Source organism: Streptomyces sp. NPDC020731, assembly GCF_044334705.1.
Lineage (GTDB): Bacteria > Actinomycetota > Actinomycetes > Streptomycetales > Streptomycetaceae > Streptomyces.
On record NZ_JBIRTN010000022.1, the window covers coordinates 1 to 112,693 of the forward strand.

At 71.9% G+C, this 112,693-nt stretch carries 98 protein-coding genes and 4 pseudogenes (1 of these 102 cut by a window edge); 32 read left to right on the forward strand and 70 right to left on the reverse strand.

What is annotated here, in order from left to right:
* Positions 1-180 precede the first annotated feature (180 nt).
* The 19 genes from ACH4VX_RS29265 to ACH4VX_RS29355 all read right to left on the reverse strand — a co-directional run bounded on the left by ACH4VX_RS29265 (position 181) and on the right by ACH4VX_RS29355 (position 24,130).
* The gene (locus ACH4VX_RS29265) at positions 181-1,374 is read right to left on the reverse strand and encodes a sugar phosphate isomerase/epimerase family protein (protein WP_398371523.1); all 1,194 of its coding nucleotides are present in this window, start codon (positions 1,372-1,374) and stop codon (positions 181-183) included.
* A gap of 115 nt (positions 1,375-1,489) precedes the next feature.
* Entirely contained in the window at positions 1,490-2,869 is a 1,380-nt protein-coding gene (locus ACH4VX_RS29270; protein WP_398371524.1) for a nucleotide pyrophosphatase/phosphodiesterase family protein, read from the reverse strand.
* Positions 2,866-4,035 carry a metabolite traffic protein EboE gene (eboE, locus tag ACH4VX_RS29275; protein ID WP_398371525.1) on the reverse strand — a complete coding sequence of 390 codons (1,170 nt, stop codon included), beginning with the start codon at positions 4,033-4,035 and terminating at the stop codon, positions 2,866-2,868. Before eboE ends, ACH4VX_RS29270 begins: the two co-directional genes overlap by 4 nt.
* Before the next feature lie 3 nt (positions 4,036-4,038).
* Positions 4,039-4,887, reverse strand: a complete 849-nt coding sequence (locus ACH4VX_RS29280; RefSeq protein WP_398371527.1) for a TatD family hydrolase — start codon at positions 4,885-4,887, stop codon at positions 4,039-4,041.
* Positions 4,887-5,624: an EboA domain-containing protein gene (locus ACH4VX_RS29285; protein ID WP_398371528.1), complete on the reverse strand. Its 738-nt coding sequence runs from the start codon at positions 5,622-5,624 to the stop codon at positions 4,887-4,889. The genes ACH4VX_RS29280 and ACH4VX_RS29285 overlap by 1 nt, the downstream gene beginning before the upstream one ends.
* Positions 5,625-5,638: 14 nt before the next feature.
* The gene (locus ACH4VX_RS29290) at positions 5,639-6,775 is read right to left on the reverse strand and encodes a sugar phosphate isomerase/epimerase family protein (protein WP_398371530.1); all 1,137 of its coding nucleotides are present in this window, start codon (positions 6,773-6,775) and stop codon (positions 5,639-5,641) included.
* Positions 6,772-7,932 (reverse strand): SCO3242 family prenyltransferase, encoded by a 1,161-nt coding sequence (locus ACH4VX_RS29295; protein ID WP_398371532.1) that lies wholly within the window; start codon positions 7,930-7,932, stop codon positions 6,772-6,774. The genes ACH4VX_RS29290 and ACH4VX_RS29295 overlap by 4 nt, the downstream gene beginning before the upstream one ends.
* Positions 7,929-9,110, reverse strand: a complete 1,182-nt coding sequence (locus ACH4VX_RS29300; protein WP_398371534.1) for an inositol-3-phosphate synthase — start codon at positions 9,108-9,110, stop codon at positions 7,929-7,931. The genes ACH4VX_RS29295 and ACH4VX_RS29300 overlap by 4 nt, the downstream gene beginning before the upstream one ends.
* A gap of 129 nt (positions 9,111-9,239) precedes the next feature.
* Positions 9,240-12,962, reverse strand: a complete 3,723-nt coding sequence (locus ACH4VX_RS29305; protein WP_398371536.1) for a ThuA domain-containing protein — start codon at positions 12,960-12,962, stop codon at positions 9,240-9,242.
* A 270-nt stretch (positions 12,963-13,232) separates the two neighbouring features.
* Complete coding sequence (locus ACH4VX_RS29310) at positions 13,233-14,231, reverse strand: sugar phosphate isomerase/epimerase family protein (protein WP_398371537.1); 999 nt, start codon at positions 14,229-14,231, stop codon at positions 13,233-13,235.
* Positions 14,232-14,246: 15 nt separating this feature from the next.
* Complete coding sequence (locus ACH4VX_RS29315) at positions 14,247-15,455, reverse strand: Gfo/Idh/MocA family protein (protein WP_398371539.1); 1,209 nt, start codon at positions 15,453-15,455, stop codon at positions 14,247-14,249.
* A gap of 80 nt (positions 15,456-15,535) precedes the next feature.
* Entirely contained in the window at positions 15,536-16,576 is a 1,041-nt protein-coding gene (locus ACH4VX_RS29320) for a substrate-binding domain-containing protein (protein ID WP_398371540.1), read from the reverse strand.
* Between the two features lie 17 nt (positions 16,577-16,593).
* Positions 16,594-17,613, reverse strand: coding sequence for an ABC transporter permease (locus tag ACH4VX_RS29325; protein WP_398371541.1), 1,020 nt, complete (start codon positions 17,611-17,613; stop codon positions 16,594-16,596).
* Positions 17,610-19,127, reverse strand: a complete 1,518-nt coding sequence (locus tag ACH4VX_RS29330) for a sugar ABC transporter ATP-binding protein (RefSeq protein ID WP_398371542.1) — start codon at positions 19,125-19,127, stop codon at positions 17,610-17,612. The genes ACH4VX_RS29325 and ACH4VX_RS29330 overlap by 4 nt, the downstream gene beginning before the upstream one ends.
* A gap of 228 nt (positions 19,128-19,355) precedes the next feature.
* Positions 19,356-20,537, reverse strand: a complete 1,182-nt coding sequence (locus ACH4VX_RS29335; protein ID WP_398371544.1) for an ROK family protein — start codon at positions 20,535-20,537, stop codon at positions 19,356-19,358.
* 219 nt (positions 20,538-20,756) lie between these two features.
* Positions 20,757-21,434 carry a GntR family transcriptional regulator gene (locus ACH4VX_RS29340; protein ID WP_398371545.1) on the reverse strand — a complete coding sequence of 226 codons (678 nt, stop codon included), beginning with the start codon at positions 21,432-21,434 and terminating at the stop codon, positions 20,757-20,759.
* 145 nt (positions 21,435-21,579) lie between these two features.
* On the reverse strand, positions 21,580-22,527 hold the full coding sequence (locus ACH4VX_RS29345) for a beta-ketoacyl-ACP synthase III (protein WP_398371547.1): 948 nt from the start codon (positions 22,525-22,527) through the stop codon (positions 21,580-21,582).
* Between the two features lie 153 nt (positions 22,528-22,680).
* Positions 22,681-22,821 (reverse strand): hypothetical protein, encoded by a 141-nt coding sequence (locus tag ACH4VX_RS29350; protein ID WP_398371549.1) that lies wholly within the window; start codon positions 22,819-22,821, stop codon positions 22,681-22,683.
* Positions 22,790-24,130, reverse strand: a complete 1,341-nt coding sequence (locus tag ACH4VX_RS29355; protein WP_398371551.1) for an OFA family MFS transporter — start codon at positions 24,128-24,130, stop codon at positions 22,790-22,792. The genes ACH4VX_RS29350 and ACH4VX_RS29355 overlap by 32 nt, the downstream gene beginning before the upstream one ends.
* Before the next feature lie 178 nt (positions 24,131-24,308).
* Here ACH4VX_RS29355 and ACH4VX_RS29360 point away from each other — a divergent pair, with 178 nt between their 5' ends.
* Genes ACH4VX_RS29360 through fdhD form a run of 5 tightly spaced genes read left to right on the forward strand, consistent with a single transcriptional unit; the run spans position 24,309 to position 30,902 of the window.
* Positions 24,309-25,280 (forward strand): 2-dehydropantoate 2-reductase, encoded by a 972-nt coding sequence (locus tag ACH4VX_RS29360; protein ID WP_398371552.1) that lies wholly within the window; start codon positions 24,309-24,311, stop codon positions 25,278-25,280.
* A complete protein-coding gene (locus ACH4VX_RS29365) occupies positions 25,277-27,202 on the forward strand; it encodes a molybdopterin oxidoreductase family protein (protein ID WP_398371553.1) in 1,926 nt (641 codons plus the stop codon). Before ACH4VX_RS29360 ends, ACH4VX_RS29365 begins: the two co-directional genes overlap by 4 nt.
* 6 nt (positions 27,203-27,208) lie before the next feature.
* Complete coding sequence (locus ACH4VX_RS29370; protein ID WP_398371555.1) at positions 27,209-29,143, forward strand: NADH-ubiquinone oxidoreductase-F iron-sulfur binding region domain-containing protein; 1,935 nt, start codon at positions 27,209-27,211, stop codon at positions 29,141-29,143.
* On the forward strand, positions 29,140-30,000 hold the full coding sequence (locus ACH4VX_RS29375; RefSeq protein ID WP_398371556.1) for a 2Fe-2S iron-sulfur cluster-binding protein: 861 nt from the start codon (positions 29,140-29,142) through the stop codon (positions 29,998-30,000). The genes ACH4VX_RS29370 and ACH4VX_RS29375 overlap by 4 nt, the downstream gene beginning before the upstream one ends.
* A gap of 17 nt (positions 30,001-30,017) precedes the next feature.
* Complete coding sequence (fdhD, locus tag ACH4VX_RS29380) at positions 30,018-30,902, forward strand: formate dehydrogenase accessory sulfurtransferase FdhD (RefSeq protein WP_398371558.1); 885 nt, start codon at positions 30,018-30,020, stop codon at positions 30,900-30,902.
* 302 nt (positions 30,903-31,204) lie between these two features.
* Here the strand turns inward: fdhD and ACH4VX_RS29385 are convergent, their stop codons facing one another.
* Complete coding sequence (locus ACH4VX_RS29385; protein WP_398371560.1) at positions 31,205-32,269, reverse strand: bile acid:sodium symporter family protein; 1,065 nt, start codon at positions 32,267-32,269, stop codon at positions 31,205-31,207.
* 151 nt (positions 32,270-32,420) lie between these two features.
* On the reverse strand, positions 32,421-33,722 hold the full coding sequence (locus ACH4VX_RS29390; protein ID WP_398371561.1) for an MFS transporter: 1,302 nt from the start codon (positions 33,720-33,722) through the stop codon (positions 32,421-32,423).
* A gap of 87 nt (positions 33,723-33,809) precedes the next feature.
* Here ACH4VX_RS29390 and ACH4VX_RS29395 point away from each other — a divergent pair, with 87 nt between their 5' ends.
* The 4 genes from ACH4VX_RS29395 to ACH4VX_RS29410 all read left to right on the forward strand — a co-directional run bounded on the left by ACH4VX_RS29395 (position 33,810) and on the right by ACH4VX_RS29410 (position 38,422).
* On the forward strand, positions 33,810-34,283 hold the full coding sequence (locus ACH4VX_RS29395; protein ID WP_398371562.1) for a winged helix-turn-helix transcriptional regulator: 474 nt from the start codon (positions 33,810-33,812) through the stop codon (positions 34,281-34,283).
* 220 nt (positions 34,284-34,503) lie between these two features.
* Positions 34,504-35,376, forward strand: coding sequence for a LysR substrate-binding domain-containing protein (locus ACH4VX_RS29400; RefSeq protein WP_398371564.1), 873 nt, complete (start codon positions 34,504-34,506; stop codon positions 35,374-35,376).
* Positions 35,377-35,672: 296 nt separating this feature from the next.
* A complete protein-coding gene (locus ACH4VX_RS29405) occupies positions 35,673-37,499 on the forward strand; it encodes an AMP-dependent synthetase/ligase (RefSeq protein WP_398371566.1) in 1,827 nt (608 codons plus the stop codon).
* A gap of 134 nt (positions 37,500-37,633) precedes the next feature.
* Positions 37,634-38,422 (forward strand): aldo/keto reductase, encoded by a 789-nt coding sequence (locus ACH4VX_RS29410; protein ID WP_398371745.1) that lies wholly within the window; start codon positions 37,634-37,636, stop codon positions 38,420-38,422.
* Positions 38,423-38,578: 156 nt separating this feature from the next.
* On the opposite strand, the pseudogene ACH4VX_RS29415 reads toward ACH4VX_RS29410, so the two are convergent.
* The 3 genes and pseudogenes from ACH4VX_RS29415 to ACH4VX_RS29425 all read right to left on the reverse strand — a co-directional run.
* A pseudogene (locus ACH4VX_RS29415) lies at positions 38,579-38,696 on the reverse strand (SDR family NAD(P)-dependent oxidoreductase); the annotation flags it as partial.
* Positions 38,697-38,763: 67 nt separating this feature from the next.
* The gene (locus tag ACH4VX_RS29420; protein ID WP_398371567.1) at positions 38,764-39,651 is read right to left on the reverse strand and encodes a class I SAM-dependent methyltransferase; all 888 of its coding nucleotides are present in this window, start codon (positions 39,649-39,651) and stop codon (positions 38,764-38,766) included.
* A gap of 163 nt (positions 39,652-39,814) precedes the next feature.
* Positions 39,815-41,539, reverse strand: a complete 1,725-nt coding sequence (locus ACH4VX_RS29425; RefSeq protein WP_398371568.1) for a glycoside hydrolase family 6 protein — start codon at positions 41,537-41,539, stop codon at positions 39,815-39,817.
* Between the two features lie 494 nt (positions 41,540-42,033).
* Here ACH4VX_RS29425 and ACH4VX_RS29430 point away from each other — a divergent pair, with 494 nt between their 5' ends.
* Together ACH4VX_RS29430 and ACH4VX_RS29435 are read left to right on the forward strand one after the other, a co-directional pair.
* A complete protein-coding gene (locus ACH4VX_RS29430) occupies positions 42,034-44,949 on the forward strand; it encodes a glycoside hydrolase family 48 protein (protein WP_398371570.1) in 2,916 nt (971 codons plus the stop codon).
* 280 nt (positions 44,950-45,229) lie between these two features.
* A complete protein-coding gene (locus ACH4VX_RS29435; RefSeq protein WP_398371571.1) occupies positions 45,230-47,899 on the forward strand; it encodes a cellulose binding domain-containing protein in 2,670 nt (889 codons plus the stop codon).
* 65 nt (positions 47,900-47,964) lie between these two features.
* On the opposite strand, the gene ACH4VX_RS29440 is transcribed toward ACH4VX_RS29435, so the two are convergent.
* Genes ACH4VX_RS29440 through ACH4VX_RS29450 form a run of 3 tightly spaced genes read right to left on the reverse strand, consistent with a single transcriptional unit; the run spans position 47,965 to position 50,959 of the window.
* Entirely contained in the window at positions 47,965-49,836 is a 1,872-nt protein-coding gene (locus tag ACH4VX_RS29440) for a rhamnogalacturonan lyase (protein WP_398371573.1), read from the reverse strand.
* Positions 49,833-50,648, reverse strand: coding sequence for a class I SAM-dependent methyltransferase (locus ACH4VX_RS29445; RefSeq protein WP_398371575.1), 816 nt, complete (start codon positions 50,646-50,648; stop codon positions 49,833-49,835). The genes ACH4VX_RS29440 and ACH4VX_RS29445 overlap by 4 nt, the downstream gene beginning before the upstream one ends.
* Positions 50,649-50,653: 5 nt before the next feature.
* Positions 50,654-50,959 carry a 4a-hydroxytetrahydrobiopterin dehydratase gene (locus tag ACH4VX_RS29450; protein WP_398371577.1) on the reverse strand — a complete coding sequence of 102 codons (306 nt, stop codon included), beginning with the start codon at positions 50,957-50,959 and terminating at the stop codon, positions 50,654-50,656.
* 126 nt (positions 50,960-51,085) lie between these two features.
* Between ACH4VX_RS29450 and ACH4VX_RS29455 the strand changes: the two genes are divergently transcribed.
* Entirely contained in the window at positions 51,086-51,904 is an 819-nt protein-coding gene (locus tag ACH4VX_RS29455; protein WP_398371579.1) for a helix-turn-helix domain-containing protein, read from the forward strand.
* On the opposite strand, the gene ACH4VX_RS29460 is transcribed toward ACH4VX_RS29455, so the two are convergent.
* Positions 51,886-52,311, reverse strand: coding sequence for a hypothetical protein (locus ACH4VX_RS29460; RefSeq protein WP_398371581.1), 426 nt, complete (start codon positions 52,309-52,311; stop codon positions 51,886-51,888). The two genes, ACH4VX_RS29455 and ACH4VX_RS29460, sit on opposite strands and share 19 nt — an antisense overlap.
* Positions 52,312-52,533: 222 nt before the next feature.
* On the opposite strand from ACH4VX_RS29460, the gene ACH4VX_RS29465 reads away from it, so the two are divergent.
* Both ACH4VX_RS29465 and ACH4VX_RS29470 read left to right on the forward strand, forming a co-directional pair.
* Entirely contained in the window at positions 52,534-53,397 is an 864-nt protein-coding gene (locus ACH4VX_RS29465; RefSeq protein ID WP_398371583.1) for a helix-turn-helix domain-containing protein, read from the forward strand.
* A 55-nt stretch (positions 53,398-53,452) separates the two neighbouring features.
* A complete protein-coding gene (locus ACH4VX_RS29470) occupies positions 53,453-54,268 on the forward strand; it encodes an SAM-dependent methyltransferase (protein WP_398371584.1) in 816 nt (271 codons plus the stop codon).
* A gap of 13 nt (positions 54,269-54,281) precedes the next feature.
* On the opposite strand, the gene dnaK is transcribed toward ACH4VX_RS29470, so the two are convergent.
* The 8 genes from dnaK to ACH4VX_RS29510 form a co-directional block, all read right to left on the reverse strand.
* Positions 54,282-56,153 carry a molecular chaperone DnaK gene (gene dnaK, locus ACH4VX_RS29475; RefSeq protein WP_398371586.1) on the reverse strand — a complete coding sequence of 624 codons (1,872 nt, stop codon included), beginning with the start codon at positions 56,151-56,153 and terminating at the stop codon, positions 54,282-54,284.
* A gap of 86 nt (positions 56,154-56,239) precedes the next feature.
* Positions 56,240-56,971 carry a glycerophosphodiester phosphodiesterase family protein gene (locus ACH4VX_RS29480; protein WP_398371588.1) on the reverse strand — a complete coding sequence of 244 codons (732 nt, stop codon included), beginning with the start codon at positions 56,969-56,971 and terminating at the stop codon, positions 56,240-56,242.
* Positions 56,972-57,051: 80 nt separating this feature from the next.
* The gene (locus tag ACH4VX_RS29485) at positions 57,052-57,480 is read right to left on the reverse strand and encodes an OsmC family protein (RefSeq protein ID WP_398371590.1); all 429 of its coding nucleotides are present in this window, start codon (positions 57,478-57,480) and stop codon (positions 57,052-57,054) included.
* Between the two features lie 98 nt (positions 57,481-57,578).
* Positions 57,579-59,378, reverse strand: a complete 1,800-nt coding sequence (locus ACH4VX_RS29490) for a hypothetical protein (protein ID WP_398371592.1) — start codon at positions 59,376-59,378, stop codon at positions 57,579-57,581.
* Positions 59,375-60,436 (reverse strand): ATP-binding protein, encoded by a 1,062-nt coding sequence (locus ACH4VX_RS29495; RefSeq protein WP_398371594.1) that lies wholly within the window; start codon positions 60,434-60,436, stop codon positions 59,375-59,377. Before ACH4VX_RS29495 ends, ACH4VX_RS29490 begins: the two co-directional genes overlap by 4 nt.
* Positions 60,437-60,569: 133 nt before the next feature.
* On the reverse strand, positions 60,570-61,076 hold the full coding sequence (locus ACH4VX_RS29500) for a hypothetical protein (protein ID WP_398371596.1): 507 nt from the start codon (positions 61,074-61,076) through the stop codon (positions 60,570-60,572).
* Positions 61,077-61,118: 42 nt separating this feature from the next.
* Positions 61,119-63,203 carry a phage holin family protein gene (locus tag ACH4VX_RS29505; protein WP_398371597.1) on the reverse strand — a complete coding sequence of 695 codons (2,085 nt, stop codon included), beginning with the start codon at positions 63,201-63,203 and terminating at the stop codon, positions 61,119-61,121.
* A 91-nt stretch (positions 63,204-63,294) separates the two neighbouring features.
* On the reverse strand, positions 63,295-63,696 hold the full coding sequence (locus ACH4VX_RS29510) for a hypothetical protein (RefSeq protein ID WP_398371599.1): 402 nt from the start codon (positions 63,694-63,696) through the stop codon (positions 63,295-63,297).
* A gap of 83 nt (positions 63,697-63,779) precedes the next feature.
* Here ACH4VX_RS29510 and ACH4VX_RS29515 point away from each other — a divergent pair, with 83 nt between their 5' ends.
* Positions 63,780-64,553, forward strand: a complete 774-nt coding sequence (locus ACH4VX_RS29515; protein WP_398371601.1) for an MBL fold metallo-hydrolase — start codon at positions 63,780-63,782, stop codon at positions 64,551-64,553.
* 38 nt (positions 64,554-64,591) lie between these two features.
* On the forward strand, positions 64,592-65,209 hold the full coding sequence (locus ACH4VX_RS29520; protein ID WP_398371747.1) for a DedA family protein: 618 nt from the start codon (positions 64,592-64,594) through the stop codon (positions 65,207-65,209).
* Positions 65,210-65,447: 238 nt separating this feature from the next.
* Here ACH4VX_RS29520 and ACH4VX_RS29525 read toward each other — a convergent pair whose 3' ends face one another.
* From ACH4VX_RS29525 to ACH4VX_RS29540, 4 genes are all read right to left on the reverse strand, one after another.
* Positions 65,448-66,695: an aminotransferase class I/II-fold pyridoxal phosphate-dependent enzyme gene (locus tag ACH4VX_RS29525; RefSeq protein WP_398371603.1), complete on the reverse strand. Its 1,248-nt coding sequence runs from the start codon at positions 66,693-66,695 to the stop codon at positions 65,448-65,450.
* Positions 66,696-66,864: 169 nt separating this feature from the next.
* Positions 66,865-67,440 carry a hypothetical protein gene (locus ACH4VX_RS29530; RefSeq protein ID WP_398371604.1) on the reverse strand — a complete coding sequence of 192 codons (576 nt, stop codon included), beginning with the start codon at positions 67,438-67,440 and terminating at the stop codon, positions 66,865-66,867.
* A 191-nt stretch (positions 67,441-67,631) separates the two neighbouring features.
* A complete protein-coding gene (locus ACH4VX_RS29535; protein ID WP_398371606.1) occupies positions 67,632-68,429 on the reverse strand; it encodes an RNA polymerase sigma factor SigF in 798 nt (265 codons plus the stop codon).
* A gap of 153 nt (positions 68,430-68,582) precedes the next feature.
* The gene (locus ACH4VX_RS29540; RefSeq protein WP_398371608.1) at positions 68,583-68,723 is read right to left on the reverse strand and encodes a hypothetical protein; all 141 of its coding nucleotides are present in this window, start codon (positions 68,721-68,723) and stop codon (positions 68,583-68,585) included.
* A gap of 160 nt (positions 68,724-68,883) precedes the next feature.
* On the opposite strand from ACH4VX_RS29540, the gene ACH4VX_RS29545 reads away from it, so the two are divergent.
* From ACH4VX_RS29545 to ACH4VX_RS29555, 3 genes are all read left to right on the forward strand, one after another.
* A complete protein-coding gene (locus tag ACH4VX_RS29545) occupies positions 68,884-69,276 on the forward strand; it encodes a DUF2795 domain-containing protein (protein WP_398371610.1) in 393 nt (130 codons plus the stop codon).
* Positions 69,277-69,349: 73 nt separating this feature from the next.
* Positions 69,350-69,775 (forward strand): CBS domain-containing protein, encoded by a 426-nt coding sequence (locus ACH4VX_RS29550; protein ID WP_398371611.1) that lies wholly within the window; start codon positions 69,350-69,352, stop codon positions 69,773-69,775.
* 21 nt (positions 69,776-69,796) lie between these two features.
* Positions 69,797-70,342 (forward strand): type 1 glutamine amidotransferase domain-containing protein, encoded by a 546-nt coding sequence (locus tag ACH4VX_RS29555; protein ID WP_398371613.1) that lies wholly within the window; start codon positions 69,797-69,799, stop codon positions 70,340-70,342.
* An 18-nt stretch (positions 70,343-70,360) separates the two neighbouring features.
* Here ACH4VX_RS29555 and ACH4VX_RS29560 read toward each other — a convergent pair whose 3' ends face one another.
* Positions 70,361-70,648 (reverse strand): DUF6158 family protein, encoded by a 288-nt coding sequence (locus ACH4VX_RS29560; RefSeq protein WP_398371614.1) that lies wholly within the window; start codon positions 70,646-70,648, stop codon positions 70,361-70,363.
* 61 nt (positions 70,649-70,709) lie between these two features.
* On the opposite strand from ACH4VX_RS29560, the gene ACH4VX_RS29565 reads away from it, so the two are divergent.
* On the forward strand, positions 70,710-71,822 hold the full coding sequence (locus tag ACH4VX_RS29565; protein ID WP_398371616.1) for a Vms1/Ankzf1 family peptidyl-tRNA hydrolase: 1,113 nt from the start codon (positions 70,710-70,712) through the stop codon (positions 71,820-71,822).
* Between the two features lie 11 nt (positions 71,823-71,833).
* Here ACH4VX_RS29565 and ACH4VX_RS29570 read toward each other — a convergent pair whose 3' ends face one another.
* Positions 71,834-73,453 (reverse strand): ABC-F family ATP-binding cassette domain-containing protein, encoded by a 1,620-nt coding sequence (locus ACH4VX_RS29570; protein ID WP_398371618.1) that lies wholly within the window; start codon positions 73,451-73,453, stop codon positions 71,834-71,836.
* 144 nt (positions 73,454-73,597) lie between these two features.
* Between ACH4VX_RS29570 and ACH4VX_RS29575 the strand changes: the two genes are divergently transcribed.
* Positions 73,598-74,419, forward strand: a complete 822-nt coding sequence (locus ACH4VX_RS29575; protein WP_398371620.1) for a methyltransferase domain-containing protein — start codon at positions 73,598-73,600, stop codon at positions 74,417-74,419.
* Between the two features lie 43 nt (positions 74,420-74,462).
* Positions 74,463-74,634 (forward strand): annotated as a pseudogene (locus tag ACH4VX_RS29580) (hydrophobic protein).
* Positions 74,635-74,688: 54 nt separating this feature from the next.
* Here ACH4VX_RS29580 and ACH4VX_RS29585 read toward each other — a convergent pair.
* The 13 genes from ACH4VX_RS29585 to ACH4VX_RS29645 form a co-directional block, all read right to left on the reverse strand.
* On the reverse strand, positions 74,689-75,012 hold the full coding sequence (locus ACH4VX_RS29585) for a gas vesicle protein K (protein ID WP_398371621.1): 324 nt from the start codon (positions 75,010-75,012) through the stop codon (positions 74,689-74,691).
* Positions 75,009-75,197: a gas vesicle protein gene (locus ACH4VX_RS29590; RefSeq protein WP_371237096.1), complete on the reverse strand. Its 189-nt coding sequence runs from the start codon at positions 75,195-75,197 to the stop codon at positions 75,009-75,011. The genes ACH4VX_RS29585 and ACH4VX_RS29590 overlap by 4 nt, the downstream gene beginning before the upstream one ends.
* On the reverse strand, positions 75,194-75,973 hold the full coding sequence (locus tag ACH4VX_RS29595; protein WP_398371623.1) for a GvpL/GvpF family gas vesicle protein: 780 nt from the start codon (positions 75,971-75,973) through the stop codon (positions 75,194-75,196). The genes ACH4VX_RS29590 and ACH4VX_RS29595 overlap by 4 nt, the downstream gene beginning before the upstream one ends.
* Positions 75,970-76,311, reverse strand: a complete 342-nt coding sequence (locus ACH4VX_RS29600) for a gas vesicle protein (protein WP_385044790.1) — start codon at positions 76,309-76,311, stop codon at positions 75,970-75,972. The genes ACH4VX_RS29595 and ACH4VX_RS29600 overlap by 4 nt, the downstream gene beginning before the upstream one ends.
* Positions 76,308-77,483: an SRPBCC family protein gene (locus ACH4VX_RS29605; RefSeq protein WP_398371625.1), complete on the reverse strand. Its 1,176-nt coding sequence runs from the start codon at positions 77,481-77,483 to the stop codon at positions 76,308-76,310. The genes ACH4VX_RS29600 and ACH4VX_RS29605 overlap by 4 nt, the downstream gene beginning before the upstream one ends.
* Positions 77,483-78,073, reverse strand: a complete 591-nt coding sequence (locus ACH4VX_RS29610; RefSeq protein WP_398371627.1) for a DNA primase — start codon at positions 78,071-78,073, stop codon at positions 77,483-77,485. The genes ACH4VX_RS29605 and ACH4VX_RS29610 overlap by 1 nt, the downstream gene beginning before the upstream one ends.
* Complete coding sequence (locus ACH4VX_RS29615) at positions 78,070-78,336, reverse strand: gas vesicle protein GvpG (protein WP_398371629.1); 267 nt, start codon at positions 78,334-78,336, stop codon at positions 78,070-78,072. Before ACH4VX_RS29615 ends, ACH4VX_RS29610 begins: the two co-directional genes overlap by 4 nt.
* Positions 78,337-78,340: 4 nt before the next feature.
* Positions 78,341-79,114: a GvpL/GvpF family gas vesicle protein gene (locus ACH4VX_RS29620; protein ID WP_398371630.1), complete on the reverse strand. Its 774-nt coding sequence runs from the start codon at positions 79,112-79,114 to the stop codon at positions 78,341-78,343.
* Entirely contained in the window at positions 79,111-79,545 is a 435-nt protein-coding gene (locus ACH4VX_RS29625) for a gas vesicle structural protein GvpA (protein WP_398371632.1), read from the reverse strand. Before ACH4VX_RS29625 ends, ACH4VX_RS29620 begins: the two co-directional genes overlap by 4 nt.
* 62 nt (positions 79,546-79,607) lie before the next feature.
* On the reverse strand, positions 79,608-79,979 hold the full coding sequence (locus ACH4VX_RS29630) for a gas vesicle protein (RefSeq protein WP_398371634.1): 372 nt from the start codon (positions 79,977-79,979) through the stop codon (positions 79,608-79,610).
* Between the two features lie 108 nt (positions 79,980-80,087).
* Positions 80,088-81,014: a non-homologous end-joining DNA ligase gene (gene ligD / locus ACH4VX_RS29635; protein WP_398371636.1), complete on the reverse strand. Its 927-nt coding sequence runs from the start codon at positions 81,012-81,014 to the stop codon at positions 80,088-80,090.
* Entirely contained in the window at positions 81,011-82,858 is a 1,848-nt protein-coding gene (locus ACH4VX_RS29640) for a transketolase (protein ID WP_398371637.1), read from the reverse strand. The genes ligD and ACH4VX_RS29640 overlap by 4 nt, the downstream gene beginning before the upstream one ends.
* Complete coding sequence (locus ACH4VX_RS29645; protein ID WP_398371639.1) at positions 82,855-84,474, reverse strand: FAD-dependent oxidoreductase; 1,620 nt, start codon at positions 84,472-84,474, stop codon at positions 82,855-82,857. Before ACH4VX_RS29645 ends, ACH4VX_RS29640 begins: the two co-directional genes overlap by 4 nt.
* A gap of 142 nt (positions 84,475-84,616) precedes the next feature.
* Between ACH4VX_RS29645 and ACH4VX_RS29650 the strand changes: the two genes are divergently transcribed.
* A complete protein-coding gene (locus ACH4VX_RS29650; RefSeq protein WP_398371641.1) occupies positions 84,617-85,579 on the forward strand; it encodes an LLM class F420-dependent oxidoreductase in 963 nt (320 codons plus the stop codon).
* A gap of 305 nt (positions 85,580-85,884) precedes the next feature.
* On the opposite strand, the gene ACH4VX_RS29655 is transcribed toward ACH4VX_RS29650, so the two are convergent.
* Positions 85,885-86,319, reverse strand: coding sequence for a phage holin family protein (locus ACH4VX_RS29655; protein WP_398371643.1), 435 nt, complete (start codon positions 86,317-86,319; stop codon positions 85,885-85,887).
* 108 nt (positions 86,320-86,427) lie between these two features.
* Between ACH4VX_RS29655 and ACH4VX_RS29660 the strand changes: the two genes are divergently transcribed.
* On the forward strand, positions 86,428-86,775 hold the full coding sequence (locus ACH4VX_RS29660; protein ID WP_398371644.1) for a VOC family protein: 348 nt from the start codon (positions 86,428-86,430) through the stop codon (positions 86,773-86,775).
* Positions 86,776-86,849: 74 nt separating this feature from the next.
* Here ACH4VX_RS29660 and ACH4VX_RS29665 read toward each other — a convergent pair whose 3' ends face one another.
* The 5 genes from ACH4VX_RS29665 to ACH4VX_RS29685 are packed head-to-tail and all read right to left on the reverse strand — an operon-like array spanning position 86,850 to position 92,474.
* Entirely contained in the window at positions 86,850-87,404 is a 555-nt protein-coding gene (locus ACH4VX_RS29665) for a GNAT family N-acetyltransferase (protein ID WP_398371646.1), read from the reverse strand.
* Between the two features lie 41 nt (positions 87,405-87,445).
* Complete coding sequence (locus ACH4VX_RS29670; RefSeq protein ID WP_398371648.1) at positions 87,446-88,378, reverse strand: LD-carboxypeptidase; 933 nt, start codon at positions 88,376-88,378, stop codon at positions 87,446-87,448.
* Complete coding sequence (locus ACH4VX_RS29675; RefSeq protein WP_398371649.1) at positions 88,375-90,339, reverse strand: prolyl oligopeptidase family serine peptidase; 1,965 nt, start codon at positions 90,337-90,339, stop codon at positions 88,375-88,377. Before ACH4VX_RS29675 ends, ACH4VX_RS29670 begins: the two co-directional genes overlap by 4 nt.
* Before the next feature lie 4 nt (positions 90,340-90,343).
* Positions 90,344-91,648 (reverse strand): M20/M25/M40 family metallo-hydrolase, encoded by a 1,305-nt coding sequence (locus ACH4VX_RS29680; protein ID WP_398371651.1) that lies wholly within the window; start codon positions 91,646-91,648, stop codon positions 90,344-90,346.
* Positions 91,641-92,474, reverse strand: a complete 834-nt coding sequence (locus tag ACH4VX_RS29685; protein WP_398371653.1) for a M55 family metallopeptidase — start codon at positions 92,472-92,474, stop codon at positions 91,641-91,643. Before ACH4VX_RS29685 ends, ACH4VX_RS29680 begins: the two co-directional genes overlap by 8 nt.
* A 234-nt stretch (positions 92,475-92,708) precedes the next feature.
* Here ACH4VX_RS29685 and ACH4VX_RS29690 point away from each other — a divergent pair, with 234 nt between their 5' ends.
* Entirely contained in the window at positions 92,709-95,564 is a 2,856-nt protein-coding gene (locus ACH4VX_RS29690; RefSeq protein ID WP_398371655.1) for a Tn3 family transposase, read from the forward strand.
* Between the two features lie 163 nt (positions 95,565-95,727).
* On the opposite strand, the gene ACH4VX_RS29695 is transcribed toward ACH4VX_RS29690, so the two are convergent.
* Genes ACH4VX_RS29695 through ACH4VX_RS29705 form a run of 3 tightly spaced genes read right to left on the reverse strand, consistent with a single transcriptional unit; the run spans position 95,728 to position 98,026 of the window.
* Positions 95,728-96,732 (reverse strand): transporter, encoded by a 1,005-nt coding sequence (locus tag ACH4VX_RS29695; protein WP_398371657.1) that lies wholly within the window; start codon positions 96,730-96,732, stop codon positions 95,728-95,730.
* Positions 96,729-97,625, reverse strand: a complete 897-nt coding sequence (locus ACH4VX_RS29700) for an ABC transporter ATP-binding protein (protein ID WP_398371658.1) — start codon at positions 97,623-97,625, stop codon at positions 96,729-96,731. The genes ACH4VX_RS29695 and ACH4VX_RS29700 overlap by 4 nt, the downstream gene beginning before the upstream one ends.
* Positions 97,622-98,026 (reverse strand): GntR family transcriptional regulator, encoded by a 405-nt coding sequence (locus tag ACH4VX_RS29705; protein WP_398371660.1) that lies wholly within the window; start codon positions 98,024-98,026, stop codon positions 97,622-97,624. Before ACH4VX_RS29705 ends, ACH4VX_RS29700 begins: the two co-directional genes overlap by 4 nt.
* 240 nt (positions 98,027-98,266) lie before the next feature.
* Between ACH4VX_RS29705 and ACH4VX_RS29710 the strand changes: the two genes are divergently transcribed.
* A complete protein-coding gene (locus ACH4VX_RS29710; RefSeq protein ID WP_398371662.1) occupies positions 98,267-98,869 on the forward strand; it encodes a recombinase family protein in 603 nt (200 codons plus the stop codon).
* 58 nt (positions 98,870-98,927) lie between these two features.
* On the opposite strand, the gene ACH4VX_RS29715 is transcribed toward ACH4VX_RS29710, so the two are convergent.
* The 4 genes from ACH4VX_RS29715 to ACH4VX_RS29730 form a co-directional block, all read right to left on the reverse strand.
* Complete coding sequence (locus tag ACH4VX_RS29715; RefSeq protein WP_398371664.1) at positions 98,928-99,653, reverse strand: class I SAM-dependent methyltransferase; 726 nt, start codon at positions 99,651-99,653, stop codon at positions 98,928-98,930.
* Between the two features lie 141 nt (positions 99,654-99,794).
* The gene (locus tag ACH4VX_RS29720; protein WP_398371665.1) at positions 99,795-102,260 is read right to left on the reverse strand and encodes a SpoIIE family protein phosphatase; all 2,466 of its coding nucleotides are present in this window, start codon (positions 102,258-102,260) and stop codon (positions 99,795-99,797) included.
* A 144-nt stretch (positions 102,261-102,404) separates the two neighbouring features.
* Entirely contained in the window at positions 102,405-104,831 is a 2,427-nt protein-coding gene (locus ACH4VX_RS29725) for an MFS transporter (protein ID WP_398371667.1), read from the reverse strand.
* 155 nt (positions 104,832-104,986) lie between these two features.
* Positions 104,987-105,430 carry an SRPBCC family protein gene (locus ACH4VX_RS29730; protein WP_398371669.1) on the reverse strand — a complete coding sequence of 148 codons (444 nt, stop codon included), beginning with the start codon at positions 105,428-105,430 and terminating at the stop codon, positions 104,987-104,989.
* 454 nt (positions 105,431-105,884) lie between these two features.
* Between ACH4VX_RS29730 and ACH4VX_RS29735 the strand changes: the two genes are divergently transcribed.
* Positions 105,885-106,124, forward strand: a complete 240-nt coding sequence (locus tag ACH4VX_RS29735; protein WP_398371670.1) for a hypothetical protein — start codon at positions 105,885-105,887, stop codon at positions 106,122-106,124.
* Between the two features lie 494 nt (positions 106,125-106,618).
* Here the strand turns inward: ACH4VX_RS29735 and ACH4VX_RS29740 are convergent.
* Positions 106,619-106,792, reverse strand: a pseudogene (locus tag ACH4VX_RS29740) (ATP-grasp ribosomal peptide maturase); the annotation flags it as partial.
* A 39-nt stretch (positions 106,793-106,831) separates the two neighbouring features.
* Between ACH4VX_RS29740 and ACH4VX_RS29745 the strand changes: the two are divergent.
* The 3 genes and pseudogenes from ACH4VX_RS29745 to ACH4VX_RS29755 form a co-directional block, all read left to right on the forward strand.
* Positions 106,832-107,037: pseudogene (locus tag ACH4VX_RS29745) on the forward strand (radical SAM protein); the annotation flags it as partial.
* Positions 107,038-107,175: 138 nt separating this feature from the next.
* Entirely contained in the window at positions 107,176-108,756 is a 1,581-nt protein-coding gene (locus ACH4VX_RS29750; RefSeq protein WP_398371672.1) for an alpha/beta hydrolase, read from the forward strand.
* Positions 108,757-108,811: 55 nt separating this feature from the next.
* Entirely contained in the window at positions 108,812-109,339 is a 528-nt protein-coding gene (locus ACH4VX_RS29755; RefSeq protein WP_398371674.1) for a GNAT family N-acetyltransferase, read from the forward strand.
* Between the two features lie 5 nt (positions 109,340-109,344).
* Here the strand turns inward: ACH4VX_RS29755 and ACH4VX_RS29760 are convergent, their stop codons facing one another.
* On the reverse strand, positions 109,345-109,920 hold the full coding sequence (locus tag ACH4VX_RS29760) for an adenylosuccinate lyase (RefSeq protein WP_398371675.1): 576 nt from the start codon (positions 109,918-109,920) through the stop codon (positions 109,345-109,347).
* A 352-nt stretch (positions 109,921-110,272) separates the two neighbouring features.
* Here ACH4VX_RS29760 and ACH4VX_RS29765 point away from each other — a divergent pair, with 352 nt between their 5' ends.
* The gene (locus tag ACH4VX_RS29765; protein ID WP_398371676.1) at positions 110,273-112,078 is read left to right on the forward strand and encodes a 3-hydroxyacyl-CoA dehydrogenase family protein; all 1,806 of its coding nucleotides are present in this window, start codon (positions 110,273-110,275) and stop codon (positions 112,076-112,078) included.
* Between the two features lie 163 nt (positions 112,079-112,241).
* A protein-coding gene (locus ACH4VX_RS29770; RefSeq protein ID WP_398371677.1) for a TetR family transcriptional regulator crosses the window boundary here: on the forward strand, positions 112,242-112,693 show its 5' portion. 361 nt of this gene lie beyond the right edge of the window; only the first 452 of its 813 coding nucleotides appear in the window; its start codon is at positions 112,242-112,244; the stop codon falls past the right edge of the window.

Here is a 112,693-nt window from a genome sequence, read left to right on the forward strand (position 1 = left end):
CCCCTTTTTTTTTTTTTTCTTCTTATCACCATATTTTTTGTGGGGGGGGGGGGGGGTTGTTGGGCCCCCCCCCCCCCCCCGGGGGGGGGGGGGGGGTGGCCCGCCCCGCCCCCCCCCCCCCCGGGCGGGGGGCCCCCCCCCCCCCCCCCGGGGGGGGGCCCCCCCGGTCCGGGTTCCGGGTCAGCGGCGCCGCTTGCGCAGGGCCGCCATGTTGTCGTAGCTGATCTTGGCCTCACGCAGCGACTGCGCGGGGTCGGTGGCGCTCGGGGAGTTGTCGTCCTCGACCATCGGGTTGTGGTAGTTCCGCTCTCCGACCCGCGAGAAGAACGTCGTGTAGTCGATGACGCCGGTCCCGAAGGGCACCATGTCGTAGCCCATGCCGTTGGTCGTGCTGACGACACCGTCCTTGGCGTGGAACAGCGGGTAGCGCTTGTTGTTGCGGGCGACCAGTCCGGCCGGGTCGAAGACGTTCTTCCGGGTGGAGCCGTCGTGGGCGGTGTAGGTGTGGAACTTGTACTGGGCGACGTGCGCCCAGAAGATGTCCATCTCCAGCCAGACCGCCCTCGGGTCGGTGATCCTCAGGAAGTACTCCAGCTTCCGGATGCCGGAGCTGCGGGTCGGCCGGCCCTGGTCGTCCAGCGGGCCGCCGTCGAGCAGGAAGCCGTAGGCGCTGTCGTGGTTGTGGGTGTAGAGCTTGATGCCCTCACGGCGGGCGATCGCGCCGAGGGCGTTCCACTTGTCGGCGGCCACGTCCCAGTCGGCGCGGTAGGAGCTGCCGGTGGGGTCGCCACCGGTACCCATGTGGTCCATGCCGAGGATGTTGGCGATCTCGAGGTGCTTCTTGAAGGTGTCCAGGTCCGACGTGGTCAGCGGCCAGGAGGACGGGATGAAGCCGTGGTTGCCCTGGGCGCGCAGACCGTAGTCGTCGAGCCAGCGGCGCAGCAGCCTGGCGCCCTCGACGGATTCCAGGTTGTCGCCGCCGGGCGCGTTCGCGTGCTGGCGGTAGCCCGCGAACTCCACCTGGCGGTAGCCGTGGCGGGCCAGCTGCCTGAACACCTCGCGGAAGCCGGAGGGCAGGTCCGTGGCGAGCGGGTCGCGGGCGGTGGCGTCACGGACGGTGTAGAGGATGATGCCGCGCTTGTGCGCCGGGACGAGCACCTGCCCGTGCCCGTGCCCGTGGTCGTGGTCTCTGTCCCGGTCGTGGGCCAGGGCGGGGGCTGCGCCGAAGACGGGGGCGGCGACGGCTCCGGCCGCCACGGCGGTGCAGGTGCTGAGGAAACGGCGCCGGTCCACACCGAGGGTGCGGCGCAGTCCCTCGTCCGGGGCGTCGGCGGCGGTGGCCTCGGTGCGGGAGGGGTCGGAGTACAGGGTCACGAGTGGCCTGCCTTCTCGGTCGTGGCCGGCTCCGGTCCCGCCGGGGCCGGCCGTTGTCAGTGCCGTGTGTTTCACTCTCGGTAGTCGGATCTCGGAGGACGTACCGGGTGGTGCGTCAGGCGAGTCCGGCCAGCCGGAGCAGGAGTTGTTTGACATCGGTGGCCGCGACGCGGTCTCCGACAGCGCGGGGGGTGGAGCAGATGAGGAGCGGACCGTCGTCGTCGCTCGCGGGGAGGCGGCCGTGGCTGCCGCGAATAGGTGAGGGGTCCAGGGGCACGACCGCCATGCGGTAGCGCATGCCGAGTTTCTTGCGCGCCAGTGCGGTGGCCGCCTTGACCTTGACGTAGGGGTCGAGGGGATCCATGAAGAGTTCGACCGGGTCGTAGCCGGGTTTGCGGTGGATCTCGACGAGCTGCGCGAAGTCGGGCGCGCGGTCGTCGTCGAGCCAGTAGTAGTACGTGAACCAGGCGTCGGGTTCGGCGACGGCGACGAGTTCGCCGGCGCGCGGGTGGTCGAGGTGGTGGGTCTTCTTGCCCTCGTCGTCGAGGAGTCGCTCGATACCGGGCAGCCCTTCGAGGGCGGCGCGGGTGGCGTCGAGGTCCTCGGGACGGCGCACGTAGACGTGGGCCAGCTGGTGGTCGGCGACCGCGAAGGCGCGGGAGGCCATCGGGTCGAGGTACTCCATGCCGTCCTGGGTGTGGACCTCGAGAAGGCCGGCGCGGCGCAGGGCGCGGTTGATGTCCACGGGCCGGTTCACGCGGGTGATGCCGTACTCGGACAGGGCGACGACGGTACGGCCCTCGGCGCGGGCGTCGTCGAGCAGCGGGGCCAGGGCGGCGTCGAGGTCGGCGGCCGCCTTCAGGGAACGCGGGTCGTCGGGGCCGAAGCGCTGCAGGTCGTAGTCGAGGTGAGGGAGGTAGCACAGGGTCAGATCGGGGTGGCGGGTGCGCATGATGTGGCGGGTGGCGTCGATGATCCACTGGCTGGAGACCAGGTCGGCGCCGGGGCCCCAGAAGTGGAACAGGGGGAAGGTGCCGAGTTTCCCGGTGAGTTCGTCGTGCAGGGCGGGCGGCCGGGTGTAGCAGTCGGGTTCCTTGCGGCCGTCGGCGTAGTAGACCGGACGGGGGGTGACGGTGATGTCGGTGTCGGCGCCCATGGCGTACCACCAGCAGATGTTGGCGACGGTGTAGCCGGGGTGGGCGCGGCGGGCGGCGTCCCAGAGCTTGTCGCCGGCGACGAGGCCGTTGTGCTGCCGCCACAGCAGCACGTCGCCGAGTTCGCGGAAGTACCAGCCGTTGCCGACGATGCCGTGCTCCGAGGGCATGGTGCCGGTGAGGAAGGTGGACTGGGCGGCGCAGGTGACGGCGGGCAGGACGGTGCCGAGCGGGGCACGGGAGCCGGACTGGCCGAGTGTCTTGAGGTGGGGCATGTGGTCGAGGAGACGGGGGGTGAGGCCCACGACGTCGAGGACGAGCAGGGGGGTGGGGTCGGTCATGGGAGTTCCTTCAGGCCGAGGTCCGTCAGGAGGTCGCGGGCCAGGGTGAGTTCGGCGGCGATGCCGTCGGCGAGCTGGGTGCGGCCGCGGGGGCGCAGCTCGGGCGGGAGGGCCTGCCAGGTGTAGGTCTCGACCTCGAGGTGGCGGGTGAGCGGGTGCGGGCCGCCGACGAGCCGGGTCAGCACGGACTTCAGTACGGGCAGCGTGGAGGTGAGGGGCGCGGTGGGAGCCGCGTGCAGCGGGACGTGGAAGTGGGAGCGCCAGGGAGCCCCGTCGGGCAGGGCGTCGCCGGCCAGGGCTTCGTCGAGGTCGTCGGTGCCGCGCAGGCCGGCGAGGGTGGAGGTGCGGGTCTGGTGCAGGAAGCGGGGTTCGGCGAAGGCGGCCAGGGCCTCGCGGACCTCGGGGAGGTGGGGTTGTTCGGCGTGCAGGGCGGCGGAGAGCTGGGACTTGACCACGGGCACACCGGCCCGGGTGAGGTCGTCCAGAGCGGTGTGCGGGTCTTCGAAGGAGGTGGCGAGGTGGCAGGTGTCGACACAGATGCCGACGCGGTCGTGGGCGATCGCGGTGAGCGGGGCGATGGCGTCACGGGTGGTCTCGACGACGCAGCCGGGTTCCGGTTCCAGGGCGACGCGGATGGAGCGTCCGGTCAGCTCCTCGAGGGCGTCGAGGCGTTCGGCGAGGGTGCGCAGGGCGGCGTGGGCCGTCCGTGCGCGCTGCTCGTCGTAGGCGGTGCGCCAGGCGAGGGGCAGGGTGGAGATGCTGCCGTCGGTGACGTCGTCGGGGAGCAGTCCGGCGAGGACGCGGGCCAGGGAGGTGGTGTGCTCCAGGCGCCCGGGGTCGGCCCAGTCCGGTTTGTAGACGCGGTACTTGACCTCTTCGGCGCCGAAGCCCTCGTAGGGGAAGCCGTTGAGGGTGACGACCTCCAGGCCGCGCCGTTCGAGTTCGCAGCGCAGTCCGCGCAGGGCGGCGGGGTCGGTGACGAGGGCGTGCGCGGCGTCCTTGGCGAGCCACAGACCGATGCCGAGCCTGTCCCGGCCGAGGCGGCGGCGGACCGGCTCGCAGTGGTCGCGGAGCTGGGCGAGGACACCGTCCAGGGTTTCGGCGGGGTGCACGTTGGTGCAGTAGGCGAGGTGGACGGTGGAGCCGTCGGGGTGGCGGAAGCGCATGGCTCACGCCCCGCCGCGCAGGATGGAGTTGCCCTCGTGCGTGGCGTCGGCCGAGGTCACGTCCAGTTCCAGTCGCCCGCTGAGCCCGTAGAAGGCGACAGGGTTGCGCCACAGCACCCGGTCCACGTCGTCCTCCGTGAAGCCCTCGGCGAGCATCAGGTCTCCGACCTTGCGGGTCTTGAGCGGGTCGCTTCTCCCCCAGTCGGCGGCGGAGTTCACCAGGACCTTTTCCGGGCCGTACTCGCGCAGCAGGGCGACCATCCGGGCCTCGTCCATCTTGGTGTCCGGATAGACGGAGAAGCCGAGCCAGGCTCCGCTGTCCCTGGCTTCCTCGACGGTGGTCTCGTTGAGGTGGTCGACCAGCACCCGGTCCGTCGGCAGTGCGGACTCGCGGACCACGTCCAGGGTGCGGCGCAGGCCGGTCAGCTTGTCGCGGTGCGGGGTGTGCACGAGGGCGGGCAGGCCGTGGTCGGCGGCCAGCTGGAGCTGGGTGGCCAGGGCCGTGTCCTCGGCGGGCGTCATCGAGTCGTAGCCGATCTCGCCGACCGCCACCACCCGGTCCTTGACCAGATAGCGGGGCAGTTCGTCGAGGACGGGCAGGCACCTGGGGTCGTTCGCCTCCTTGGGGTTGAGGGCGATGGTGCAGTGGTGGGCGATGCCGTACTGGGCGGCCCGGAAGGGTTCCCAGCCGAGCAGGGCGTCGAAGTAGTCGCGGAAGGAGTCGGGAGAGGTGCGGGGCTGGCCCAGCCAGAAGGAGGGTTCGACGACGGCGCGGACGCCGGCGGCATGCATGGCCTCGTAGTCGTCGGTGGTCCGGGAGGTCATGTGGATGTGGGGGTCGAAGATGCGCATCAGGACTCCTTGCCGTGGGGGTCGGCGGTGCCGGGCGCGGGAGGCTCGGACTCGGTCAGGGCCAGGACGCGGTGCAGGTCTTCGGGGACGGTGCGGCCCGCGGCGGTGCGTTCGGCGGCGTAGTCGGCGAGCATGCGGGAGAGTTCGTCGTCTCCGCGGGCCCGGCGGTCCAGGTCCGCCACACGGTCGACGGGGACGCCGGTGAACAGGCACTTCAGTACGGCGTGCCGCCACTGGTGGGTGTCGAGGTGCCGGGCGGCGTACGGGCCGAGGGCGGCGGCGACAAGCCGGGTGTCGTTGGTGCGCAGGGCGTCCTCGACGAGCGGGAGGGCGTCCGGGCCGGGCACGAGGTGGGGCAGCGCGTGCAGGACGGCGCGGCGTTCGTCGGCGGTGCCCTGGGAGTAGACCCGGCTCAGGGCATCCGTGTCGGCGCGGGCGGCGTGCAGGACGAGGACCCGGGCGGCGTCGGCGTGGGCGGGTCCGCAGCGGCGGCCGGCCTCGGCGAGGCGCAGCTCCCACACCGAGATGGGGCCGTGGGCGCCGGGGTGGGCGGCGGCCTCGTCGAGGGCCTGGTCCAGCCAGGCGCGGGCGGCTCCGCCGAGCTCGGCGGTGAGGGCGGCGCGCAGGTCGGCGGGCGGGACATGGGCGGGGGTGGTGCCCTGGGGGCCGTGCCCGGCGGGGGTGCCATCCGCGTCCTGGGGGGTGGGGGTGACGTGGGTGGCGTGTGGCTGCGTCATGGGTGTGGCTCCCTTCAGTGGGTGGCGGAGGGCTCGCCCGAGCGGTGCGTGAGGGGGGACGCCGCCGCGGCCCGGCGGAGGAACGGGAGGGAGTGGGCGGCGAAGTGGGGGCCCGCGTGGGAGTGGCGGGGCAGTTCGACGACCGTCAGGCCCTGGTAGCCGGTGGCGGCGAGGGCCTCGAGGACGGGCGGGAAGTCGATCTCGCCGTCGCCGAAGGGAAGGTGTTCGTGGACGCCCCGGCGCATGTCCTCGATCTGGACGTGGCGCAGCCAGGGGGCGGCGTCGCGTACGCAGTCGGCGGGAGGGAGGGGTTCGAGGCACTGGCAGTGGCCGATGTCCAGGGTGAGGCCGAGGGGCTCGGGGTCGCCGAGCGTGCGGCGCAGGTGGTGGAAGTCGGCGAGGGTGGCGAGAAGGTGGCCGGGTTCGGGTTCGACGGCGAGGGGGACGCCGGCGGTGGCGGCGGCGTCCAGGACGGGGGTGAGCGTCTCGGTGAGGCGTTTCCAGGCGGTGTCCTCGTCGGTGTCGTCGGGGACGATGCCGCTGAAGCAGTGCACGGCGTGCGCGCCGAGGTCGGCGGCGACACGGACCGCCCGCAGGAGGAGGCCGACGCGGCGGGCGCGGTCGTCCGGGTCGGCGTCCAGCAGCGACGGACCGTGCTTGCGGCGGGGGTCGAGCACATAGCGGGCGCCGGTCTCCACGGTGACGCCGAGCCCGAGCTCGTCCAGCCGGTGCGCGACCCTGCGGGTGCGGGCGGCGAGGTCCGGGGCGAGCGGGTCGAGGTGCATGTGGTCGAGGGTCAGGCCCACGCCGTCGTAGCCGAGGTCGGCGAGGAGGGCGAGGGCGTCGTCGAGGCGGAGGTCGGCGAGGCCGTTGGTGCCGTAGCCGAAGCGGAGAGGCGCGCGGGCGCTCCGGTTCTCGTCCCGGCTCACGTCCTGGGCCGGGTCCGCGCCCGCGTCCCGGCTCGTGTCCCGGGCCGGAATCGGGACCGGGTCCACGCCCGCGTCCCGGGCCGGAACACGGCCCTCCCCGCTCGCCTCCCGGCTCACGTGCCTGGCCGGGCGACCGCCCACGTCCCCGCTCGCCTCCCGGGCCGGGACACCACCGTCCCCGGTGGCGTCCCGGCCCGCGTCCTGGTTCGGGTTATGGCTCATGTGATGCTCACCTTCCTCATTCCGGCCCTTCTCGCGAACATCCGGCCGGCCGGGGCCAGGGCCGCGACCAGGAGGGAGGTGGCGGTCGCGCCGGAACGGGCGGTGAGCGCGGCCTGGAGCGGGATGGTGGCGCGGATGCCGCCGCCGACGGCGCGTTGGGTGAGCGGGGGTGACGGGTTGAGCACGGCGTGGACGTAGGGTCGGGCGGCCGTGGCTGCGTAGGCGACGCCCAGGGCGGTGGCGAGGGCGCCGGGAGTCGGGTGCGTTCCCTCGGCCGGGCCGGAGCCCGGCAGGCCGGGGGCGGCTGCTGCCCGCCGGCCTGCCGGGGGTCGGGTGCGGCGGTGGGTGACCAGCCGGGTCAGCACCCCCGTCGTCGCGAGGGCCGCCAGCGGGGCCAGGGCCGAGCCGCCGGTGGTCTCCCGGCGGGACACGGCCGTGACCGCGAGGGTGTGGCTGCCGAGCAGCGCGGCGGAGGGCAGTGCGGCGCGGGTGCCGCCGCCGGTGGCCGCGGCGCCCAGGAGCAGGTCGAGTCCGCGGGCGGCGGCCATGGCCACGGGACCGGCGGGCGTGTGCTTCAGGGCGAGGTCGTAGGCCCAGACGGTCGCCGCCAGGGGCGCGGCCACCGCGAGGGCGGGCCGTCCCGCACCGGCGGCGAGCGCCAGTCCGGCGCCGGTGAGGGCACCGGCGACGGTGAGGGCGGCGGCCGGACGGATGCGGCCGGAGGGCAGCGGACGGTGCGGGCGCTCCACGGCGTCCTCGGCGCGGTCCGCCCAGTCGTTCAGGGCCATGCCGGCCTCGTACAGGCACAGGGAGGAGCCGATCGCGAGCAGGGTGCGGGTCCCGGGACGCGCACCGGCCGCCGCCGCGCCGGCGAGAGCGTCGCCGGGCACGGTGAACAGCGCGGGCAGCCGCAGCAGTTCCGCCCAGGCACCCGCACGGCCCGAGTCAGGGCGGGCAGCGCGGGCAGTGCGGGACGCTGTGCCCGCGGGGGGCGAGGCACCGTCACCGGGGCACGCGCCGTCTGCCGACGCGACCCCGCCCGGTGCGACCCCTCCCGGTGCGGGCGCGCCCCACGCGGGCGCGCCCCGCCCACGCGTGTCCTGCGCGGGATCGCCCGGTGCCGGCGTGTTCCGGGGGCCGGGCGCCGGGCGGCTCATCGGTGCGTCCCGTGTGCGTCGGCGTCGGCGTCGGCGTCGGCGTCGGGGGTCAGACGCTCGGCGAAGCGCCTCAGCTCCGTGTACTGCTCGGCCAGGGACGACGGGCCGTCCCCGACCGGGTCCTTGAAGTAGAAGCCGAGCTCGCTCAGCGGGCCGGTCAGACCCTTCCGCCGGGCGCGGACGGTCAGCCGGGCCAGGTCCAGGACGAGGGGGGCGGCAAGGGCCGAGTCGCAGCCCTGCCAGGTGGTCTGCAGGACCATGCGGGCGCCGAGGAAGCCGTCGAAGGCGATGTGGTCCCAGGCCGTCTTCCAGTCGCCGAGCGCGGGCACGTCGTCGATGTGGACCTCGCCCTCGGGGGTGGTGCCGAGGGTGTCGGCGAGGACGCGTTCCTTGCCGGCGTTCTTGGCGGCGGCGGCAGCGGGGTCGGCGAGGGCGGCGCCGTCGCCGCCGCCCAGGAGGTTCGTACCGGACCAGGCGCGCACGGCGAGGGCGCGCTGCAGGAACATCGGGCCGAGCACGGAGCGCAGCAGGGTCTGCCCGGTCTTGCCGTCGCGGCCCGCGTACGGCAGGCCCGAGGACGCGGCGAGCGCGGCCAGCTCCGGGTGGTGCAGGCCCGTGGATGGGGTGAAGTTGACGTAGGGGCAGCCGGCGCGCAGGGCGGCCGCCGCGTAGAGGGAGCTGGGCGGCAGGGAGCCGTCGGTGGGGGCCGGCTCGGTGGAGGCGACGTTGATCACGACGGCGCCCGCGAGGTCCTGGCGGCGCACGAAGTCGCGGATGTCGGCCGCGAACACGTCGATCCACTGGTCCTGGGTGCGGTCGGTGTCACCGGGCGGGGGGCCGCCGGGCCGGATCTCCCGGTCGGCGGCGACGAGTTCGGCGTGCACGGCGGACGGCAGGCCGTGCGGCAGGACGCCGCCGTCGGCGAGGTGCTCGGCACGTTTGGGCAGCGGGCAGTCGACGGTGTCGTGACCGCCGAAGACGAGGGACGACAACGGGGGCAGACCGCAGGAGGTGAAGCCGGGGGTCTCGGTGACCATGCCGGTCGGCGGGTGGAGCCCGGCGGCGACGGCGGCGCAGCCCGCGATCGCGGTCGTGGCGACGGATCCGCGCGCCCCGATGAGCCAGACGCCGAAGCGGGGGGCCGGGGAGGGGGTGGGGAGGGACGGTTCGGCGGACATGGGCAGCCTCCTTGTCGTACGCGAACCCGGTGCGAGCGCCGGAAGGGGACGAGCGGGGTGCCGGGCGCGGGCCCGGCGGGACGGCGGGCGGAGGTCCGGCGTCCTCCGCCCGCCGCCGTTCCGGGGCCCTTAGGAGGGCAGTTCCTTCAGCTGGATGTCGCGGAAGGAGACCTGGTCGGCGGCTCCGTGGTTCTGGAGACCGATGTAGCCGTCGGTCAGGCTCCGCTGGGGGTCCTTGTTGGTGAAGTCGTTGATCTTGACTCCGTTGAGGAACACCTGGAGGCGTTCGCCCTGGACCTTGATCTCGTAGGAGTTCCACTGGCCGGGCGGCCGCAGGACCTGGTCACGGGCCTTGATGTTCGCCGACTTGAACGAGTAGACGGAGCCCGTGGTGCGGTCGGCCGCGTCCGTGGCGTCGATCTGGATCTCGTAGCCCTTGTTCACCGCGGACCAGGGGTCGTCGGAGGCCGGGAAGCCCACGAAGATCCCGGAGTTGTCGTCGCCCCGCATCTTCCAGTCGAGCGTGAGGGAGTACGACTCCAGCTCCTTGGCCTGGTACCAGAGCAGCCCCATGCCGCCCTCGGACACCAGGGTGCCGTCCTTGACGTCGAACTTGCCGGGGCCGGCCTGCTTCCAGCCGTCCAGGGTCCGGCCGTTGAAGATCTCCCGGTAGCCCTTGTCCGGCTTGCAGTCCGCCTTCACCTGGCCGGTGGCGTACCGCAGGCCGCCGAGCAGGTGGTTGCGGAACGCCTCGTCGGCGTACGACTCCTTGGTGTGGCCGCCGCCGGTGTAGAAGGACCGGCCGCCGCCGTAGCTCTGGCACCAGGCGATCGGGTGGTCACCCTTCATGGAGCCGCCGTCGTAGGTCGTCTCGTCGAGGGTGGCGAGGACCTTGGCCTGCTCACGCGGGTTGGTGCGGTAGTTGTACCACTCGTCGGTGCGCTCCCACGCGTCGTCCAGGTGCGCGGTGGACGGGTGGTCGTGGTCGTGGACGCGCACGGTGGCCTTCTGGATGGCCGGGTGCGAGTCGAAGTAGGCGCCGACGAGACCGCCGTAGAACTCCCAGTCGTACTCGGTGTCGGCGGCGGCGTGGATGCCCATGTAGCCGCCGCCGTTCTTGACGTAGTTCTCGAACGCCTTCTGCTGGTCGGCGTCGAGGACGTCACCGGTGGTGGAGAGGAAGGCCACCGCGTCGTACTTGGCGAGGTTGGCCGTGGTGAACTGTCCGGCCTCCTCGGTCGCGGTGACCGAGATGCCGGCCGGGGCGCCGAGCTCCTTCAGCGCGGCGACGCCCTCCGGGATGGAGTCGTGCCGGAAGCCCGCCGTCTTGGAGAAGACCAGGACCTTCTTGCCCTTCTTGAACGGCTCGGTGGAGAACTCGAAGTCGTCCACGTCGTACAGCGCGCCGTCGCCGCCCCGGAAGACCAGGTAGATCTCCGTGGTCTTCTTCGGCAGCGACCGCAGCGGCACGTCGACGTCCTGGAACGTCTCCCAGCCGCCGGTCGGCGGGATGTACGCCGAGCCGTGCAGCTTGCCGGTGGGCGAGCCGGTGCGCAGCTCGACGAAGCCGCCTGCGCCGCCGGAGGAGGCCCGTACGGTCATCTTCTTCTGGCCCTTGAACAGGTAGGGGCTGAAGGAGATCCAGTCGCCGTCGTTGATGTCGCCGACGGTCTTGCCGCCGTTGGCGCCGGTCTTGTCGATCACCGACACGCCCTGCTGGGCGCCGAAGTGCTCGGCCTGGCGGTGCAGCGGCTGGAGCACGGTGCGCGCGGTGCCGGTCAGGGCCTCCTGGCCATTGGCGCCGCCGTCGGTGTAGCTGGCGCCGACAACACCGTAGATGTTGGCGTTGGGGTCGTGACCGCCGTCCCCGGCGGGCGGCTTGAGGGTGCCCTCACAGCCCATCTCGCTGGTCAGCTCGTGGGCGTGGGAGTCGTGGCCGAGGCTGTAGGCGACCTTGACCCTGGAGCAGTCGACGGTCTCCTCGGGGTCGGTGACGGTCACCTTGAACGGGACGGGCTCGCCGAAGGCGGCCAGGCTGCCGTTGCCCGGGACGGTGATCTTCACCGTGGGCTCGGTGTTGCCGACCACGATCCGGGTGCTGGCGTTGCCGGTGTTGCCCTCGGGGTCCTTCGCGGTGAAGGTCGCGGTGTAGGTGCCGACCTTCTTGTACTTGTGGGTGGGGGTGAGTCCCTCGCCCTTGGTGCCGTCGCCGAAGTCCCAGCTGTAGGTGAGGTCCGGGGAGTCGGCGTCCTTGGCGGTACCGGTGAACCTGACCTTCAGGCCGGCCGCGCCGGACGTCCGGTCCGCGCCGACCTCGGCGATCGGGGAGAAACCGTCCTCGGCGTTCTCGATCCGGTACAGCGCGGAGTTCTCGTCGCCCTGGAACCAGGAGACGCCGTAGTCCAGGACGTAGAGCGCGCCGTCGGGGCCGAACTCCATGTCCATGATCTGGGTGCCGGTCCACGGGAAGTCGTTGATCTTCGCGACCGTGCCGTCGGGTCCGTCTTCGGTCTGCTCGATCCGCTTGATCCAGCGGCGGCCGAACTCGCCGGCGAAGAAGTCGCCGTCGTACGCCTCGGGGAACTTCACCGAGGACTCGAGCTCGGGGTCGTAGCGGTAGACCGGGCCGGCCATCGGGGACTCGGAGCCGCTGCCGAACTCGGGTACGGAGCCGCCGTCGTAGGGGATCCAGGCGGCCTGCGCGGGCGGCAGGTCGACGAGGCCGGTGTTGTGCGGGGAGGTGTTCTTCGGGGCGGCGCAGTCGAACTTCTCGCCGGAGGCTCCGGTGGCGAAGTCGTAGTCGACGTAGGCGTCGTTGTCGCCGGTGCAGAACGGCCAGCCGAAGTTGGCGGCCTTGGTGACCTTGGCGAACTCGACCTGGCCCGCGGGGCCCCGGTTCGGGTCGGCGGCGCCGGCGTCGGGGCCGTAGTCACCGACGTAGACGGTGCCGGTCTTGTCGTCGACGCTCATCCGGAACGGGTTGCGGAAGCCCATCGCGTAGATCTCGGGGCGGGTCTTCTCGGTGCCCGGGGCGAAGAGGTTGCCGTCCGGGATCGTGTACGAGCCGTCCTCGGCGACCTTGACGCGCAGGATCTTGCCGCGCAGGTCGTTGGTGTTGCCGGAACTGCGGCGGGCGTCGAAGGCCGGGTTGCGGTCGGGCCGCTCGTCGATCGGCGTGAAGCCGTCGGAGGCGAAGGGGTTGGTGTCGTCGCCGGTCGACAGGTAGAGGTTGCCCTCGGCGTCGAAGTCGATGTCACCGCCGACGTGGCAGCAGGTGCCGCGGGAGGCCGCGACGTCCAGGACCTTCTTCTCGCTGGCCATGTCCAGCGTGCCGTTGCCGTTGAGGACGAAGCGGGAGAGGCGGTTGACGCCGTCGAACTTCTTGAAGTCCTCGGCGGTACCGGTCTCGGGGGCGTCGCCCGCGGGGGTGTCGAGCGGCGGGGCGTAGTAGAGGTAGATCGCCCGGTTGTCCTCGAAGTCCGGGTCGATGCCGACGCCCTGCAGACCCTCCTCGTCATGGCTGTAGACGGGGATCTTGCCGGCGACCTTGGTGACGCCGCCCTGGTCGGTGAGGCGCAGGGTGCCGTCGCGCGAGGTGTGCAGGACGCTGCGGTTCGGGAGCACGGCGAGCGACATCGGCTCGCCCATCTCGGGCTCGCCCTTGGCGAGCGGTACCTGCTGGAACTGCCCCTCCGCCGCGGCCGGTTCGTCGTGCTCCGGGTGGCCGGGGTGGGCACCGGCGACGGTCGCCGGGGTGCCCACGGCCAGCAGCAGGCCGGTGAAGAGGGCGAGGCCGGTGCGAAGGCCGGGACGCCGCGTGGTGGGGTGGGGTTTGAGTCTGCTTCTGTGCACGAAGTTCCTCCGGGAACGGAGTGGAGCCGTACGGAACGGGTGCGAAGACGTGCGGTGCGTGTGGGCGCCGGGGTGCGCCGTCACCCCGGAGGCGTGGGTGTCCTGAACACTTCAGGGACGGTAACCGCGTTCATCCGGGGCGAACACCCCTTGGACCAGAACCGGTTGAACTTTTTCCCAACTCAGGACAAAGCGGGATCCGGGCAGGCCGGACCCGGGGACCGGCAGATGCTCCGGTCCCCGTCCCCGACCTGCGGTCGGGCGCTCGGATCAGCTGTTGAACGCGGCGTCGAAGGACGCGCTGGGCGGCTCGAAGTCGAAGGCCTTGAGGCGGGTGAGTGCCTCGGGGGCGCCCTGGAGCCGGTCCATGCCGGCGTCCTCCCATTCGACGGAGACGGGGCCCTGGTAGTCGATGGAGCGCAGCATGCGGAAGACGTCCTCCCAGGGGACGTCGCCGTGGCCGGCGGAGACGAAGTCCCAGCCGCGCCGGGGATCGCCCCACGGCAGGTGGGAACCGAGGCGGCCGTTGCGCCCGTCGAGGCGTCTGCGGGCCTCCTTGCAGTCGACGTGGTAGATCCGGTCACGGAAGTCCAGAAGGAAACCGACCGGGTCGAGGTCCTGCCACACGAAGTGGGAGGGGTCGAAGTTGAGACCGAAGGCCGGCCGGCGGCCGACCGCGTCCAGGGCGCGTACGGTCGTCCAGTAGTCGTAGGCGATCTCGCTGGGGTGGACCTCGTGCGCGAACCGCACGCCCTCGGCGTCGAAGACGTCCAGGATCGGGTTCCACCGCTCGGCGAAGTCCTCGTAGCCGCGCTCGATCATCGACTCGGGGGCGGGCGGGAACATGGCGACCAGGTGCCAGATGGCGGAGCCGGTGAAGCCGATGACGGTGTCGACGCCGAGGAGGGCCGCGGCGCGCGCGGTGTCCTTGATCTCGGCGGCGGCCCGCTGCCGTACGCCCTCGGCCTCGCCGTCGCCCCAGATGCGGGCGGGCAGGATCGCCCGGTGGCGTTCGTCGATGATGGCGTCGCACACCGCCTGTCCCACCAGGTGGTTGGAGATCGCCCAGCACTTCAGGCCGTACTTCTCCAGGAGCTGGTGGCGGCCGGCGACGTAGGCCGGGTCGGCGAGCGCCTTGTCCACCTCGAAGTGATCGCCCCAGCAGGCGAGTTCGAGACCGTCGTAGCCGAAGTCGCGGGCGAGTCGACAGACCTCCTCCAGCGGCAGGTCCGCCCACTGGCCGGTGAACAGCGTGAAGTTGCGCGGCATCCCTATCCGTCCTCCTCAGGCGGCGATCGGTGTGTAGACGGAGTTCTTCTCGGCGCTCTCCTCCACCGCCGCCAGGACGCGCTGCACCTGCAGCCCGTCGGCGAAGGAGGGTTCGGGCGTACGGCCCTCGGCGACCGCGTGTACCAGGTCGCGCGCCTGGTGCACGAAGGTGTGCTCGTAGCCGAGGCCGTGGCCCGGCGGCCACCATGCCTCGAGGTAGGGGTGGTCGGGTTCGGTGACGAGGATGCGGCGGAAGCCGGCGTGTGTTCCCGGCTCGGTGCCGTCGTGGTACGACAGCTCGTTGAGCCGCTCCAGGTCGAAGGCGAGCGAACCGCGCTCGCCGTTGAGTTCGATGCGCAGGGCGTTCTTGCGTCCGGTGGCGTACCGGGTGGCCTCGAAGGAGGCGAGGGCGCCGGAGGCGAACCGCCCGGTGAACAGGGCTGCGTCGTCCACGGTGACCTGACCGGTGCCGGCCGCGGAGACGGCGGCCAGGCCGCTGGTGGAGGCGCCGGGCAGCGGCCGCTCCCGTACGAACGTCTCGGTGAGCGCGGAGACGCCCGCCAGCCGCTCACCGGCCAGGTACTGCGCCAGGTCGACGATGTGCGCGCCGAGGTCGCCGAGCGAACCGGAGCCGGCGTGCTCGCGGCGCAGCCGCCAGGTCAGCGGGAACTGCGGGTCCACCAGCCAGTCCTGCAGATACGCGACCCGCACGTGCCGCAGCTTCCCGATCCGGCCCTCGGCCACCATCCGCCGGGCCAGCGCGGTCGCGGGGACCCGGCGGTAGTTGAAGCCGACCATCGCCAACCGGCCCCGTGCTCCGGCCTCTTCGGCGGCGCGGGTCATCGCCTCGGCCTCTTCGACGGTGTTGGCGAGGGGTTTTTCGCACAGCACGTGCTTGCCGGCGGCGAGCGCGGCGAGCGCGATCTCGGCGTGGCTGTCGCCGGGGGTGCAGATGTCGACGAGGTCGATGTCGTCCCGTTCGACCAGGGCGCGCCAGTCCGTCTCGGTCTCCGCCCAGCCGTGCCGGTCGGCCGCCGCGCGCACGGCGTCGGCGTCCCGGCCGCAGATCACGGCCATGTCGGGACTCAGCGGCAGGTCGAAGACGCGTCCCGCGGTGCGCCAGCCCTGGGAGTGGGCGGCACCCATGAAGGCGTAACCGACCATGCCGATGCGCAGCGGTGGCTTCCCCGTCTCCGCCCCGTCGGACGCTTGCGGCTGTGCCATTCGGATGTCCTCCTCGTCGTCGTGGCGGGCGGGGGTGGGCCCCGCCCGGGGGGCTGGTCAGGCCCGTGGGGCGGGGCTCCTCACTTGAAGCCGGTGGACATGTACTTGTCGATGTTCTCCTTGTCGACGACGGCCGAGTAGCAGGTCACCGTCGAGGGGATCTCGAACTCCGCGAGGCCGCCGACGCCCTTGTCCTGGCCGAGGGCGCGGGCGAGGTCGATCGCGGAGGCGGCCATCGTCGGCGGGTACAGGACGGTGGCCTTCAGGACTCCGTTGTCGGCCTTGATGGCCTCGAAAGCGGAGAGCGCGCCCGCGCCGCCCACCATCAGGAACTCGTCGCGCCCGGCCTGTTCGATGGCGCGCAGCGCTCCCACGCCCTGGTCGTCGTCGTGGTTCCACAGCGCGTCGATCTGCGACTGGGCCTGGAGCAGCTGGGCCATCTTGGCCTGGCCGGACTCGACGGTGAACTCGGCGGCCTGGCGGGCCACCTTCTTGATGTTGGGGTAGTTCTTCAGCGCGTCGTCGAAGCCCTGGGTGCGCTGCTTGGTCAGCTCCAGGTTGTCCAGGCCGGCCAGCTCGACGACCTTGGCGTCCGGCTTGTCCTTGAGCTTCTCGCCGATGTAGTGGCCGGCGTTGAGGCCCATGCCGTAGTTGTCGCCGCCGACCCAGCAGCGGTACGCCTGCGGGGTGTTGAAGATGCGGTCGAGGTTGACGACGGGGATGCCGGCGCGCATCGCCTTCAGCCCGACCTGGGTGAGCGCCTTGCCGTCGGCGGGCAGGATCACCAGGACGTCGACCTTCTTGTTGATGAGGGTCTCGATCTGGCCGATCTGCTGGGCGGTGTCGTTGGAGCCCTCGGTGATCTCCAGGGTGACGTCGGAGTACTTCTCCGCCCGCTTCTTGGCGTTGTCGTTGATGGCGTTGAGCCAGCCGTGGTCGGCCTGCGGTCCGGCGAAGCCGATGGTGACCGGCTTGCCGGGCTTGTCGTCGGCGGCCGGCTGGTCGTTCGCGGCGGGCTCGTCGTCGCTGGACTCGTTGCTGGTGCAGCCGGTGACGAGGACGCCGGCGGAGACGGCGGCCGCTCCGAAGAGAAGACCTCTGCGGCTGGTGAACTCTGGCATGGTGGTGAACCCCTTCTTCAGGTCGTGCTCGCGGTACGGCGCTGGACCAGCACGGCGGCGACGATGATCGCGCCCTTGGCGATCTGCTGGACGTCGCTCTGCAGGTTGTTCAGGGCGAAGATGTTGGTGATCGTGGTGAAGATCAGGACGCCGAGGACGGAGCCGACGATGGTGCCGCGGCCTCCGGTGAGCAGGGTGCCGCCGATGATCGCGGCGGCGATGGCGTCGAGTTCGTAGAGGTTGCCGTTGGTGTTCTGGCCGGAGCCGGCCAGCACGATCAGCAGGAAGGCGGCGATGCCGCAGCACAGCCCGGACAGCAGGTAGAGGTAGAGCCGCTGGCGGCGTACGTCGATGCCGGCGAGCCGGGCGGCCTCCGCGTTGCCGCCGACGGCGACGGTGCGGCGGCCGAAGGTGGTCCGGTTGAGCACCAGCCAGCCGACGACGGTGACGGCGGCGAACACCAGGACCAGTGGCGGTACACCGAGGATGTAGGAGTCGCGCTCACCGAGGTCGAGGACGCCGTCGATGGTGACGATCTGCGTCCGCCCGTCGGTGATCTGCAGGGCGAGACCGCGGGCCGAGGCGAGCATGGCGAGGGTGGCGATGAACGGGACCATCCCGCCGTACGCGATGAGCACGCCGTTGACCAGGCCGCATCCCAGTCCGACGAGGACGGCGGTGAAGAGGATGCCCGCGAAGCCGTACTCCTGGGTGGCGACGGTGGTGGCCCACACCGAGGAGAGGGCGACGATCGCGCCGACCGAAAGGTCGATGCCGCCGGAGATGATGACGAAGGTCATGCCGACGGTGACGACACCGATGACGGAGGCCTGGGTGAGGACGAGCTGGAGGTTGCGGGTGTCCAGGAACTCGTCCGGTTTGGTGATGCCGCCGATGAGGATCAGTACGGCGAGCACGCCGAGCAGCGACAGCGTGCGGACGTCGGCGCGGAACAGCACGGCGCGCCAGGCGGGTGTTTCGCCGGCCGACGGCACCTTGGGGGCGCTGTCCCGCGGCGGGGAGACGGGCTGCGTCATGACGCCGGGCTTCCTTCCATGACCAGGTCGAGTACACGGTGTTCGTCGAGCTCGCGGGCGGGCGCCGTGTGGACGACGCTGCCCTCGCGCAGCACCAGGACGCGGTCGGCGAGACCGAGCACCTCGGGCACCTCGCTGGAGACCAGCAGCACCGCGAGGCCTTCGTCCGCCAGCCGGCGGACGACCGCGTAGAGCTCGGCGCGGGCGCCCACGTCGACGCCGCGGGTGGGTTCGTCGAGCAGCAGCACCCGGCAGCCGCGCAGCAGCCAGCGGGCGAGCACGGCCTTCTGCTGGTTGCCGCCGGACAGGGTGCGCACGGGCACGTCGGGGTTGTCGGGCCGCAGGGACAGCTCGCGGACCGCCGCGCGGGCCGCCCCCAGTTCGGCACCGCGGTCGATCCAGCCGGCCTTCGCGAAGCGGGACATGGAGGAGACCGACACATTGCGGGTGACGGACTCCAGCATCAGCAGGGCCTGCGCCTTGCGTTCCTCGGGGGCGAGCCCGAGTCCGGCGCGCACGGCGGCCCGTACGCTGCCCGGCCTCAGGGGGCGCCCGTCGACGAGGACCCGGCCGGTGTCCGGCTTGCGGGCGCCGTAGACGGTCTCCAGGATCTCGGAGCGCCCGGAGCCGACCAGTCCGGCGAGCCCGACGATCTCCCCGGGGCGCACCTGGAGGTCGAGCGGGGCGAACTCGCCCTGGCGGGACAGCCCTTCGACGGTGAGCACCGGTTCGCCCCGCGGGGCGACGGCGGGCCGCTCCGGGAAGACGTACTCGACGTTGCGTCCGGTCATCAGCGCGACGACCTCGCGGGTCGGCGTCGACTTCGCGGGCAGCCCGCCCGCCACGGCCCGGCCGTCCTTCAGCACGGTCACCCGGTCGCCGATGCGCCGGATCTCCTCCAGACGGTGCGAGATGTAGACGACCGCGACTCCGTCGGCGGTGAGGTCGCCGACGATGCGGAAGAGGTTGTCGACCTCGTCGGGGTCGAGGGCGGCGGACGGCTCGTCCATCACGATGAGCCGTACGTCGTGGGAGAGCGCCCGCGCCATGGACACGATCTGCTGGTGCGCCGCCGAGAGTTCGCCGACCAGCCGGGCCGGGTCGATCTCGGGGTGCCCGAGCCGTTTCAGCAACTGCGCCGTCGACGCCTTCGCCGCTCCCGAGCGGACGACGAAGCCGGCCGTGGTCGGCTCGTGGCCCAGGTGGACGTTCTCGGCCACCGACAGGTGCTCCACCAGGTCGAGTTCCTGGTAGATGGTGGCGATGCCGAGGCGCATGGCGGCGATCGGCGAGCGCAGCGTGACGTCCTCGCCGCGCCAGCGGATGGTGCCGGTGTCGGGCTGGTGGGCGCCGGCCAGCACCTTGATCAGGGTGGACTTCCCGGCGCCGTTCTGGCCGAGCAGGCAGTGCACTTCGCCGGCCTGGACGTCGAGGTCGACGCCGTCCAGGGCCCGGACTCCGGGGAACGACTTGGTGATGCCGGACATGCTGAGCAGCGGTGGTTGTGGTGCCATGCGGATTCCCCTCGGCGGGCGTACGGGCCGGTGTCAGGGCGATCCCCTTGCGGGGCAGGCGTTTTCGGGCAGGGCGGGGTAGGGCGGCGGCGTGCCTGTACGGGTGGACTGTTCCGTGCGGTGGAGGCGGGTGCTGGGAGCAGGTGCGGTGGAGGCGGGTGCCGTGAGCGCGGATGCGGTGGAGCGGTGGTGCCTGGAGCAGGTGCGACGAAGAAGTGGTGAGGTCGCCTACGCGGGTGAGAACAGGTGGTCGCTGATGAGCCGGGCCGCGCCGATGACTCCGGCGGTGGGTCCCAACTCACCCAGCACGATGGGCAGGTTGCCGGTGGCCAGGGGCAGCGAGCCGCGGTAGACCTGGGTGCGGATCGCGGCGAGCAGGGTGTGGCCGAGGCCGGTCACCCCGCCGCCGATCACCACCAGGCCGGGGTTGAAGAAGCTGACCAGGCCGGCGATGACCTGGCCGGTGCGGTTGCCGCCCTCGCGGATCAGATCGAGGGCGGTGGCGTCACCGGCCGCGGCCGCGGCGGCGACGTCGACGGCGCTGAGCGTGCCGTTCGCCTCCAGCCGGCCGGCGAGTTCGGCGGAGTGCCGCTGTTCGGCGGCCTCCATGGCGTCCCGGGCGAGGGCCGCGCCGGAGAAGTGGGCCTCCAGGCAGCCCCGGTTGCCACAGGCGCACGGACGGCCGTCGGGCACGGCCTGGATGTGTCCGATGTCGCCCGCGCTGCCCGTCGTACCGCGGTAGACCTCACCGCCGACGACGATGCCGCAGCCGATGCCGGTACCGATCTTGACGACGAGGAAGTCGTGCACGGTGCGGGCGACGCCCGCGTGCTGCTCCCCCATCGCCATCAGGTTCACGTCGTTGTCGACCATGACCGGGCAGCCGAGGTCCTGGCTGAGCGCCTCCCGCACGGGGAAGCCGTCCCAGCCCGGCATGATCGGCGGAGCCACCGGGACGCCCTCGGGGAAGCGGACCGGGCCCGGGACGCCGATGCCGGCGCCGTCGAACCCCTCCGCGAGCCCCGAGGCCTTCAACTTCGCCGCCATGGCGAGTACTTGCTCGAAGACCGCGACCGGTCCCTCGCGTACGTCCATGGGCTGGTTGATGTGCCCGAGGATCTCCAGCTCGGCGTTGGTGACGGCGACGTCGACCGAGGTCGCGCCGATGTCGACACCGAGGAAACGCAGGTGCGGGTTGAGGCGGATGTTGTGGGAGCGCCGGCCGCCGCGCGAGGCGGCGAGTCCGTCGGCCACGACGAGTTCCGTCTCCAGCAGCCGGTCCACCTCCACGGCCAGTTTCGACCGGGAGAGGTCGACCTGGTCGCCCAGCTGGGCACGGGAGTTGGGTCCACCGTCGCGCAACAGCCTGAGCAGTCGCGCCTGGTGGGCGTTGGCGGGTCGCGCTGTCATACGTCTCACGAGCCCCTCCCCGCCTCGATCGGCCTGTGCGTGCCGGATTCCGGCCACGTGTGTGGCGTGCTTTCGGATGGGAAGTTAGCAGCGGCTGCCGGAGGTGGGAAGAAGTCGCGCAGGAATTGCCCCCTACTTTTTCCACTCACAGGACAAAGGACTGCACGAGGATGCCCGGAAACAGGTGGAAAACGGGGTGAAAGGTGCCCTCGGGTCTGCTCAGGACTGCGCGCGCGCGTGGTACGAGCGCCGGGTGTGCTCGGTGTGTTCGCGCATGAGCCGGGTGGCCAGTTGCCCGTCGTGGGCGGCGACGGCCGCGATCAGCTCGCGGTGCTCGACCCAGGACTGCCCGCCGCGCTGCCGGGCGACGGGTGTGTAGTACCAGCGCACCCGCCGGTCGACCTGGGCGGCGAGTTCGGCGAGCACGGCGTTCCCGGCCAGCTCCATGATCTTGGCGTGGAAGCGGGCGTTGAGGGCGACGGCGGCGTCCACGTCGTCGGCGTCGACGGCCTCGAGGCCCTCGGCCAGGATCTCCTCCAGGGCCTCCACGCCCGCGCCGTCGGCGTTGCCCGCGGCCAGCCGGGCCGCCTCCGCCTCCAGCAGCGTACGGACGGTGAGGAGCTGGTCGGCCTCCTCCTCCGTCGGCTCGTGCACGAACGCGCCCTGCGCGGGCCGCAGATCGACCCAGCCCTCGGTGTTGAGCCGTTGCAGCGCCTCGCGCACCGGCTGGCGGGAGACACCGAGGTGACCGGCGAGTTCGCTCTCGACGAGGTGCTGGCCGGGCTGGAGGGCGCGGGTGGTGATGAGTTCGAGCAGCGCCTCGTAGACCCGGTCGCGCAGCGGTCCGGGCCGTTCGAGCCTGGGCACCGCCCCCTGGGGCAGTCCGGTCGACAACATCGCGGTCCCCCTCCTCGGCCGTGCCGCGCACCTCCGCGAACGCCGGTGCACCGCAACGCCGGTAGTGATTGTCTTTCGTCTACAGTCTACGGCGCATGAAGTGCCAGGGGGCGGCGGAGTCGGCCTCGTCACACCGATCCGGGACTCAGGGGCAGCGCACGACCTGTCCCGCGTACGACAGGTTCCCGCCGAAGCCGAAGAGCAGCACCGGGTCGCCGGTCGTCACCGCGCCCTGTTCGACGAGCTTGGAGAAGGCGAGCGGGATGCTGGCGGCCGAGGTGTTGCCGGACTCGGTGACATCGCGGGCGACGACGGCGTTGACGGCGCCGAGCCGGCGTGCGAGGGGTTCGATGATCCGCAGGTTGGCCTGGTGCAGGACGACCCCGGCGAGGTCCTCGGGCGCCAGCCCCGCCTTCTCGCAGGCCTGGCGGGCGACGACCGGCAGCTGGGTGGCCGCCCAGCGGTAGACGCTCTGCCCCTCCTGCGCGAACCTCGGCGGCGTCCCCTCGATCCGCACCGCGTGTCCCATCCCGGGCACGGAGCCCCACAGCACCGGCCCGATCCCCGCCTCCCCGCCCGGGGCGCAGGCCTCCACCACGGCGGCGCCCGCCCCGTCGCCGACGAGGACGCAGGTGGTGCGGTCGGTCCAGTCGGCCACGTCGGACATCTTGTCGGCGCCGACGACCAGCACCCGGCTCGCGCCACCGGCCCGTACGGCGTGGTCGGCGGTGGCGAGGGCGTGGGTGAAGCCGGCGCACACCACGTTGATGTCCATGACGGCGGGCCCGGGCATGCCGAGGCGGGCCGCGACGCGGGCGGCCATGTTGGGCGAACGGTCGATGGCGGTGGACGTGGCGACCAGCACGAGGTCGATCTCGGCGGGTGTCCGGCCGGCCGCCGCCAGTGCCTTGGCGGCGGCGTGCGCGGCCAGCTCGTCGACCGGTTCGTCGGGGCCGGCGATGTGACGGGTGCGGATGCCCACCCGGCTCGTGATCCACTCGTCGCTGGTGTCGACCATGCCCGCCAGGTCCTCGTTGGTGAGGACCCGGGCGGGCTGGTAGTGGCCGACGGCGACGATGCGCGAGCCGATCATGGGTGGGTCCCCCTCGGTGGTTCGGGTGCGGGATGCACCAGTCTGATCAGTGACTCACCGGTACGGGGGCAGGTGAAGCGACAGGAAACGGGTGTGAGGCTTGTCGGCTTCCGTCAGACCCCGGGCGGCCCGGGGGCCGTCCGGGATCCGCGGTCACCCGGTGAACAGCTGGGTCGCCTTCCGCACGAGCTCGTACAGCCCGTAGGCGAGCGGCACCCCCACCCACAGCCAGGAGAAGGCGATCAGCCCGCGGCGGTCGGAGCTAGGCGGACTCTGGCTGCTGTCGCCGGTCATCGGCGGCCTCCTTCGGCGTCTCGGGGCTGGGGACGTGGTGACGGGGGTGGACGGGCCGGACCAGCTCGTTGGCGACGAAGCCGACGACGAGCAGCCCGATCATGATGATCAGCGACAGCCCGTACAGGGACGGGCCGTGCTTGCCCGCCTCCTCCTGGCGGTCGGCGACCCAGTTCACGATCAGCGGCCCGAGCACACCGGCCGTGGACCAGGCGGTGAGCAGCCGGCCGTGGATCGCCCCGACCTGGTAGGTGCCGAAGAGGTCCTTCAGATACGCCGGGACCGTGGCGAAGCCGCCGCCGTAGAAGGAGAGGATCACCAGGGCGCACAGCACGAACAGCGGTTTGGAGGAGTCGCCCAGCAGCCAGATGAGCGCGTACATCAGCGCGCCGACGCCGAGGTAGACCCGGTAGATGTTCTTGCGGCCGATGAGGTCGGAGGTGGTCGACCAGCCGATGCGGCCCGCCATGTTGGCCGCCGACAGCAGGGCGACGAACCCCGCGGCGGCGGTCGCCGACACCGGTGCGGAGGTGTCCGCGAAGAAGTCGGTGATCATCGGGGCGGCCTTCTCCAGGATGCCGATGCCCGCGGTGACGTTCAGGGTGAGCACGAGCCACAGCAGCCAGAACTGCGGGGTGCGCACCGCCGAGCGGGCCGACACCTGCGGTCCGGTGGGCACGGCGGGCACCCCGGCCACCGGGCGCGCGGTGCGCGGCACCCGCACCAGCAGCACGCCGAGCAGCATGAACACGGCGTACGTCAGCCCGTGCACGAGGAAGGCGAGCGCGATGCCGTCGTTGTCGGCTCCGAAGGACTCGAGCATCTGCGCCGACCAGGGCGAGGCGATCAGCGCGCCGCCGCCGAAGCCCATGATGGCGATGCCGGTGGCCATGCCGGGCCGGTCCGGGAACCACTTGATCAGCGTCGAGACGGGCGAGATGTAGCCGATGCCCAGGCCGATGCCGCCGACGAAGCCGTAGCCGAAGACGATCAGCCAGTACTGCTCGGTGGCCGCGCCGAGCGCGGAGAGCAGGAAGCCGGAGGAGAAGCAGATCAGCGCGACGGTCATCGCCCAGCGCGGGCCCCGGCGTTCGACGAGGGTGCCGCCGAACGCGGCGGACAGGCCGAGCATGACGATGCCGAGCTGGAAGGGCAGCGCGCTCTGGGTTCCGCTGAGGTCGAGCGCGGACTCCAGCGGCGGTTTGAACACGCTCCACGCGTAGGCCTGACCGATGGAGAGGTGGACGGAGAGCGCGGCGGGCGGAACGAGCCAGCGGCTCCAGCCCGGCGGTGCGACGGGGGGACTCATGAGTCCCCCACCGTAGGGACGGCGGGGGCCGTTGAGAAGGCAGTTGAGCAGACAACCACTGGTACTGCACAAAGCCTTGCTGGGGTCACCTCCATACTGTAGACAATATTTCGTCGACAGAGATTCGGCGGTTCCCGTGGTCCTCGGTGTCCCTCGACCGGACGGAGCTACCCTCGCCATGAAAGTCGCAGTCCTCGGCGCCGGGGCGATCGGCGCCTACGTCGGTGCCGCGCTCCACCGTGCGGGCGCCGACGTGCATCTCATCGCCCGTGGACCGCATCTGGCGGCCATGAGGCAGTACGGGGTACGGGTGCGCAGCCCGCGCGGCGATTTCACCGCGCACCCCCGCGCCACCGACGACCCGGCCGAAGTCGGCCCGGTCGACTATGTGTTCCTGGGCCTGAAGGCCAACTCGTACGCGGCGTGCGGGCCGCTGATCGAGCCGCTGCTGCACGGCACCACGGCGGTCGTGGCCGCCCAGAACGGCATCCCCTGGTGGTACTTCCACCGGCACGGCGGACCGTACGAAGGACGCCGTCTGGAGAGTGTGGACCCGGGCGGCGCGGTCGGTGCGGTGCTCACGCCCGAACGGGCCGTCGGCTGCGTCGTCTACGCGGCCACCGAGCTCGAACAACCCGGAGTCGTACGCCATGTGGAAGGCACCCGCTTCTCGATCGGTGAGCCGGACCGCAGTGTCTCCGCGCGCTGTCTGGCCCTGAGCGAGGCGATGCGGGCAGGGGGCCTCAAGTGCCCGGTCGAGCCGGACCTGCGCAACGACATCTGGCTGAAGCTGCTGGGCAACATCTCCTTCAACCCGATCAGCGCCCTCGTCCGCGCCACCATGCGGCAGATGTGCCTGCACGGCGGCACCCGGCAGGTCATCGGGACGATGATGGCCGAGACGCTGGCGGTCGCCGGGGCCCTCGGCTGCGAGGTCGGCGTCTCCATCGAACGCCGGCTCGCGGGCGCCGAGAAGGTCGGCGACCACCGCACCTCCACGCTCCAGGACCTGGAGCGCGGCAAGCCGCTCGAACTCGACGTCCTGCTCGCGGCCGTCGTCGAGCTGGCGGAGATCACCGGTGTCCCGGTGCCCACCCTGCGCACCGTGCACGCCCTGTCGGACCTGCTCGCGCTGAGGAGCGCCGCATGAGGAAACGCGACCGGAACCCGAAGACCTACACCCGCCTCACCCATCCCCTCGTCCGGGACTCGCGCGACGCGCCGTTCCGCCGGGCGAGCTGGGACGAGGCCCTGGACCGTACCGCGCGGGGCCTGGCGGCGGCGCGCGGCGCGTTCGGACTGTTCTCCTGCTCCCGCGCGACCAACGAGACGAACTACGTGGCACAGAAGTTCGCCCGGGTCGTCATGGGAACCAACAACGTCGACTCCTGCAACCGCACCTGCCACGCCCCGTCCGTCGCCGGTCTGTCGGCGGCGTTCGGCTCGGGCGGCGGCACGTCGTCGTACGAGGAGATCGAGCACACCGACGTCATCGTGATGTGGGGCTCCAACGCCCGCTTCGCGCACCCGATCTTCTTCCAGCACGTGCTGAAGGGCGTCCGGGGCGGCGCCCGGATGTACGCGGTCGACCCGCGCCGGACGTCCACCGCCGAGTGGGCGGAGAGCTGGCTCGGGCTGAACGTCGGCACGGACATCGCGATGGCGCACGCGGTCGGCCGCGAGATCATCCACGCGGGCCTGGTCAACGAGGCGTTCGTACGGCGGGCCACCACGGGTTTCGAGGAGTACAAGGCGCTCGTCGAACCGTGGACGCTCTCCTTGGCCGAAAAGGTGACGGGCGTACCGACGCCAGCGATACGGGAGTTGGCGCACGCCTACGCCCGCGCGGAGCGCGCCCAGCTCTGCTGGACCCTCGGCATCACCGAGCACCACAACGGTACCGACAACGTCCGTGCCCTGATCAACCTCGCCCTGCTCACCGGCCACGTCGGCCGCTACGGCTCGGGACTGCAGCCGCTGCGCGGCCAGAACAACGTGCAGGGCGGCGGCGACATGGGCGCGATCCCCAACCGTCTGCCCGGCTTCCAGGACCTCCTCGACACCGGCACACGGCTGAAGTTCGAGTCGGCCTGGAACACCGTCATCCAGCCGCACCACGGACTGACCCTGACCGAGATGTTCGAGGCCATGGAGGACGGTTCCCTGCGTGCCGTCCACTGCATCGGCGAGAACCCGGCCCAGTCGGAGGCGGACGGCGAACAGGCGGTACGCCGGCTGAAGGCGCTGGACTTCCTGGTGGTCCAGGACATCTTCCTGACGAAGACCGCCGAACTGGCCGATGTCGTCCTCCCCGCGACCGCCGGCTGGGCGGAGACCGAGGGCACCACCACGAACAGCGAGCGCCGGGTGCAGCGCGTCCGCCGGGCCGTGGTCCCGCCCGGCGAGGCACGCGAGGACATCGACATCCTCTGCGACCTCGCCTCCCGCCTCGGCCACGACTGGAAGTACGCCGACGCCGAGGCCGTGTGGAACGAGCTGCGCTCGGTCTCCCCGGACCACTACGGGATGACGTACGGGCGGCTGGACGAGCACCAGGGCATCCAGTGGCCGTGCCCGACCACCGAAGCGCTCGAACCTCCCTACCTCCACGGACGGCTGTGGGACCCGGACCCGGCCGGGCGTGGCCGGCCCGCGCCGTTCGGGATCGTGCAGCACGACCCGCCGGTCGACCTCACCGACGAGCGGTACCCGGTCCGGCTTACCACGGGCCGCCGGCTCGACTCCTACAACACGGGTGTGCAGAGCGGCGGTTTCGCGTCCCCCCTGCGGCGCGGCGAGTACGTCGAGCTGTGTCCGGAGGACGCCGAGCGGTACGGGGTGGTGGTCGGCGAGGAGGTGCGGGTGACCTCGCGGCGCGGTTCGGTGCTGGCGCCGGTGTGGGTGGACACGGGACTCCGGCCGGGGCTCGCGTTCATGACGTTCCACTTTCCCGACGAGGTGGACACCAACCGGCTGACGATCGAGGCGAACTGCCCGATCGCGGGGACGGCGGAGTTCAAGGCGTCGGCGATCCGGATCGAGAAGCTCCCGGCTCCGACACACGTGAGGTGAGCAAGCGTGGACCTGCACTTCGGTGACAGCAAGCCGACGGACGAGGAGCGTGCGGCCGTGGACGCCCTGCTCGGCCCGCCCGAGTCCTCCTGGGAGGGCGCCGACCGCTCCGACGCGGACCTCAGGTGGGCCCGCGGCGGCCGTGAGGCCCGCGACCGCCGCGACCTGCTGTTGCCGGGGCTGCACGCCGTCAACGACCGGGTCGGCTGGATCAGCGAGGGCGCCCTGGACTACCTGTGCCGCCGCCTGACGGTGCCCCCCGCGGAGGCGTACGGCGTCGCCACGTTCTACGCGATGTTCTCGGTCCGCCCCCGCCCCGTCACGGTCCTCCACATCTGCACGGACCTGGCCTGCACGGCGGCCGGCGCGACCGGGCTGTGCGCGGACGTCGAAGCCCGCCTGGGCCCGGAATCCGGCGTCCAGGTGGAACGCAGCCCCTGCCTGGGCCTGTGCGAAAGGGCACCGGCGGCCCTGGTGATCCGGGCCGGGGAGAACCCAGCCCGTCCGGCGTCTGAGGACGAGGCCCGTTCAGGGCCGAAAGGGGGGTCCGGGGGCACAGCCCCCGGGGACGGGACGGGAAGGGGCGGCGGGGGCGAAGAAACCCCGAGGGCCACAGCCGTATGCGCCCCCGCCACCCCCGACACGGCGATCCGGGCGGCCACCGCCCCCGAGAACGCGCCCCCCGAACCCCCACCCGCCACAGCCGTCCCCCAGGCCGGGGATCCCGCCCTCACCCTCCTCCACCGCATCGGCACGGCCGACCCCACCGACCTCGACGACTACCGGGCGAACGGCGGCTACACCGCCCTCCGCCGCGCCTTCGCCCTCGGTCCCGCCGCCGTCATCCGCGAGGTCACCGACTCCGGCCTCCTCGGCCGCGGCGGCGCCGCCTTCCCCACCGGCCGCAAGTGGCAGGCCACGGCGGCCCAGCCGGACCACCCCCACTACCTCGTCTGCAACGCCGACGAGTCCGAACCGGGCACCTTCAAGGACCGCGTCCTCATGGAGGGCGACCCGTACGCGCTGGTGGAAGCCATGACCATCGCGGCCTACGCGACCGGCGCGCACAAGGGCTACCTCTACCTGCGCGGCGAGTACCCGCGAGCGACGGCCCGCATGGAACACGCGATGGCCCAGGCCCGCGCCCGCGGCCTCCTCGGCGACGACGTCCTCGGCCAGGGCTACGCCTTCGACATCGAGATCCGGCGCGGCGCGGGCGCGTACATCTGCGGCGAGGAAACCGCCCTCTTCAACTCCATCGAGGGCTACCGCGGCGAGCCCCGCGCCAAGCCCCCCTTCCCGGTGGAGAAGGGCCTGTTCGGCAGACCGACAGCCGAGAACAACGTGGAAACCCTGGTCAACGTCCTGCCCGTCCTCACCATGGGCGCCCAGGCCTACGCGGCGATCGGCACGGAGAAATCCACCGGCCCCAAACTCTTCTGCGTCTCGGGCAGCGTGGCCCGCCCCGGCATCTACGAACTCCCCTTCGGGGCGACCCTCCGCGAACTCCTCCGGCTCGCCGGCGTCCGCGACAACCTCCGGGCGGTCCTCCTGGGCGGGGCCGCCGGCGGCTTCGTACGCCCCGACGAACTGGACATCCCGCTCACCTTCGAAGGCACCCGGGAAGCGGGCACCACCCTCGGCTCCGGGGTCGTCATGGCCTTCGACGACACGGTCCCCCTCCCTCGCCTCCTCCTGCGCATCGCCGAGTTCTTCCGCGACGAGTCGTGCGGCCAGTGCGTCCCCTGCCGGGTCGGCACCGTCCGCCAGGAGGAGGCGCTGCACCGGATCGCCGAACGCACCGGCACCGACGCCGCCGCCGACATCACCCTGCTGCGCGAGGTCGGCCGGGCGATGCGGGACGCCTCGATCTGCGGTCTGGGGCAGACCGCGTGGAACGCCGTGGAATCCGCCATCGACCGTCTGGGGGCGTACGAATGACCGTGACACCGCTGGGGATCCCCCGCCGCCTGCTGGAGTTCACCCTGGACGGCGAGCCGGTCCGGGCACCCGAGGGGTCGACGATCCTGGACGCCTGCCGGGCCGCGGGCAAGGACGTCCCGACGCTCTGCGAGGGCGACACCCTCACCCCGAAGAACGCCTGCCGTGTCTGCGTCGTGGAGGTCGAGGGCTCCCGCACCCTGGTCCCCGCCTGCTCCCGCAGGGCCGAGCCGGGCATGGAGGTGCGCACCGGCACCGAGCGGGCCCGGCACAGCCGCAAGGTCGTCCTGGAACTCCTCGCGTCCTCCGTCGACCTGTCGACGACTCCCCGGGTCGCCGAATGGCTCAAGGAGTACGAGGCGAAACCGGACCGCTTCGGACCGGACGCGGCCCGCGTCGACGAGGAGCCGAAGGTCGACAACGACCTCTACGTCCGCGACTACGACAAGTGCATCCTCTGCTACAAGTGCGTGGACGCCTGCGGCGACCAGTGGCAGAACACCTTCGCGATCTCGGTCGCGGGCCGCGGTTTCGACGCCCGGATCGCCGTCGAGCACGACGCCCCGCTGACCGACTCGGCGTGCGTGTACTGCGGCAACTGCATCGAGGTCTGCCCCACCGGGGCCCTGTCGTTCAAGTCGGAGTTCGACATGCGGGCGGCGGGTACCTGGGACGAGTCGAGGCAGTCGGGGACGACGACCGTGTGCGCGTACTGCGGAGTGGGCTGCAGCCTCACGCTCCATGTGCAGGACAATGAGATCGTGAAGGTCACCTCGCCGCACGACAATCCGGTGACCCACGGCAACCTGTGCATCAAGGGCCGCTTCGGCTATCAGCACGTACAGAACCGGGACTGAACGGAACTGGTGGGAACATGGGACGAGTCACGGAACGACGCAAGGTGCTCCGCATCCGCGACGGGGCGGTCTCCAGCCGCCCCGACACGCTCGTCGCCGAGGAACCCCTGGAAATCAGGCTGAACGGCAAGCCCCTCGCCATCACCATGCGCACACCGGGGGACGACTTCGCGCTGGCGGTCGGCTTCCTGGTGAGCGAGGGAGTGCTCGCGACCGCCTCCGACCTGCGGAACATCGTCTACTGCGCGGGCGCGACGGGTGGGGGCACCTCCCGCTCGAGCGGAGCCGAGAGTGGGGGAGGCTCGAACACCTACAACGTGGTCGACGTGAAGACCGCCCCCGGCGTGGTGATCCCGGACATCACGCTGGAACGCAACGTCTACACCACCTCCTCCTGCGGACTGTGCGGCAAGGCCAGCCTGGACGCGGTGCGCACGACGACCCGCCACCCCATCGCGGACACTCCCGCACTGCGCGTGGAGCCGGAGCTGCTGGCGGTCCTGCCGGACCGGCTGCGCGCGTCGCAGCGGGTCTTCGACCGCACGGGCGGCCTGCACGCGGCGGCCCTGTTCGACGAGGAAGGCGAGCTGCTCGACGTACGGGAGGACGTGGGCCGGCACAACGCGGTCGACAAGCTGGTCGGCCGTGCCCTGCAGAGCGGGAACCTGCCGCTGTCCCGGACGATCCTGCTGGTCTCCGGCCGGGCCTCCTTCGAACTCGCGCAGAAGGCGGTCATGGCCGGCATCCCGATGCTGGCGGCGGTCTCCGCGCCGTCCTCGCTGGCCGTGGACCTGGCGGCGGAGACGGGCCTGACCCTGGTGGGCTTCCTGCGGGGCGGTTCCATGAACGTGTACGCGGGTGAGGACCGCATCGCTCTGCGGGCCGCGGCCGCCCGGGGCTGACCGGTTCCCCTCGCTGCACGGCGGCGGGGCCCCTGCCGGCGGGGAGCGCCCCCTGCGCCGCGAGGCCCCGCCGCGCCCTTCACGGGACGCGCCCGCCCCTCGCTCAACACGGGATCACGCCCCCGGGACAGCGTCCCCGGCCCGCCACACAGCCATACGCAGCTGCGGGCAGTCGTGCCTCCCCCGGTGCCTCAAGGGCCTGGGAGGTACCTCCAGGGCGATGGGGGTCCCCCGCTCGAGCGAAGCCGAGAGTGGGGGGAGGGTGGGCGCAGCGGCACCGCGCTACCGGCGCGCGCCGGAACTCAGCCGGAACGGGTCCCCGTACCCGCCCCGGCCCGTGACCGACCGCCCCGCTCCGGCACCGTGGCCTCCTCCGCCGCGACGGAGTCGTGCGAACGCCGTTTGGCGATCACCGCGCACACCATCAGCTGCATCTGGTGGAACAGCATCAGCGGCAGCACGGCGAGCGAGGCCTCGGCCCCGAACAGCACGCTCGCCATGGGCAGCCCGGCGGCCAGCGACTTCTTGGAACCGGCGAACTGGATCGCGATCCGGTCCTCCCGGCCGAACCGCAGCGCCTTGGCCCCGTACCAGGTCAGCAGCAGCATCACGGCGAGCAGGACGGCCTCGACGGCGAGCAGTCCGCCGAGCCGGGCGGGGCTCACCCGGTCCCAGACGCCCCGCACCATGCCCTCGCTGAACGCGGTGTAGACGACGAGCAGGATCGAGCCCCGGTCGACCAGCCCCAGCACCTTGCGGTGCCGGGAGACGAAGGAGCCGATCCAGCGGCGCAGCATCTGCCCGGCGACGAACGGCGCCAGCAGCTGGAGCACGATCTTCAGCACCGAGTCGGCGGAGAACCCGCCTCCGCTGCCGCCGAGCACCGTCGCCGCGAGCAACGGGGTGACGACGATGCCGACCAGCGAGGAGAAGGAGCCGGCGCAGATCGCGGCGGGCACGTTGCCGCGGGCGATCGAGGTGAACGCGATCGACGACTGGATGGTGGACGGAACCAGGGTGAGGAAGAGCAGGCCCTGGTGGAGCGGGTCGGTCAGGAGCACCGGGACGAGTCCGCGGGCGGCCAGGCCCAGCACCGGGAAGACGACGAAGGTACAGGCCAGCACGGTGACATGGAGCCGCCAGTGCTTCAGCCCGTCCAGGGCCTCGCGGGTGGAGAGCCGGGCGCCGTAGAGGAAGAACAGGAAGGCGATCGCGGCGGTGGAGGCGCCGGAGGCGAGGTCCGCGCCGCTCCCCCGCGCGGGGAGCAGCGCGGCGAGGCCCACGGTCCCGAGCAGCAGCAGGATGTACGGGTCGATCGGCAGCCGGCTCGGCCAACGCAGGCGTTTCACGGTGCTCCACTTGCTCATGTGCCAGGTGCTCGGGTGCGCACGGGCGTCCCCGCCCCATCCTGCTCCCTCCCGCCGTGATCGGGAATCCGGTATACCGCTCTTACTGTCATCACGTTCCGCGATGACCGCATTGGACCCTGTCCGAAGGCCACGGCTCGTGGAGGACCGTCTACGAGCGGCATCGCCTCTGGCCGGCGGACGGCACCCGGGAGACCTCGGAGCGGTCCGCCACCGGGCCGGCCAGCTCCCTTCCGCTCCTCTGCCCCTCCTCGCCACGGTGCGCGTCCGCCGCCTCGGAACCGACCTCCGAAGTCCTGGAGCGCCGGCGTCCGCCGACCGCCCAGACGATCAGCGCGCAGGTCGCGAATCCGGCCCCGAGGAGACTGGAGGCGGCCCAGCCCCGGGAGGTGAAGACGGAGGTGGTGGTGGCCGCGCCGAGGGCGGAGCCGAGGGAGTAGAAGACCATGTAGCCGCCGATGACGCCGCTGGTGCGCTCCGGATGCGCGGTGGTGAGCAGGTGCTGGTTGCTCACGTGCACGACCTGGACCGCGAAGTCGAGCACCACGATGCCGACGACGAGCAGCCACAGGGACCAGGACAACTGCGCGGTCGCGGCCCAGGAGACGACGAGCAGGGCCAGCGCGAGGCCGCTGACCGGGATCGCCCGTCCTGCGTCCGCCCACCGTCCCGCACGTGCCGCGCCCAGTGCGCCGGCGAGTCCGGCGATGCCGAGCAGTCCGATCTGGCTTTCGCTCAGATGCCACGGTGCGTTCGCCAGCGGCAGGGACAGGCCGCTCCACAGGGTGCCGAACGACGCGAACAGGAAGAACGCGATGAGACCGCGCCCCAGGAAGAGACGCTGCCCGAACAGCCCGCCGAACGAGACGAGAGCCTGTCGGTAGCCCGCAGGCCGACGAGAGCCGTCTTCAGGCGGCAGCGCGCGCAGGACGAGGGCGGCGAGGGCGAGTGCGAGCACACCGAGCACGGCGTACACGCTCCGCCAGCCCCACACCTGCGCGAGCACTCCGGTGACGACCCGCGCGCCCAGGATGCCCACCACCACGCCCGACGTCACGACACCGATGTTCCGTCCGCGCTCGGCGGGCGGCGAGACCGACGCGGCGTAGGCCACCGTGGTCTGCACCACGACCGCGAACATCCCGGCCAGCGCGAGCCCGGCGAAGGCCGTCCACGCGGCCGGAGCCGCAGCCGTCAGGAACAGACCCGCCGCGGTGACGGCCAGGTGCACCGCGATGAGCCGACGCCTGTCGGCGACCACATCGCCGAGCGGCACCAGCAGCACCAGACCGGCCAGATAACCGAACTGGCCGGTCGAGACGATCCACCCGGCGTGCCGTGCCGGCACCCCGAGGCCGTCCCCCATGGGCGGCAGCACCGTTTGCGCGGCGTAGACGCTCGCCACCGCGACACCGCACACGGTCGCGAGGAGCAACCGTCGCCACACGTCCATCACACCCCCGACGAGATAAGTAGCAAAATGAAACTCATTCGACCGTAAGGCATGATGGTTTCAATCCGCAACTCATCGGGAGGTGTCGTGCCACGCCCCTCCACGGGCACTCCGAGCCCCGCCTGGACCGATCCCGACTGTCCGGTGGCCCGCACACTCGACCTCGTCGGTGACCGGTGGAGCCTCCTGGTCATCCGGGACGCGATGGACGGGGCACGGTCCTTCACCGACTTCCAGCGACGGACCGGCATCGCCCGCAACATCCTCACCGACCGCCTGCGCAAGCTCACCGCTCACGGAGTCCTGACCCAGCGGACCGCGCCCTCGGGCCGCCGCCTGCAGTACGTGCTCACAGACGCCGGCCGCGACCTCTTCCCCGTCCTCCTCACGCTGCGCCAGTGGGGAGAACGCCACGCCTTCGAACCCGGCGAGCCACACTCCACACTGGTCGACCAGCACGGCGCCCGTGTGCCGGACATCGAGCCGACCGGCGCTGACGGTGCCGTCGTCGACGCCGACACCACTCACGTGCAGAAGACCGGCGGCGAACGACACCGGTGAGGTGACGGCCGACGAGACGGTCAGCGCCCGTGCCCGGGCACGGGCGTACGCGACCACGTGGGCGGTGGCGTCCTGCCCGCTGGACGGTGAACCGTCCCGGACCGCCGACAGCCGACCGCGGCGCCGACCAGCCGTTCGTCCGCGCCCGCACAGGCGCCCCGGTCCCGCGGCCGGAGGCCGTGCGGGCCGGGACCGCCGGCCAGCGCCTAGGCTGCCCGGCATGTACGACCCGACGCATCTGCGGACGTTCCTGTCGGTGGCGCAGACGCTGAGCTTCACGCAGGCGGCGCGGCGGCTCGGGCTGCGCCAGTCGACGGTGAGCCAGCACGTACGGCGGCTGGAGGAGGCCACCGGGCGCCGGCTGTTCACGCGGGACACCCACTCGGTGGAGCTGACCGAGGACGGCGAGGCGATGCTCGGCTTCGCCCGGCGCATCCTGGACGTGCACGAGCAGGCGACGCAGTTCTTCACCGGCACCCGGCTGCGCGGACGGCTGCGGTTCGGCGCGTCGGAGGACTTCGTGCTGACCCGGCTGCCGGAGATCCTCGAGCGGTTCCGGCACGAGCACCCGGAGGTCGATCTGGAGCTGACGGTCGAACTGTCGGGCATCCTGCACGAGCGGCTGGCGGCGGGCCGGCTCGACCTGGTGCTGGCCAAGCGGCTGCCGGAGGATCCACGGGGCGAGCTGGTCTGGCACGACGAGCTGGTGTGGATCGGCGCGCCGGGGCTGCGGCCGGACCCGGACCGTCCGGTGCCGTTGATCGTCTACCCGCCGCCGGGCATCACCCGGGCCCTCGCCCTGCGGGCGCTGGAGCGGGAGGGCCGTCAGTGGCGCATCGTGTGCACCAGCGGCAGCCTCAACGGGCTGCTCGCGGCGGCCCGCGCCGGGCTCGGGGTGATGGTGCACTCGCGCGGGCTGATCCCGCCGGGGCTGGTGCGGATGCCGGAGCGGGCGGGCCTGCCGGAACCGGGCGAGGTGGACTTCGTGGTGGTGCACGGGCGGCGCCGTCCCTCCGCGTGGGGCGCGGCGGACGCGTTGGCGGCGGCGATCCTCGCGGGCGGCGACCGGCTGCACCGGGGCGGGCGCGGGTGACGTTCCGGCCGGCGCGCACGCTGGGATCAGTGGGGCCCGTGGGTCGCCTCAAGGGGCGGTCATGGGGGCGTACAGATTCGGTGGAGATTGCTCCACCGAAACTTACTCCACCGTCAGGTTTCTGTCCGACCCTTCCCCATGTGGGCGCATTTTCCTCCCCTGACCAGTGCGGACGAGGGCCCCGATCGGTTTTCGACCCCCTCCCGCCCTCCGCCCCCGTGGGGTAGCTTTCACGGCGCCGTGCGGGACGAGGGCGTCGCCGCACCATTCCGAGCGCCGAGGAGCGGGGAGCGGGATTGCGCGAGTTCACCACCCCTCCGTCGGCCCTGGAGCCTCCGGTGGGCGGTCTGGCCGACGTGGTCTTCCGGTACGCCGAGGAGGACCCGTCGCGCATCGCGCTCGGCCGCAAGGACGACACCGGCCGGTGGCGGGACGTGACCGGCGCGGAGTTCCGCGACGAGGTGCTCGCCCTCGCGAAGGGCCTCCTCGCGGGCGGCGTCCGGTTCGGCGACCGGGTCGCGATCATGTCCCGTACCCGGTACGAGTGGACGCTCTTCGACTTCGCGCTGTGGACGATCGGCGCGCAGGTCGTGCCCGTCTACCCCACGTCCTCCGCCGAGCAGTGCTTCTGGATGCTGTACGACGCGGAGGTGACGGCCGCGATCGTGGAGCACGAGGACCACGCGATGACGATCGCCACGGTCATCGACCGGCTGCCGCGGATGCGCCGGCTGTGGCAGCTCGACGCGGGCGCGGTGCAGGAGCTGTACGACGCGGGCGCGCACCTCGACGACGATGTGGTGCACCGGCACCGGCAGGCGGTCACCCCCGACTCCGTCGCGACGATCATCTACACCTCGGGCACCACCGGCCGCCCCAAGGGCTGTGTGCTCTCGCACGGCAGCTTCATGTACGAGGCGGACACCGTCATCGAGCGCTGGGAGCCGGTGTTCCACTCCCGCAGGGGCGACGAGGCGGCGACGCTGCTGTTCCTGCCGCTCGCGCACGTCTTCGGGCGGATGGTGGAGGTCGCGGCGATCCGCGGGAAGGTGAGGTTCGGCCACCAGCCGCAGCTGAACGCGGCGGCGCTGATGCCCGATCTCGCCGCGTTCCGGCCGACGTTCTTCCTCGCCGTGCCCTACATCTTCGAGAAGGTGTTCAACGCGGCGCGGCGCAAGGCGGAGCGGGAGGGCCGCTCGGGGCCGTTCGAGAAGGCCGTCGACGTGGCCATCAAGTACGCGGACGCGATGGAGGCGAGGGCCTGGGGCATCGGGCCCGGCCCGTCCGCGGCGCTGCGGATGCAGCACCAGCTCTTCGACAAGCTCGTCTACGCCAAGATCCGCGCCGCGATGGGTGGCAGGATCCGGCACGCCATGTCGGGCGGTTCTGCGATGGACCGCCGGCTCGGGCTGTTCTTCGCGGGCGCGGGCGTGCACGTCTACGAGGGGTACGGCCTCACGGAGTCGACGGCCGCGGCCACCGCCAACCCGCCCGAGCGCACCCGTTACGGGACGGTCGGCCGGCCCATTCCCGGGGTCACCGTGCACATCGCGGACGACGGCGAGATCTGGCTGCACGGCGACAACGTCTTCGACGGCTACCTCAACAACCCCAAGGCCACCGACGAGTCCCTGCACGACGGCTGGCTGGCCACCGGCGACCTCGGCTCCCTCGACGAGGACGGGTACCTCACCATCACCGGCCGCAAGAAGGAGATCCTGGTGACCTCCGGCGGCAAGAGCGTCTCGCCGGGGGTGCTGGAGGAGCGGGTGCGGGACCATCCGCTGGTCAACCAGTGCATCGTCGTCGGCAACGACCGCCCGTACGTCGCCGCGCTGGTCACCCTGGACCAGGAGGCCGTCGAGCACTGGCTGGCGATGCGCGGCAAGCCGCGGATGTCACCGGCCGAGCTGGTGCGGGACGCGGATCTGGAGACGGAGGTGCGGCGGGCCGTGGTCGCGGCGAACACCCTGGTCTCGCAGGCCGAGTCGATCCGCACGTTCCGCATCCTGGCGCAGCCGTTCACCGAGGAGCACGGGCTGCTCACGCCGTCGCTGAAGCTGAAGCGGAGGGCGATCGAGAAGGCGTACGAGACCGAGGTCGAGGCGCTCTACCAGGCATGAATTTCCCGGTCAGGAATGCGCCACGGGCTGTGATCGTTGACGATGGGGGTAACACCTGTAGTACCTGACCACAACCGAAGGATCGAGAGCTCGTGAGCAAGGTCCCCCCGATCATCCTGAACAACGGCGTCGAGATGCCCCAGCTGGGTTTCGGCGTCTGGCAGGTGCCGGACGCCGAGGCCGAGACGGCCGTGACGACGGCGCTGGAGGCCGGCTACCGCAGCATCGACACCGCGGCGATCTACGGCAACGAGGAGGGCACCGGACGGGCCCTCGCGAAGTCGGGCGTCCCGCGCGAGGACCTCTTCGTCACCACCAAGCTCTGGAACAGCGACCAGGGGTACGACTCCACCCTGCGGGCCTTCGACACGTCGCTGTCCAAGCTCGGTCTCGAGTACGTGGACCTCTACCTGATCCACTGGCCGACGCCCGCCCGGGACCGGTACGTCGACACGTACAAGGCGTTCGAGAAGCTGCTCGCCGACGGGCGGGTCCGCGCCATCGGCGTGTCCAACTTCCTGCCGGAGCACCTGGACCGCCTGACCGCCGAGACGTCCGTCGTCCCGGCGGTCAACCAGATCGAACTGCACCCGCATCTGCAGCAGCACGCCGCGCGTGAGTACCACGCGGAGCGGGGCATCGCCACCGAGGCGTGGTCGCCGCTGGGTTCCGGCAAGGGGATCCTGGAGATTCCGGCGATCGTGGCGATCGCGCAGAAGCACGGGCGGACGGCGGCGCAGGTGGTGCTGCGCTGGCACCTCCAGCTGGGCAACGTCGTCATCCCGAAGTCGGTGACGCCGTCGCGGATCGAGGAGAACATCGACGTCTTCGGGTTCAGCCTGGACGCGGAGGACCTCGCCGCGATCAGCGCGCTGAACGAGGACCGGCGGATCGGGGCGGACCCGGCGGAGGTCAACAGCTGACCGCACGCACCCGACGGCCTCCCCCGGCGAGGGGGAGGCCGTCGTGCGTCCGCGGGGCGGTGCTCAGCTGGGCCGTACGACCACGGTGCTGACGTCGACACCGACCGGCTGCGCCATGGGCCACCCGACCGAGTCGGCGATCTGGTCGGTGGTGAGCTCCTCACCCCGCCCGGTTGACGGCCACCCGCTGCCCCGCGTCCAGCAACCGCCGGGCGACGGCGGCACCGATGCCGCTGCCCCCGCCGGTGATGGGCGCGACCGGAGAGTCGGTCATGGAAACCCCCTGTGTGTCGTTGCGTGCCGGGGAGTCCACCACTTGGAGAGCTCTCCAAGTCAAGTCGTCACACGGGACGTACCGCCGCGTGGACCGTGTGGGCCGCCAGGACGAACACGTCGGGGCGGTGGTGCACGCTCGCCTTGTCGTCGGGGTCGAGGAGGCGGTCGAGGGTGGCGAGGTCGTCGGCGTCCAGGTACTCGCCGATGACCTCGCGGGTGCGGGTGAGGGCGGTGACCACGTGGGCGCGGGAGCGGTCCGCGACCGGGGCGGGGAGGTCGAGGAGGAAGGTGCGCGAGCGGGTGTGGTGCAGGCCGGCCGAGGCCAGCAGGGCCGGCCAGTCCTCGACGACGGCCACCGAGCCCGGCAGGTCGGCACGCATCCGGCCGAACCGCTCCTCCTCCACCACGTTGATGCGCGCCTGGAGACCGGGCCGGCCGAACCCGATGTCGCGGGGCAGGAACCGGGGAGGCAGGCCGCCCTCCATCACGGCCAGCGTGCCACCGGGCGCCAGCCGCTCCGTGCAGGCGGCCAGCGCGGCGGCCTGGTCCCCGAGGTGGTGGATGCTGCGGCTGGCCCACAGCAGGTCGGCCGGATAGTCCAGTTCGCCGAGCACACCGGGGAGTTCCCCGGCGAGGGTGCCGAAGCGGTCGGCGGCGCCCTGGCGCCCGGCCCGGTCCCTGGCCCGCTCCAGCAGCGGTCCGGAACCGTCGACGGCCACGACGCGCGCGCCCGGGAAGGTCTCGGCGAACAGACACGAGATGACGCCGGGGCCGCTGCCCGCGTCCACGATCAGTCCCGGTTCCGTCACCTCCTTCGCCAGCCAGTTCAGGGCCCGCTCGTAGAGCGGCGTGAACAGCTCCGCCTCGGATTCGAGCAGGGGGGCCATCTCGGCCCAGTCGATGTCGCCGTGGTCGTGGGCGTGCTTGTGGTCGTGCTTGTGGTCGTGCGCCATGGTGCTCAGCCTCTCCGCTCGGTTGCCGTCAGGGTGCGACGACGCACCGGCGAAGGGCAAACGATGTTGCCACTCCCGCAAAAGGCGCGGTGAAAGAGGCGCGCGGCGCTCCGCCGGGCCCGGACCTGTCAGGTCCGGGCCCGGCGGACCGGTGGTCAGCCCGTCACGACAGCGGCGGGTAAGCGTTCTTCATCAGCTCCTGGAACTGGGCGGAGAACCAGTGCCCGGAGAGCGGGGCGTCGGGAAGGGCGCCCGACACGTTGTTGTCGTTGCGCGGGTTGCCGGTGTACGTCGGGTCGCACATCCGGTCGAAGCCCTTGCCCTCGTCGTTGTCGATGGCCTCGCTGGCCCCGTCGGACTCGCCCGGGGGCTTCATCCACACGTAGGCGTCGATCCCGGCCTCCGGGGAGGCCTGCGGACGCTCACCGAGTCCGGCTCCCGACTGGTTGCACCAGTTGCCCGTGTTGAACCGGCGGTCATAGCGGCCGCCGTCGACGTAGGTGTCCACGCTGGTCGTGGCGCCGGGCCCGGTGGGCCGGTTCGCACCGCCCCAGCCGTTGCGGGAGGTGTCGATCAGCATGCCGATGCCCGAGTCGAAGCCGATCGAGACCAGTTGGTTGCGCAGCGCCTGGGCGTACGACAGCTCGTCGACGTAGCGGTTCCAGCTGACCCACTTCGACTCGCGCACCGACTTGCCGGCCACGTTGTCGCCGATGGAGAAGTGGTCCTCCTTCAGCGCGCTGTAGTTGGCCGTGTTGGCGATGAAACCGTGCACGTCGGCGACGGTCGCGCCCTCGGCGGTCGCGGCCTGCTTGAACATGTCGGCGGAGGCGCCGAAGTTGTCGTCCCAGCCCAGCCAGCCGTGGTGGCCGGCGTCCACGTAGTTGTAGACGTTGGGCACGTCGCCGAGCTTGTTCAGGGCGTAGCCGACGCCCTTGACGTAGTTGCCGTTGGCCTTCATCACGTCGCAGTTGGGCGTGACGGTGGGCCGCGGGGAGACGTTGGTGACCAGGTTCGGCAGGGAGTCGATCTCGACCGTGGTGACGATCCGCAGGCCGGCGTACTTCGAGTCGGCGAGGATGGTCTTGATCGGGTCGATGTACTGCGTCTTGTACTTGTCGATCTCCGTCGGGCCGAGCTCGCCGTTGGAGGCCAGGGCGGCGCAGTCACGGCCGGGCAGGTTGTAGATGACGAGCTGGATGACGAGCTCGCCGGAGCCCTTCTGCGCGAGTGCCTCGTCGAGGTGGTCGCGCAGGCCCATGCCGCCGTTGACGCCGTTGATGGCGGCGGTGCGGTCCAGCCAGACACCGGTGGGCTGGTTCGCGATGCGGCTGCCGCCCGGCTCGGCGGCGGCCTTCTCGGACCACTCGGGGTTCACGTACACCTTGGCGCCGTCATAGGGGTTGTTCACCCGGTCGCCGGGCGGATCGGTCGGGTCCGGCGGCGGGTCGGTGGGGCCGCCGCCGGAGTCGACGTTGCAGGTCACGCCGTCGAGGGTGAAGGTGGCGGGGACGGCGTTGCTGCCGCTGTAGGTGCCCTGGAAGCCGAAGGAGGTCGAACCCCCGGTGGCGAGGGTGCCGTTGTAGGACTCGTTGGCGGCGGTGACGTTCGCGCCGGACTGGCTCACCTTGGCGTTCCAGCCGCTGGCGATCCTCTGGTTGCCGGCGTAGGACCACTTCAGCGACCACGACGACTTGGCGGCGCTGTTGTTGGTGATCGTCACGGACGCGGTGAAGCCGGAGCCCCAGTCGTTCTGCACCTTGTAGTCCACGGTACAGGGGACGGCGGCGGCCGCGCCGGCGGCGCCGGGGACGGCGGCGATCGCCGTCCCGGTGGCGCCGGCGACCAGCGCCATGGCGGCGAGAAGCGCGGTTCTGGTGCGACTCATCGTGCGGGTTTCCTATCCGTAGGGGGCTGTCCTTCTTGGGCGCGCGCAGACGATCGCGCGGCCTGGTGCCTTACGGGGTGGGCGTGCCGTTCGGGCCTGGTCGGGACAGGCCTGTGACGCCGGCCGGGAGTTTCCGGGCAGCACGGACGGCACGTGGATCCCACGGGAACGAGCGACCCCGCGTCAGGTGCTCCACACGTGCACGGGGATGGCTAAAAGTACTGAACGCGGGGGGTGGCGCATGAGCGACTCCTTGCAGCTCGGACGCGTCGTGACGGACGCGTCGACTGATGGAACCGCTCCCACTGGTACACATGAAGCTAGCGCCAAGTGACGGCAAAGAACAGAGGGACCGCTGACTTTCACTCAGCTCGGGCCGTCGAATGTTTTCGATTTGCCACAAGGCTTGACCGTCCCCTACCCCATCCCCACTATGGGAGCGCTCCCACTGGTTCAAGGCTTGACATGTCCGAGTCGCAGGAGGAACCAGCACCATGCATCCCCCACCCAGGAGACGCAGAGGCTTCCGGCGGTTGTTGACGGCCGCCGCGGCAGCCCTGGCGCTTCCGCTGACGATGCTCTCGACCGGCTCGACTCCCGCCCAGGCGGCGGCTGTCCAGTGCAGCGTCGACTACAAGGCGAACGACTGGGGCTCCGGATTCACCGCGGAGCTGACCCTCACCAACCGCGGTGCGGACGCCATCGACGGCTGGACGCTGACGTACGACTACGCGGGCAACCAGAAGCTCGTGAACGGCTGGAACGGCAGCTGGTCGCAGTCCGGCCGGACCGTGACCGTGAAGGACGCCGGGTACAACGCCCGGATCGCCGCCGGCGCCGCCGTCACGACCGGCGGCCAGTTCACCTACAGCGGCAGCAACGCCGCTCCCACGTCCTTCGCGATCAACGGCACCACCTGCGCCGGGGCCCACCAGCCGCCGATCACCGTGCTGACCAGCCCGGAGGCCGGCGCCGTCTACACGCAGGGCGAGACGGTCCCGCTCGCCGCCACCGCGGCAGCGGCCGACCAGGCCACCATCACCAAGGTGGAGTTCTACGACGACACCGAGCTGCTGGGCACGGACACCGGCTCGCCCTTCACGCTCTCCGTCGCTGGTTTGACCGTGGGCAGTCATTCGCTGGTGGCGAAGGCGTACGACAGCATGGGCGCCTCCGCCGACTCGACCCCGGTCGGCATCACGGTCGCCTCGGGTCCCGCCGTGGTGGCCACGCCGTCCCAACTCGGCGTCCAGCAAGGTGAGTCGGGCACGTACGAGGTGAAGCTGTCCAAGCAGCCGAGCGCGAACGTGACCGTCACGACGGCCCGGGCGAGCGGCAACTCGGGGCTGTCGGTCTCCGGCGGCGCGTCGCTCACCTTCACACCGTCGAACTGGAACACCGCGAGGACGGTGACGATCGCCGCCGACGACTCCGGCAGCGGCACGGCCGTCTTCGAGTCCTCCGCGCCGGGCCACGCCAAGGCGGCGGTCACGGTGACGCAGCTGGGCGCGGAGAAGACGTACGACGCGCGTTTCCTGGAGCTGTACGGGAAGATCACCGACCCGGCGAGCGGTTACTTCTCGCCGGAGGGCATCCCGTACCACTCGGTGGAGACGCTGATCGTCGAGGCGCCGGACCACGGCCACGAGACCACCTCGGAGGCGTACAGCTACCTGCTGTGGCTGCAGGCGATGTACGGCAAGGTGACCGGTGACTGGTCGAAGTTCAACGGGGCCTGGGACATCATGGAGAAGTTCATGATCCCGACCCACGCCGACCAGCCGACGAACTCCTTCTACAACGCCTCGAAGCCGGCGACGTACGCGCCCGAGTACGACACCCCGAACGAGTACCCGTCGCAACTCGACTCGGGTGTCTCGGTCGGCCCCGACCCGATCGCGGGCGAACTGAAGTCCGCCTACGGCACGGACGACGTCTACGGCATGCACTGGATCCAGGACGTCGACAACGTGTACGGCTACGGCAACTCGCCCGGCAAGTGCGAGGCGGGTCCGTCGGACACCGGACCGTCGTACATCAACACCTTCCAGCGCGGCCCGCAGGAGTCGGTGTGGGAGACCGTCCCGCAGCCCACCTGCGACGCCTTCAAGTACGGCGGCAAGAACGGCTACCTGGACCTGTTCACCAAGGACGCCTCGTACGCCAAGCAGTGGAAGTTCACCAACGCCCCGGACGCCGACGCGCGTGCCGTGCAGGCCGCGTACTGGGCGGACCTGTGGGCGAAGGACCAGGGCAAGGGAGCCGACGTCTCCGCGACCGTCGCCAAGGCCGCGAAGATGGGTGACTACCTGCGCTACGCCATGTTCGACAAGTACTTCAAGAAGATCGGCAACTGCACCAGCCCGTCCTGCCCGGCCGGCACCGGCAAGGACGCCTCGCACTACCTGCTGTCCTGGTACTACGCCTGGGGAGGCGCCACCGACTCCTCGGCGGGCTGGGCCTGGCGCATCGGCTCCAGCCACACGCACGGCGGCTACCAGAACCCCCTCGCCGCGTACGCGCTGAGCAACTACGCGCCGCTGAAGCCGAAGTCGGCGACGGGCGCGGACGACTGGGCGAAGTCGATGCAGCGGCAGCTGGAGTTCTACCGCTGGCTGCAGTCCGACGAGGGCGGCATCGCGGGCGGCGCGACCAACAGCTGGGCGGGCCGGTACACGACGCCACCGTCCGGTACGCCGACCTTCTACGGCATGCACTACGACGAGAAGCCGGTCTACCACGACCCGCCGTCCAACCAGTGGTTCGGCTTCCAGGCGTGGTCGATGGAGCGGGTCGCCGAGCTGTACCAGCAGACCGGCAACACGCTCGCCAAGTCGGTGCTCGACAAGTGGGTCGACTGGGCGCTGTCGGAGACCACGGTCAACCCGGACGGCTCCTTCCGGATCCCGTCGACGCTGCAGTGGTCGGGCAAGCCCGACACCTGGAACGCGTCGTCGCCCGGCGCCAACGGCGGGCTGCACGTCACCGTCGCCGACTACACCAACGACGTCGGTGTGGCCGCGGCGTACGCCAAGACGCTGACGTACTACGCAGACCGCTCCGGCGACACGGAGGCGGCGGCCACGGCGAAGGCGCTCCTCGACGGCATGTGGGAGAACAACCAGGACGCGCTCGGCATCGCCGTCCCGGAGACCCGCGCCGACTACAACCGGTTCGACGACCCGATCCACGTCCCGAACGGCTGGACCGGCACCATGCCCAACGGCGACACGATCAACTCGTCGTCGACCTTCGAGTCGATCCGTTCCTTCTACCAGGACGACCCGGCGTGGTCGAAGATCGAGTCCTATCTGGCGGGCGGCGCCGCGCCCACCTTCACGTACCACCGGTTCTGGGCCCAGGCCGACATCGCCCTGGCCATGGGCTCTTACGCGGAGCTTCTCGAATAGCCCCCGCCAAGCGCTCCGCGGGTCGGGCGGTTCTTCGACTGCGGGCCGTGCGTGGACGGCCGCGCTCGCGCGGCGGTAGCCGCAAGTCGACACAGCACCGCGCCCCTTCGGGGCGCGGTGGGCACCGCTTCCTTCCCCGTGGCGCTTGACAGCTCCGCGTATCCGGTCCCGTCACAGGACGACGGGCCCATCCGACCGGGCGGCCCTCACCCACGCCAGGGGCCGCCCGGTCCTCGCACGCTCTCCCCACTCCACCTCCCCCCAAGAGGAAGGAACCTCCGTGCGAAGAACCCGTATCCTCACGACCGTGCTCGCCCTGGCGGCCGGTCTGCTCACGGGCGGCCCGCCCGCCCTGGCCGCCGGCGCCCCGGAGCCGGCCACCACGCTCGCCGCCGACACCTACACCTGGAAGAACGCGCGCGTCGACGGCGGCGGCTTCGTGCCCGGCATCGTCTTCAACCGCAGTGAGAAGGACCTGGCCTACGCCCGCACCGACATCGGCGGCGCCTACCGCTGGCAGGAGTCGACGAAGACCTGGACCCCGCTCCTCGACTCGGTCGGCTGGGACGACTGGGGCCACACGGGCGTGGTGAGCCTCGCCTCCGACTCCGCGGACCCCGACCGGGTGTACGCGGCGGTCGGCACGTACACCAACGACTGGGACCCGAAGAACGGCGCGGTGCTGCGCTCCACGGACCGGGGTGCGAGCTGGAAGAAGGCCGGTCTGCCGTTCAAGCTGGGCGGGAACATGCCGGGGCGGGGCATGGGGGAACGGCTGGCGGTCGACCCCCATGACAACGATGTGCTGTACCTGGGCGCGCCCAGCGGCCACGGGCTCTGGCGGTCGACCGACGCGGGTGCCACCTGGTCGGAGGTGACCGCGTTCCCCAACCCGGGGAACTACGCGCAGGATCCGAGTGACACGTCCGGGTACGCGTCCGACAACCAGGGCATCGTCTGGGTCACCTTCGACGAGTCGACGGGCAGTGCGGGGACGGCGACGAAGACGGTCTACGTCGGGGTCGCCGACAAGGAGAACGCGGTCTACCGTTCGACGGACGCGGGCGCGACCTGGCAGCGGATCGCCGGGCAGCCGACCGGTCACCTGGCCCACAAGGGCGTGCTGGACGCCGAGAACGGCTACCTGTACCTCGCGTACAGCGACACGGGCGGCCCGTACGACGGCGGCAAGGGCCGGCTGTACCGGTACGCGACGGCTACCGGCACCTGGACGGACATCAGCCCGGTGGCGGAGGCCGACACCTACTACGGCTTCAGCGGCCTGACCGTGGACCGGCAGAACCCCGGCACGGTGATGGCGACGGCGTACAGCTCCTGGTGGCCGGACACCCAGATCTTCCGCTCGACGGACAGCGGCGGCACGTGGACGCAGGCGTGGAGCTACACCTCGTACCCCGACCGTGAGAACCGCTACACGATGGACGTCTCGTCGTCACCGTGGCTGACCTGGGGCGCGAACCCGTCACCGCCGGAACAGACGCCGAAGCTGGGCTGGATGACGGAGGCGCTGGAGATCGACCCGTTCGACCCGGACCGGATGATGTACGGGACGGGTGCGACGATCTACGGCACGGAGAACCTCACCAACTGGGACGACGACACGTCGTTCACCATCACCCCGATGGTGCGCGGCCTGGAGGAGACGGCCGTCAACGACCTCGTCTCTCCCCCGTCGGGCGCCCCGCTGATCAGCGCGCTCGGTGACATCGGCGGCTTCCGGCACACGGACCTCACCAAGGTGCCGCCGATGATGTTCACCCAGCCGAACTTCACGTCGACGACCAGTCTGGACTTCGCCGAGACCAACCCGAACACGGTGGTCCGGGCCGGCAACCTGGACTCCGGCCCGCACATCGCGTTCTCGACCGACAACGGCGCCAACTGGTTCGCGGGCACGGACCCTTCGGGCGTGAGCGGCGGCGGCACGGTCGCGGCGGCGGCCGACGGCAGCCGGTTCGTGTGGAGCCCGCAGGGCGCGGGCGTGCACCACGCGACCGGGTTCGGCACGTCCTGGTCGGCGTCGAGCGGCATTCCGGCGGGGGCGGTCGTCGAGTCCGACCGGGTGGACCCGAAGACGTTCTACGGCTTCAAGTCCGGGAAGTTCTACGTCAGTACGGACGGCGGCGCGACGTTCACGGCATCGGCGGCTACGGGGCTGCCGAGCGGTGACAGCGTGCGCTTCAAGGCACTCCCGGGTGCGAAGGGCGACGTCTGGCTGGCGGGCGGGGCGAGCGACGGGCCGTACGGCCTGTGGCACTCCACGGACTCGGGCGCGACCTTCACCAAGCTGCCGGACGTCGACGAGGCCGACACCGTCGGCTTCGGCAAGGCGGCGCCGGGCGCCTCGTACCAGACCCTCTTCACCAGCGCGGAGATCGACGGCGTACGCGGCATCTTCCGCTCCACGGACAAGGGCGCGACCTGGACCCGGGTCAACGACGACGCCCACCAGTGGGGTTGGACCGGCGCGGCCATCACCGGTGACCCGCGGGTCTACGGCCGCGTCTACGTGGCGACCAACGGCCGCGGTGTCGTCTACGGCGACACCGCGGACACCGGCGGCACGGACCCGGATCCGGACCCGGAGGAGCCGGACCCCGAACCGTCCGGCGCCTGCGCGGTGACGTACAAGGTCACCAACCAGTGGACCGACGGCTTCCAGGCCGATGTCCAGCTGACCAACACGGGCTCGGCCACCTGGAACGGCTGGTCCCTGACCTGGTCCTTCGCGGACGGCCAGAAGATCTCCCAGCTCTGGAACGCGTCCCACACCCAGTCGGGCCCGGCGGTGACGGTCCGCAACGCCGACTGGAACGGCACGGTGGCGGCGGGCTCGTCGGCGTCCTTCGGCTTCACAGCGAGCAGATCGGCGGCCAACACCGGGCCCACGGCCTTCAAGCTGGGCGAGGAGACCTGCACGGTGAGGTGACCCGGTACGCCCCGGCCCGCCCGCACGGAGTGCGGGCGGGCCGGGGGTTCGCCCAAGAGGTCCGCTCAGGGGGTGAAGACCGTGGGCCTCGTCGGGGTGGGCATGCCGTCGCCGATGAAGAAGCCGGTGTGCGGGGGCTGGTTGTAGGCCGTGTTCTGCCAGGCCAGGGAGGTGCGGTAGAGGGTGTCGTGGAGGAGCGTGGTGATCCTGCGGTCCGTGTCGTGGGGGGTGGAGTAGATGCGCAGGTTCTTGTTGTCGCCGGTGCGCCAGACGACCTCCTCGCGCCAGTCGCCCAGGATGTCACCGGACAGGACCGGGGTGGCCTTGGTCCCGTTGTTCGACGACACCCCCGAGCCGGTCAGCAGGCGGGTGTCGGAGGACGTGCCGTACTTGTCGATGTGGGTGCCGTCGAGGAGTTCGCGGACCGGGTCACCGTCCCACCAGGACAGGAAGTTGGCGGAGGAGGGCTTGCGGCCCTTGGTGCCGCCGCCCTCGTCACGGATGCCGCCGTCGGAGGACGACCACATCTCCGGACCGGAGTTGCCCGACCAGATGTCCCCCGCGACTCCGCGCCCGTTGTCGCAGCAGGCGCCCAGCTTCCAGCGGACCGCGCCGTTCGAGGGGTTGATGTACAGCGCGGCGGGCTGGCCGGTGGACTCGGAGACCTTGTAGTACTCCAGGCCGGACGTCGACGCGTCGAGGTCGCCGAGGTGCTGGGCGTCGCCGTGGCCGGACTTGGTGGTCCACAGACCGTTGCCGTTGTCGTCGACGGCCATCGCGCCGTAGACGATCTCGTCCCGGCCGTCGTTGTCGACGTCCCCGACGGAGAGGGCGTGGGAGCCCTGACCGTCGTAACCCTTGCCGCTGTTGGTGGAGGAATTGGTGTCGAAGGTCCAGCGGCGGGTGAACCGGCCGTCCCGCCAGTCCCAGGCCGCGACGACCGTGCGCGTGTAGTAGCCGCGGGCCATGATCAGGGAGGGGCGTGCGCCGTCCAGGTACGCGGTGCCGGCGAGGAAGCGGTCGACGCGGTTGCCGTAGGAGTCGCCCCAGGAGGAGACCGTGCCGCGGGCCGGGACGTAGTCGACGGTGCCCATCGCCTTGCCGGTCTGCCCGTTGAACATCGTCAGGTACTCGGGGCCGGAGAGGACGTACCCGCTGGAGTTGCGGTGGTCGGCGGAGGAGCTGCCGATGACCGCTCCGGTGCCGTCCTTCGTGCCGTCGGCGGTCTTCATGGCGACCTCGGCCTTGCCGTCGCCGTCGTAGTCGTACACCTGGAACTGCGTGTAGTGGGCGCCGGAACGGATGTTGCGGCCCAGGTCCACGCGCCACAGCCGGGTGCCGTCCAGCTTGACGCCGTCGACGATCGTGTTGCCGGTGTAACCGGACTGGGAGTTGTCCTTGGCGTTGGTGGGCTGCCACTTGAGCACGATGTCGAGGGCGCCGTCACCGTCGAGGTCGCCGATGGAGGCGTCGTTGGCCTCGTAGGTGTAGGAGACGCCGTCGGGGGTGGTGCCGCCGGACGGAGGGCTGATCGGCACGTCCTTGTAACCGGCGCGGAACTGGACGGCGTGGACCGAGTCGCCCTGTTCGGTGCCGTTCACCACCGCGCGGACGGTGTAGTCGGCGTGGGAGGGCGCGCCGGAGTGGAAGTAGGTGGTGGAACCGGTGACGGGGCTGGAGTTCACCTTGGTGCCGGCCCGGTAGACGTTGAAGGCGACGTCGTCCGGGTCGGTGCCGAGCCAGCGCCAGCTGACCAGGTTGCCGCTGCCGGTGTACACGCTGACGACGCCGCGGTCCAGCTTCTCGACCTGCCGTGCGGTGGCGGCCTCGGCGGGCGTGTCCGACAGCGCGGTCAGACCGGCGCCGGCCAGTGCCGCCGCGGCGAGCGCCGCGGGCAGGGCGACACGGCGTCTGCGGTGCCTGTGGGGGTGGGTCACGGGACGGACCTCCTGGGAGGACGGATGGGTTCCGTCCATCGGTCGCCGCCGGAGCGCTCCAGGTTGCCGCCCATCGGCTTCCGGTACGCCCTGAGCCGGAACACGGGGTCGGCGCGGGGCCGGTCCTGGTCGGGGAGTTCGGCCAGGCGGGCGGCGAAGTCCTCCACGACCGGTTCACCCGGGGGCAGGGTGACGAACCAGCCGCGCCGCAGGTCCGCGATGGTGCGGCGGGGGCTGCGGCCCTGACCGTGCCCCCGGAAACGGGCCTCCCCGGCAAGCAGCAGACCGTGCGCGGCGGCGCAGGCGTCGACGGCGTCGGAGGCGTCGGGCACCGGGCTGCGCGGGCGGGCGGCGAGGATCGCGTCGATGTCGCTGCCGACGTTGTGCGAGGCGCCCTTGTGGACGGTGGTGACGTACACCCCGCCGGGCCGCAGCACGCGGGCGCACTCGGCGACGACCGCCCGTACGTCCCCGGGGCCGGACATCAGGTGCAGCAGCCACACGCTGACCACGGCGTCGAACCGGGCGTCGCCGAAGGGCAGCCGGCGGCTGTCGGCGCGGACCACGGCGCCCGGCAGGTGGGCGGCGGCCATCCGGGTCATCGACCGGGAGAGGTCGACGCCCGTCACCCGGGGGCCGGCGCGGGCGGCGGCGAACCGCCGGGTCACGAGGCCGGTGCCGCACGCCACGTCCAGCAGGTCCCGCGCACTGCCCGGTACGAGGCTCAGCACGGCGGCGGCGGCCGCCGCCGCCCGCGGTTCACCGCCGCGCAGGACGTCGTACCACTGCGCTTCCTCGTCGTAGTCCAGCACGCGCCTCAGTGTGCACCGTGTCCGGGCGCCAGGTCCTCCACCCTGCGGGCGAGCTCGAGGTCCTTCCCGGTGACGACACCGCCCGCGCTGTGGGTGTGCACGGACAGGGCCACGGTGTGGTGGCCGAGGGTGAGGTCGGAGTGGTGGTCGAGCTCCTCCTGCACCTGGGCGATGTGGACGACCATCGCCGTCGCCGCGAAGTGCGAGCCGAGCCGGTAGGAGCGGGTGAGCCGGTCACCGTCGAGCGACCAGCCCGGCAGCTCGGCCAGCCGGTCCTCGATCTCCTTCTGCGACAGCGGTTCGACGGGCATGGGGTGCGCTCCTTCGCCGGTTCGGATCTCGTGCGGGGCTCCCAGGCTGCCACAGAAGACCCCCCGGGGCCCTGGTCGGAGGCGGGCGGCTCCCCGGCACGGCCGTTTCTCGATTACCGTCCTGGCATGACCACTGTCACGTCCGGTACCGCTTCCCGCACCGAGGGCGTGGGCCCGCTGCTGCGCGCCTGGCGGGAGCAGCGGCGGGTCAGCCAGCTGGAGCTGGCCCTGCGCGCCGGCTCCTCCGCCCGGCACATCAGCTTCATCGAGACCGGCCGCTCCCGGCCCAGCCAGGAGATGGTGCTGCGGCTGGCCGAGCATCTGGACGTGCCGGTACGGGAGCGCAACGCGCTGCTGCTGGCGGCCGGTTACGCGCCCCACTACCCGGAGACCCCGCTGGACGACCCCGCGCTGGAGGTCGTGCGCGAGGGCATCGAGCGGCTGATCGGCGGCTTCGAGCCGTACCCGGCACTGGTGGTGGACGCGATGTACGACGTCGTGGCGGCCAACCGGGGGATCATGACACTGTTCGACGGTGTCCCGGAGTCGCTGCTGACGCCGCCGCTGAACGCGGTGCGGCTCACCCTGCACCCGCAGGGGCTGGCGCCGCGGATCCGGAATCTGCGGGAGTGGCGCGGGCATCTGCTGGAGCAGATGCGGCGGCACATCGCCCTGCACCGCTCGGAGCGGCTGCGGGCGCTGTACGACGAGGTGGCGGCGTTCCCCGTACCGGACACCGCCGGCCGGCCGGAGGAACCGGCGGAGCCGGTGGCGTACTTCGCGCTGCCGATGCTGATCGAGCACGAGGGGCGGACGCTGTCGTTCGTGTCGTCGATCTCCACGTTCAACACGCCCATGGACGTGACCGTCGCCGAGCTGGCCGTGGAGACACTGCTCCCGGCAGACCCGGCGACGGCCAAGTACCTTCAGTCCTGGTTGAGTTGACGCTCCTTCAGGGACATGTGCTGGAGCAGGGCGAAGCCCGCCACGGCGAGCGCCTGGAGGACCGTCCACACCGCGCCCGCCGCGGTCGGGGTGAGCCACAGCGCGAGGGCGGCGAAACTCACCGCCGTCCAGGTGAGGTTGGCCTCGACGACGATCCGCACGCCGAGCGCCGGCGGGTGCGGCCGGGCGGCCAACAGGCCCACGCCGGCCGCGTACCCGGCGAGGAACGCGCCGAGCCCGAGCAGCAGGCCGGAACCGGTGCCGAGGAACCGCCCGAGCGGTCCGGAGAGGGCCAGGTAGGCGACGGCGTTGGCGCCGGTCACCACGGCGTCGAGGGCCAGGAAGCGGCGCAGCATCCGCTGCGGCTCCACGGTCCGGGCGAGCACGGCAAGCTGGGTCGCGGACATGACGCATCATCCTCCGTCGGGATCGGTTGCCGGGTTCCGGACCGGAGTGCGCCGGCCCGGAACCCGGTGCGTCCACGATCCCGCGCGGGCGGAGCCGGGTCGATTACCTGTGGGGTAATGCGGCGAGGACCAGTGAGACAGGGCGGTCACCTGCGGCTCGTGAGAGTGTCGGAGGAACATGACAGACTGAGCGCATGCCCGGGCGCGTTGGGGAGGCGTGGCGTGAGTGAGCGGCGGGCCGCACCCACTGTGGGCCAGGTGGTCCTGGGAAGGCGGCTGCAGGAACTGAGGGAGGCGGCGGACCTCTCACGGGAGGAGGCCGCCCGCGTTCTGCGGGTGGCGCCCGCGACCGTACGGCGGATGGAGACCGCCGAGGTCGCGCTGAAGATCCCGTACGTCCAGCTGTTGCTGAGCGCCTACGGGGTGCCCGAGGACGAGTCCGTCGCGTTCGTCGAGCTCGCCGAGGAGGCGAACCGGCCGGGCTGGTGGCAGCGGTACGGCGACGTGCTGCCCGAGTGGTTCAGCATGTATGTGAGCCTGGAGGGCGCCGCCCGTATCATCCGCTCCTACGAGCCGCACTTCGTGCCGGGGCTGCTGCAGACCGAGGGGTACGCGCGTGCCGTGCTGGAAGCCGGGACGATCGGGAACATCGGGCCCGAGGTGGTCGAGCGGCATGTGTCGCTGCGCATGGAGCGCCAGCGGCTGCTGGAGCGCGCCGACCCGCCGCACCTGTGGGTGCTGATGGAGGAGACGGTGCTGCGGCGTCCGGTGAGCACCGACGGCCGGGTGATGCGCGACCAGCTCGACAAGCTCCTCGAGTGGTCCGCGCGGGACCGGATCACGCTGCAGATCGCCGAGTTCGCGGACGGGCCGCACCCGGGGACGTACGCGCCGTTCTCACTGTTCCGGTTCGCCGAGCCGGAGCTGCCGGACATGGTGTTCACCGAGTATCTGACCGGCGCCCTGTACCTGGACTCCCGCAAGGAGGTGTCGGCGCATCTGGAGGTCCTGGACCACATGACGGCGCGGGCGGCCTCGACACAACGCACCGAGAAACTGCTGCGGGAGTGGCGCGAGCACTACTGAGCCGCGCGCCCGAGCAAGCCTTCGCACCCACGGACCCACGAGGAGAAGACCGCCCATGACCGGACACGACGCCGCGCCCGCCCGCATCGACACCAGCCGGCCGCATCCGGCCCGGGTGTACGACTGGTGGCTCGGCGGCAAGGACAACTACCCGGTGGACGAGGAACTGGCGCGGAGGATCCTCGCGTCGGACGGCACGGTGTTACGCGGGGCTCGGGCCAACCGCCGGTTCATGCACCGGGCGGTGCGCACCGTCGCCGAGGCGGGGACGCGCCAGTTCCTGGACATCGGTACGGGCATCCCCACGGAGCCCAATCTGCACCAGGTGGCGCAGGGCGTCGCCGCGGAGTCCCGCGTGGTGTACGCGGACAACGACCCGATCGTGCTGCGGCACGCCGAGGCGCTGCTGCACGGCACCGCCGAGGGCAGCACGCGGTACGTGCACGCCGATGTGCGGGACGTGGACACGCTGTTGCGCCGGGCCGCCGAGTCACTGGATTTCGACCGGCCCGTGGCGCTGTCGCTGGTCGCGCTGACCCACTACCTGGACGACGATCCGGACGGTGACGACGTGTACGGCCTGCTGGAGCGGTACACGGCCGCTCTGGCGCCGGGCAGCCATCTGATCCTCTCCCAGGTCACACCCGATCTGAGTCCCGAAGCCATCGGGCAGGCGGCGGAGCACTTCCGGCGCGGCGGTACGCCCTTCCACCCGCGCTCGCTGGCCGCGTTCTCGCGCTTCTTCACCGGGCTTGAGCTGCTGGGCCCGGGGGTGATCCCGGTGCACGGGTGGCGTCCGGAGGCCGAGGACGTGGCGGCGCAGGCGGAGGGCATCGTGCCGGTGTACGCGGGGGTCGCCCGCAAGCCCTGACCGGTGCTTCGGGTCAGGCGGCGCCGTTCTCCCGCCGGCCGGTGTCCTTGTCGTCGTCGACGATCTCCGCGTCGACGACGCCGTCGTCCTGCGGTGGGGTGTGCTGTTCGGTTCCCTCGGCCGGGGTCTGCTGGGTACCCGCGTACATCGCCTGGCCCATCTTCTGGCTGACGGAGGCGAGTTCCTCGACGGCGGCGCGCAGTCCGGCGGTGTCGGAGGACTCCTGCTCCAGCAGCCGCTTCACCTCCGTGACGGCCGACTCGACCTCCGCCCTGGTGTCTCCCGGCACCTTGTCGCTGTTGTCCCGCAGGAACCGCTCGGTCTGGTAGGCGAGTTGTTCGGCCTGGTTGCGGGTCTCGGCGGTCTCTCGGCGTTTGCGGTCCTCCTCGGCGTACTGCTCGGCGTCGCGCATCATGCGGTCGATGTCGTCCCTGGGGAGGGCCGAGCCGCCGGTGACGGTCATCTTCTGTTCGCGGCCGGTGGCGAGGTCCTTGGCGGAGACGTGCATGATGCCGTCGGCGTCGATGTCGAAGGCCACCTCGATCTGCGGGACGCCGCGCGGGGCCGGGGGCAGGCCGGTGAGGTCGAAGACGCCGAGCTTCTTGTTGTAGGCGGCGATCTCGCGTTCGCCCTGGTAGACCTGGATGCCGACCGAGGGCTGGTTGTCGGTGGCGGTGGTGAAGATCTCCGAACGCCGGGTGGGGATCGTGGTGTTGCGCTCGATCAGCCTGGTCATGATGCCGCCCTTGGTCTCGATGCCCAGGGACAGCGGGGTGACGTCGAGGAGCAGGACGTCCTTGACGTCGCCGCGGAGGACACCCGCCTGGAGGGCGGCGCCGAGGGCCACGACCTCGTCGGGGTTGACGCCCTTGTGCGGCTCCTTGCCGGTGAGTTCGCGGACCAGGTCGGTGACGGCGGGCATCCGGGTGGAGCCGCCGACCAGGATGACGTGGTCGATCGCGGAGAGCTGCACGCCGGCGTCCTTGACGGCCTGGTGGAAGGGCTTCTTGCAACGCTCGAGGAGGTCCTCGGTGAGTTCCTGGAACTGGGCGCGGGTGAGCTTCTCGTCGAGGTGCAGGGGCCCTTCGGCGGAGGCCGTGATGTAGGGCAGGTTGATCGAGGTCTCGGTGGACGAGGACAGCTCGATCTTCGCCTTCTCGGCGGCCTCCCGCAGCCGCTGTACGGCCATCTTGTCCTGCGCCAGGTCGACGCCGTACTGCCCCTTGAAGCGTTTGGCGAGGTACTCCACGACGCGCTGGTCCCAGTCGTCGCCGCCCAGGTGGGTGTCGCCGTTGGTGGCCTTCACCTCGATGACGCCCTCGCCCATGTCGAGCAGCGACACGTCGAAGGTGCCGCCGCCCAGGTCGAAGACGAGGACGGTCTGGTCGTTCTCCTTGTCCAGGCCGTACGCCAGTGCCGCCGCCGTCGGCTCGTTGACGATCCTCAGCACCTTGAGGCCGGCGATCTCCCCGGCCTCCTTGGTGGCCTGCCGCTGGGTGTCGTCGAAGTACGCCGGTACGGTGATGACCGCGTCGGTGACGTCCTCGCCGAGGTAGGACTCGGCGTCCCGGCGCAGCTTCTGCAGCACCCGGGCGGACAGTTCCTGCGCCGTGTAGCGGGTGCCGTCGACGGATTCCTGTTCGGGGAACCGCCAGTGCGCGTCGCCCATGTACCGCTTGACCGAGCGGGCGGTGCGCTCGACGTTCGTCACGGCCTGCCGTTTGGCGACCTCGCCGACCAGCACCTCGCCGTTCTTGGCGAAGGCCACCACCGAGGGGGTGGTGCGAGCGCCCTCCGCGTTGGCGATGACGGTGGGCTCACCGCCCTCCAGCACGGCCACCACCGAGTTCGTGGTTCCCAGGTCGATTCCGACCGCACGTCCCATCGCTGTCCCCTTCCGCCAGGGCACCTCTCCGGACTTCCAGCACAAAACTTGAGCGGCCTGTTGTCAATAGTTTGAACGGGTGGTTGTCAATGAGGCGGGTGGTCGCGCAGGGCCACGGCGCGGCGGGGCCGGTCGGTGATCAGCACGTCCACGCGCGGGTCGCCGAGGAAGCCGCGCAGCGCCGCGTCCTCGTTGACCGTCCACACCATGGTGAACAGTCTGTTGCGCGCGGCCTCGCGCAGCACGGTGGCGCGGGCCAGGCGCCAGTGCACGGCGACCCCGTGGGCGCCGCAGGCGTGGACGCGGCGCATGGGCAGCAGCTCGCCGATCCGGGTCCCCACCAGCCGGCCCCGGCGGATGTCCTTGCCGTCCCGGCCGAGGGACAGCGCGGTGCGCACCCGCGGACGGGCGGCGGTGACGGCGGCGACGGAGCGGTCCTCGAGGGTGGTGACGACGAGTCCGTCCTCGCCGAGCAGGGCGACCGCGCGGTCGATCAGCTCCCGCTCGTGGCCGGTCTCCTTGAGGTCCAGATGGGCGACGAGTTTCCCGGCGACCAGTTCCATGACCTCGTCCACGACGGGCACGGGGTATCCGGCGCGCTCGTTCAGCTCGGCGTGGGTGAGGGTGGACAGCGGCGGTCCTGTGTGGCGTACGCGGGGGTCGTGGTGGACGACGAAGACCCCGTCCGCCGTGCGCCGTACGTCGAACTCGACGTACTCCGCGCCGGACGCGAGCGCGTCCTCGTACGCCTCCCAGGTCGCCGGGGCGGCGCGCTCGCAGCCGCCCCGGTGGGCGGAGACGGCGGGGCGTGGCGTCATGGTGGTCGGCTCCGGGAGGGGGCGTGCCGCAGGCCGCCCCGGAAGGGAGCGGCCTGCGGTGGCTCGGCGCGGCGAGCGGGTCAGGCGAGCTTCGCCGTCAGGGTGATGTCCGTGCCCTTCAGCGCCTGGCTGACGGGGCAGTTCACCTTGGCGTCCTCGGCGGCGGCGACGAAACCGGCCTCGTCCAGGCCGGGGACGGTGCCCTCGACGGTGAGGTGGATGCCGGTGATGCCCTCACCGGGCACGAAGGTCACGTCGGCGGAGGTCGTCAGACGGGTCGGCGGGGTGCCGGCCTTGTCGAGACCGTTGGACAGGGCCATCGAGAAGCAGCTGGAGTGCGCGGCGGCGATCAGCTCCTCCGGACTGGTCTTCCCGTTCGCCTCCTCGGCACGCGACGCCCAGGTGACCGGCTGCTCACCGATGCTGCCGGAGGAGTCGAAGGCGACGACCCCGCTGCCCTTGAACAGGTTGCCTTCCCAAACGGTGTGTGCGGAGCGCGTGGCTGCCATGACGCATCCTTTCGAAAATGTCCGGCCGTGTGTCCGGCTGTGCTCGGTCCGGGCGCCCGTGTCACCGGGTGCCCGCCCCCATCCGATCACATCACGGCTCAACTCACCCGGAAGACGGGCCCCCTCGCCGTGAACGGCAGCCGCGCGCCCTGCGGGATCAGGTAGGCGTGCTCGCGCCGGACCCGCAGGACGTCGCACCAGCCGTCGGTGATGACGAGCACCGGCGCGGCGGGCGGGAAGTCGTCGGCGCGCTGGAGGAAGTCGATGCCGGGCTGGAGCACGGTGCCGCCCCGGCCGTGCACCCGCACCCGCCCGGCGATCTCGGTGACCGGCACATAGCCGGCGTCGTGCGGTGCCGCGTCGCAGAACACCACGCGGGCGGCCGGTACGTCACGGGCCCCGGCGTACGAGGCGATGGCGCCCAGTGCCTTGCCGAGCAGGACCCGGTCCATGGAACCGGAGGTGTCCAGGACGACGCCGAAGGTGCAGCGGGCGATCTCCTCGGGCGGGAAGTACCGCCCCGCGCGGGGGATGTCCGGGGTGGACGCCTGGCGGCGGGAGGGACGCGCGTACGACCGGAGCGGCTCGGGGCGCGGCACGAACTCGTCGAACCAGCGGGCGAGCCGGGCGTCCCAGGGCAGCGGCGGATGGCTGAGCGCGCGGATCTCCTGGACCAGGCCGGCGGGCAGGAAGCCGCGCTCCTGCCGGTCGTGCAGGTCCAGGCCCTGGGCGAGGCCACGGCGGTAGAAGCCGTCGAGGTCGACGCAGTCGCGGGGCGGGCCGAGGGGGCCGCCGAGGATGTCGCCGAGTCCCTTGCCTCGTAGCGTGGCCGACCGGCGCATGCGGCGGAGGTCGACGGTGATCCGGTCGTAGACCTCCTCGGCGGACAGCCCGGCGAGCTCCTTGTCGTACAGCAGGCCCTCGGGCATCGTGCCGACCCGCATCTCCTCCAGCCAGCCGTTGACGACGAAGTCGCAGGCCACGTTGAACAAGTACGGGTCGCGGCCGCCGCAGCGGTCGCCGTGGCGCAGGGCGGCGTGCAGCATCTCGTGGGCGAGGACGAACCGCCACTCCTCGTCCTCCAGCCGCCGCAGCGGGTTGACGTAGATCTCGCCGGCCTCGGCGTCCACGGCGGCGACGGAGATGCCGTGGGCGCGGGCGAGTTCGGCGTCGGCGACCAGGGTGATGCCGGCCGCGATGCCGCCGAGCAGCGGGTAGGAGGAGACGAACCAGCCGAGCGCCCGCTCCCAGGGACGTCGTGGGACCGGCTTGCCGTCCAGGCTGTCGAGGCGGCCGCCCGCCATGTCCATCGCGGCGGACACGGTGCGGGTGAGGGCGGTGGCGAACGCGAGCTGGTGGTCCGGCGGCTGTCCGTACCAGCCGAACCACTCCGTGAGGAACAGGTCCGCCTCGCCGCCGGCCGTGCCACAGCGTTCGTACACGGCCGGGACCCCGTCCCGGCGCCAGCGGGCGGCGAGCCGCTCCTCGTCGCCGTCGGGATAGGAAGCGGGCAGGTCGTCGGGGGTCCTGCCGACGGGGAAGCCGAGCAGGAAGCGGTTGACGACCACGCAGCGGGCGGCGAGGTCGCAGTGGTCGGGCTGCTCACGCACGCCTTTGGCGGCCGGGACATGGCCGAAGCCGAGGTGGAGGACGGCGTGCGCGAGGGCCCACGCCCAGGTGTCAGGGTCGGCCACGCGGTCCGGGTGGGCATGCAGGACGGCCTCGGAGTCCACGCGCACCAGCCCGTCGCGGGGCGCGAGCACGCAGTTCTCCTTGCGGCAGACGTCGAAGTCGACGGTGGCCAGCGCCGGGTTGGCCCGCATCAGCCGCAGTCCCGCGTCGAACGCCTCCTGCGCGAGGTCCCGCTTCTTCGGCCCCTTCGCGCGGGCACGGCTCACCGGCGCGCCTCCACCAGCCGGGGCATGTCGCGGGCCGCCTCGACGAGGAACCAGGACGGCAGGACCGGGTTGCCTTCGCTGTCGGAGGCGACGACGGTTCGGGCGACCTCGACGGAGATCTCGGCGAGCTGCACCAGCAGCGACTTCGCGCGGTACGCGGTCTGACGGCCGTTGGCCGACATGTGCTCCTTGCTCGCGGGCAGTTCCTTGACCAGGCGTCCGCGGAACGACTCGGCGAGGTAGTAGAGCAGGTCGCGGTCCTCGATGCGGTGCGGCCAGCGGGCCTCGCCCTTGATGACGGCGTCGATGCCGAACCGGCTGCGCACGATCTTGACGTAACCGCAGAAGGCGACCGCGTGCGCGGGGGTCAGCGTGCCGTGCGCGATGACCTTCAGGGTGTCCTCGTCGAGGTCCCGGCCGAAGGAGTGCAGCGCGTCGGAGAGCATGTGCCAGGACCGGGGTGTGGAGAACGGCTCCTCGGTCTTCGGCGGCTTGGACCACAGGTGGTCGGGGCGGTCGGTGAGGTGGTCGGTGATCCACGGGTGGACGCCGTTGTTCGCCGCCCAGACCAGCCAGTCCTTGGCGGACGCCTCCAGATGGACGTGGGTGAGGCGGTTGACCAGCGCGGAGGCGATGGGACGGGCGAGCGCGTTGTCGGTGGCGCGGTTGCCGGCGCCGATGACGATGGAGCCCTTGGGCAGCTCGTAGTCGCCGATCCGGCGGTCCAGGATCAACGAGTAGAACGCCTTCTGCACGTCAGGGGTGGCCGCGTTGAGCTCGTCCAGGAACAGGCAGTACGGCTCGTCGCGGGCGATCGCCTCCGGCGGGCAGAAGACCGAGCGGCCGTCCCGGATCTGTGGGACGCCGATCAGGTCCTCGGGGGCGAGCTGGGTGCCCAGCAGGCTCACGCACTCCAGCCCCAGTGACTCGGCGAACTCCCTGACCAGGGAGGACTTGCCGATGCCGGGCGCTCCCCAGAGGAACACCGGCCGCACGGTCGCGAGACCGAGCAGCAGCTCCGGGACGCGGGCGGGGGTGACGGTGACGACTGCCTGCACGCAAGGGCTCCTGAGGGTCTCGGGGAGGTCGGAAGGGGGCGCGCGGACCGCCGGCGGTCGTACCGGAACACGCGGGTCGCGAGGGGCGCCGGGTCCAGTGAACTGCGTCCCGCGGAGACGGGGCAACGCGTTTTCAGCGGAGCCGGGCACGGTCGAGGGTCTCGGACACCCAGTCGTGGAACACCAGCCGCGGGAAGAGCCGGCCCTCGATGTCGAAGGTGAACGAGAAACCGGGCGCCATCAGCAGGTCCCGGTGCGCCACGCAGACGTGTGCGCGGGTGTCCGGAGCGAACCGGGCCGACCCGAAGGGGCCGATCCGGTTGATCCTCGCGTGGATACGGTCGCCGTACACCAGGGCGGCGCAGCCGTGCTCCTCCGCCTTCTCCGCCGGGACCCCGCGGACCCAACGGTGGAACTCGTCGAGGAACCCGTGCCGGGCCAGCTCCCGCAGGCCGGTCCGCTCCGTCCGGGCATCCCCGTGGCCGTCGAGGAACACCATGAGCTGGGGCACCCCCTCGCGGCGGCTCCAGTGGACGGGGAGGTCCCGGACGACGCGGTCCAGGACGCGCAGGACGTCCGTGCGCACCGCCGGGTCCAGTTTCCGGAGTTCGTCCAACGTGTACGCGGCGGCCTGGTCCATCGCGCCATCATCCGCGACCGCCGCCGGCTGATCAACGGTCGCTCAGGCCGCGCGCTCCCGGTCCGGCTCCGCGGGCACGTCCGCCTCGTCCGACTCGGTCAGCCAGCGGCGCAGCACCTGGTGGATCTGTTCGGCGCCGGCGAGTTCCGCCCCCTCGTGGACGGGCGCGGACAGCGCGAGCGGGGAGAGCAGGAAGGGGCGGGACTGGGCGCCGCCGAGGCCGCCGTGGGAGCCGATCTGCTCCTCGAAGGCGAGGACCTCTCCGTCGGCGGGGTCGTGGAAGGAGTTGACCATGATGTCGGCGGTGTGCGGGAAGGTGTGGGTGCGGCGCACGACATCGGCGGCACCGGGGCCGAACGCGGCCAGCGGGCCGGGGTTGTCGTCCAGCTCGTCCAGCGGGATCTCCGCGCCGTACGCGCCGAGGACGACCCCGCCGTGGCGTTCGCTGCGGACGAGGAGGAAGCCGATGCCGGGGTGGTTGGCGAGGGTCGCCAGCAGCGCGGGATGGCGGGCGTCGATCTCCTCCTTGGTCATCCGGTGCGGCACGTCCGGGAAGGAGATCAGGCCCAGGTTGCCGGAGGCGAGCACGACGGGTTCGGAGCCGCGGGAGGGACGGTACTGTTCGGCGCCCTCCTCGACGGGGCGGCGCAGCGCCGCGCGGACGGCGGCGCGGGCCTCGGCGCCGCTGCGGGTGTGCCGGGCCCGGCGCGGCACGGGCAGCCCGCAGCCGGCCCGCACCAGGTCGCCGAGGGTGAGGCCGTAGCGGGAGCGGAAGGTCTCGCCGGGGCTCTGCCCGTGGTCGGAGAGGACGACGATCCGGTAGGGGCGGGGGGCGTGCTCGGCGACGCTCTCGATCAGGGCGAGGGCGCGGTCGAGGCGCTGGAGGACCTTCTCGGTGTCCCGGCTCGCCGGCCCGGAGTGGTGGGCGACCTCGTCGTAGGCCACCAGGTCGGCGTAGACGGCGGTGCGGCCGGCGAGCAGGTCCCCCGTCACGGCGGCGACGACGACGTCCCGTTCGACGACGGTCGCGAAGGCCCGTACGAACGGGTAGAGACCACCGCGGGAGACACGCGGGCGCTGTCCCCGGAACCGGGTCCGGGTGGACTGGCCGATCTCCCGGCCCACCTCGGCGATGAAGGAGAGCGCGGTGCGCACGGCGTTGGCGGGGTCGGAGAAGTAGGCGAAGTAGCCCGCGCGGGAGCGGGCCGCCGGGCCGCGGCGGCGGGTGGCGATGGAGAGCACCAGGGCCTGTTCGTCGGCGCCGCCGCTGAACAGGTTGCCGCGGCTGGCGCCGTCGGTGGCGAGCAGCCCGGCGTGGCCGGAGTACTCGATGGCACGGGCCTGGAGTTCGGCGGCGCTGGTGGGCCGGTTGCAGACCATGACCTCACGGCGGGCCTTCTCGTACCAGCGGAAGGCGGGGACGTCGTGGTTGCTGCCGTGCAGGATGCCGAGCTGGCTGGCGCCGGTCTGGCTGGACCAGTCGGTGCGCCAGGGGGTGAGCCGGTGGGAGGGGCGGTCGCCGCCGGTGCCGGTGCCGAGCCAGCGGGCGACGGTGGGCATCAGTCCCTTGCCGACGGCGTGCAGCAGGATGTCGTGGCCGACGCCGTCGAGTTGCAGGAAGACGGTGCCGGGGGTGGCGGGGCAGGGCGGGGCGGAGCCCCGTCTGCGGTCGGCGAGGCGGTAGAGGCGGCGGCGGTAGGCGTCGTCGTCGCGTACGGCGAGGGCGGCGCCCGTGGCGGAGGCGACGGCGGACATCACGGCGGCGACCACGACCGCCGTCTCCGGTGCGGCGGCGCCCCGTTCGACCGGCGTGACGTGCAGGGCCAGCCACAGCAGGGCGCCGTTGAGGAAGAACACCAGCAGGCCCAGGACGAGCGCCGGCACGAGCAGCAGCAGGCGCACCAGCAGCGGCCAGGCCAGGGCGGACAGCAGACCGAAGGCACCGGCGCCGAAAGCGGCGGTGACCGCGATGTCCGTGGCGCTGTCGCCGTCGGCCGAGCGCAGCCGGAAGTCGGGCAGGATGCCGGCGAGCAGCAGCATGGTGAGCGTGGAGACCGCCCACACGGCGACACTCCGCCCGATCTGACTGGCGACCCGTCGCCACCACCCGCCACCCACGCCCCGCACACCTCACGTCCCGGCCGACCTGGCCCGTCCCCACCCTGTCACAACGGCCGGACGGGGCGTTCCGTCCCCCGTCGCGCGGGCCGTCGGCGGCTCAGCGGCCGTCGTATCCGGCCGTCGGCAGCGACAGCCGCCGGTGCACACGGGCCTTCATCGCCGCGTCGTACGACGGTTCGGCACGGCCGACCGTCTCCACGCGCACCCCGCGCCGCGCGCACTCCTCGGTGAACTCCTCCACGGAGGACAGCGCACGCTCCAGTACCCGCAGGCTGGGCGCCACGAACAGATCGGCCCCGGGCCGCACTCCGTCCCACAGCACGCAGTGATCGGGCCGCAGTGCCCGTACGAGGAGTTCCCGGGCCACCACATAGCCGTGCTCGGCGGCCCAGCGGGCGCACATGGCGTGCTGACCGCGGGAGTCCACCAGGAAGGGATCGGCGTCCAGTTCCTCCAGCGGCGTCAGACTCGCGATCGCCGTCACCCGCACCGGTCCCATGGCGTCCCCCTCACCTCCGGTTTTCGCCGCCGACCCTACTCCTGCACGTAGGCTTCGGGGAGTCGCGCGAAGGAGGCGAAGAGGTGCCGGTGGAGGTCACCTGGTGGGGTCACGCCACCTGCACGGTCGAGGACTCGCACACACGGGTGCTCACCGACCCCCTGTTCGCCCGTCGGCTCGCGCATCTGCGGCGCCGGCGCGGTGCGGTGCCGCCGGCCGAGGCCCGGCACGCGGACGTGGCCCTGGTCTCCCATCTGCACGCCGACCATCTGCACGTGCCGTCGCTGGCCCGGCTCGCCCCGGGCACGCGCCTGCTCGTGCCCCGGGGCGCACCACGCGCGGTGCCGGGGCTGCGCCGGCTCACGCATCTCGGCGTGAGCGAGGTGGTGCCCGGCGATGTGACGACGGTCGGCAACCTGGTCGTACGGGCCGTGCCCGCGCGGCACGACGGGCGGCGGCTGCCGGTCGGGCCGTACCGCTCCCCCGCCCTCGGCTATGTCCTGGAGGGCGAGGCGCGGACGTACTTCGCCGGGGACACCGGCCTGTTCGACGAGATGGCCAAGGAGGTCGGACCGGTCGACGTGGCGCTGCTCCCGGTGGGCGGCTGGGGGCCGTACCTGGGCGAGGGCCATCTGGACGCGGGGCGCGCGGCCGAGGCGCTGGCCCGGCTGGGGGCGTCCAGCGCGGTGCCGGTGCACTACGGCACCTACTGGCCGATCGGGATGGACGCCGTGCGCCCGCACGAGTTCCACGCGCCGGGGTACGAGTTCGAGCGGCAGGCCGCCCGGCACGCGCCCGGCGTATCGGTGCACCGGCTGGCGCACGGGGAGCGCGTGCGCCTGGAGGTCGCGCGGTGATCCTTCCCGCCGTCCCGGGCCAGGCGGTCGGTGCGTCACTGTCGTCGGCGGCCCTGCCGGCCGTGGCGCCCGATTTCACCCAGCAGGCCGTCGGCTACCCCTCGCTGTTCCTGCTGGTGCTGATCGGGGCGCTGGTGCCGGTGGTGCCGACGGGCGCGCTGGTCAGTTCGGCGGCCGTGGTCGCCTTCCACCGGGCGGCGCCGTTCTCGATGGCTCTGATCTTCGTGACGGCGTCACTGGCGGCGTTCCTCGGGGACACGGCGCTGTACTGGCTGGGGCGGCGCGGGATGAAGTCGAAGAACGGCTCCCGCTGGCTGGAGGCGATCCGGGAGCGCGCCCCGGAGGACCGGCTGGCGCAGGCGCAGCAGAAGCTGGCCGACCACGAAGTGGCGGTGCTGGTGCTGTCCCGGCTGATCCCGGCCGGGCGGCTGCCGGTGATGCTGGCCTGTCTGGTCGCGAAGTGGCCGATGCGGCGCTTCGCGCGGGGCAACCTGCCGGCCTGTCTGGCCTGGGCGGTGACGTACCAGCTGATCGGTGTCCTCGGCGGTTCGCTGTTCGCCGAGCCGTGGCAGGGCGTGCTGGCGGCGATCGTGCTGACGGTGCTGATCAGTGTGGCCCCGGGCCTGTGGCGGCGGATGCGGGGGACGGCGGGGTGAGCCGGTCCCGGTGACGGCGGTCCCGGTCAGGGCGGGGTCCTGGAGCCGCCCGCCGGCGGGTCCCGCAGGTGTTCGCCGGAGCGGGCCCGTCCTCCTCCGGGCGGCACGGACCCGGTGAACTGCTCCAGGACCGGATTTCCGTGGAGCGGCCGGGTGGTGTGGGTACGGGGCGGCCGGGTCGCCGGCTTCCCGGGCGCCGGATGCGGGGGCGTTCCCACGGTCGGCCCGGGACACTGCGTCATCGAGGGGGCTCCCGTCGCCGAGCGTCGTCACGGAGATCGTCGAAGACCGTGGTCAGTCGGGTCAACGCGTTTCGCACCTGCGGCAGTTCCAGGGGGGCGGGTGAACCCAGGCCCTCCGCGCGCAGTTCGGCGGTGTCGCCCAGCAGGGGGGCGGTGGACAGCCGTACGCGCGGTGCTTCGAGATCGTCGCCGAAGCGGTGACCGCCCGGTGCGGGCATGCCGAGCCGGGTGGTGAGGAAGTCCTCCAGTTCCTGGGCGTCACCGACGCCGTGCGCGTCGAGCGCGGGGGCCAGGGGGGTGAGGTCCACGTACAGGTGCCGGCCGCAGCAGGGGGGCCTGGCGAGGGCGCCCGCGGCGACGACGGCGCGGTGCGCGGCGGCGGCCACGTGCGCGTGCAGGCGTACGGCGTCGGCGACGCGCGCGGTGACCGGTTCGGGTTCGGACAGCGCGTACGCCGCCGCGGCGGCGACGGGGGAGGCGACGCGCGCGTCGAGCGCGGTGAGCACGTCGAGCACGCGCGCGTGGAGCGCGCTTCCGTCCTCGCCCGCCGGGAAGCGGGCCACCGCGGCCGGCCAGCCCGGCGGGAGCAGGGCACCGGCCAGGTCGGTGACGACGGTGACCCGGTCGGGCAGCATCTCGGCGGGGCTGAGCAGCACGGTGTCGTGCGGGTCGTGCAGGGTGTCGCGCCAGGTCTCGTCGCTGACCAGGTGGAGCCCCTCGCCGACGGCGGCCTCCAGGGTCTCGTGCAGCTGCTCGGGCGGGGCGACGCCGGCGGTGGGGTCGTCGGCGACGGAGAGCACCAGCAGGCGCGGGTCGCCGCCCTCGGCCCGCAGCCGGCGCACGGTCTCCAGCAGGGCGTACGGGTCGGGGACGCCGCCGCTCCCGGCCGGGGTCGGCACGTGGAAGGCGGGGCGGCCGAGCAGGCGGGCGTAGGGGGCCCACCAGGCGGCACAGGGGCGGGGCACCAGGACGTCGCCGCCGATGGCGGCGGTCAGCGCCACCAGCAGGGCGGGGGCGCCGGGGGCGACGGCCACCCGGTCGGGGGCGGCGGGCAGTCCGCGCCGGTCGCCGTAGCCGCAGGCCGCGTCCAGCAGGGCGGGCCCGCCGCCGACCGGTTCGGCGCCGGCGCGGGAGGCCGCGGCGGCGAGTACGGCGGACAGTTCGGGCAGGACGGGCAGCCCGTCCTCGGGGAGCGCCGGCCCGAACCGGACGGGGCCGTGGCCTTCCGGATCCGTCCGCCGCATCCCTACCTCCGCGCAGTTCCCCGGCGTCGTGCCCGGCGCCGGCCCGTGCTCCACGTCCTGTCGTCACCTCCCCGCCCTCCGCCCGGAGGGCGGGCCCGGCGGGGAGGTGACGAGAGGGCTCAAGCCAGTCAGTACCCAGCGTGCCGCGTGCCATGGGGGGCGGCGGGCGTCAACTGTCCGCGCGGGTGGTGCGGTCCCGGTACACGCGGTGCGCGGCGGCGCCGAACGCGCCCGCGATCAGCAGACCGCCGGCGGCCAGCGCGGGTACGGAATCGGTGAAGGCACCGCCCTCGCCGGCGTGGACCCCCTGGTGCGCGGGGGCGTCGGTGCAGGGGGTGGCTTTCGACTCGCTGGGCTTGGAGTGGGGAGCCCTGGATTCGGTGGGTTCGGGCTTCAGCGCCTTCGGTTCGACGGCCCCGGGTGCGGCAGGGTCGCTTTCCTCGGGGGCGGGGATCTCTGCTTCGAGACCGAGGCCGGCATCGAGGTCTGCATCGAGGTCGGCGTCGAGGTCGGCGTCGAGGTCGTCCAGGGCCGTGCTCCTCGGTACGACCTCCTCGGGTCCGGCGGGTTCGAGGGCATCCGGTTCCCACTCGTGTTCCTCGGGTTCCGGGCAGGGCGAATGGGAGGCGGTTCCCCAGGAAGCCCCGTCGTCCGGAACGGTGCCCGCGAACGCGGCCGGTGCGAGCGCCGCGAGGGCGGCACCGGTGGCGGCGGCGAGGGACAGGGCACGGACGGTGCGGCGCATGGTGCGGGCTCCTTCGAGCGACGGCGGGGGCACGGCGTTCGGTCACGCCCCACAGCCATCACAGCCCCATCACCGCCGCACCGCTCGCCGCCGGACACCATTGGCGGGACCGGGCACACCCGAGCGGGTGAAGGGCGGCCGGGGAAAACGCGTACCGGGCCCCGCGCCCCGGCGGGATCCGGACGCGGCCCCTACGTCTCGCCGGCGTCCCCCATGACCTGCTCCCGTACCCGGCCGCAGCAGCGGCTGATCAGGCGGGAGACGTGCATCTGGGAGATGCCCAGTTCCTCGGCGATGCTGCTCTGCGTCATGTCGCCGAAGAACCGCATGTAGAGGATGGCCCGCTCCCGCTCGGGCAGCGCGGCCAGCCGTTCCCTGACGGCCTCGCGGTCGACCACGGTGTCCAGCGCCGGGTCGGGCGCGCCGAGGGCGTCGCCGAGCGAGTAGCCGTCGTCGCTGCCGGGCAGCTCGGCGTCCAGGGACAGCGTGCTGAAGCTCTCCAGCGCCCCCTGTCCGGTACGGACGTCCTCCTCGCTCAGATCGGCGTGCTCGGCGATCTCGGCCACGGTCGGCCGGCGGCCGGGGATGCTCTGGGACAGGTCCTGGGAGGAGTGCCGGACGCGGTTGCGCAGGTCCTGGACCCGGCGCGGTACGTGCAGGGTCCACATGTGGTCACGGAAGTGCCGTTTGATCTCGCCGGTGATGGTCGGCACGGCATAGCTCTCGAACGCGTTGCCGAGGTCGGGGTCGTACCGGTCGACGGCCTTGACCAGGCCGAGCGCGGCGACCTGGCGCAGGTCGTCGAAACTCTCGCCGCGGCTGCGGAAGCGTCCGGCGAGGCGGTCGGCCATGGGCAGCCAGGCCTCGACGACCTCGTCACGGAGCGCGTCCCGCTCCGGGCCGGGGGGCAGTGCGGCGAGCCTGTGGAAGGCGGCTGCGGTGTCGGGGGCGTCGTCGTGCGGGTGTTTCGCGGTCGCTCGGATCGGCATGGTGCGTCGCAGCTCCCTCGGGGGGACGCTCGGGGACGGACGGTCACCGTGGCGAGCGCACCGGTCGGGGGACAGGTGCGCCCGGAGCGGCGCGACACCGCCTCCACGGACGTGCCTCCTGTCCGAAGCACTGGAGCTGCGCCTGCCCCCGTTTCACCGCCCCAAACCCCCCAGCCGGGCTTCGGGCGGATCGGCCTCGGGCGGTGCGGGCGGCAGCAGGAGTTCCTCGTAGCGGCCCAGCATCAGGATCACGCCGAGCATGAGTGGCGGGATGAGCACGGCGAGCACCGCCATGGCCTGTCCTTTCCGGGAGGCGCGTGGGGGGCGTGGGGATGCGGGTCTCCCGCCCTCCGGCGGCCAAACACCGGGCCGTGCCGATCCGGCACCCGAACCCCCGTGTCGCTCTCCGCTCCCCGGGTACGCGGTGCGCACCCCAAAGGATCTGGAGGGAGACATGCAGCGAGGCAGCGACCGGCTCAGCGTCCACCGCGACGACGAGATGAAGCACGAACTGCAGGGTCTGCTGCGGTCCGGGCACCCCACCCGCACCGAGGAGTGGCACGACCCGGAGCCGTTCGCCGACGACGACCCCGAGGTCGCGCGCGGCCCGGTGACACCGGGCCGCGGCCCGACGTCACTGGAGTCGGTGCGGCTGGAACTGGCCAGGATCCTGGGCCGCGGGGCGTTCCCCGCGGGCCCGCGCGAGCTGATGCGCGCCCTGGACCGGCGGTACGCGCCCGACACGCTCATCGAGGCGTTGGAGCGGCTGCCGCGCCAGGCCCGCTACCACAACGTCCAGGAGCTGGCCGAGGCACTGACCCGGTCCCGGGAGACGGAGACCGCGTGACCGGTCCGTCCGGGGCACCGCGGGCCGGCCCGCGGTGCCCCGGACGGCCGGGAACGACAGGGAGGCCTCGGTCATGGCCGAGTTCGTCAAGGACGTGATGACTGCGGGCGTGGTCGCCGTGCGCCCGGACGCCTCGATCGTCGAGGCGGCGCGGCTGACGCGCACCCAGAACATCGGCGACGTGGTGGGGGCCGGCGGACAGCGGGTCGTCGGCGTGCTCACCGACCGCGACATCACGGTCCGGGCGGTCGCCCGGGGCGCGGATCCGCTCGGGATGAGCGCGGGGTCGATGTGCGCGCCGGACCCGTTGGCGCTCGCCCCGGACGACCCGGTGTCCTCGGCCGTCGCCCTGATGCGTGAGCACGCGATACGCCGGATCCCGGTGGTCGAGGGCGGTCTGCCGGTCGGGCCGGTGAGTCTCGGCGATCCGGCCGAGGCGCGGGAGCCCGGCTCGGCGCCGGCCGGCATCGGCCATGCGGAACCGGACAGGAACAGCTGAACGAAGGGACGTAGTGACATCATGCGAATCGCATTCCTGACCGCGCCCGAGGGCGTTGAGCAGGTGGAGCTGACCGAGCCGTGGCAGGCGGCCGTGGACGCCGGTCACGAAGCGGTGCTCGTGTCGACGGGCCCGGGGAAGATCCAGGCGTACAACCATCTCGACAAGGCGGACACCTTCCCCGTGCAGGAGGTCGTCGGCGAGACGTCGGCGGACTCCTTCGGCGGGCTGGTGCTGCCGGGCGGGGTGGCCAACCCGGACTTCCTGCGCATGGACGACAAAGCCGTCGCGTTCGTGCGGGACTTCTTCGAACAGGGCCGGCCGGTCGCCGCGATCTGCCACGCCCCCTGGACCCTGGTCGAGGCCGACGTCGTCCGGGGCCGGGTGCTGACCAGCTGGCCCAGCCTGCGGACCGACCTGCGCAACGCCGGCGCCACCTGGGTCGACGAGCAGGTGAAGGTGTGCGACCACGGGCCGAACAAACTGGTCACCAGCCGCAAGCCGGACGATCTCAAGGCGTTCTGCGAGACGTATCTCGAGGTGTTCGGGGCGGAGAAGAACTCGTAGGCGACCCGGGACCCGGGTTCAGGAGCCCGGGGTCGTGGGTGTCGTGGTGTCCGCGGCGCCCCGCTCCCGGGCACCTTCTCGGGTGCGGCCCGCGGCCACCGGGCGGCGCGGGTTGCGGCGCAGGTACTCGCCCTCCAGCTGCGCCATCCGCTCGTTGTGGACCCTCAGCGCGTCGTTGGAGCCGTACAGCAGTGTGTCGTGACGCGTGCGGTGGATGGTCTCCAGCTCCTTCATGAGCTGCTGGTCGTCCAGGCGGTCCGGCTCGACTCCGGTCATCGTGGTGCCCCGCTCGTCGTGTGTGTCCATACGGTTCGGGTACCCGCCCGACCGGCCGAGCACTACCCCGAACGCCAACCGGGAGGGAGCCATGGAACTCGCTTTCCTGCATCCACTCTACGAACGTCCCGGCCCCTGGGCCTCCGTCTACGTCGACACCTCCCGGCACACGGAGAACACCCCCCAGGAACGGCGGCTGACGGCCCAGGCGATGGCCGGGGAGCTGGCCGACCAGGGGGCGGACAAGGCGACCTGTCAGGCGGTGCGCCGCGCGCTGGAGGATCTGCGGCACTCCGGTGAGCCGCACGGCCGCGCGATGTTCGCCCGGGACGGCGAGGTGGTGCTCGACCCGCCGCTGGCCCGGTCCCCGCAGCGCGACCGGGCCCGGTGGGCGCCGCTGCCCAGGGTCGCGCCGCTGCTCGAGCTGGCCGGCGAGGACCCGGTGTGCGTCGTCGCCTACGTCGACCGCAGGGGCGCGGACTTCGAGCTGCGCAGCGCGCTCGGCCGGGACGACGTCGGCGGTGTCACCGGGCGGCAGTGGCCGCTGCACCGGACCGGTTCCGTGGACTGGTCGGAGCGCCATTTCCAGCTGCGGGTGGAGAGCACCTGGGAGCACAACGCCGCGGAGATCGCCGACGCGCTCGCCGTCTGCCACGAGGAGACCGGCGCCGATCTGCTGATCCTCGTCGGTGACGACCGTGAGCAGCGCTCCGTGCGCGAACGGCTGCCGCAGCGGCTGCACGGCCTGGTGGTCGAGGCCTCGCACGGGGCCGGCAGCAGACTGCTCGACGAGGACGTGGAGCGGATCCGCGCGGATCACGTCCGCGACCGGGCCGCGGCGGAGCTGGAGCGGTTCCTCGCCGCCCGGGGCCCCGACGACGAGGGCCGCACGGGTGCCGTGGAGGGCGTGCCGGCGCTGGTCGAGGCCGCGCGCGAGCACCGGATCGACGAACTGCTGATCCGGCCGGATTCGGCCGACACGCACCGTGAGGTGTGGATCGGTGAGGATCCGGACCAGCTGGCGGTGCGGCGTACGGACCTGAAGGTGCTCGGCGAGCAGAACTCCTGGTCGGCGCGGGCGGACGACGCACTGATCCGGTCGGCGGTCGCGACGGGCGCGCCCGCGCTGTCGGTGGCCGCGGCGCCGGACGCGCGGGACGACACGCCGGTCGGCGGACTGGGCGCGCTGCTGCGCTGGAAGTGAGAGCGGGGTGCTTACCGCACTCGTTCCACCCGGCGTTCGTCCCAGACCGGTTCGGAGGTCTCCCTGACCCGGCCGTCGCTGCCGAAGACCAGGAAGCGGTCGAAGGAGCGGGCGAACCAGCGGTCGTGGGTGACGGCGAGAACCGTGCCCTCGAAGCCCTCCAGGCCTTCCTGGAGGGCTTCGGCCGATTCCAGGTCGAGGTTGTCGGTCGGCTCGTCGAGGAGCAGGGCCGTGACGCCCTGGAGTTCCAGGAGCAGGATCTGGAAGCGGGCCTGCTGACCGCCGGAGAGGCGGTCGAAGGTCTGCTCGGCCTGCTGGGTCAGTTCGTACCGCCGCAGGCGTGACATGGCGGCGCCCCGGTCCTGGGAGTGTTCGGCCCACAGGATGTCCAGGAGGGTGCGGCCCAGCAGTTCGGGGTGGGCGTGGGTCTGCGCGAAGTGTCCGGGCAGCACGCGCGCGCCGAGTTTCCAGTTCCCGGTGTGGGCCACGCCGTCGCCGGCGAGCAGGCGCAGGAAGTGGGACTTGCCGGAGCCGTTGGAGCCGAGCACGGCGACCCGTTCGCCGTAGAAGACCTCCAGGTCGAAGGGTTTCATCAGGCCGGTGAGTTCGAGCCGCTCGCAGGTGACGGCGCGTACTCCGGTACGGCCGCCCTTGAGACGCATCCTGATGTCCTGCTCGCGCGGGGGCTCCGGCGGCGGGCCGGCCTCCTCGAACTTGCGCAGCCTGGTCTGGGCGGCGCGGTAGCGGGACGCCATGTCCGGACTGTTCTCGGCTGCCTGACGCAGCGTCAGGACCAGCTTCTTCAGCTGGGCGTGCTTCTCGTCCCAGCGGCGGCGCAGTTCCTCGAAGCGGGCGAAGCGTTCCTGCCGGGCCTGGTGGAAGGTGGCGAAGCCGCCGCCGTGCACCCATGCGTCGGCGCCCGCGGGGCCCGGTTCGAGGGAGACGATCTTCTGGGCGGCGCGGGCGAGGAGTTCGCGGTCGTGGGAGACGAAGAGGACGGTCTTGCGGGTCTCGGCGAGCCGTTCCTCGAGCCAGCGTTTGCCGGGTACGTCGAGGTAGTTGTCCGGCTCGTCGAGCAGCAGCACCTCGTCGGTGCCGCGCAGCAGCGCCTCCAGCACCAGGCGCTTCTGTTCGCCCCCGGAGAGGGTGCGGACCTCGCGCCACTGCGCCTTCTCGTAGGGCACGCCCAGCGCGGCGGTGGTGCAGATGTCCCACAGCGTCTCGGCCTCGTACCCGCGCGCCTCGGCCCAGTCGGCGAGGGCCTGCGCGTACGCCAGCTGGGCGGCCTCGTCGTCGACGGTCATGATCGCGTGTTCGGCGGTGTCGACGGCGCGGGCGGCCTCACGGATCCTGGGCTGCGCCACGGACACCAGCAGGTCGCGCACGGTCGTCCCGTCCCGTACGGAGCCGACGAACTGGCGCATGACGCCGAGGCCGCCGGTGACGGTGACGGAGCCGCCATGCGGCTTCAGCTCGCTCGCGAGGAGGCGCAGCAGGGTGGTCTTGCCCGCGCCGTTGGGTCCGACGAGGGCCACGACGGCCCCCTCCCCCACCCGGAAGGAGGCATCGCCCAGCAGCGCCCTCCCGTCGGGGAGGTAGTACTCGAGGTGCGCGGCTTCCAGATGACCCATGGTGGGGATTGTGCGGGGTCGTCGGTGCAGGTGGCAAACGGTTTCCGGCAAGGGTTTCCCAGAATGTGAAACGTGAGTCTCACCATACGGCTGACGGGCGTAGCGTGAGTGCCCTCCTACGAGAGTGGAAGGGGTGGGTTCGTCATGCCGGAAGCACGGGAGACCGCCGTCTACACGCACGGCCACCACGAGTCGGTGCTGCGGTCGCACACCTGGCGGACCGCCGAGAACTCGGCGGCGTACCTCCTCGGGGTCCTCGAGCCCCATATGCGGATCCTGGACATCGGGTGCGGTCCCGGCACCATCACCGCGGATCTGGCGGGGCTCGTTCCCGACGGGCACGTCACCGGCCTCGACCGGGAGCCGGGGATTCTGGAGCGGGCCCGGGCGGTGGCCGGCGAGCGGGGGCTGAGGAACACCGATTTCACGGTGGGGGACGTGCACGCGCTGGACTTCCCGGACGACACGTTCTGCGTGGTCCACGCCCATCAGGTGCTCCAGCACGTGGGCGATCCGGTGGGGGCGCTGCGCGAGATGCGGCGGGTGACCAGGCCGGGCGGTTTCGTCGCCGTCCGGGACTCGGACTACGCGGCGATGACCTGGTATCCCCTGTCACCGGGCATGGACGACTGGCTGGACCTCTACCGGCGGGTGGCCCGGGCCAACGGGGGCGAGCCGGACGCCGGGCGGCGGCTGAAGTCCTGGGCGCTCGCCGCGGGCTTCACGGACGTCACCGCGACCTCGGCCACCTGGACCTTCTCGACCGCCGGGGAGCGGGCCTGGTGGAGCGGCCTGTGGGCGGACCGCACGGTGGCGTCGGCCTATGCCGCGCGGGCGGTCGACGGCGGCCACGCCACTCGGCAGCAGCTGCGGGAAGTGGCCGGGGCGTGGCGGGAGTGGGGCGACCGGGAGGACGGCTGGTTCGGCGTGCTGCACGGTGAGGTTCTCTGCCGCAAGGAAGCCTGAGCAGCGTTCTCCGTGCGATCAGAATGCCAGGAGGTTCGACGTCATGGTTCCCGTTCTTCTGGTCCTGCTGCTGGCGCCGAAATTCTTTTCGGCGCCGGATCTGCGGTGAAGGTTCTCCGGTGGAGCGCCCGGCGGTTCCGCTCGTGTGGCTTCCGGGGTTCTTCACGCGCAGCACGTCGGCGGGCGGGGGCAGGGGCCGCTGGTACCGGTGGTGAGTGGGGGACGGGAGATCCCCCGGACCAGGTCCGGGGGATCTCCCGTCCCGGACGTCAGTCCCGGGGAAGCAGCGGTCCGAGCGGCCCGAGGTCCAGATTCAGGTCCTCGGGCCGCAGTCCGTAGCGGTCCCGCAGTTCCGCCATGCGGTCCTCGAGCAGCATGAGGGTGAGCCCGACCCGCTCCTCCTGCTCCTCGCTCAGGTCCCCCTCGTCGAACCGTCGCACCGCCTGGCGCTCCATGAGCTGGCGCAGCAGTTCCACGACGGTGAGCACCAGTTTGATCAGGTCGCGTTCGACCGTGTCCGGCTCCAGGTCCAGGCTCCTGCGCCGGTCTCCGTGCGGCTCCACGTGCCGCCCGTCGTCGGGGGCGGCCGTCACGGCGAGTCCTCGAAGGGCGAGGGGACCCGCGCGTTGACCGAGCTGATGAGCGCGTTGAGGTCGATACGGACCAGGTCGACGTCCGCGATGCGCAGCGTGATGTCCCCCTTGATGACGACCCCGCCGGCCAGCAGCCGGTCGAGCAGGTCCACCAGGGCTATCTCACGGCGTTCGACGACGGTCACCGGCCCTCCCCCTCGGCGGCTTCCTCACCGGCGAACGAATAGGCCGCCCAGGGGCCGGTGAGTTCGACGCGTATTCCGGGCACGCCGTCCTTCGTACGGTCCACCTCTTCCACGAATTCCTCGGATTTCGCGCGGGGTACGAGGTAGGCGGCATTGAGCACATTGCGTCCGGAGGCGCCGGAGAGCGCGGGATTCTGCGGTGCGTGCAGCCGGGAGTCCTCGGCGGCCCCGGAAAGGGTCTCGTGCAGCCGGGTCGCGAACGTCTCGGCCCGCTGCCACAGATCGTCCTGCGATTTCGTCTGCATTCGCCGCTGTCGCAGATAGTCCCGGCCGGACGCCGGTTTCGGCGCGGGCGCGGCGGAAGCCTCCGGCGTCCGGTCCGACTCGACGTAGACCTTGACGCCCCACTCGACCCGGCCCTCCAGCCGGTCCAGGGTGCGCAGGAAGCTCTCCTCGCGCGCCTCCATCATGGTCCGTACGCCGCTGTCGTCGCGGAACACGGTGCCGAGCCGCAGCGGCAGCGGGGTCGTGACGGTGGTGAGCGCGTCGATCACGCCCTGGTGGGCGCGGGCGACCGCGGTCAGCCAGTCGAGGTCCTCCAGGTGCGCGTGCAGCGGTCCCTCCGCGAAGTCCGCCTCGGGTACGTGGCTGACGACGGCCACCAGGCCGTGGTGGGGCAGCAGCCGGGGCGGATCGCCTCCGACTCCGGTCAGCTGGGCCTGGAGCGGCGTGCCGTAGGGGCGGCAGACCGCGTAGACGTACCGCAGTCCGGTCACGAACCCTCCTCCTGTGCGCGGCGGGGCGCCGGCCCCAGTTCCTCCAGCCGGGCCAGCCGCTCACGCAGCTCCGCGTTCTCCCTGGCCAGTTCGTCGCGCCGGGCGCGCGAGGACAGCGCCGGGTCGGACTCCCACCAGTCGATCCCCATCTCCTTCGCCTTGTCGACGGAGGCGACGACGAGCCGCAGTTTGATGGTGAGGAGTTCGATGTCCAGCAGGTTGATGCGGATGTCACCCGCTATCACGACGCCCTTGTCGAGCACCCTTTCCAGGATGTCGGCGAGATTGGCACCACTGCCCTGGCCGTACGGCTCGGGAAGCCGGCTGGGGGTCGTCATCGGCGGCTCCGGCTCTCGGGCTGCTCGTCCTCGGCCTCGGCCTCGGTCTCGTCCTCGTACTCGTCCTCCGGGTACTCGTCCTCCTCGTACGCGTCCTCGGACTTCTCGGGTTCCTCGGCTTCCTCGGGTTCCTCGGCCTCGGGCTCCTCCTCGTCCTCCGGCTCGTACTCCTCCTCGGGTTCCGTGCCGGCTTCGTCCTCGTACTCGGCCCCGGCTTCGTCCTCGTCCCCGGGTTCCTCGTCGTACTCGTCCGAAGGGGTCTCGCTCTCCTCCTCGGAGGAGGCTTCGTCCTCCTCCTCGGCGAGGGCGTCCTCGTGGCTGCGGACGACCTCGCCGTCGCGGATCTCGCCCCGCCAGCTGTCCTCGGCCTCGCCCTTGATGGTGATGAAGCGGGCGAAGTTCTTCAGGTCGAGCCGGGCGCGGCGGCCCTGGGCACGCCAGATGTTGCCCGTCTTCTCGAAGAAACCCGTGGGGTAGTACTCGATGACCAGCAGGACGCGGGTGAGGCTGTCGGCGAGGCGGTGGAAGGAGACGACGCCCCTCGTCGTGCCCTTGGCGCCCTCCGAGGACCAGGCGATGCGGTCGTCGGGGACCTGCTCGGTGGTCTTCGCCTTCCAGCTGCGGTTGGACCACCAGATCTTCGCCTGCCAGTCCGACATGACGTCGTCGGACTTGTTGGCGCTCTTGACGCCCTTGGCGAAGGTGCTGAAGTCCTGGAACTGGGTCCACTGGTCGTACGCCGTGCGCAGCGGGACGCCGACATCGATGTACTCCATGATGACGGTGGGCTTCTTGCCGGCCGAGCTCTTCCGCTTGCCCTTGCCGCCGCCGAGGCCCTTGAGCGCACCCATCACGTTGTCCTTGGCCCGTGAGGCGCCGAGTTCGACGGCGCTGCGCAGGGGGCTCTTGCCCTCGGCGATCTTGCGGCCGCCGTCGAGGGCGAGCTTGGCGAAGCCCGGGCTGTTGCCCTCGGCGATGTCGTTGAGCTTGTTCGTGGTCTCGCCGAGCTTGTGGCCGAGACCGGTCAGCAGCCGGGTGGCCTGGGCCGCGAGGTAGTCCTGCAGTTCACCCTTGAGCCGGTCGGCGGCCTCGCTGTGGGCCACGTCGGCGAGCGGGTTCTTCGACGCGCCGTTCTGTGCGGCGGAGCCGGCCCGTCCGAGGGTCTCGGTCATCACTCACCGCCTCCCTTCGGCGTACGGGAGCGGGCACCGCGGGACGCGGCCGCCGTCTTCTTCGCCGCCGTCTTCCTCGCGGGAGCCGCCCTCTTCTCCGCCGCCTTCTTCACGGGGGCGGCCTTCTTCCCCGGTGCCTTCTTGGCGGCCGCCTTCTTGGCCGGCCGCTCGGAGGCCGGCTCGTCCTCGTCCGGCGGCTCCCGGTCCTCCGCCTCCGTCTCCTCCGCCTCCGCGTCCTCGGCGCGTTCCTCGTCGGCGTCGTCCTTCGAACCGCTGCCCGTCAGCCGGTTCCGCATGTCGGCGGTACGACCGTGCAGCCGGTCGGCGAGGGAGTCGAGCTGCCGCTCGACCAGCGCGCCGGAGGCCGCCTTGCCGACGCCCCGCAGATCACCGCGCAGCTGGTCGCCGATCTCCTTGAACTGCGGATTGTCCCGCAGTTGCCGGGACACCAGGTCGGCGACCATGCGCGGGCTGAGGTTCAGCTTCTTGCCCGCCACCAGGCCGCCGACGGCGGCCGCCATTTTCAGCTTCTTGGTCCGTCCGAGGAGGTATCCGGCCCCGATCGCGAGGCCCAGTCCCATTCGGTTCATCGTGGTGCCGTCCCGTCCCCTGTACCCGCGCCGGTGCGCGTTGCGGTCTCCAACCGGTCGAGGAGTTCGTCCTCCTGCCGGTCGAACTCCTCCTCGGTGATCTCTCCGGCCTCCAACTGCTCCTCCAGCCGACCCAGTTCGGCCCGTATCGTGGCAGGGTCGTAGTAGATGCGTTCCGCTTCCCGGAGCACCTGCCGGATGGCCCAGCCGCTGCCGCGCACCGGGGCGAACGGCAGCAGCAGCACCTCGGAGATCAAGCCCATGTCGTCACCCCGCTCCGGCGTCCGCTCCGCCGGCCGCGGTACCCGCCGGCTCGGCCGGGCCGGGCTCGACGAAGCTGTACGGCGGCAGCGGGCCGTTCAGACGCACTTCGAGGTGGGGCAGGTCCTTGCGGGCCTGTTCCACCGCTTCCAGGAACTCCGCCGCCGTATCCCGCTTCACCAGGTACGACACGTTGGCGAGCCAGCCCGTGGACTCGGGACCCACGCTCACCGCGTCGGCGACCGGTTCCAGGGCGCTCTCCAGCGCGGTGGCGTCCTCGGCCTCCTTGCCCTTGACCGCGGCGGCGACCATCTCGCCGAGTTGGATCTTCTGCTCGTAACTGCCGCCGCCGGACTGCCGGTTGGCCTCCGCGAGGGCGCGGATCTCCGGGTTGCCGGCCATCACGTGGTGCAGGACCGCGTCCTCGACGTGGTTGGCCTTGATGTTGTACTCGACCCGGCCGTCCAGGGCCCGCAGCCGCTCCCCGTAGTGCTCGGCGCGCTCGGCGAGGACGCCGGTGACTGCGTCGTCGTCCGGGGCGACGCTGCCGAAGCGCATGGGCAGCACACAGCCGGCCGCGCCGGCCTCGCTGAGCACGTTCTGGTGGGCGAGCAGCTCCCTGCGCTTGGGGCGCAGGCCCTCGGGGGCGTCACTGACCAGGGCCGCCAGTTCGCCCTGGCGCAGGACGCGCACCGGCAGCGAGGGGTCGCCGACGCCGCCCACGCCCTCGGGGAGGCCCGGGTGCGACGTAGCCGTGATGCCGTAGATGTACGTGCTCACTCCTGCTCCTCCTTCCGGCGGGCCGAGCTGCTCCTGCGGGCCCGCGGACGCGACTCGGTCTCGCGCTCGGAGTCACCCTCACGCGTCTGCTTGAAGGCGTCGGAGATGGTCTCGGCGGCGCCGGACAGCGCTCCCTTGGACTTGCCGCGGGCGCCGGACTCGGTGACCTCCCCGACGATCTCGGGCAGGCCCGGGCTCTTGCGGGGCCCGGCCTCCAGGTCGAGGCGGTTGCACGCCTCGGCGAAGCGGAGATAGGTGTCGACGCTGGCGACGACGACACGTACGTCGATCTTGAGGATCTCGATGCCGACCAGGGACACGCGCACGAAGGCGTCGATGACGAGCCCCCTGTCCAGAACAAGCTCAAGCACGTCGTAGAGGCCGCTGCTGCCGCCTCCACCGCCGGTCTGCTGTGCCGGTACTACTGTCATGCCGGCTGTCCCTCCTTGTCTGTGAGTGTGGGTGTCTGTGAGCGTGGGTCCGGTCGGGCGGCCTACCGGCCGCCCGGCCTGTGTGCGTCGGCCCGCCCGCGCTCGTAGCGGCGGACCCGCCGGTACCCGGTGAGCTGACCGTCGGGGTCCAGCTCGACCTGGTAACTCGCCATCAGGCTCATCGTGTCGGGCACCCGCTCGAGTTCGAGGACCTCGACCTCCAGCGCCCAGCCCTCCTCCGTCTGCTCGAAGGACGACACGGACTCGGCTTCCATCCCGGTGAGCTCCGCGAGCTGGCCGCGTGCCTGGCGCAGCACCTCCATCGGGCTCGGCCGTTTGGTGGTTCTGTTGTTGTCCTTCGGGTTGTGGGATTCCTGCGAATCCTGGGTTTCCTGTGAACCCTGTGACTCTTCGGTGTTCTTCGTGTTCGACATGGCCACCTCCCCCTTCGTGTGGCCGCAAGTGTGTTCGCCAAACCTCCGTGTGCTCACCCGGTTGCCACGGCCGGGCATCGGGCCCGGTCGGAGGGGTGCCTGCACCGTTCAGTCCCGCAGTGCGGCCAGCCGGCGGCGGGCGGGGCCCAGGGCGCGTCCCCGGCGCGGCAGGGCCGCCCACGGGTCGGCGCGGACCTGATCGAGGGCGTCGGCGACGGTCCAGCGACGGGCGTGCAGGTCCGGATCGTCCAGCTGGTCCCAGGAGACGGGCAGGGCGACGGGGGCGCCGGGCAGGGCCCGGACCGTGTAGGGCGCGACGGCGGTCTGCGCGTAGGCGTTGCGCTGCACGTCGAGGTAGAGCCGGTCGCCGCGGTCCTTCTTGCGGGCGGCGGTGGTGAGCCGGTCGGGGTGGGCGGCGGCGAGGGTGTCGGCGGCCTCGCGGGCGAAGGCGCGTACGTCGTCGAAGTCGTGGTCACCGGTCAGCGGCACGATCACGTGCAGGCCCCGGGAGCCGGTGGTCATCAGCGCCGAGGGCAGGTCCAGCTCGTCCAGCAGCTCCCCCAGCAGCCGCGCGGCCTCCCGCACCGTCTCGAAGTCGTCGCCCGACGGGTCGAGGTCGAAGACCAGCCGGTCCGGCCGGTCGATCCGGGCGGTGCGGGACAGCCAGCGGTGCAGGGTGATGCTCGCCTGGTCGACGAGGTAGAGGAGGGTCGCGGTGTCGTCGCACACGGTGTGCGTGACGGTGCCGCCCTCCTTGGCGACCTCCGCGCGGGTGATCCAGTCCGGGTAGCCGTCCGGGGTGTTCTTCTGCATGAACGTGGGGCCGTCGATGCCGTCCGGGCGCCGGTCCAGCATCAGCGGGCGGCCCCGCAGGTGCGGCAGCATGAACGGGGCGACGGCCCGGTGGTAGTCGACGAGGTCGCCCTTGGTGTACTCCCCGGCGTCCCCGCCGCCGGGGAAGAGCACCTTCCCCGGCCGGTGGATCTCCACCGGGCGACGGCCGGCCCGTACGGTGCGCGACCCGTCGTCGCTCACGACACGATCGCCTCCCCCACCAGCAGCCGGCCGGCCGCCGCGATCGACTCGGCGTCGATCCCGGCGGCGTGCAGCTGCTCCTCCGGGGAGGCCGAACCCGGCATGTTGCGCACGGCCAGCCGCACCAGGCGCGGTACGGGACGCCCGTCGGCGAAGGCCTCCGCGACCGCGTCCCCGAGGCCGCCCTCCGGGTGGTGGTCCTCCACCGTCATCAGGCAGCCGGTCTCCTCGGCGGCCGTGCGCAACGTCTCCCGGTCGACCGGCTTCACCGAGTACAGGTCGATCACCCGTACGTCGATGCCCTCCCCCTCCAGAGCCTCCGCGGCGGCCAGCGCCTCGGGCACGGTGACGCCCGCGGCGACGAGGGTGAGCCGGTCGCGGTCGGAGGAGCGCAGCACCTTGCTGCCGCCGACGGGGAACTCCTCGTCGGGGCCGTAGATCACCGGGCCCGCACCGCGCGAGGTGCGCAGATAGCGGATGCCGTCCAGGCCGGCCGTCGCGGCGACCAGCCGCGCGGTCTGGTTGGCGTCGCACGGGTACAGCACGGTCGAGCCGTGCACCGCCCGCATCATCGCCAGGTCCTCCAGGCCCATCTGGCTGGGACCGTCCTGGCCGATGGCGACGCCCGCGTGCGAGCCGACGAGGTTGATCCCGGAGCCGCTGATCGACGCCATGCGGATGAAGTCGTGGGCGCGGGTGAGGAAGGCCGCGAAGGTGGCGGCGTACGGCACCCGTCCGCGTGTCGCCATGCCGACCGCCGCGGCGACCATCTGCTGCTCGGCGATGTAGCACTCGAAGTACCGCTCGGGGTGCTCCTTGGCGAAGGCCTCCGCACGGGTGGAGTCGCCGACCTCCCCGTCGAGGACGACGACGTCGCCGCGCGCGGTGCCGAGGGCGGTCAGGGCCTCACCGAAGGCGTTCCGGGTGGCCACCTCCTCGCCCTTGTCCCAGCGGGGCAGTTCGAGGCGGCCGGTGTGTCCGGCGGGCGGTGCTCCGTCGGCGGGCGGGCGCTCCACCCTGATGCGCAGGTCCCGGGGGCCGCCGAGCTCGGCGATGGCCTCCTCGGCCTCGGGCAGCGGCTTGCCGTGCAGGCCCTCGCGGTCCTGGACCGCCTCGACGCCCTTGCCCTTGAGGGTGCGGGCGAGGACCGCGGTGGGCTGGCCCTTGGTGGACAGGGCCTCCCCGTAGGCGCGGTCGACGGCGTCCACGTCGTGGCCGTCCACTTCGACGGTGTGCCAGCCGAAGGCCTGGAAGCGGCGGGCGTAGGCGTCCAGGTCGTGGCCGTGCCGGGTGGGACCGCGCTGCCCGAGCCGGTTGACGTCCACGATCAGCGTGAGGTTGTCCAGGTTTTCGTACGCGGCGTGCTCGGCGGCCTCCCAGACCGAGCCCTCGGCCAGTTCGCTGTCGCCGCACAGCACCCACACGCGGTGGTCGGCGTGGGCCGGCCGCTTGCCGGCCAGGGCGATGCCGACGCCGACGGGGAGGCCCTGGCCGAGAGAACCGGTGGCCGTCTCGACCCAGGGCAGCCGACGGGGGGTGGGGTGGCCTTCGAGGCGGCTGCCGTCCTTGCGGAAGGTGAGCAGTTCCTCGTCGTCGATGGCACCGGTCGCCTTGTAGGTGGCGTACATCAGGGGCGAGGCGTGGCCCTTGGAGAGGACGAAGCGGTCGTTGCCCGGGTGGTCGGGACGCTCGAAGTCGTAGCGGAGGTGGCGGGCGAACAGCACCGCCATCAGGTCCGCCGCGGACATCGACGACGTGGGGTGCCCGGAGCCCGCGGCGGCCGCGGCGCGGACACTGTCCACCCGCAACTGCTGGCCGAGCTCGACGAGTTCACCGGTGTTCATGAGTCTCCTTCGGTAAAACGGTCAGTGCGCTTGACGGGGCCGGGCGCGACGTCGGGACCGGGCGGCGGCTGATCGGGGGGCGGGGCGACGGCGGGTCGGTTCTTCGCCGGTTCACCACCGGGACGGCCTTTCGCGGGCCCACCACCGGGACGGCCCGCGGCGGGCTCACCACCCGGTCGGTTCCTCGCCGGTTCGCCACCCGGTCGGTCCTCGGCAGGTCCTCCACCCGCCCGGTTCCTCTCCGGCTCCGAGCCCGCCCGGGCAGCCGCCGGCGGCTGTGTCCCGTCCCCGGACGACCGTCCCCGCCCCGGCCTGCCCGGCACCCGCGCCAGCTCCGGCGACGCCGTGTCCAGCGGCACCGACCAGGACCGTACGAGCCCCAACTGAACCGCCTGGCGCGGCAGTACGGCGTCGAGGAGCCAGTCGGCGGCCACCCGGACCCGGTTGCCCGGCATCGCGGCGAGGTGGTAGCCGCGGGCGACCGCGCCCGCGGCCACCCCGGACAGGTTCACGCCGAGCGGGTTGGCGGCGGCCTTGACGCCGCCCAGGTCCACCACGAACCCCATGTCCTTGTGCCGGTAGGCGCGCCGCTCGCCGTCGCCGAACGACGCGGCGACGTTGTGCGCGCACACCTTCCCCTGCCGCCAGGCGTGCTGCGCGGTCATCGGGGTGTACGAGCCGGGCTTCTCCAGATCGGGCACCGCGGCCGCGTCCCCGCAGGCGAACACCTCCGGCCGGCCCGGCACCCGCAGGTGCGGGTCGACGAGCAGCCGGCCGCGTTCCATGGGCAGTCCGAGGGACTCGGCGAGCGGGTCGGGGCGTACGCCCACGCACCACACCAGGGTGCGGGTGTCGACGAACTCCCCGTCGGTCAGCAGCACTCCGTCGTGCGTGGCCTCCTTCACGGAGGTGCCCATCCGTACGTCCACGCCCCGTTCCCGCAGCACGGTGTCGGCGGTGCGGGAGAGCCGTTCGTCCAGCTCGGGCAGGACCCGGTCGGCGATGTCGAGGAGCAGCCAGCGCGGCCGCATCCCGGTCCGCATCGGGTGCCTGGCGACCTGCGCGTCGGTGAACAGCTGCCCGTGCGCGGCGACTTCGGTGCCGGTGTAGCCGGCGCCGACCACGACGAACGTGCAGCGGGCGGCGCACCGCTCGGGGTCGTCGGTGGCGGCGGCCAGCTCCACCTGCCGGGTCACGTGGTCGCGCAGGTACAGCGCCTCGGGCAGACCGCGGAAGCCGTGGGCGTGCTCGGCGACACCGGGGATCGGCAGCAGCTTGTTGACACTGCCGGCCGCGAGGACCAGCCGGTCGTAGTCGAGGGTGCCGCCCTCGCCCTCGGGGCCGGTGTAGTGGACCTGCCGGGCGTCGAGGTCGATGCGGTCGGACTCCCCCAGCACCAGCTTCACGCGCGGCAGCGTGCCGGAGAGGGAGACGGTGACCCGGCGCGGTTCCAGGATGCCGGCGGCGACCTGGGGCAGCAGGGGCAGGTACAGGAAGTAGTCGGTGGGATTGAGCAGGACGATCTCGCCGCGGCCACGGGCCAGCCCGGAGAGTGTCCGGGCGGTCCGGTACCCGGCGAAGCCGGCACCGACGATCACTGTGCGGGGTCGACTCACGGTTCGCCTCCGGCGCTGTCGCGGACGTCGGGAGACTTCCGCGTCCCCCTGACCGGGGCCGCCAAACGTCCGCCGGTTGCCGCCCGGCCCTCCGGGTACCCGGACCGGGACCCGAACCGCCCATGTCGCGGAGGCAACCCCCATGCCCGAGTACGGCTACTTCCTCTCGTGCGAGCAGTACGGTCCCGCCGAGCTGATCGAGCAGGCGCGGATGGCCGAGCAGGCCGGATTCCAGGCCCTGTGGATCTCGGACCACTACCACCCGTGGAACGACGAACAGGGGCAGAGCCCCTTCGTGTGGTCGGTGGTCGGCGCGCTGTCCGAGGCGGTGTCGCTGCCGGTGGGGACGGCGGTGACCTGCCCCACCGTGCGGACGCACCCGGCGGTGGTGGCGCAGGCGGCGGCCACGAGCGCGGTGATGTCCCCGGGGGAGTTCCGGCTGGGCGTGGGCACCGGCGAGGCGCTGAACGAGCACATCCTCGGGAACGCCTGGCCGCCCGCGCACGTACGCCTCGAGATGCTGGAGGAGTCGATCCAGGTGATGCGCCGGCTGTTCACCGGCGAGGAGGTCAACCACCACGGCACGCACTACACGGTGGAGAACGCCCGCCTGTACACCGTGCCGGACGAGCCCGTCCCGATCGACATCTCGGGCTTCGGCCCGGCGGCGACCAAGCTCGCCGCCCGGGTCGGCGACGGCTACATCACGATGATGCCGGACGCCCCGATGGTGGAGCAGTACCGCAAGGGCGGGGGCGGCGGGAAGCCGGTCAGCGGCGGCACCAAGGTCTGTTACGGCACCGACCGTGACGAGTGCGTGCGCACCGTGCACCGGCTGTGGGCGAACGAGCTGCTGCCCGGCGAACTGGGGCAGGTGCTCCCGTCGCCGAGGCACTTCGAGCAGGCGCAGACCCTGGTCACCGAGGACATGGTGCGGGAGAACCGGGTGTGCGGCGACGACGTGGACGAGCACGTCGCCGAGCTCCGGCAGTTCGCCGACGCGGGTTTCGACCGGATCTACGTCAACCAGATCGGCCCCGACCTGCGCGGCTTCTTCGACTTCTACCGCACCAAGGTGCTGCCGCGGCTCCAGCAGAGCGGCTGAGCCGGAGGGAGGACGGACCGGCCGGGCAACCGCGCCGCACCGGCCCGGCCGACGCCCCGGAGGCGGACTCCACGCCGGTCCGGGACCCCATGAGGGTGGTGATCGTCGAGGCGTCGGCGGGCGAAGCGACCGGCACCGGCTGGACCTACGGTCCGCAGGCGGTCGGCGGCTTCCTGAGCGGGTGGCCTCGCCCCGCACGGCGAGGGCGCGGGCCGTCGCCCGGCCCACGCCGCCGCTCGCCCCGGTCACCACGACGACCTCGCGGTCCCGCGACAGGAGCTGTGCCGTCGGCTTCCTCCAGCAGGTCAGGCCCGGTGGTGGGGTGCGTCGGGGTCGGAGTCCGGCCGCGGCGGTACGACGCCGGCGGTGGGCGGTGCGGACGGCACCGGCGGAACGGGGGCCGACCGGCCGCCGGGCGCGGCGGCCTGCGCGGGAACGGTCCCGGACGCCGCGGGCCGGGCCGCGGCGCGCAGGGCGTAGGCCAGCGCGCCCAGGATCACGGCCGTGATCAGTGCGGCGGCCCAGCCCGGCAGGACCAGGGCGAGTGCGAGGCCCACGGCCAGCGACACGGCCGCACCCGCGTACAGGGCGGCGGCGCCGGAACCGGCGTACAGGGCGGCCCTGCGGCGCTGTCCCCGCACCTGTTCGCGCAGTTCGTCGCGCACGGTTTCACGGGCCACCTGTGCCAGCTCGTCGACCAGGTGCTTGTCCAGATGCTCCAAGTGCTCCAAGCGCTGCATGGACGCCGGGTACCCGTGCCCGGGGTCGCGTAACGCCCGCGGGCACGGGGTGTGGAGATCGTCCACGCCGAGGACCTGGCCACGGCCGCCCCAACTAGGCTCGTTCCCATGGAGATTCTGGGTGCCACACTGCGTGTCTGCGTCGACGACATCGAGACCGCCATCCCCTTCTACGAGCGGCTGGCGGGCGGCAGGGCCCTCCGGTTCGAGCGGGGCGGCGTCCAGGTCGCCGCGGTCGGCTGCTTCCTGCTGATGAGCGGTCCCGCGGCCGAACTGGACGTGCTGCGCAAGGTCGCCGCGACCATCGCGGTCACGGACGTCGAGGAGACCCGCCAGGTGCTCGCGGAGCTGGGCGCCGACATCCTCGCGGGCCCGCTCCCCACACCCGTGGGCCGCAACCTCATCGCACGGCACCCGGACGGGGCGGTCTACGAGTACGCGGACCGCCGCTCCTGACGCGTCAGGTCCAGGCGAAGGCGGACGCCATCGTGTCGGTGAGGAGCGCGCCGGTGCTCACGGGGGTCCGAGCGTCAACGACCCTTCGTCATCTCGCTGGTGACCGCCCAGCGTTGGTGGTCGCGCCAGGCGCCGTCGATGAAGAGCATCTTCGGCGAGAAGCCCTCCAGGCGGAAACCGCAGGCACGGGCGAGGGCGATGGATGCGGCGTTGCCGGGCTGTACGTTGATCTCCAGACGGTGCAACCGCATCGGGCCGAAGGCGTACCGCACCACGAGGTTCAGGCCCTCGCGCATCAGCCCGCGTCCGGCCGCGTGCGCGAAGGCGCCGTAGCCCAGCGCACCGCACAGGAAGCCGCCCTCGACGATGTTGTTGATGTTGATGAACCCGGCGAGGGCGCCGTCCGCCTCCTTCTCGCAGACCAGGAACCCCGCCTTGGCGGGGTCCGCGATCAGCCGGCCCGCGTACGCGGCGTACGCGCCCTGGCTGTCCGGCGGGAACAGCCAGGGGTGGTGGAGGTCCTTGCTCTCCCGGGCGCGGGCGGTGAACTCGGCGCCGTCCGCGTGAGTGAAGTGACGGAGCCCCACGCGGCGGCCTTCGGCGAGGTAGCGGGAAGCGGTGTGCGGCACCCTGCCACCCTACGACGGGCCCGCGCGCGACGCGGGGGCGGTCAGCTCAGTGCCGGTTCGTCCAGGGTCAGCGTGCCCGCATCCGCGTCGAGTTCGGCCGTGACACCGAAGGGGACGGTGAGCGCGTCCGCGCAGTGCCCGAATCCGAACTGCTCCGCCACCGGCACCCCGAGGCCGCCGAGCCGGTCGGCGAGCAGCGCCCGCACCCCGTCGTACGGCTCGCACCGGGCCCAGGATCCGAGCAGCAGCCCCGAAACCCCGTCCAGCCGGCCGGCCCGCAGCAACTGGGTGAGGCAGCGGTCGAGCCGGTAGGTCTCCTCCCCCACGTCCTCCAGGCACAGCAGTCCGCCGCGCGCGGAGGGTCTGGCGTGCGGGGTGCCGAGCTCCGCGGCGAGCAGGGAGAGACAGCCGCCGAGGGTGACCCCGCGCGCCCGCCCGGGGACGAGCGCGGTGCCGTCGGAGCGCAGGGTGCGGACCGTCTCGGGGGCGAGGAGGGTCGCCTTGAGATGGTCCTGCGCCCGCGCGCTCTTCACGAAGTCGACACCCGCGGCCATCGGCCCGTGCAGGGTGACGAGGCCGAGCCGGACCGCGAACGCCTCGTGCAGCGCGGTGATGTCGCTGAACCCGACGAACACCTTCGGCCCGGCGGCCCGCATCGCCTCCCAGTCGAGCAGGTCGACCATGCGCTGTACGCCGTAGCCGCCACGGGCGCAGATCACCGCGTCGACGGCCGGATCGCACCAGGCGGACTGCAGATCGGCGGCCCGGCCGGCGTCGCCGCCCGCCAGGTAGCCGAACTCGCCGTGTCGGTCCAGGACATGGCGGCCCACCACAGGGTCGAGGTCCCAGCCGTGCAGCACGTCGAGCCCGGCCTGGAGCCGCTCCTCGGGCACCGGGCCGCTGGGCGCGACCACGGCCACCCGGGCACCGGGGGCGAGGCGGGCCGGCCGCCGCAGTGCTTCGACCCGGCTCATGTGCCCAGCTCCAGGATCGGCACGCCGGGCGGTTTCATTCCGAACACCTGGGCGTACAGGGACAGTTCCGCCTCCAGGGCGCGCACCATGGTCTCCGCCCGCCGGAAGCCGTGCCCCTCGCCCTCGAAGGTGAGGTAGGCGTGCGGCACACCCCGGCCGGCCAGCCGGGCCAGGAAGCGCTCGCACTGCGCGGGCGGGCAGATCACGTCGTCCAGTCCCTGGAGCATCAGGAACGGCGCGGTGAGCCGGTCGGCGTGCGTGACGGGCGAGCGCCGCGCGTACCGCTCGGGCACCTCGGCGCGCGGGCCGATCAGGCTCTCCAGGTACTGGGACTCGAAGTCGTGGGTCTCCCCCGGGCCCCAGCCGGTGAGGTCGAGCACCGGGTAGCTGATGGTGCCGCAGGCGTAGACGTCGGTCGTGGTGAGCGAGGCGGCGGTGGTCCAGCCGCCGGCGCTGCCGCCCCGGACGGCGAGCCGGTCGCGGTCGGCGGTGCCCTCGTCGGCGAGGGCCAGCGCGACGGCCGCGCAGTCCTCGACGTCGACCACGCCCCACTGCCCGCGCAGCCGGTTGCGGTACTCCCGCCCGTATCCGGTGGAGCCGCCGTAGTTGACCTCGGCGACCCCGATGCCACGCGAGGTGAAGTAGGCGATCTCCAGGTCGAGCACGAGCGGCGCCCGGCCGGTGGGTCCGCCGTGCGCCCAGATCACATACGGGGGGCGCTCGTCCGCGGGCCCGACGTGTCCGGGGTGGTGCGGCGGGTAGACCTGGGCGTGGATCTCCCGGCCGTCGGGTCCGGTGAAGGTGCGGACCTGCGGCTCTGGGTAGTAGGCGGGGTCCACGGCGTCCTCGTGCGCGGCGCCGATCGTACGGGCCCGGCCCGTCCTGGTGTCCAGTTCCACCACCTCGTGGCCGCCACGCGGTCCGGCGCCGACGGCGACGACCCGTTCGCCGTGTGCCGCGAGGGTGGGCGTGAACTCGCTCCACGAGCCGGCCGCGTCGACGACCTCGCAGGTCTCGGGGTCGAGGATGCCGAGCGCGGGTGCGCCCCGGCCGTGCAGGACGGCGATCAGTCCGCTGTCCAGCGGGGCGAACCAGCGCAGGCCCAGCTTCCACAGCGGTCCGCCGAACTCCTCCTCGCGCGGGCAGACCGGCTCCCCGTCCCGGTAGAGGTTCCACCAGCCGGTGCGGTCGCTCGCGTACAGCAGCCGTCCGTCGGGGGTCCAGTCGACCTGGGCGACGGACTCCTCGGGTCCGCCGGCCACCGTACGGGCGTTCCGCAGGGTGCCGTCGACGGCGACGTCGGCGACGAGCAGTTCGGTGCCGTCCCACGGCATGCGCGGATGGTCCCAGCCGAGCCAGGCGGCGCGCCGCCCGTCCGGCGCGAGACGCGGCCCGGTGACGAACCGGTGCCGCCCGTCGCTCAGTTCCCGCACGGCGTCCCGGTCGTCTGCGGCGGAACCGTCCAGCGGTACGGCGGCCAGGACCCGGCGCACGTCGCTGGGGCCGTCACCGGTGAACTCCTCCAGGACGCACCACACCTCGCCGCGCTCCGGCAGCAGCACCGGCTCGGCCCAGCGCAGCCCCTGCCCGACCGGGGACACGGGGGTCAGCGGGCGGGGCTCGCCGCCCGGCTCGTACCGGTAGAGGCGCTGGTCGGCGAAATTCGCGAACACCACGAGCGGGACACCGTCGCGCACGGTGCCGGCCCAGGGGCGGCCGCCGTACTCGATGACCCGGCTCCGCACGTTCCACGGAGCGGGCAGGACGGACTCCTCGGTGCCGTCTGCGTGCCGGCGCACCAGGCCGCGCCGGCCGGCCTCGGTGGGCCGGGGCTCGGTCCACCACACCTCGTCGCCGACGAAGCCCGTGAACTCGGGGCTGCCGTCGTGGGCCGCGGCGGTGGCCGCGTCGATGGGCGAGGGCCACTCGCCGTACGCCAGGGTCCGCACTGTCTCCCCCACTCGCTCAGGCCGTCCGCAGGAACCGGTCGAGGACCCGGACACCGAAGTGCAGCGCCTCGACCGGGACGCGCTCGTCGACCCCGTGGAAAAGGGCCTGGTAGTCGAAGCCCTCCGGCAGCTTCAGCGGCGCGAATCCGTAGCCGGTGATGCCCAGCCGGGAGAACTGCTTGGCGTCCGTGCCGCCGGACATGCAGTACGGCACCACGTGCCCCCCGGGCGCGAACTCCTCGACGGCGGCCCGCATCCGGGCGTACGTCGGCGAGTCCACCGGCGCCTGGAGCGCCACCTCGTGGTGCTCGAACTCCCAGTCGACGTCCGGCCCGGTGAGCCGGTCCATGGTCGCTCGGAACTCGTCCTCGGCACCCGACAGATACCGGCCGTCGACGTGCGCCACGGCCTCCCCGGGGATCACGTTGACCTTGTAACCGGCTTCCAGCATCGTCGGGTTGGCGCTGTTGCGGACGGTGGCCTCGACGAGCTTCGCGGCCGTGCCGAGCTTGTCCAGCAGCGTGTCCACGTCGGACAGGTCCGTCTGGATGCCGTACACGGCGGCGAGTTCGGTGAGCGCGGCCCGCACGGTCGGGGTGAGCCGCAGCGGCCACTGGTGCTCGCCGATGCGGGTGATGGCGGCGGCGAGACGGGTCACCGCGTTCTCCCGGTTGACCTTGGAGCCGTGCCCGGCCCGGCCGCGCGCGGTGAGCTTCATCCAGGCCGTGCCGCGCTCGCCGGCCGCGATCGGGTAGATCTGCCGTCCTCCGCCGTCGTGGAAGGTGAACGCGCCCGACTCGCTGACGCCCTCGGTGCAGCCCTCGAAGAGGTGGGCGTGCCGGTCGGCGAGGAATCCGGAGCCGTCCTCGGCGCTGGCCTCCTCATCGGCGGTGAACGCGATGACGATGTCCCGCCGGGGCCGTACGCCCTCCCGTGCCCAGGCCCGCACCACGGCGAGGATCATCGCGTCCATGTTCTTCATGTCGACGGCGCCGCGGCCCCAGACGACCCCGTCGCGGACCTCTCCGGAGAACGGGTGCACGCTCCAGTCGGCGGCCTCGGCCGGGACGACGTCCAGATGGCCGTGGACGAGCAGCGCGTCGGCCGACGGGTCGCTGCCCTCCAGACGGGCGACGACGTTGGCGCGGCCCGGGGTGCGTTCGAGGAGCACCGGTTCCAGGCCGGCCTCGGCGAGCCGCGCGGCTGCGTACTCGGCGGCGGGCCGCTCCCGGCAGTCGCCCCCGCCCCTGTTGGTCGTGTCGATCCGGATCAGGTCGGACGTGAACGTCACGACCTCGTCCAGGGCCCGCTCGTCAGCCATACTGCTCCTCCACCGCGGCCGAGGCGATTGTGGTGACCGCCTTGAAGGTGCGGATTCCGTCGTACATGGTCCCGCTGGTGTACGCCACCTTCCGCTCGCCGGCGCGGGTCACGCCCGGCACGACGGTGGCGGCCATCGCCAGGTGCTCGGCGTCGAACTCCACCGCGACGGTGAACGGCCCGCCGTCGACCGGCTCCCGGCGCACCGCCAGCGCGGTCGCCTCCTCGGCCGCGGCGCGGATGTCGGCGGCCGTCCGGGCCGGGGTGCGGCACACCGCCGCGTACCGGGACACATGGTCCTTGACGGCGACCTTCAGCGCCTCGGGCGCGTAACCGAGCGCGTCCTCGCAGGCGACGTCGTCACCGGTCACCAGGATCACCGGCACCCCGTACTCGGCGACCACATGCGCGTTGAGCAGGCCCTCGCTGGCCCGTACGCCGTCGATCCACACCCCGGTGATGGAGTTGGCGAGGAAGGTGTGCGCGAGGACGCCCTCCATGCCGGCGCCGGCGTGGTAGCCGATGAACGCGATGCCGTCCACGTCGCCGTGCTGCACGCCCTCGACCATGGACAGGGGCTTGTGCCGCCCGGTGAGCATCTGGGCCCGCTCGTCCAGTTGCTCGAGGAGCAGGTTGCGCATGGTCCAGTGGGCCTCGTTGATGAGCACCTCGTCGGCGCCGCCGTCGAAGAATCCCCGCACGGCGGCGTTGACGTCCGAGGTGAACATGGACCGGCACCGCTCCCACTGGGGAGTCCCCGGCAGCACGTCGGCCGGCCAGGTGACACCGGTGGCGCCCTCCATGTCGGCGCTGATGAGGATCTTCATGCGGCACACGCTACGTGGTTCCGCCGAATCGCGGCCAGCCTGTGGATAACTCTCACCGGTCCGGACCGGTGAAGGGTCCCATGTTCCTCACCAGGCCTTGTCGGCCCCGTAGTCCTAGCTCGGACACCAGGGAGCAAGTAACCCGTCGGTAGCTTCAGTGGGTCAGGTCTCCCGTTTCTCGTCGTCGTGCGCCTCGTTGGGCTGAACGAGCAAATCCCAGGGTGGGGCGACGAAATGGAGGGCCGGTTCCCGGAGTTCATCGAGGAGTTCCCGCAGCCCGCTGTCGAGTACGTCGCCGGTCTGGTGAAGGTCCCTGCGACTGCGCTTGTGGAGTACGACCTGGCGGGGGCGAAGCGGCACCGTAAGCAGATCCGGGAAGCCCTGCGGTTCCGCCCTGCGACGCTGGACGACGAGGAACTGCTGACCGCGTGGCTGGCGGTGGAGGTGTGCCCGGTAGAGCTGGCGGAGGACCGGCAGCGGGAGGCCCTGCTGGTCGAGTGCCGGGCGAGGAAGATCGAGCCGCCAGGCCGGACCCGGATCGAGAAGGTACTGGTCGCCGCCCGCAACCGGTGGGAGAAGGTGTTCTGCGCCCGGACCATCGAGCGCCTGGGCGATGTCGGCGTGGCCCGGCTGCTTGCACTGGTCGCAGAGGACAACGAGGACGGTGCCGGCCTGCTGGCCTTGCTCAAGCGTGATCCCGGCGCGGTCGGCCTGGACTCGCTGCTGACGGAGATCACCAAGCTGAACGACGTACGCAGACTCGGGCTTCCCGACGGGCTGTTCGCGGACTGCTCGGAGAAGCTGCTGGCCGCGTGGCGGTCGAGGTCGATCAAGATGTACCCCTCGGACTTCCGGGACACCGCCGAGGACGCCCGGATCACACTGCTCTCGGCCCTGTGCTCTTCTCGTCAGGCGGAGATCACTGACGCTCTGGTGGAGCTGCTGGTTGCCCTGGTCCACAAGATCAACGCGCGTGCCGAGCGGCGGGTGGAGAGGCAGCTCCCCGCGGAGTTGAAGAAGGTCCGGGGCAAGGAGGGCATCCTCTTCAAGCTCGCTGACGCGGCGATCGGCAAGCCCGATGAGGTGGTACGCGAGGCCCTGTACCCGGTGGTCGGGGAGAAGACGCTGCGCGACCTGGTCGCGGAGGCGAAGGCGAACGAGAAGGTCTTCAAGGCCAGGGTCCGCACCACCCTGCGGTCCTCCTGCAGCTCGTACTACCGGCAGATGCTGCCGCCGCTGCTGAGGACGCTGGGCTTCAAGTGCAACAACACCGCTTACCGGCCGGTGATGGACGCGATGACGCTGCTGGAGAAGTACGCGGAGGTCGACGGCAAGACCCGCTTCTATGACGCCGGCGACACGGTGCCGATAGACGGCGTCGTACGCAAGGACTGGCGCGAGGCTGTCGTGGACGACAAGGGCAAGGTCGAGCGCATCCCGTACGAGCTGTGTGTCCTGGTCGCGCTGCGGGACGCGATCCGGCGCCGGGAGATCTATGTCGAGGGGGCTTTGCGCTGGCGAAACCCGGAGGACGACCTGCCGGGCGACTTCGAGGCCGCCCGCACCGTGCACTACGCGGCTATCCGCCAGCCCCAGGACCCGCAGGCGTTCATCACGAAGCTGAAGCAGCGGATGACCAAGGGTCTGGACAGGTTGTCGGCGGCGCTCGCGGACGGCTCGGCGGGCGGGGTGAAGGTGACTACGCGGCACGGCGACCCGTGGATCACCGTGCCGAAGCTGGAGAAGCTGGACGAGCCCACCGGCCTCCAGGCGCTCAAGGACGAGGTCGTACGCCGATGGGGCGTCCTCGACCTCCTGGACGTGCTGAAGAACGCCGACTTCCTCTCCGGCTTCACCGACGAGTTCACCTCCGTGGCCGCGTACGAGCGCATCGACCGGGCCACCCTCCAGCGCCGCCTGCTGCTCGCGCTATTCGCACTGGGCACCAACATGGGCATCCGCTCGATCGTCGCGACCGGTGAGCATGGCGAGAGCGAAGCCGCTCTGCGCCATATCCGGCGGCGCTTCATCACCGTCGACAACCTCCGCGCCGCCGTCACCCGGCTGGTCAACGCCACCTTCGCCGCCCGCGACACCACGTGGTGGGGCCAGGGCAATGCGTGTGCGTCGGACTCGAAGAAGTTCGGGTCCTGGTCCAGCAACTTCATGACCGAGTACCACGCACGCTACGGCGGCAACGGCGTGATGATCTACTGGCACGTGGAGCGCAAGAACGTCTGCATCTACTCGCAGCTGAAGTCCTGTTCGTCGTCCGAGGTCGCGGCGATGATCGAGGGACTGCTGCGGCACTGCACGGACGCCGAGATCGAGTCGAACTACGTCGACACCCACGGCGCGAGCGTCGTTGGGTTCGCCTTCACCGAGCTGCTCAACTTCCGCCTGCTGCCTCGGCTGAAGAACATCGGCAGCATCCGCCTGTACCGCCCGGACGATGACCCGCCCGGCTGGCCAGCGCTCGGCGCCTCACTGACCCGGGCCGTCAAGTGGGACCTGATCGAGCAGCAGTACGACCAGATGGTCAAGTACGCCACTGCGCTCCGACTGGAAACGGCGGAGGCGGAGCAGGCGCTGCGGCGCTTCACCCGCGGCAGGCCCAAGCACCCCACGTACGCCGCGCTCGAAGAACTCGGCCGCGCGGTCCGTACGGTCTTCGCCTGCGACTACCTCGCTGCTCCCGGCCTGCGCCGGGAGGTCCACGGCGGGCTCCAGGTCGTCGAGAACTGGAACAGTGCGAACACCGTGCTCCACTACGGCAAGGACGGTGCGCTTACCGGCCCGGACAAGGAACACGCCGAGACTTCTATGCTCGCCCTGCACTTGCTCCAGTCCGCGCTCGTGCACGTCAACACGCTGCTGCTTCAGCAGGTCCTCGCCGAACCGGCCTGGGCGAAGAAGCTCTCGGACGAGGACCGGCGCGGGCTCACCGCGCTGTTCTGGTCCAACATCAACCCGTACGGCACCTTCCGACTGGAGATGGACAAGCGGCTTGACCTCGGCCCGCTTCTCTCGATGCCCCGTCCCCGCACCCCGGTGGATGCCTCCGACCAGGACCGGGCGGAGCCGAGGTGAACCCGTGCCGGCGGGCCGGAGCTTGTACCGGCCTTGGGGGCCAGCAGGACAGCCAGTATCGGCGAGATTGATCTCGAATGTGAGAAAACCCTGTCAACGCCGCGAGGGGCGGCCGGGACCCGGCTGCCCCTCGCGGATACTCCCATAGCGGGACTGGCGTATGTCAGGTCACTCGGCGGCGGATCCACCAGGCGCAGAACCCGGTCAAGGCCAGGGCGAGGCCGAGGTAGAGCCCGGTCTCGGCCCATTGCAGGGCCCAGAAGTTGCCGGCTGGCTGGTACGTCACCTGCTGCTGGTAGCCCTGGGCACCGAGGTTGGCGATGCAGCCGTCGAATTGCTGCGCGGTGGGCGGGCCCGACTCGGTGCGCAGGCACTCGGCGAAGGACGACGGCAGGGAGGACGGCTGACCGGAGGCGTTCAGGGTCTGTTGGGAGGTTTCCCAGGCACCGGGCACTTCGGGATGCGCAACGATCTGCTTGGCACCCTCCTGGATGCTGATGGGGATACCGGTCGTGATCGGCACGGTGATCTGATCCGGGGCGACCAGATGAGGCCGGACCCACATCGGCACAGTGATCTGGACGGCGGCGTAGACGACGAGCGTGGTTGCCATCGCGGCTAGGGTGCGGCGGATGACGAGGCCGAGGGCGACGCCCAGGACGAAGGCGAAGGCGGCATGGGCCATGGGGACGACACCGCGTGCGGCGAAGGCCACGGGGTCGAGCCGTGGGAAGTACGTGTCCGTCGCGCCACCGCCGTTGACAGCCCGGTCGATGGGGCTGCTCCACCAGCTCACCGCGAGTGCGGCCAGTCCGGCAGCGGTCATGGAGGCCGCCGCACCAAGGCCCAGCTTGGTCGCCAGCCAGCGCGTACGGGTGACGCCCTGGTTCCACGCGAGGTAGTGGGTGCCGGTCTCCAGTTCACGGGAGATCAGCGGCGCGCCCCAGAACATCCCGATGACCGCCGGCACGGCGAGCACGACCACCAGTCCGGCGTAGTAAAGGGTCTGGTCCGAACTGGAGGCCTGGTCCACCAGGCCGCTGCCGGCAGCTCGGTAGAGGTCGGCCAGCTGCGGGCCGGTGACCGCGAGGGTGGCGGCGAGGGCAGCCACCGCGGCGAACATCACGGCGGCTTGGGTGCGGAACTGGCGCCAGGTCAGCCAGATCATCGGAGTACCTCCAGTGTGGGCCGGGTGTCACGTACCGCATCGGCGGGCCGGGTCATGTAGGCCAGGACGATGTCTTCCAGACCGAGCGGGCTGACAGTCCAGGACGGATCGTGGACTGCGGTGTCGGTGCGCACCAGGAGAGTGGTCTGCCGATCGGTGTGGCTGGCGGTGATGACGTGCTGACCGGCCGGGAGCGTGTCCGGGTCCCGGCGCGGTCCGGTGAGCCGGTGGTGGCAGGCGACCAGGTCGTCGATGTCGCCGGCCACCTGCACCCGGGAGTCGACCAGGACGATAACGTAGTCGCAGGTCCGCTCCACGTCGGAGACCAGATGGGAGGAGAGCACGACGCTCAGCTCGTGCTCGGCGACGGCCTCCATCAGGTCCTGCATGAACTCCCGTCGGGCAAGCGGGTCCAGGGCCGCGACCGGCTCGTCCAGGATGAGCAGTTCCGGGCGCTTGGCGATGCCCAGGGTGAGGGCGAGCTGCGCGCGCTGGCCGCCGGACAACTTGCCGGCACGCTGCTTGGGGTCCAGGCCGAGGCGACGGATCCGGTCGCGCGCCACGGCGTCGTCCCAGTTCGGGTTGAGGCGCTTGCCGAAGTCGAGGTGGTCGGCAACGCTCAGCGCGGTGTAGGCCGGGGTGTCCTGCGCGACGAAGCCGACCTTGGCCAGCTGTTCCACACCCGCAGCAGGGCGGCCACCGCACACCTCAATGGTGCCGGCCGTCGGGATCAGCATGCCGGAGGCCAGTTTCAACAAGGTCGACTTGCCCGCGCCGTTGGGGCCGACCAGGCCGACCACCCGGCCGGCGGGGACGTCCAGGTCGCAGTTCTGCAGCGCCCAGCGCTGCTTGTACCTCTTGCCCAGGCCCTGGGCTCGCAAGACAGCGCTCACGCTACGTCCTCTCCGGCGGTGTTACGAAACGTGTTCAGGAACAGCGCCTCGATGCTCTCCTCATCGAGCCCGGCCAGCCGGGCCTTGGTCAGCCAGCGCTGCAGGTCCTTGCGTAGCGGTCCGTGCGCGGCGAGCGTGCCGTCGGCCAGCGTCCGGGCCACGAACGTCCCGACGCCGGGACGGGCGGCCACCAGACCTTCGTGCTCCAACTCCCGGTAAGCCTTGAGCACCGTGTTCGGGTTGACCGCCATCTGCTTCGCCACGTCCTTGACCGTCGGCAGCCGATCCCCCTCCTTCAGCAGGCCCAGGCGCAGTGCGTGCTTCACCTGCTGGACCAGCTGCTGGTACGGGGACAGGCCAGACCGGCTGTTCAGGTGGAACTCAATCACCGGTTCCTCCATTTATCTAGTTGCCTAGCACTATAGTGCTCTGCATCGACCACTCGGCAAGGCATGCACTGCGGGCGCCAGCCGTCCGGCGTCGAGGGGAGCCAGCCGCGCATGGTTGGCGCTCGCAGGGTGTCGAGAAACGAACGTCTGCCGACACTTGGAACCGTGATCACGAACCCGCAGGTGGACAGTGTCGGCAACTCGCGCCGGAAATCAACGTCGGTGAACGGCCATTGGGGATAGCTTCCGACATTGCTTCTTGGCTGCTGCCGCTCCTCGACGGCCGATCAGAACCCCGACCACCAGATCGACGCACTACTGCGAAACGACGTCGACCGCGACAACATCCACGTCGACGTCGCCAGCGGCGCAAAAGCCTCCCGGTCCAAGCTCGACCTCGTCATGCAACTGATGCGCGAGGGCGACACCCTCAAGGTCACCCGGCTCGACCGTCTCTCCCGTTCCGTCCTGCACCTGGTCACCCTCGGCGCCGACCTACGCGAGCGCGGCATCGGTCTGCACGTCATCGAGCAAGGCATCGACACCGCCACCATGGAAGGCCGCGCCATGTTCGGCATGCTCAGCGTGCTCGCCGAGCTCCAGCGAGAGCTGATCGTGGCGAACACCAACGACGGGCTCGCCTCCGCGCGGGCGCGCGGCCGGCTCGGCGGGCGCCGCCCCAAGCTGACTCCGGACCAGGCCGAACTGGCCCAGCAGCTCTACGATGCTCGCGAAAAGACCGTCCAGCAGATTGCCGACATGTTCAACGTCCCCCGCTCCACGGTCTACGGACACCTCGACCGAGAGAAGACCGTGCCCCGCCAGCCGAAGAAGAGCGCCGCGGCAAAGCCCTGAAGGCTACCGGCGGGTTACTTGCTCCCTGGTGTCCGAGCTAGGACTACGGGGCCTTGTCCTACGCGGTGCGTCCCGTCACGAACCAGAGGGACGGCAGTGCGATACGGGTGCCGTCGGGGCCGTGTTCCGTGGTGGTCAGCGGCAGGGTGCCGCTCGCCAGTACGGTCAGTCCGGCCGCGGTCAGGAACTCGGGCACGGCCGCGTCGTCGACCTCGCCGGGGGCTATGCCGTGCCGCAGGACCGGTGCGAGTTTGGGCGGCGGACCGCCGGGGCCGGCCGCGAGGCCCCGCAGGAGGGCTCCGGCGGCCTCGGAGGGCTCGACGAGGAAGGCCCGGCCGCGGTCGCCGACCACCGTGGCGATGCCGTCCACCAGCGCCTGCCGGTCGTCGGCCTCGCACTGGTGCAGCACACCGCGCATGTACACGTTGGCGTCGCCGAGTTCGGCGTGCAGGGCCCCCGACTCGGCCTTCTCCACCGCGTCCAGCCGCCGGTACGCCGCCTGCCCGGCCGGGTCGGCGCCACGGGCGCGGTCCAGGGCGGCGGCACAGAGGTCGGCACCGAGGACCTGCGGGAAGCGGTCGGCGAGGAAGCGGGTCTGGGTGCCGTTGCCGCACCCCAGGTCCACCAGCGGCAGACCGGGGTCGGTGAGATGCGGTTCGAACAGGGCGAGGTGGCGGGCCACCGTCAGGGCGGGCTCCGCGTCCCAGAACACGGCCCCCGGCTCGTCCGGTGCCTCACGCCAGAAACTCTCCCAGGCCTCCCGGTACCGACTGGTCACGCTCATGCCCGACTCCCCAGGGTGCGACGCCGGCCCGCCCCGTGTGACGGGCCAGTACGGTGTATCGCGCCCCGGGCGCGCGGACAAGCACACGGCGCGTTCCTTCACGGCTCGTTCGCCCCGAAGTGCGCCGCGTACCACCGGCGCTCAGCGTTGTCGCGGCAGCGTCAGTTCGAACCACACGCTCTTGCCGGCCGCCGTCCGGCTGGTGCCCCACTGGCGGGCGAGGGTGCTGACCACGCGCAGGCCGCGCCCGAACTCGTCCGCCGGCCGCGCGTCGATCAGCGTCGGCAGTTCGTGGTCGTCGTCCTCCACCTCGCACAGCAACGTGTCGCCGCGCACCAGCCGCAGGGCGACGGGGCGGGCGTGGGAGTGCAGCACGGCGTTGGTGACGAGTTCGCTCACCATCAGCTCGGCGCTGTCGACGAGCTTCGGCAGGCCCCAGTCGTACAACCGCTCGCGAACCACCGCGCGGGCCCGGCCGACCTCGGACGGCTCGGGAGCGATCCGCCATTCGGCGACGTCGTCGGGTTCGATGCCGCCCAGCCGGGCCATCAGCAGGGCCACGTCGTCCTTGCGTCCGCCACATGTGTTGAGGGACCGGATGATGGTGTCGCAGGCGTCGTCCATGGAGGCGGCCGGATGGGCGGCGGACTCGCACAGCGTGGCCAGCCCGACACCGATGTCCTCGCCGCGCACCTCGACCAGTCCGTCGGTGCACATCACCAGCCGGTCGCCGGGTTCCACGGGCACGCGCACCGCTTCGAAGGGCACCCCGCCGACGCCGATGGGCGCCCCGGTGGGCAGGGCGAGCAGTTCGCTGCGCCCGTCGGCGGCACGGACCAGGACCGGCGGGATGTGTCCGGCGTTGGCGAGGTACAGCTCGCTCGCGATGGGGTCGTAGACGGCGTACAGGCAGGTCGCGAGGTAGGTGTCGCCGAGCCGCTGGGCCAAGTCGTCGAGATTGCGCAGGAGTTGCGCGGGCGGCAGGTCCAGCGCGGCCATGGTCTGCACGGCGGTGCGCAACTGGCCCATCATCGCGGCCGAGTTCAGCCCGTGCCCCATGACGTCACCGACGACGAACGCGGTGCGGGCACCGGGCAGCTTCACCGCGTCGAACCAGTCGCCGCCGATCCGCCCGAGCAGGGTGCCCGGCAGATAGCGGGTGGCGATGTCGCAGCCCGCCATGCGCGGCGGGATGTGCGGCAGCATGCTGTCCTGGAGCGTCTCGGCGACGTTCTCCTGGTACGTGTACATGCGCGCGTTGTCGAGCACGAGGCCCGCGCGGGCGGCGAGTTCGGCACCGGTGACCCGGTCCATGTCGTTGAAGACCTGCCGCTCCGGATGGCGCAGCAGGATCATGAAGCCGAGGACGACATGGCGCGCCTTCAGCGGGACGACCAGCATCGAACGCCCGGTGATCAGCGGCCGGATGTCCCGCTTCTCGAACTGCGAGGCGATGGCGTGGCCCGTCTCCTCGCTGATGCGCGGCACGAGGACGGGTTCGCCGGTGGTCATGCACTGGAAGAACGGGGTGTGTGCCGGAAAGGGCATGGCCTCGCCGACGGGTACGACGTCGTCCCAGCGGCCGGGTTCGTCGGTGTGCTCCAGGGCGACCCGGTGCCACAGGGTGGTGGTGTCCGGCACGCCCTCGTCGAATCCCTCACCGGCGACGACCTGTTCGCGCAGATAGGTGCCGGCGACGTCGGTGAAGCGGGGCACGACGGCCTTGCTGACCTCGACGATGGTGCGGGAGAGGTCGAGGGAGGTGCCGATCCGGGAGCTGACCTCGTTGAGGAACTCCAGGCGTTCGCGGACGGCGGCGTACTCGAGGTCCTCGCCCTCGTCGCGCAGTTCCTCGGGCACCGGTTCGCCGGCCGCCAGCGCCCGCGCGGCCCGTTCGCGACGCTCCCGGCGTTCGATGCGCCGGGGCACACCCCAGTCGGGGGTGACGGGCACCCGGTCGTTCTGGCTGAACTCCAGGATGGGATAACCCAGTTCGAGAACCTGGGCGACGATAAGCGCACTGTCGCCGACACTCATGCTGGGGAGGATCTCGGGGAGCCGGCGGGCGAGGTCCGCGGAGCCGGGGAAGTCGGTGTGCAGGGCGAAGCCGGGCGCGATGCGTTCGAACACCCCGGCGCCGTCCGTGTGCAGCCCCTCCGCGTCGGCGGCCAGCACCAGCAGCCGCTCGCGTCCCGGGCCCACCAGCGGGTAGGCCCACCACAGCACGTCGACACGGCCGTTGCCGGAGGCCGCCAGCCGGGCGCGGCCCGCGGCCGGGTAGGACAGACCCCCGCCGAGCGAGGCACCGAGGCCGGGCCCCAGACCGTCGTAGGCGGCGTACGCCCCGTACGGGTTGGGTTCCTCCTCCTCGGGTCCCTCGGGCAGGGCCCCGGTCACGGGCAGCAGGTCGACCGCCGGGCGGCCGAGCGCGTCCTCCTTGGCGAGGGAGAACAGGCGTCGCGCGCCCCTGCTCCAGTGGGAGACGAGTCCGTCGCGGTCGACCACGACCACGGCCAGGGGGATACGGCCGGCGCCGCCCTGTCCGGTCGCCGCGCCGTCCCCCGCGCGGCGATCCGGAGGTGTGTCCCGCTCGGTGCCATGGTCCATGGCCCAGGCCCTCTCTCCCCCGGCTGCGCAAGATCTGTACCGCCGTCACCACCGTACGGCCACGGTCGGTCGCGATGTGTGTCAACGCGGGAATTGCTCGCCGGTGCTCGCACCGGCGTACGTTCCCGCGCGTGACCGACCGTTTCAGTCCTCGTGGCCCAGCTGGAGGTCGCGTTCCGTACGGCCTCCGCCGGCCACCTGGAGCACGGTCGCGACCGGTGGATAACCGGCGGCGATGACGGTGTACTCACCCGACGCCAGGTCGACGAACCGGAAGGTGCCGTCGGGTCCGGTGGTGAGGGTGTCGACGACGTTGCCCGCCGCGTCCAGGAGGGTCACGCGCGCCTCCTCGACCGGCCGTCCGCCGCCGGCCCGCACGGTGCCGCGCAGCACGGCGCCGCCGGCCAGCTCGACGTCCTGGCGCGTCTCGCGGGCGGCCTGGACGGTGACGGGGAGTGCGGCCGGGCGGAAGGCGGGCGCGCTCGCGGCGACGGTGTACTCGCCGGCCACCAGTTCGCTGATGACATAGCCGCCCTCCCGGCCGCTGCGGGTACCGGCGACCACTTCCCCGTGGACGTTGGTGAGGGTGACGGCCGCGTCCCGCACCGGTGTGCCGTCGGCGGTGACGACACTGCCGGCGAGACGGCCCGCGCCACCGAGGACGACATCGAGTTCGACGGGCCGCTCACCGACGGTCACCGAGACCGCCTGCGGCTGGTGACCGCCCGCGGCGGCGATCAGGACGTACGATCCCGGGCCGGGCGTGGCCAGCGCGTACCGCCCGTCCTCACCGCTGGCGCCCCGTCCGGTCTGCTGTCCGGTGACGTCGATGAGGGTGAGCGCGGCGCGCGGTACGGCGGTCCCGTCGGGGTGCTGCACGGTCCCGCAGACGGGGATGCCGCCGGTGTGCGGCGAGCGAAGCGAGGTGGGGGTCCCCCCGCCCGGAGCGTGAGGGCGTGCGTGCGGCACCTGTGCCGTGAAGTGGGCCGGATCGGCGGTGGGGGCGTGGTGGGACACCAGTGGTCTCTCCTTGAGGAAGAAGGCGATGAACAGGCCGAGGACGAGCACCGGCACCAGGTAGAGGAAGATGCGCGGCATGGCGTCGGCGTAGGCCTGCACGTAGGCGTCGCGCAGCTCGGGCGGCAGCGCGTGCACGAACTCGGGGGTGATCGACTGGGCGTCGGGTGCGGTGCCCGCGCCGGCGGGCAGGCCGTCCTCGAGCGCGTCGGCGAGCCGGCCGGCGAAGAGGGTGCCGAAGACGGCGGCGCCGACGCTGCCGCCGATCTGCCGGAAGTAGTTGTGGGCACTGGTGGCGGTGCCGAGGTCTGCGGGGCGCACGGAGTTCTGCACGGCGAGGATCAGCACCGGCATCACCATGCCGATGCCGGTGCCGAGGACGGCCATCCAGATGCTGTAGTGCAGCCGGGGAGTGCCGGTCTCCAGGCGGGACAGCAGCCACATGCCGACGACGGAGAGGGCGGTACCGACGACGGGGTGGAGCCGGTAGCGGCCGGAGCGGCTGATGAGCTGCCCGGAGATGACCGAGGCGCCGACGATGCCGCCCATCATGGGCAGCATCAGCAGTCCGGACTCGGTGGCGGAGGCCCCGTCGACCATCTGCAGGTACGTCGGCAGATAGCCGGCGGCGCCGAACAGGGCGACGCCGATCACCAGGCCCACCAGGCCGGTGACGTTGAAGACGGAGTCCCGGAACAGCCGCAGCGGGACGAGGGGTTCGGCGGCGAAGCGCTCGACGACGAGGAAGAGGACGCCGGCGGCGGCGGCGCCCGCGCCGAGACCGAGCACGACGCGGGAGCCCCAGGCGTACTCGGTGCCGCCCCAACTGGTCAGCAGCACCAGACAGGTGGAGGCGACGGCCAGCAGCAGGGTGCCGAGGACGTCGAAACGGCCCCGGGCCGCAGGTTTGGGGAGCTTGAGCGTCAGGGCGACGACGGCCATGGTGACGATGCCGAAGGGGACGTTGATGTAGAAGCACCAGCGCCAGGAGAGGTGGTCGGTGAAGTAACCGCCGAGCAGCGGTCCGGCGACGGACGCGAGACCGAAGGCGGCGCCGATCAGCCCCATGAACCGGCCGCGCTGCCGGGCGGGCACGATGTCAGCCATGATCGCCTGTACGCCGATCATCAGCCCGCCCGCGCCGACGCCCTGCACCGCGCGGTAGGCGATCAGCTGGTCCATGGTCGACGCGCGGCCCGCCAGCGCGGAGCCGACGACGAAAACGAGGATCGCGAACTGGAAGACGCCCTTGCGGCCGAGCAGGTCGCCGAGCTTGCCGTAGACCGGCAGTCCGACGGTGGCGGTGAGCAGATAGGCGGTGATCGCCCAGGACATCCGGTCCAGGCCGTGCAGCTCACCGACGATCTTCGGAAGGGCGGTGGCGACGATCATCTGCTCGAGGGCCGCGAGCAGCAGCGCCAGCATCAGCGCGAGGAAGACCAGCCGGACCCGGCGGGGGCTCAGGCCCGGCTCGACGACCGGTGCCGGGGGCGCCGGGCCCCCGGCCGGTGGTGCCGTGACCGGCTCGTCCTGCGTCAGAGTGATCCCGCCCATGTGCCGCTCCCCTCGTCGCACCGCCGGACAATTCCTGCGTAAAAGCGACAACTACGAGCAAGCGCGGCAAGTTACGGGACAGAGAAGGGTCGTGACGAGATCACTCGAACCGGTGAGAAGCCAACTCCGCACCGTTCACGAGGGATTGCCGCCCCTTACTTCTCGACCTCCGTGGCCAGCCTGGCCAGCAGGGCGTCGTGGATACGGGCGAGGCCCTTGGGCGCGAAGGTCTTCTCGAAGAAGCCGCCGATGCCGCCGGCGCCGTTCCAGACGGTGCTCACCACGACGCGGGAGCGGCCGTCACCGGCCGGGGTGACCCGCCAGGTGGTGACCATGGAGGAGTTGCGGTCCTTCTCGACCAGTTCGCCGTCGGTCGGCTCGGTGACCTCCAGGAGGCAGTCGCGCACGCGCTTGCTGGTGGCCTGGAGCTTCCAGTGCACGAGGGTGCCCTCACCGTCGCCGCCCTCGCGGACCTCGTACTCGCTGTACTGCTCGGGCAGCAGTTTCGCGCGGGTGCCGCTGTAGTCGGCGAGGGCGTCGAACACCGTCTCCGCGTCCGCCGCGACGATCCGCTCCGTAGTGGCCTCGACCTGCGCCATCGCTTACCTCCAGGGCATGGGTTCTCGGGTGCGGGCCAAGCCAACCACCCCCGTGCCCGGCCGCCCAAATCGGGGGGATGGGAACTGCTCGGATCTGACTGAGTACGGACGCGTTCTGGCGTGTGCGGTGGGTGGTGGTCGAGGGGCGTGTTGTCCCGCCCGGGAGGGAATGAGAGTTCGCCTGTCGAAGGGGTGACCTCTGCGGGTGATGCTCGCCGGATGGGACGAGCGAGTCCTCACGGCTGGTCGGGGGTGCGGGGTGGAGGGACTGCGGATGCTTGTGGCGCCGTTTGTCGCACCGGGCCCGTCGGGGGCAGGAACGGGTCCGAGACCCACGCCTGCTCACTGACCAGGAACGGTCCGGATGCGATCGGGAGAGTGACCGAGAATGTCACTCACACGATCAAGGGAACAAGTGTTCTATTCTATGGTGCAGTGATACCGAGGAGGCGTCATGCCCTGGGAGAACCGCTCACCGGAGTCCGAACACAGCCGGGCCGACGCCGCGGTGTTCGGCGTAGAGGCGGTCACGACCCGCACCTTCGACACGCCGGAGTTCCGTGGCATCACCTTCCACGGGATTCAGGCCCGCTCGATTGCCGACCAGGTGCCGGAAGCGTCCCGCAGCCCATCCAAAATGGATGGTGAACCCGTACCGGGCCCGGACGCACGGTGCACGCACTTCCATCAATGACCCTACTTACGCGGAGTGATTTCTCATGGTCAGCGCACCGCAGGCCGACAGGGTCTGGAAGAACATGACCACATCGATCACAGGCCGGGACAACCGCGGGCCACAGCCCAACGCACCCCGGGCAGGGGCAGCCGCATACTGCGCGCTGCTCCAGGACGGCGGTGCGGGCCCGGCAGGCGGCACTCCCGTCAGTCAGTGGCTGCTCCTACGTAAGCGCACGACCGATCGCCTGAAGGATCAGTGAGCCCTCGCAGCAAGGAACCGCAAGCACCGGCGTGCGTGACCTCACGTCGACTGCCCTGCCGGGGGGGCTTGCGGACCTCCTACAGGGCGGGACCCAAGAGCCGGGGGCACCAGCCGCCGCACCCTCCAGTGCATCGAACGATGCGAAGTCAGTGCCTGGTTCAGCGGGCTACCGCGCATCGCGACCATGCTCGACACCCGCGTCTCCGTCCTCACCGGCCGCCTCAGGCACAGTAGAGGCCCCGCCCATCCGCCACGACAGTCGGACCAGAGGGCTCGCACTCCGCGTCTCCGATGCGGTGGGGGGGGCTGACATACAGACAGCCGGGCAGCGAGGTGAGCACGCCACCGAGTCCGTACCGGGCCTGGGTCACGGCGAACCGGGCGTCCCGCTCGTCGAGGTGCGGGAACGCGAACCCGGTCGGCGAACAACTGCCGCGGCCGGTGACGCACCTGGGGACGGGCCAGCGCTGGTGGCCCGCTACGAGCGGCTGTACGCGGACGGCGCCTACGCCCCGAAGCGGTACCAGCGCCGCATCACCCGCCAGGTGCACGAGCCGGCCCGGGAGTACGGCACCGGCCCCACCCGCGCGGGGCGCCCCGCCGGATCCGCGCTGACGGGCCCGCCGAACCCCTGGCGGCGGAGCCGACCCAACTCACGCTCCTTTAAGCGCGTTCGAGCGCATCCGGCGACCCGATCGGGTCAAGAATCAACAGAACATGTTCGGATGTGGCCCCATACCGGGACGATGCCGCGTGAGCCGTGAGCCCCGCGGCCCGCAGCACCTCCGTCCCGGGAGAGCCCCCTATGAGAAAACGCGCAGCCGTGCTGTGCGGTGCCGCCGTCGTCCTGGCCGGAAGCCTCACGGCCGCGCCCGCCGAGGCCGGCACCCCGCGCGCCGCGGAGACCTTCCACGCCGCGAAGCCCGTGTGGAAGAAGTGCGGTACCGACGACTATCCGACGCTGCAGTGCGCGTCCGTCGAGGTGCCGCTCGACCACGCCGATCCCGCCGGGCGGAGGATCACGCTCGCGCTGTCCCGCGTCCCGCACACCGCGAAGCGGTACCAGGGCCCCCTGCTGGTGAACCCGGGCGGCCCCGGCGGCAGCGGTCTGACGCTCGCCGGGTTCGTCGCGGCGGCGCTGCCGAGGGAGGTGGCCGCCCAGTACGACGTCATCGGCTTCGACCCGCGCGGGGTGGGCGCGAGCGAGCCGGCGCTGGACTGCGCACCGGGCCACTTCGATCCGGTGCGCCCGGACCCGGTGCCGGCCTCGCCCGAGGTCGAGCGGGCGAACCTCGCGCGCGTGCAGTCCTTCGCCGCGGCCTGCGGCCGCAAGTACGCCGGTCTGCTGCCGTACATCGACACGGACAGCACGGTGCGCGACCTGGACGTGATCCGGCGGGCGCTGGGTGCGAAGAAGGTCAATTACTTCGGGTACTCCTACGGCACCTACCTGGGCGCCGTCTACGCCAAGCTGTTCCCGGAGCGGGTGCGGCGCCTGGTCCTGGACTCGGTCGTCGACCCCACCGGGGTCTGGTACGACGCCAACCTCGACCAGGACTACGCCTTCAACGACCGCCACCGCGCCTTCATGGCCTGGGTCGCCCGGTACGACTCGACGTACGGGCTGGGCACCGACCCGGAGAAGGTCGAGGCCACGTGGTACGCGATGCGCGCGACGCTGAAGAAGGACCCTGCCGGCGGGAAGGTGGGCGCCGCCGAACTGGAGGACACCTACCTCCCGGGCGGCTACTACAACGGCTACTGGCCCTATCTCGCGGAGGCGTTCTCGGCGTATGTGAACGAGCGGGACGCCGAGCCGCTGGTCGAGGCGTACGAGAACTTCGGCGCGGGCGACGCCTCCGGCGACAACGGCTTCAGCGTCTACACGGCGGTGGAGTGCCGGGACGCCGCCTGGCCACGTGACTGGCGGCAGTGGCGCAAGGACACCTGGGAGGTGTACGAGCGGGCGCCCTTCATGGCCTGGAACAACGCCTGGTACAACGCGCCGTGCGCGTTCTGGCCGACCGGGTCCCTGCGGCCGGAGCGCATCCGCAACGGCAAGCTGCCGCCCGCGCTGCTGTTCCAGGCGACGCACGACGCGGCGACCCCGTACCAGGGCGGTGTCACCGTCCACCGGCTGCTGACGCGCTCCAGCCTGGTGGTCGAGTCGGGCGGCGGCAACCACGGCATCACGCTGAGCGGGAACGCCTGTCTGGACCGGCACCTGGCGGCCTATCTGGCCGACGGGACCGTGCCGCGCGGGGACGGCGGTGAGGCCGACGCGGTGTGCGCGGCGCTGCCCGACCCCAAGCCGCTGACGTCGAAGGCGGCACCGGCGTCGGCACGCGGTTCGACACTGCACGGCCTGCTCGGCTTCCGGAGTTGAACGCCTGACCCGCCGTGGGGGCGGGGCTGTCGTACCCGTGGTCCATGATGAGTCCATGAGCGGTTTCCTGCTGCGGCCGATGACCGCGGACGACTGCGACGGCGTGGCGGGGATCCGCATACGGGGCTGGCAGCACGCCTACCGGGGACTCGTCCCGCAGCCGTATCTCGACGGCCTCGACATCACGGCGGACGCCGAGCGGCACCGCACACGCCTGCGGCACGGCGACGGCGGCGTGGTGAACCTGGTCGCCGAGACCGACGGCGGCGAGCTCGCCGGGTGGGCCGCGTTCGGCCCGTACCGGGACGGCGGCACGCGCACCGCGGACGCCGAGTTGTACGCCCTGTACCTGCGCCCCGAGCACATCGGCCGGGGCGTGGGGCGGACGCTGCTCACCGAGGCGGTCCGCCGCTGTGCCGCCGCCGGTCACGGGCGCATGCGTCTGTGGGTCCTGAAGGACAACGCCCGCGCCCGCCGTTTCCACGAGCGGGCGGGGTTCGGCGCGGACGGGGCGGAGGAGCCCTTCGAGGTGGACGGGGTGGCGGTGCCCGAGGTGCGGTACGCGCGGGAGCTGTCCGGCTGACGGCCCTACCGCGGCCGGGGGATCCGGGCCAGCGCGTGCACGGCCGCCTCGGCCAGCGCCGGATGGGCGAGGGCGTCGTTGAGCACGGGCTCGGCGCGCGGGTCGCCGAGCTCGCCCAGCCCCTCCACACAGGCCAGCGCGACCCGGCGGTACGGGTCGTGGGGGCGCAGACGCCGCCGCAGCGTGGTGATCAGGGCGGGGACCGCCTCGGGGGCGCGCAGTTCGGTCAGCAGGCGGACCGGGTGCAGGGCGTAGGCGACACGGAGTTCGTTGGTGGCGAGGGCGGCGGCGGCGCGGGCGGTGCGCGGGTCGCCGAGGCGGGCGAGGGCGTGGGCGGCGGCGGCACAGCGCGGCGGGTCACGGTGGTTGAGGAGCAGCACCAGTGCCTCGAAGGCCCGCCGGTCCCCCGCCACCCCCAGCCGGAACGCGGCCAGTTCCCGTGCCCACAGCGGCTGCCCGGCTTCGGTGAGGACGCCGGCCAGGGTGTCGGGTTCGTCCGTGGCCAGGAGACGGTCGTACGCCGTCGATCCGCCCGACTCCGTCCGTAAGCGCTCCGTGAGCGATCGCAACTCTTCGTCCATGGTTCAGAGGTTAGGGGGTGTGCGGGGCCGCTCGGGACGTACATCACAAAGCCGGGGACTGGCGCGCTCGTTACCCGCGAGTTAAGCTCAGACGAGCGAGTTACCCACTCGCGACCCTCCTCACGGCGGTCTGGTGACGCGGCCGCTGTGAGTCGCAGTCGGTTCGGTACTCCAAGTACCGCAGTACGGCTCGGCCCCGGGACAGGGCCGGTCGGATCGGCCGTCGTTCACCGACGGTGCCGGGCGTGTGCGCTCGCAGCCCGGCTGACACCCGCATCCGCACGCACCCGGTGCGCCCTTCGGCGCACCGGGGCGTGTTTCCCGTCGTCACCCTCATTTCTGGAGTCCCGCGATGGCCACTCCCCTCTCCGACACCCCCCTGTCCCCGCTCCGGACCGTCGCCGTGGTCGGCCTCGGCACGATGGGCGCCGGCATCACCGAGGTCCTGGCCGGCGCCGGCCGCGACGTCGTCGGCATCGACATCAGCGAGGCCCAGGCGGCCCGGTGCCTCGCCGCCCTGGAGTCCTCGACCGCCCGTGCCGTGGAGCGCGGCCGGCTCACCGAGCAGCAGCGCGCGGACCTCCTCGCCCGCGTCACCACCTCGACCGACCTCGCGGCCGCCGCCGGCGCCGATCTGGTGATCGAGGTGACCCCGGAGTCGTACGAGATCAAGCAGCAGATCCTCCGGGAACTCGACGGGATCGTGCGGCCGGAGACCATCCTGGCGACCGGCACCAACGCCCTGTCCGTCACCCGCCTCGCCGCCGACTCCGCCCGCCCCGAGCGGGTGCTGGGCATGCACTTCTTCAACCCGGCGCCGGCGATGAAGCTGGTGGAGATCGTGTCCTGTGTGCTGACCGCTCCCGCGGCCGTCACCGCGGTCACCGACCTCGCGCTGGACCTGGGCAAGGAGCCCGTCGCGGTCGGTGACCGGCCCGGATTCGTCGCCGACGGGCTGCTGTTCGGCTACCTCAACCAGGCCGCCGCGATGTACGAGGCGAACTACGCCTCCCGGGAGGACATCGACGCCGCGATGCGGCTGGGCTGCGGGCTGCCCATGGGTCCGCTGGCGCTGCTCGACCTGATCGGCGTCGACACGGCGCGCACGGTCCTGGAGGCCATGTACGCCGAGTCCCGTGACCGGCTGCACGCCCCGGCCCCGATCCTCAAGCAGCTCAGCGAGGCGGGCCTGACGGGCCGCAAGGCGGGGCGCGGTTTCTACACGTACGAGGCTCCGGGCAGCGGGAACGTCGTGCGGGACGCCCTGACCCCGCTGGAGGGCGGTTCCCCCACCGTCGGCCGTCCGGTGCGTTCGGTGGGTGTCGCGGGTTCCGGCACCATGGCCTCCGGTATCGCCGAGGTCTTCGCGAAGGCGGGCTACGAGGTGGTCCTGGCCGCCCGCAGCGAGGAGAAGGCGCAGGGCGCCAGGGCCCGGATCGGGAAGTCCCTGGCGCGCTCCGTCGACAAGGGGCGGATGACCGCCGAGGCCGCCGCCCGGACCCTGGAGCGGGTGCGTCCGACCGGCACGTACGACGACTTCGCCGACGTCGGTCTCGCGGTCGAGGCGGTCGCCGAGGACCTGGAGGTCAAGCGGCAGTTGTTCGCGACGCTGGACAAGGTCTGCAAGCCGGGCGCCGTGCTCGCCACCACCACCTCCTCGCTCCCGGTCGTCGCCTGCGCCCGTGCCACCTCGCGTCCGCAGGACGTGATCGGCATGCACTTCTTCAACCCCGCGCCGGCCATGAAGCTGGTCGAGGTGGTGCGCACGGTGCTGACGGCCGACGACGTCCACGCCACCGTGCGCGAGGTCTGCGGCACGATCCGCAAGCACGCCGTGGACTGCGGTGACCGGGCCGGGTTCATCGTGAACGCGCTGCTGTTCCCGTACCTCAACAACGCGATCAAGATGGTGCAGGAGCACTACGCCTCCCTCGACGACATCGACGCCGCGATGAAGCTGGGCGGCGGCTATCCGATGGGGCCGTTCGAACTGCTCGACGTCGTCGGCCTCGACGTCTCGCTCGCCATCGAGAAGGTGCTGCACCGCGAGTTCCGCGACCCGGGTCTCGCGCCGGCGCCGCTGCTGGAGCACCTGGTGGCCGCGGGCTGCCTCGGCCGCAAGACCGGCCGTGGCTTCCGCGAATATGCCAAGCGCTGAGCGGCGCCCCGGCGACTGGTTCGACAACGGCGCGGAGTGGGGCGGGCTGCTCGACCCCGACCGGTTCCCGCCACCGGCCCACAGCGCCCCTCCCCCGCCCGCCGAGGGCGGGGGAGCCCCCGGTCATGCGCATCGAGCTGCGCACATGCAGTACGTTCAGGGCATGTCCCAGCCCGCCAAGTCCGCACGTACACCAGTCACGGCCGAGCCGCCGGAAAGCGCCGCAGGCTCTCGCGCCGCCGCCCAGCGGCTCAAAATGCGCCGGGAACTGGCGGCCGCCGCGATGGAGCTGTTCGCGACCAAGGGGTACGAGGCCACCACCGTCGACGAGATCGCGGCCACCGCCGGGGTCGCCCGCCGCACCTTCTTCCGCCACTTCCGTTCCAAGGAAGAGGCGATCTTCCCCGACCACGACGACACCCTGGTCCGCGCCGAGGCGGTGCTCAACGCCGCCCCCGCGCACGAGCATCCGCTCGACACGGTGTGCCGTGGCATCAAGGAGGTCATGAAGATGTACGCGGCGCGGCCGGAGATCTCGATCGCCCGCTACAAGCTGACGCGCGAGGTGCCCACCCTGCGCGAGGCGGAGATCGCGTCGGTGGCCCGCTACGAGCG

Excerpts from the sequence above, each read along its gene's own strand:
- ACH4VX_RS29270 (WP_398371524.1), bottom strand. The coding sequence starts at position 2,869 with ATGACCGACCCCACCCCCCTGCTCGTCCTCGACGTCGTGGGCCTCACC.
- eboE (WP_398371525.1), bottom strand. The coding sequence starts at position 4,035 with ATGCGCTTCCGCCACCCCGACGGCTCCACCGTCCACCTCGCCTACTGC.
- ACH4VX_RS29280 (WP_398371527.1), bottom strand. The coding sequence starts at position 4,887 with ATGCGCATCTTCGACCCCCACATCCACATGACCTCCCGGACCACCGAC.
- ACH4VX_RS29285 (WP_398371528.1), bottom strand. The coding sequence starts at position 5,624 with ATGACGCAGCCACACGCCACCCACGTCACCCCCACCCCCCAGGACGCG.
- ACH4VX_RS29290 (WP_398371530.1), bottom strand. The coding sequence starts at position 6,775 with ATGAGCCATAACCCGAACCAGGACGCGGGCCGGGACGCCACCGGGGAC.
- ACH4VX_RS29295 (WP_398371532.1), bottom strand. The coding sequence starts at position 7,932 with ATGAGCCGCCCGGCGCCCGGCCCCCGGAACACGCCGGCACCGGGCGAT.
- ACH4VX_RS29300 (WP_398371534.1), bottom strand. The coding sequence starts at position 9,110 with ATGTCCGCCGAACCGTCCCTCCCCACCCCCTCCCCGGCCCCCCGCTTC.
- ACH4VX_RS29310 (WP_398371537.1), bottom strand. The coding sequence starts at position 14,231 with ATGCCGCGCAACTTCACGCTGTTCACCGGCCAGTGGGCGGACCTGCCG.
- ACH4VX_RS29315 (WP_398371539.1), bottom strand. The coding sequence starts at position 15,455 with ATGGCACAGCCGCAAGCGTCCGACGGGGCGGAGACGGGGAAGCCACCG.
- ACH4VX_RS29320 (WP_398371540.1), bottom strand. The coding sequence starts at position 16,576 with ATGCCAGAGTTCACCAGCCGCAGAGGTCTTCTCTTCGGAGCGGCCGCC.
- ACH4VX_RS29325 (WP_398371541.1), bottom strand. The coding sequence starts at position 17,613 with ATGACGCAGCCCGTCTCCCCGCCGCGGGACAGCGCCCCCAAGGTGCCG.
- ACH4VX_RS29330 (WP_398371542.1), bottom strand. The coding sequence starts at position 19,127 with ATGGCACCACAACCACCGCTGCTCAGCATGTCCGGCATCACCAAGTCG.
- ACH4VX_RS29335 (WP_398371544.1), bottom strand. The coding sequence starts at position 20,537 with ATGACAGCGCGACCCGCCAACGCCCACCAGGCGCGACTGCTCAGGCTG.
- ACH4VX_RS29340 (WP_398371545.1), bottom strand. The coding sequence starts at position 21,434 with ATGTTGTCGACCGGACTGCCCCAGGGGGCGGTGCCCAGGCTCGAACGG.
- ACH4VX_RS29345 (WP_398371547.1), bottom strand. The coding sequence starts at position 22,527 with ATGATCGGCTCGCGCATCGTCGCCGTCGGCCACTACCAGCCCGCCCGG.
- ACH4VX_RS29350 (WP_398371549.1), bottom strand. The coding sequence starts at position 22,821 with ATGACCGGCGACAGCAGCCAGAGTCCGCCTAGCTCCGACCGCCGCGGG.
- ACH4VX_RS29355 (WP_398371551.1), bottom strand. The coding sequence starts at position 24,130 with ATGAGTCCCCCCGTCGCACCGCCGGGCTGGAGCCGCTGGCTCGTTCCG.
- ACH4VX_RS29360 (WP_398371552.1), top strand. The coding sequence starts at position 24,309 with ATGAAAGTCGCAGTCCTCGGCGCCGGGGCGATCGGCGCCTACGTCGGT.
- ACH4VX_RS29365 (WP_398371553.1), top strand. The coding sequence starts at position 25,277 with ATGAGGAAACGCGACCGGAACCCGAAGACCTACACCCGCCTCACCCAT.
- ACH4VX_RS29375 (WP_398371556.1), top strand. The coding sequence starts at position 29,140 with ATGACCGTGACACCGCTGGGGATCCCCCGCCGCCTGCTGGAGTTCACC.
- fdhD (WP_398371558.1), top strand. The coding sequence starts at position 30,018 with ATGGGACGAGTCACGGAACGACGCAAGGTGCTCCGCATCCGCGACGGG.
- ACH4VX_RS29385 (WP_398371560.1), bottom strand. The coding sequence starts at position 32,269 with ATGAGCAAGTGGAGCACCGTGAAACGCCTGCGTTGGCCGAGCCGGCTG.
- ACH4VX_RS29390 (WP_398371561.1), bottom strand. The coding sequence starts at position 33,722 with ATGGACGTGTGGCGACGGTTGCTCCTCGCGACCGTGTGCGGTGTCGCG.
- ACH4VX_RS29400 (WP_398371564.1), top strand. The coding sequence starts at position 34,504 with ATGTACGACCCGACGCATCTGCGGACGTTCCTGTCGGTGGCGCAGACG.
- ACH4VX_RS29410 (WP_398371745.1), top strand. The coding sequence starts at position 37,634 with ATGCCCCAGCTGGGTTTCGGCGTCTGGCAGGTGCCGGACGCCGAGGCC.
- ACH4VX_RS29420 (WP_398371567.1), bottom strand. The coding sequence starts at position 39,651 with ATGGCGCACGACCACAAGCACGACCACAAGCACGCCCACGACCACGGC.
- ACH4VX_RS29425 (WP_398371568.1), bottom strand. The coding sequence starts at position 41,539 with ATGAGTCGCACCAGAACCGCGCTTCTCGCCGCCATGGCGCTGGTCGCC.
- ACH4VX_RS29430 (WP_398371570.1), top strand. The coding sequence starts at position 42,034 with ATGCATCCCCCACCCAGGAGACGCAGAGGCTTCCGGCGGTTGTTGACG.
- ACH4VX_RS29450 (WP_398371577.1), bottom strand. The coding sequence starts at position 50,959 with ATGCCCGTCGAACCGCTGTCGCAGAAGGAGATCGAGGACCGGCTGGCC.
- ACH4VX_RS29455 (WP_398371579.1), top strand. The coding sequence starts at position 51,086 with ATGACCACTGTCACGTCCGGTACCGCTTCCCGCACCGAGGGCGTGGGC.
- ACH4VX_RS29460 (WP_398371581.1), bottom strand. The coding sequence starts at position 52,311 with ATGTCCGCGACCCAGCTTGCCGTGCTCGCCCGGACCGTGGAGCCGCAG.
- ACH4VX_RS29470 (WP_398371584.1), top strand. The coding sequence starts at position 53,453 with ATGACCGGACACGACGCCGCGCCCGCCCGCATCGACACCAGCCGGCCG.
- dnaK (WP_398371586.1), bottom strand. The coding sequence starts at position 56,153 with ATGGGACGTGCGGTCGGAATCGACCTGGGAACCACGAACTCGGTGGTG.
- ACH4VX_RS29480 (WP_398371588.1), bottom strand. The coding sequence starts at position 56,971 with ATGACGCCACGCCCCGCCGTCTCCGCCCACCGGGGCGGCTGCGAGCGC.
- ACH4VX_RS29485 (WP_398371590.1), bottom strand. The coding sequence starts at position 57,480 with ATGGCAGCCACGCGCTCCGCACACACCGTTTGGGAAGGCAACCTGTTC.
- ACH4VX_RS29500 (WP_398371596.1), bottom strand. The coding sequence starts at position 61,076 with ATGGACCAGGCCGCCGCGTACACGTTGGACGAACTCCGGAAACTGGAC.
- ACH4VX_RS29510 (WP_398371599.1), bottom strand. The coding sequence starts at position 63,696 with ATGGGACCGGTGCGGGTGACGGCGATCGCGAGTCTGACGCCGCTGGAG.
- ACH4VX_RS29525 (WP_398371603.1), bottom strand. The coding sequence starts at position 66,695 with ATGCGGCGGACGGATCCGGAAGGCCACGGCCCCGTCCGGTTCGGGCCG.
- ACH4VX_RS29530 (WP_398371604.1), bottom strand. The coding sequence starts at position 67,440 with ATGCGCCGCACCGTCCGTGCCCTGTCCCTCGCCGCCGCCACCGGTGCC.
- ACH4VX_RS29535 (WP_398371606.1), bottom strand. The coding sequence starts at position 68,429 with ATGCCGATCCGAGCGACCGCGAAACACCCGCACGACGACGCCCCCGAC.
- ACH4VX_RS29540 (WP_398371608.1), bottom strand. The coding sequence starts at position 68,723 with ATGGCGGTGCTCGCCGTGCTCATCCCGCCACTCATGCTCGGCGTGATC.
- ACH4VX_RS29545 (WP_398371610.1), top strand. The coding sequence starts at position 68,884 with ATGCAGCGAGGCAGCGACCGGCTCAGCGTCCACCGCGACGACGAGATG.
- ACH4VX_RS29550 (WP_398371611.1), top strand. The coding sequence starts at position 69,350 with ATGGCCGAGTTCGTCAAGGACGTGATGACTGCGGGCGTGGTCGCCGTG.
- ACH4VX_RS29555 (WP_398371613.1), top strand. The coding sequence starts at position 69,797 with ATGCGAATCGCATTCCTGACCGCGCCCGAGGGCGTTGAGCAGGTGGAG.
- ACH4VX_RS29560 (WP_398371614.1), bottom strand. The coding sequence starts at position 70,648 with ATGGACACACACGACGAGCGGGGCACCACGATGACCGGAGTCGAGCCG.
- ACH4VX_RS29565 (WP_398371616.1), top strand. The coding sequence starts at position 70,710 with ATGGAACTCGCTTTCCTGCATCCACTCTACGAACGTCCCGGCCCCTGG.
- ACH4VX_RS29570 (WP_398371618.1), bottom strand. The coding sequence starts at position 73,453 with ATGGGTCATCTGGAAGCCGCGCACCTCGAGTACTACCTCCCCGACGGG.
- ACH4VX_RS29575 (WP_398371620.1), top strand. The coding sequence starts at position 73,598 with ATGCCGGAAGCACGGGAGACCGCCGTCTACACGCACGGCCACCACGAG.
- ACH4VX_RS29600 (WP_385044790.1), bottom strand. The coding sequence starts at position 76,311 with ATGACGACCCCCAGCCGGCTTCCCGAGCCGTACGGCCAGGGCAGTGGT.
- ACH4VX_RS29605 (WP_398371625.1), bottom strand. The coding sequence starts at position 77,483 with ATGACCGAGACCCTCGGACGGGCCGGCTCCGCCGCACAGAACGGCGCG.
- ACH4VX_RS29610 (WP_398371627.1), bottom strand. The coding sequence starts at position 78,073 with ATGAACCGAATGGGACTGGGCCTCGCGATCGGGGCCGGATACCTCCTC.
- ACH4VX_RS29615 (WP_398371629.1), bottom strand. The coding sequence starts at position 78,336 with ATGGGCTTGATCTCCGAGGTGCTGCTGCTGCCGTTCGCCCCGGTGCGC.
- ACH4VX_RS29625 (WP_398371632.1), bottom strand. The coding sequence starts at position 79,545 with ATGACAGTAGTACCGGCACAGCAGACCGGCGGTGGAGGCGGCAGCAGC.
- ACH4VX_RS29630 (WP_398371634.1), bottom strand. The coding sequence starts at position 79,979 with ATGTCGAACACGAAGAACACCGAAGAGTCACAGGGTTCACAGGAAACC.
- ACH4VX_RS29640 (WP_398371637.1), bottom strand. The coding sequence starts at position 82,858 with ATGAACACCGGTGAACTCGTCGAGCTCGGCCAGCAGTTGCGGGTGGAC.
- ACH4VX_RS29650 (WP_398371641.1), top strand. The coding sequence starts at position 84,617 with ATGCCCGAGTACGGCTACTTCCTCTCGTGCGAGCAGTACGGTCCCGCC.
- ACH4VX_RS29655 (WP_398371643.1), bottom strand. The coding sequence starts at position 86,319 with ATGCAGCGCTTGGAGCACTTGGAGCATCTGGACAAGCACCTGGTCGAC.
- ACH4VX_RS29660 (WP_398371644.1), top strand. The coding sequence starts at position 86,428 with ATGGAGATTCTGGGTGCCACACTGCGTGTCTGCGTCGACGACATCGAG.
- ACH4VX_RS29670 (WP_398371648.1), bottom strand. The coding sequence starts at position 88,378 with ATGAGCCGGGTCGAAGCACTGCGGCGGCCGGCCCGCCTCGCCCCCGGT.
- ACH4VX_RS29680 (WP_398371651.1), bottom strand. The coding sequence starts at position 91,648 with ATGGCTGACGAGCGGGCCCTGGACGAGGTCGTGACGTTCACGTCCGAC.
- ACH4VX_RS29685 (WP_398371653.1), bottom strand. The coding sequence starts at position 92,474 with ATGAAGATCCTCATCAGCGCCGACATGGAGGGCGCCACCGGTGTCACC.
- ACH4VX_RS29690 (WP_398371655.1), top strand. The coding sequence starts at position 92,709 with ATGGAGGGCCGGTTCCCGGAGTTCATCGAGGAGTTCCCGCAGCCCGCT.
- ACH4VX_RS29695 (WP_398371657.1), bottom strand. The coding sequence starts at position 96,732 with ATGATCTGGCTGACCTGGCGCCAGTTCCGCACCCAAGCCGCCGTGATG.
- ACH4VX_RS29705 (WP_398371660.1), bottom strand. The coding sequence starts at position 98,026 with ATGGAGGAACCGGTGATTGAGTTCCACCTGAACAGCCGGTCTGGCCTG.
- ACH4VX_RS29715 (WP_398371664.1), bottom strand. The coding sequence starts at position 99,653 with ATGAGCGTGACCAGTCGGTACCGGGAGGCCTGGGAGAGTTTCTGGCGT.
- ACH4VX_RS29720 (WP_398371665.1), bottom strand. The coding sequence starts at position 102,260 with ATGGACCATGGCACCGAGCGGGACACACCTCCGGATCGCCGCGCGGGG.
- ACH4VX_RS29725 (WP_398371667.1), bottom strand. The coding sequence starts at position 104,831 with ATGGGCGGGATCACTCTGACGCAGGACGAGCCGGTCACGGCACCACCG.
- ACH4VX_RS29730 (WP_398371669.1), bottom strand. The coding sequence starts at position 105,430 with ATGGCGCAGGTCGAGGCCACTACGGAGCGGATCGTCGCGGCGGACGCG.
- ACH4VX_RS29735 (WP_398371670.1), top strand. The coding sequence starts at position 105,885 with ATGCCCTGGGAGAACCGCTCACCGGAGTCCGAACACAGCCGGGCCGAC.
- ACH4VX_RS29750 (WP_398371672.1), top strand. The coding sequence starts at position 107,176 with ATGAGAAAACGCGCAGCCGTGCTGTGCGGTGCCGCCGTCGTCCTGGCC.
- ACH4VX_RS29755 (WP_398371674.1), top strand. The coding sequence starts at position 108,812 with ATGAGCGGTTTCCTGCTGCGGCCGATGACCGCGGACGACTGCGACGGC.
- ACH4VX_RS29760 (WP_398371675.1), bottom strand. The coding sequence starts at position 109,920 with ATGGACGAAGAGTTGCGATCGCTCACGGAGCGCTTACGGACGGAGTCG.
- ACH4VX_RS29765 (WP_398371676.1), top strand. The coding sequence starts at position 110,273 with ATGGCCACTCCCCTCTCCGACACCCCCCTGTCCCCGCTCCGGACCGTC.